Annotated in this window: 112 protein-coding genes, 2 tRNA genes and 2 pseudogenes (1 of these 116 running past the window's edge); 51 read left to right on the forward strand and 65 right to left on the reverse strand. The window is 69.3% G+C overall.

Annotated features, from left to right (window positions below):
* The 5 genes from A8M77_RS05225 to A8M77_RS05245 form a co-directional block, all read left to right on the forward strand.
* Positions 1-985: the 3' portion of a monovalent cation/H+ antiporter subunit D gene (locus A8M77_RS05225; RefSeq protein WP_086920496.1), read on the forward strand. Its footprint begins 725 nt before the window's first position; only the last 985 of its 1710 coding nucleotides appear in the window; its start codon lies beyond the left edge, outside the window; it ends in the stop codon at positions 983-985.
* Positions 985-1476, forward strand: a complete 492-nt coding sequence (locus tag A8M77_RS05230; RefSeq protein ID WP_086920666.1) for a Na+/H+ antiporter subunit E — start codon at positions 985-987, stop codon at positions 1474-1476. The genes A8M77_RS05225 and A8M77_RS05230 overlap by 1 nt, the downstream gene beginning before the upstream one ends.
* Positions 1473-1751, forward strand: a complete 279-nt coding sequence (locus tag A8M77_RS05235) for a K+/H+ antiporter subunit F (RefSeq protein ID WP_086920497.1) — start codon at positions 1473-1475, stop codon at positions 1749-1751. Before A8M77_RS05230 ends, A8M77_RS05235 begins: the two co-directional genes overlap by 4 nt.
* Positions 1748-2098 carry a monovalent cation/H(+) antiporter subunit G gene (gene mnhG / locus A8M77_RS05240; protein WP_086920498.1) on the forward strand — a complete coding sequence of 117 codons (351 nt, stop codon included), beginning with the start codon at positions 1748-1750 and terminating at the stop codon, positions 2096-2098. The genes A8M77_RS05235 and mnhG overlap by 4 nt, the downstream gene beginning before the upstream one ends.
* 106 nt (positions 2099-2204) lie before the next feature.
* Positions 2205-2714, forward strand: coding sequence for a hypothetical protein (locus A8M77_RS05245; protein ID WP_086920499.1), 510 nt, complete (start codon positions 2205-2207; stop codon positions 2712-2714).
* A 42-nt stretch (positions 2715-2756) separates the two neighbouring features.
* Here the strand turns inward: A8M77_RS05245 and A8M77_RS35095 are convergent, their stop codons facing one another.
* Complete coding sequence (locus A8M77_RS35095; RefSeq protein ID WP_143694549.1) at positions 2757-2945, reverse strand: hypothetical protein; 189 nt, start codon at positions 2943-2945, stop codon at positions 2757-2759.
* A 166-nt stretch (positions 2946-3111) separates the two neighbouring features.
* On the opposite strand from A8M77_RS35095, the gene A8M77_RS05250 reads away from it, so the two are divergent.
* From A8M77_RS05250 to A8M77_RS05265, 4 genes are all read left to right on the forward strand, one after another.
* Positions 3112-3432 (forward strand): hypothetical protein, encoded by a 321-nt coding sequence (locus tag A8M77_RS05250; RefSeq protein ID WP_086920500.1) that lies wholly within the window; start codon positions 3112-3114, stop codon positions 3430-3432.
* A gap of 108 nt (positions 3433-3540) precedes the next feature.
* On the forward strand, positions 3541-4338 hold the full coding sequence (locus A8M77_RS05255) for an SDR family NAD(P)-dependent oxidoreductase (protein ID WP_086920501.1): 798 nt from the start codon (positions 3541-3543) through the stop codon (positions 4336-4338).
* Positions 4339-4346: 8 nt separating this feature from the next.
* Positions 4347-5804: a DHA2 family efflux MFS transporter permease subunit gene (locus tag A8M77_RS05260; RefSeq protein WP_086920502.1), complete on the forward strand. Its 1458-nt coding sequence runs from the start codon at positions 4347-4349 to the stop codon at positions 5802-5804.
* Between the two features lie 80 nt (positions 5805-5884).
* Positions 5885-6109, forward strand: a complete 225-nt coding sequence (locus A8M77_RS05265; protein ID WP_086920503.1) for a hypothetical protein — start codon at positions 5885-5887, stop codon at positions 6107-6109.
* Here A8M77_RS05265 and A8M77_RS05270 read toward each other — a convergent pair.
* Positions 6106-7335: an NAD(P)/FAD-dependent oxidoreductase gene (locus tag A8M77_RS05270; protein ID WP_086920504.1), complete on the reverse strand. Its 1230-nt coding sequence runs from the start codon at positions 7333-7335 to the stop codon at positions 6106-6108. The two genes, A8M77_RS05265 and A8M77_RS05270, sit on opposite strands and share 4 nt — an antisense overlap.
* 146 nt (positions 7336-7481) lie before the next feature.
* Between A8M77_RS05270 and A8M77_RS05275 the strand changes: the two genes are divergently transcribed.
* The 3 genes from A8M77_RS05275 to A8M77_RS36030 are packed head-to-tail and all read left to right on the forward strand — an operon-like array spanning position 7482 to position 9949.
* Entirely contained in the window at positions 7482-8153 is a 672-nt protein-coding gene (locus tag A8M77_RS05275) for a glutathione S-transferase family protein (protein WP_086920505.1), read from the forward strand.
* Positions 8154-8156: 3 nt separating this feature from the next.
* Positions 8157-9035, forward strand: coding sequence for a hypothetical protein (locus tag A8M77_RS36025; RefSeq protein WP_158100887.1), 879 nt, complete (start codon positions 8157-8159; stop codon positions 9033-9035).
* Positions 9032-9949 (forward strand): RibD family protein, encoded by a 918-nt coding sequence (locus A8M77_RS36030; RefSeq protein ID WP_158100888.1) that lies wholly within the window; start codon positions 9032-9034, stop codon positions 9947-9949. Before A8M77_RS36025 ends, A8M77_RS36030 begins: the two co-directional genes overlap by 4 nt.
* Positions 9950-10006: 57 nt before the next feature.
* Here A8M77_RS36030 and A8M77_RS05285 read toward each other — a convergent pair whose 3' ends face one another.
* From A8M77_RS05285 to A8M77_RS05315, 7 genes are all read right to left on the reverse strand, one after another.
* Entirely contained in the window at positions 10007-10855 is an 849-nt protein-coding gene (locus A8M77_RS05285; RefSeq protein WP_086920506.1) for a VOC family protein, read from the reverse strand.
* 91 nt (positions 10856-10946) lie between these two features.
* A complete protein-coding gene (locus tag A8M77_RS05290) occupies positions 10947-11843 on the reverse strand; it encodes a glycine betaine ABC transporter substrate-binding protein (protein ID WP_158100889.1) in 897 nt (298 codons plus the stop codon).
* Positions 11844-12371: 528 nt separating this feature from the next.
* Positions 12372-13898 (reverse strand): WD40/YVTN/BNR-like repeat-containing protein, encoded by a 1527-nt coding sequence (locus tag A8M77_RS05295; RefSeq protein WP_143694550.1) that lies wholly within the window; start codon positions 13896-13898, stop codon positions 12372-12374.
* Positions 13899-14144: 246 nt separating this feature from the next.
* Positions 14145-15011, reverse strand: a complete 867-nt coding sequence (locus A8M77_RS05300) for a class I SAM-dependent methyltransferase (protein WP_143694551.1) — start codon at positions 15009-15011, stop codon at positions 14145-14147.
* On the reverse strand, positions 15008-16054 hold the full coding sequence (locus A8M77_RS05305; RefSeq protein WP_202820607.1) for a glycosyltransferase family 4 protein: 1047 nt from the start codon (positions 16052-16054) through the stop codon (positions 15008-15010). The genes A8M77_RS05300 and A8M77_RS05305 overlap by 4 nt, the downstream gene beginning before the upstream one ends.
* A gap of 26 nt (positions 16055-16080) precedes the next feature.
* Positions 16081-16479, reverse strand: a complete 399-nt coding sequence (locus tag A8M77_RS05310; protein ID WP_086920511.1) for a 6-pyruvoyl trahydropterin synthase family protein — start codon at positions 16477-16479, stop codon at positions 16081-16083.
* A 20-nt stretch (positions 16480-16499) separates the two neighbouring features.
* Positions 16500-17498: a zinc-dependent alcohol dehydrogenase gene (locus A8M77_RS05315; RefSeq protein ID WP_086920512.1), complete on the reverse strand. Its 999-nt coding sequence runs from the start codon at positions 17496-17498 to the stop codon at positions 16500-16502.
* Between the two features lie 53 nt (positions 17499-17551).
* Between A8M77_RS05315 and A8M77_RS05320 the strand changes: the two genes are divergently transcribed.
* The 4 genes from A8M77_RS05320 (at position 17552) to A8M77_RS05335 (ending at position 20850) form a co-directional block, all read left to right on the forward strand.
* Entirely contained in the window at positions 17552-18340 is a 789-nt protein-coding gene (locus A8M77_RS05320) for a CDP-alcohol phosphatidyltransferase family protein (RefSeq protein WP_086920513.1), read from the forward strand.
* Positions 18337-18924 (forward strand): YceI family protein, encoded by a 588-nt coding sequence (locus A8M77_RS05325; protein WP_086920514.1) that lies wholly within the window; start codon positions 18337-18339, stop codon positions 18922-18924. Before A8M77_RS05320 ends, A8M77_RS05325 begins: the two co-directional genes overlap by 4 nt.
* Positions 18921-20558, forward strand: coding sequence for a sulfatase-like hydrolase/transferase (locus A8M77_RS05330; protein ID WP_158100890.1), 1638 nt, complete (start codon positions 18921-18923; stop codon positions 20556-20558). The genes A8M77_RS05325 and A8M77_RS05330 overlap by 4 nt, the downstream gene beginning before the upstream one ends.
* 70 nt (positions 20559-20628) lie before the next feature.
* Positions 20629-20850 (forward strand): hypothetical protein, encoded by a 222-nt coding sequence (locus A8M77_RS05335; RefSeq protein WP_086920516.1) that lies wholly within the window; start codon positions 20629-20631, stop codon positions 20848-20850.
* 10 nt (positions 20851-20860) lie between these two features.
* On the opposite strand, the gene A8M77_RS05340 is transcribed toward A8M77_RS05335, so the two are convergent.
* The 7 genes from A8M77_RS05340 to A8M77_RS05370 are packed head-to-tail and all read right to left on the reverse strand — an operon-like array spanning position 20861 to position 28398.
* A complete protein-coding gene (locus A8M77_RS05340; protein ID WP_086920517.1) occupies positions 20861-21871 on the reverse strand; it encodes an XdhC family protein in 1011 nt (336 codons plus the stop codon).
* Positions 21872-21885: 14 nt separating this feature from the next.
* Positions 21886-22485 (reverse strand): CoxG family protein, encoded by a 600-nt coding sequence (locus A8M77_RS05345; RefSeq protein WP_086920518.1) that lies wholly within the window; start codon positions 22483-22485, stop codon positions 21886-21888.
* 17 nt (positions 22486-22502) lie between these two features.
* Positions 22503-23651, reverse strand: a complete 1149-nt coding sequence (locus tag A8M77_RS05350; protein WP_086920668.1) for a vWA domain-containing protein — start codon at positions 23649-23651, stop codon at positions 22503-22505.
* A 47-nt stretch (positions 23652-23698) separates the two neighbouring features.
* Positions 23699-24628: an AAA family ATPase gene (locus A8M77_RS05355; protein ID WP_086920519.1), complete on the reverse strand. Its 930-nt coding sequence runs from the start codon at positions 24626-24628 to the stop codon at positions 23699-23701.
* Positions 24629-24639: 11 nt separating this feature from the next.
* Positions 24640-25431, reverse strand: coding sequence for an FAD binding domain-containing protein (locus A8M77_RS05360; protein WP_086920520.1), 792 nt, complete (start codon positions 25429-25431; stop codon positions 24640-24642).
* A 17-nt stretch (positions 25432-25448) separates the two neighbouring features.
* Positions 25449-27893: a xanthine dehydrogenase family protein molybdopterin-binding subunit gene (locus tag A8M77_RS05365; protein WP_086920521.1), complete on the reverse strand. Its 2445-nt coding sequence runs from the start codon at positions 27891-27893 to the stop codon at positions 25449-25451.
* 10 nt (positions 27894-27903) lie between these two features.
* Positions 27904-28398 carry a (2Fe-2S)-binding protein gene (locus tag A8M77_RS05370; protein WP_086920522.1) on the reverse strand — a complete coding sequence of 165 codons (495 nt, stop codon included), beginning with the start codon at positions 28396-28398 and terminating at the stop codon, positions 27904-27906.
* A gap of 182 nt (positions 28399-28580) precedes the next feature.
* On the opposite strand from A8M77_RS05370, the gene A8M77_RS05375 reads away from it, so the two are divergent.
* Positions 28581-29696 carry a helix-turn-helix domain-containing protein gene (locus A8M77_RS05375; RefSeq protein ID WP_192871551.1) on the forward strand — a complete coding sequence of 372 codons (1116 nt, stop codon included), beginning with the start codon at positions 28581-28583 and terminating at the stop codon, positions 29694-29696.
* Between the two features lie 89 nt (positions 29697-29785).
* Positions 29786-30112 carry a thioredoxin family protein gene (locus A8M77_RS05380; protein WP_086920524.1) on the forward strand — a complete coding sequence of 109 codons (327 nt, stop codon included), beginning with the start codon at positions 29786-29788 and terminating at the stop codon, positions 30110-30112.
* A 12-nt stretch (positions 30113-30124) separates the two neighbouring features.
* Here the strand turns inward: A8M77_RS05380 and aspA are convergent, their stop codons facing one another.
* Complete coding sequence (aspA, locus tag A8M77_RS05385) at positions 30125-31543, reverse strand: aspartate ammonia-lyase (RefSeq protein ID WP_086920525.1); 1419 nt, start codon at positions 31541-31543, stop codon at positions 30125-30127.
* Positions 31544-31714: 171 nt separating this feature from the next.
* Here aspA and A8M77_RS05390 point away from each other — a divergent pair, with 171 nt between their 5' ends.
* A complete protein-coding gene (locus tag A8M77_RS05390; RefSeq protein ID WP_086920526.1) occupies positions 31715-32167 on the forward strand; it encodes a carboxymuconolactone decarboxylase family protein in 453 nt (150 codons plus the stop codon).
* A 57-nt stretch (positions 32168-32224) separates the two neighbouring features.
* Positions 32225-33448: a DUF418 domain-containing protein gene (locus A8M77_RS05395; protein ID WP_086920527.1), complete on the forward strand. Its 1224-nt coding sequence runs from the start codon at positions 32225-32227 to the stop codon at positions 33446-33448.
* Here the strand turns inward: A8M77_RS05395 and A8M77_RS05400 are convergent.
* The 7 genes from A8M77_RS05400 to A8M77_RS05430 all read right to left on the reverse strand — a co-directional run bounded on the left by A8M77_RS05400 (position 33441) and on the right by A8M77_RS05430 (position 38457).
* On the reverse strand, positions 33441-34217 hold the full coding sequence (locus A8M77_RS05400) for an SGNH/GDSL hydrolase family protein (protein ID WP_086920528.1): 777 nt from the start codon (positions 34215-34217) through the stop codon (positions 33441-33443). The genes A8M77_RS05395 and A8M77_RS05400 overlap by 8 nt on opposite strands.
* Positions 34218-34389: 172 nt before the next feature.
* The gene (locus tag A8M77_RS05405) at positions 34390-34767 is read right to left on the reverse strand and encodes a nuclear transport factor 2 family protein (protein WP_086920529.1); all 378 of its coding nucleotides are present in this window, start codon (positions 34765-34767) and stop codon (positions 34390-34392) included.
* A gap of 128 nt (positions 34768-34895) precedes the next feature.
* A complete protein-coding gene (locus tag A8M77_RS05410) occupies positions 34896-36302 on the reverse strand; it encodes a M20/M25/M40 family metallo-hydrolase (protein WP_086920530.1) in 1407 nt (468 codons plus the stop codon).
* A gap of 71 nt (positions 36303-36373) precedes the next feature.
* Positions 36374-37078 carry an aquaporin gene (locus A8M77_RS05415; RefSeq protein WP_272947424.1) on the reverse strand — a complete coding sequence of 235 codons (705 nt, stop codon included), beginning with the start codon at positions 37076-37078 and terminating at the stop codon, positions 36374-36376.
* A 5-nt stretch (positions 37079-37083) separates the two neighbouring features.
* The gene (locus A8M77_RS05420) at positions 37084-37578 is read right to left on the reverse strand and encodes an arsenate reductase ArsC (RefSeq protein ID WP_086920531.1); all 495 of its coding nucleotides are present in this window, start codon (positions 37576-37578) and stop codon (positions 37084-37086) included.
* A gap of 59 nt (positions 37579-37637) precedes the next feature.
* Positions 37638-38108, reverse strand: coding sequence for an ArsI/CadI family heavy metal resistance metalloenzyme (locus tag A8M77_RS05425; RefSeq protein ID WP_086920670.1), 471 nt, complete (start codon positions 38106-38108; stop codon positions 37638-37640).
* A gap of 19 nt (positions 38109-38127) precedes the next feature.
* The gene (locus tag A8M77_RS05430; protein WP_086920532.1) at positions 38128-38457 is read right to left on the reverse strand and encodes an ArsR/SmtB family transcription factor; all 330 of its coding nucleotides are present in this window, start codon (positions 38455-38457) and stop codon (positions 38128-38130) included.
* Positions 38458-38569: 112 nt separating this feature from the next.
* Between A8M77_RS05430 and A8M77_RS05435 the strand changes: the two genes are divergently transcribed.
* A complete protein-coding gene (locus tag A8M77_RS05435) occupies positions 38570-39472 on the forward strand; it encodes a ketopantoate reductase family protein (RefSeq protein WP_086920533.1) in 903 nt (300 codons plus the stop codon).
* Between the two features lie 28 nt (positions 39473-39500).
* On the opposite strand, the gene A8M77_RS05440 is transcribed toward A8M77_RS05435, so the two are convergent.
* Genes A8M77_RS05440 through A8M77_RS05455 form a run of 4 tightly spaced genes read right to left on the reverse strand, consistent with a single transcriptional unit; the run spans position 39501 to position 42696 of the window.
* On the reverse strand, positions 39501-39893 hold the full coding sequence (locus A8M77_RS05440) for a RidA family protein (protein ID WP_086920534.1): 393 nt from the start codon (positions 39891-39893) through the stop codon (positions 39501-39503).
* Positions 39883-41028 carry a DSD1 family PLP-dependent enzyme gene (locus A8M77_RS05445; protein WP_086920535.1) on the reverse strand — a complete coding sequence of 382 codons (1146 nt, stop codon included), beginning with the start codon at positions 41026-41028 and terminating at the stop codon, positions 39883-39885. Before A8M77_RS05445 ends, A8M77_RS05440 begins: the two co-directional genes overlap by 11 nt.
* Positions 41029-41036: 8 nt before the next feature.
* Positions 41037-42020, reverse strand: coding sequence for a tripartite tricarboxylate transporter substrate-binding protein (locus A8M77_RS05450; protein WP_086920536.1), 984 nt, complete (start codon positions 42018-42020; stop codon positions 41037-41039).
* Positions 42021-42033: 13 nt separating this feature from the next.
* The gene (locus A8M77_RS05455) at positions 42034-42696 is read right to left on the reverse strand and encodes an HAD family hydrolase (RefSeq protein WP_086920537.1); all 663 of its coding nucleotides are present in this window, start codon (positions 42694-42696) and stop codon (positions 42034-42036) included.
* A 71-nt stretch (positions 42697-42767) separates the two neighbouring features.
* Here A8M77_RS05455 and A8M77_RS05460 point away from each other — a divergent pair, with 71 nt between their 5' ends.
* Entirely contained in the window at positions 42768-43748 is a 981-nt protein-coding gene (locus A8M77_RS05460) for a LysR family transcriptional regulator (protein ID WP_086920538.1), read from the forward strand.
* Here A8M77_RS05460 and A8M77_RS05465 read toward each other — a convergent pair.
* Entirely contained in the window at positions 43681-44796 is a 1116-nt protein-coding gene (locus tag A8M77_RS05465; RefSeq protein WP_086920539.1) for a patatin-like phospholipase family protein, read from the reverse strand. The genes A8M77_RS05460 and A8M77_RS05465 overlap by 68 nt on opposite strands.
* A 73-nt stretch (positions 44797-44869) precedes the next feature.
* A complete protein-coding gene (locus A8M77_RS05470) occupies positions 44870-46171 on the reverse strand; it encodes a D-amino acid dehydrogenase (protein ID WP_086920540.1) in 1302 nt (433 codons plus the stop codon).
* 130 nt (positions 46172-46301) lie between these two features.
* Between A8M77_RS05470 and A8M77_RS05475 the strand changes: the two genes are divergently transcribed.
* Positions 46302-46769, forward strand: coding sequence for a winged helix-turn-helix transcriptional regulator (locus A8M77_RS05475; RefSeq protein WP_086920541.1), 468 nt, complete (start codon positions 46302-46304; stop codon positions 46767-46769).
* On the opposite strand, the gene A8M77_RS05480 is transcribed toward A8M77_RS05475, so the two are convergent.
* Positions 46748-48178: an aminotransferase-like domain-containing protein gene (locus tag A8M77_RS05480; protein ID WP_086920542.1), complete on the reverse strand. Its 1431-nt coding sequence runs from the start codon at positions 48176-48178 to the stop codon at positions 46748-46750. The two genes, A8M77_RS05475 and A8M77_RS05480, sit on opposite strands and share 22 nt — an antisense overlap.
* A 359-nt stretch (positions 48179-48537) precedes the next feature.
* On the opposite strand from A8M77_RS05480, the gene A8M77_RS05485 reads away from it, so the two are divergent.
* From A8M77_RS05485 to A8M77_RS05520, 8 genes are all read left to right on the forward strand, one after another.
* Positions 48538-49020 carry an MSMEG_0572/Sll0783 family nitrogen starvation response protein gene (locus A8M77_RS05485; RefSeq protein ID WP_077000660.1) on the forward strand — a complete coding sequence of 161 codons (483 nt, stop codon included), beginning with the start codon at positions 48538-48540 and terminating at the stop codon, positions 49018-49020.
* A gap of 23 nt (positions 49021-49043) precedes the next feature.
* Positions 49044-50048: a Nit6803 family nitrilase gene (locus A8M77_RS05490; protein ID WP_086920543.1), complete on the forward strand. Its 1005-nt coding sequence runs from the start codon at positions 49044-49046 to the stop codon at positions 50046-50048.
* A 71-nt stretch (positions 50049-50119) separates the two neighbouring features.
* A complete protein-coding gene (locus A8M77_RS05495; RefSeq protein WP_086920671.1) occupies positions 50120-51211 on the forward strand; it encodes an MSMEG_0568 family radical SAM protein in 1092 nt (363 codons plus the stop codon).
* Positions 51212-51231: 20 nt separating this feature from the next.
* Positions 51232-51813: an MSMEG_0567/Sll0786 family nitrogen starvation N-acetyltransferase gene (locus A8M77_RS05500; RefSeq protein WP_086920672.1), complete on the forward strand. Its 582-nt coding sequence runs from the start codon at positions 51232-51234 to the stop codon at positions 51811-51813.
* Positions 51814-51872: 59 nt separating this feature from the next.
* Positions 51873-52943: a sll0787 family AIR synthase-like protein gene (locus A8M77_RS05505; protein ID WP_086920544.1), complete on the forward strand. Its 1071-nt coding sequence runs from the start codon at positions 51873-51875 to the stop codon at positions 52941-52943.
* Positions 52936-54129, forward strand: a complete 1194-nt coding sequence (locus A8M77_RS05510; RefSeq protein ID WP_086920545.1) for an MSMEG_0565 family glycosyltransferase — start codon at positions 52936-52938, stop codon at positions 54127-54129. Before A8M77_RS05505 ends, A8M77_RS05510 begins: the two co-directional genes overlap by 8 nt.
* Complete coding sequence (locus A8M77_RS05515) at positions 54117-54407, forward strand: MSMEG_0570 family nitrogen starvation response protein (RefSeq protein ID WP_086920546.1); 291 nt, start codon at positions 54117-54119, stop codon at positions 54405-54407. The genes A8M77_RS05510 and A8M77_RS05515 overlap by 13 nt, the downstream gene beginning before the upstream one ends.
* 27 nt (positions 54408-54434) lie before the next feature.
* A complete protein-coding gene (locus A8M77_RS05520) occupies positions 54435-55742 on the forward strand; it encodes an MSMEG_0569 family flavin-dependent oxidoreductase (RefSeq protein ID WP_086920547.1) in 1308 nt (435 codons plus the stop codon).
* Positions 55743-55819: 77 nt separating this feature from the next.
* On the opposite strand, the gene A8M77_RS05525 is transcribed toward A8M77_RS05520, so the two are convergent.
* The 17 genes and pseudogenes from A8M77_RS05525 to A8M77_RS05605 all read right to left on the reverse strand — a co-directional run bounded on the left by A8M77_RS05525 (position 55820) and on the right by A8M77_RS05605 (position 71005).
* Positions 55820-56659: a substrate-binding domain-containing protein gene (locus A8M77_RS05525; RefSeq protein ID WP_086920548.1), complete on the reverse strand. Its 840-nt coding sequence runs from the start codon at positions 56657-56659 to the stop codon at positions 55820-55822.
* Positions 56656-57348, reverse strand: a complete 693-nt coding sequence (locus tag A8M77_RS05530; protein WP_192871552.1) for an ATP-binding cassette domain-containing protein — start codon at positions 57346-57348, stop codon at positions 56656-56658. The genes A8M77_RS05525 and A8M77_RS05530 overlap by 4 nt, the downstream gene beginning before the upstream one ends.
* Complete coding sequence (locus A8M77_RS05535) at positions 57345-58094, reverse strand: ABC transporter permease (protein WP_086920549.1); 750 nt, start codon at positions 58092-58094, stop codon at positions 57345-57347. The genes A8M77_RS05530 and A8M77_RS05535 overlap by 4 nt, the downstream gene beginning before the upstream one ends.
* Before the next feature lie 13 nt (positions 58095-58107).
* Entirely contained in the window at positions 58108-58572 is a 465-nt protein-coding gene (locus tag A8M77_RS05540; protein WP_086920550.1) for a DUF4259 domain-containing protein, read from the reverse strand.
* A 129-nt stretch (positions 58573-58701) separates the two neighbouring features.
* A pseudogene (locus tag A8M77_RS05545) lies at positions 58702-59205 on the reverse strand (DUF72 domain-containing protein); the annotation flags it as partial.
* Between the two features lie 114 nt (positions 59206-59319).
* Complete coding sequence (locus A8M77_RS05550) at positions 59320-60066, reverse strand: ABC transporter ATP-binding protein (RefSeq protein WP_086920552.1); 747 nt, start codon at positions 60064-60066, stop codon at positions 59320-59322.
* A gap of 145 nt (positions 60067-60211) precedes the next feature.
* Entirely contained in the window at positions 60212-62065 is a 1854-nt protein-coding gene (locus A8M77_RS05555) for a branched-chain amino acid ABC transporter ATP-binding protein/permease (RefSeq protein ID WP_086920553.1), read from the reverse strand.
* Positions 62062-63090 carry a branched-chain amino acid ABC transporter permease gene (locus A8M77_RS05560; RefSeq protein ID WP_086920554.1) on the reverse strand — a complete coding sequence of 343 codons (1029 nt, stop codon included), beginning with the start codon at positions 63088-63090 and terminating at the stop codon, positions 62062-62064. Before A8M77_RS05560 ends, A8M77_RS05555 begins: the two co-directional genes overlap by 4 nt.
* A gap of 119 nt (positions 63091-63209) precedes the next feature.
* A complete protein-coding gene (locus A8M77_RS05565) occupies positions 63210-64361 on the reverse strand; it encodes an ABC transporter substrate-binding protein (protein ID WP_086920555.1) in 1152 nt (383 codons plus the stop codon).
* Positions 64362-64401: 40 nt separating this feature from the next.
* Positions 64402-65487 carry a 1,2-phenylacetyl-CoA epoxidase subunit PaaE gene (paaE, locus tag A8M77_RS05570; RefSeq protein WP_086920556.1) on the reverse strand — a complete coding sequence of 362 codons (1086 nt, stop codon included), beginning with the start codon at positions 65485-65487 and terminating at the stop codon, positions 64402-64404.
* 14 nt (positions 65488-65501) lie between these two features.
* Positions 65502-66035: a 1,2-phenylacetyl-CoA epoxidase subunit PaaD gene (gene paaD, locus A8M77_RS05575; protein WP_086920557.1), complete on the reverse strand. Its 534-nt coding sequence runs from the start codon at positions 66033-66035 to the stop codon at positions 65502-65504.
* Positions 66035-66811 (reverse strand): 1,2-phenylacetyl-CoA epoxidase subunit PaaC, encoded by a 777-nt coding sequence (paaC, locus tag A8M77_RS05580; protein WP_086920558.1) that lies wholly within the window; start codon positions 66809-66811, stop codon positions 66035-66037. The genes paaD and paaC overlap by 1 nt, the downstream gene beginning before the upstream one ends.
* Before the next feature lie 115 nt (positions 66812-66926).
* Complete coding sequence (gene paaB, locus A8M77_RS05585) at positions 66927-67220, reverse strand: 1,2-phenylacetyl-CoA epoxidase subunit PaaB (RefSeq protein WP_086920559.1); 294 nt, start codon at positions 67218-67220, stop codon at positions 66927-66929.
* Positions 67217-68230 carry a 1,2-phenylacetyl-CoA epoxidase subunit PaaA gene (paaA, locus tag A8M77_RS05590; RefSeq protein ID WP_086920560.1) on the reverse strand — a complete coding sequence of 338 codons (1014 nt, stop codon included), beginning with the start codon at positions 68228-68230 and terminating at the stop codon, positions 67217-67219. The genes paaB and paaA overlap by 4 nt, the downstream gene beginning before the upstream one ends.
* Positions 68231-68400: 170 nt before the next feature.
* A complete protein-coding gene (gene paaK / locus A8M77_RS05595; RefSeq protein WP_086920561.1) occupies positions 68401-69717 on the reverse strand; it encodes a phenylacetate--CoA ligase PaaK in 1317 nt (438 codons plus the stop codon).
* A 31-nt stretch (positions 69718-69748) separates the two neighbouring features.
* Positions 69749-70186 (reverse strand): hydroxyphenylacetyl-CoA thioesterase PaaI, encoded by a 438-nt coding sequence (gene paaI, locus A8M77_RS05600; RefSeq protein WP_086920562.1) that lies wholly within the window; start codon positions 70184-70186, stop codon positions 69749-69751.
* A gap of 15 nt (positions 70187-70201) precedes the next feature.
* Positions 70202-71005, reverse strand: a complete 804-nt coding sequence (locus A8M77_RS05605; RefSeq protein WP_086920563.1) for an enoyl-CoA hydratase-related protein — start codon at positions 71003-71005, stop codon at positions 70202-70204.
* 297 nt (positions 71006-71302) lie between these two features.
* Here A8M77_RS05605 and A8M77_RS05610 point away from each other — a divergent pair, with 297 nt between their 5' ends.
* On the forward strand, positions 71303-71905 hold the full coding sequence (locus A8M77_RS05610; protein WP_086920564.1) for a phenylacetic acid degradation protein PaaY: 603 nt from the start codon (positions 71303-71305) through the stop codon (positions 71903-71905).
* An 11-nt stretch (positions 71906-71916) separates the two neighbouring features.
* Here the strand turns inward: A8M77_RS05610 and A8M77_RS05615 are convergent, their stop codons facing one another.
* Both A8M77_RS05615 and A8M77_RS05620 read right to left on the reverse strand, forming a co-directional pair.
* Positions 71917-72573 (reverse strand): TetR/AcrR family transcriptional regulator, encoded by a 657-nt coding sequence (locus tag A8M77_RS05615; protein WP_086920565.1) that lies wholly within the window; start codon positions 72571-72573, stop codon positions 71917-71919.
* Between the two features lie 77 nt (positions 72574-72650).
* Complete coding sequence (locus tag A8M77_RS05620) at positions 72651-73943, reverse strand: SUMF1/EgtB/PvdO family nonheme iron enzyme (RefSeq protein WP_086920566.1); 1293 nt, start codon at positions 73941-73943, stop codon at positions 72651-72653.
* Between the two features lie 155 nt (positions 73944-74098).
* On the opposite strand from A8M77_RS05620, the gene A8M77_RS05625 reads away from it, so the two are divergent.
* From A8M77_RS05625 to A8M77_RS05635, 3 genes are read left to right on the forward strand one after another with little or no spacing between them, the layout of a single operon-like run.
* Complete coding sequence (locus tag A8M77_RS05625) at positions 74099-74638, forward strand: TRAP transporter small permease subunit (protein ID WP_086920567.1); 540 nt, start codon at positions 74099-74101, stop codon at positions 74636-74638.
* A 47-nt stretch (positions 74639-74685) separates the two neighbouring features.
* Positions 74686-76227: a TRAP transporter large permease gene (locus A8M77_RS05630; RefSeq protein ID WP_086920568.1), complete on the forward strand. Its 1542-nt coding sequence runs from the start codon at positions 74686-74688 to the stop codon at positions 76225-76227.
* Entirely contained in the window at positions 76224-76685 is a 462-nt protein-coding gene (locus A8M77_RS05635; RefSeq protein WP_086920569.1) for a hypothetical protein, read from the forward strand. Before A8M77_RS05630 ends, A8M77_RS05635 begins: the two co-directional genes overlap by 4 nt.
* A gap of 33 nt (positions 76686-76718) precedes the next feature.
* Here A8M77_RS05635 and A8M77_RS05640 read toward each other — a convergent pair whose 3' ends face one another.
* The 4 genes from A8M77_RS05640 to xseB form a co-directional block, all read right to left on the reverse strand.
* Positions 76719-77798 carry a TRAP transporter substrate-binding protein gene (locus tag A8M77_RS05640; protein WP_086920570.1) on the reverse strand — a complete coding sequence of 360 codons (1080 nt, stop codon included), beginning with the start codon at positions 77796-77798 and terminating at the stop codon, positions 76719-76721.
* 93 nt (positions 77799-77891) lie between these two features.
* Positions 77892-79796, reverse strand: a complete 1905-nt coding sequence (dxs, locus tag A8M77_RS05645) for a 1-deoxy-D-xylulose-5-phosphate synthase (RefSeq protein WP_443270334.1) — start codon at positions 79794-79796, stop codon at positions 77892-77894.
* On the reverse strand, positions 79793-80719 hold the full coding sequence (locus A8M77_RS05650; protein WP_086920571.1) for a polyprenyl synthetase family protein: 927 nt from the start codon (positions 80717-80719) through the stop codon (positions 79793-79795). Before A8M77_RS05650 ends, dxs begins: the two co-directional genes overlap by 4 nt.
* A complete protein-coding gene (gene xseB, locus A8M77_RS05655) occupies positions 80716-80979 on the reverse strand; it encodes an exodeoxyribonuclease VII small subunit (RefSeq protein WP_086920572.1) in 264 nt (87 codons plus the stop codon). The genes A8M77_RS05650 and xseB overlap by 4 nt, the downstream gene beginning before the upstream one ends.
* Before the next feature lie 250 nt (positions 80980-81229).
* On the opposite strand from xseB, the gene A8M77_RS05660 reads away from it, so the two are divergent.
* The 7 genes from A8M77_RS05660 to A8M77_RS05690 all read left to right on the forward strand — a co-directional run bounded on the left by A8M77_RS05660 (position 81230) and on the right by A8M77_RS05690 (position 87438).
* On the forward strand, positions 81230-82363 hold the full coding sequence (locus A8M77_RS05660) for an aromatic ring-hydroxylating oxygenase subunit alpha (RefSeq protein ID WP_086920573.1): 1134 nt from the start codon (positions 81230-81232) through the stop codon (positions 82361-82363).
* Between the two features lie 7 nt (positions 82364-82370).
* Positions 82371-83303, forward strand: a complete 933-nt coding sequence (locus A8M77_RS05665) for a DMT family transporter (protein ID WP_192871554.1) — start codon at positions 82371-82373, stop codon at positions 83301-83303.
* A gap of 13 nt (positions 83304-83316) precedes the next feature.
* Positions 83317-84228 (forward strand): sulfurtransferase, encoded by a 912-nt coding sequence (locus tag A8M77_RS05670; protein ID WP_086920574.1) that lies wholly within the window; start codon positions 83317-83319, stop codon positions 84226-84228.
* Positions 84225-84773 carry a DUF2796 domain-containing protein gene (locus A8M77_RS05675; RefSeq protein WP_086920575.1) on the forward strand — a complete coding sequence of 183 codons (549 nt, stop codon included), beginning with the start codon at positions 84225-84227 and terminating at the stop codon, positions 84771-84773. The genes A8M77_RS05670 and A8M77_RS05675 overlap by 4 nt, the downstream gene beginning before the upstream one ends.
* Before the next feature lie 96 nt (positions 84774-84869).
* The gene (locus tag A8M77_RS05680; protein ID WP_086920576.1) at positions 84870-85577 is read left to right on the forward strand and encodes an ABC transporter ATP-binding protein; all 708 of its coding nucleotides are present in this window, start codon (positions 84870-84872) and stop codon (positions 85575-85577) included.
* Complete coding sequence (locus A8M77_RS05685) at positions 85574-86836, forward strand: ABC transporter permease (RefSeq protein ID WP_086920577.1); 1263 nt, start codon at positions 85574-85576, stop codon at positions 86834-86836. Before A8M77_RS05680 ends, A8M77_RS05685 begins: the two co-directional genes overlap by 4 nt.
* Positions 86833-87438 (forward strand): DUF3299 domain-containing protein, encoded by a 606-nt coding sequence (locus A8M77_RS05690; RefSeq protein WP_086920578.1) that lies wholly within the window; start codon positions 86833-86835, stop codon positions 87436-87438. Before A8M77_RS05685 ends, A8M77_RS05690 begins: the two co-directional genes overlap by 4 nt.
* Before the next feature lie 6 nt (positions 87439-87444).
* Here A8M77_RS05690 and A8M77_RS05695 read toward each other — a convergent pair whose 3' ends face one another.
* The gene (locus A8M77_RS05695) at positions 87445-88713 is read right to left on the reverse strand and encodes a glutamate carboxypeptidase (protein WP_086920579.1); all 1269 of its coding nucleotides are present in this window, start codon (positions 88711-88713) and stop codon (positions 87445-87447) included.
* 169 nt (positions 88714-88882) lie between these two features.
* Here A8M77_RS05695 and A8M77_RS05700 point away from each other — a divergent pair, with 169 nt between their 5' ends.
* Positions 88883-89092 (forward strand): dodecin, encoded by a 210-nt coding sequence (locus A8M77_RS05700; RefSeq protein WP_086920580.1) that lies wholly within the window; start codon positions 88883-88885, stop codon positions 89090-89092.
* Between the two features lie 42 nt (positions 89093-89134).
* On the opposite strand, the gene A8M77_RS05705 is transcribed toward A8M77_RS05700, so the two are convergent.
* The 5 genes and pseudogenes from A8M77_RS05705 to A8M77_RS05720 form a co-directional block, all read right to left on the reverse strand.
* Positions 89135-89362, reverse strand: coding sequence for a hypothetical protein (locus tag A8M77_RS05705; RefSeq protein WP_238136726.1), 228 nt, complete (start codon positions 89360-89362; stop codon positions 89135-89137).
* A gap of 130 nt (positions 89363-89492) precedes the next feature.
* The gene (locus tag A8M77_RS05710; protein WP_086920581.1) at positions 89493-90377 is read right to left on the reverse strand and encodes a ZIP family metal transporter; all 885 of its coding nucleotides are present in this window, start codon (positions 90375-90377) and stop codon (positions 89493-89495) included.
* Positions 90378-90457: 80 nt separating this feature from the next.
* A pseudogene (locus tag A8M77_RS36745) lies at positions 90458-90562 on the reverse strand (dienelactone hydrolase family protein); the annotation flags it as partial.
* Positions 90532-91296 carry an aspartate/glutamate racemase family protein gene (locus A8M77_RS05715; RefSeq protein WP_272947425.1) on the reverse strand — a complete coding sequence of 255 codons (765 nt, stop codon included), beginning with the start codon at positions 91294-91296 and terminating at the stop codon, positions 90532-90534. The gene A8M77_RS05715 and the pseudogene A8M77_RS36745, both read right to left, overlap by 31 nt.
* 19 nt (positions 91297-91315) lie before the next feature.
* Positions 91316-92197: a transporter substrate-binding domain-containing protein gene (locus A8M77_RS05720; RefSeq protein ID WP_086920582.1), complete on the reverse strand. Its 882-nt coding sequence runs from the start codon at positions 92195-92197 to the stop codon at positions 91316-91318.
* A gap of 220 nt (positions 92198-92417) precedes the next feature.
* On the opposite strand from A8M77_RS05720, the gene A8M77_RS05725 reads away from it, so the two are divergent.
* Entirely contained in the window at positions 92418-93629 is a 1212-nt protein-coding gene (locus tag A8M77_RS05725; RefSeq protein ID WP_086920583.1) for a D-amino acid dehydrogenase, read from the forward strand.
* Here the strand turns inward: A8M77_RS05725 and A8M77_RS05730 are convergent.
* The 3 genes from A8M77_RS05730 to polA are packed head-to-tail and all read right to left on the reverse strand — an operon-like array spanning position 93626 to position 98647.
* Positions 93626-94528: a LysR family transcriptional regulator gene (locus tag A8M77_RS05730; RefSeq protein ID WP_086920584.1), complete on the reverse strand. Its 903-nt coding sequence runs from the start codon at positions 94526-94528 to the stop codon at positions 93626-93628. The genes A8M77_RS05725 and A8M77_RS05730 overlap by 4 nt on opposite strands.
* 7 nt (positions 94529-94535) lie before the next feature.
* The gene (locus A8M77_RS05735) at positions 94536-95822 is read right to left on the reverse strand and encodes a M20/M25/M40 family metallo-hydrolase (RefSeq protein WP_086920585.1); all 1287 of its coding nucleotides are present in this window, start codon (positions 95820-95822) and stop codon (positions 94536-94538) included.
* Positions 95823-95854: 32 nt separating this feature from the next.
* On the reverse strand, positions 95855-98647 hold the full coding sequence (gene polA, locus A8M77_RS05740) for a DNA polymerase I (RefSeq protein ID WP_086920586.1): 2793 nt from the start codon (positions 98645-98647) through the stop codon (positions 95855-95857).
* Between the two features lie 97 nt (positions 98648-98744).
* Between polA and A8M77_RS05745 the strand changes: the two genes are divergently transcribed.
* From A8M77_RS05745 to A8M77_RS05755, 3 genes are read left to right on the forward strand one after another with little or no spacing between them, the layout of a single operon-like run.
* Positions 98745-99092, forward strand: a complete 348-nt coding sequence (locus tag A8M77_RS05745; RefSeq protein WP_086920587.1) for a hypothetical protein — start codon at positions 98745-98747, stop codon at positions 99090-99092.
* A gap of 9 nt (positions 99093-99101) precedes the next feature.
* A complete protein-coding gene (locus A8M77_RS05750) occupies positions 99102-100151 on the forward strand; it encodes a homoserine kinase (protein WP_086920588.1) in 1050 nt (349 codons plus the stop codon).
* Between the two features lie 18 nt (positions 100152-100169).
* Positions 100170-100973, forward strand: a complete 804-nt coding sequence (locus tag A8M77_RS05755; RefSeq protein ID WP_086920589.1) for a BPSS1780 family membrane protein — start codon at positions 100170-100172, stop codon at positions 100971-100973.
* A 90-nt stretch (positions 100974-101063) separates the two neighbouring features.
* On the opposite strand, the gene A8M77_RS05760 is transcribed toward A8M77_RS05755, so the two are convergent.
* Positions 101064-103427, reverse strand: coding sequence for a UvrD-helicase domain-containing protein (locus A8M77_RS05760; RefSeq protein ID WP_086920590.1), 2364 nt, complete (start codon positions 103425-103427; stop codon positions 101064-101066).
* A gap of 203 nt (positions 103428-103630) precedes the next feature.
* On the opposite strand from A8M77_RS05760, the gene A8M77_RS05765 reads away from it, so the two are divergent.
* Both A8M77_RS05765 and A8M77_RS05770 read left to right on the forward strand, forming a co-directional pair.
* Positions 103631-104608: a GMP reductase gene (locus tag A8M77_RS05765; RefSeq protein WP_086920591.1), complete on the forward strand. Its 978-nt coding sequence runs from the start codon at positions 103631-103633 to the stop codon at positions 104606-104608.
* Between the two features lie 52 nt (positions 104609-104660).
* Positions 104661-104736, forward strand: a tRNA-Ala gene (locus A8M77_RS05770).
* Between the two features lie 44 nt (positions 104737-104780).
* Here A8M77_RS05770 and A8M77_RS05775 read toward each other — a convergent pair.
* Positions 104781-105488: an SDR family NAD(P)-dependent oxidoreductase gene (locus tag A8M77_RS05775; RefSeq protein ID WP_086920592.1), complete on the reverse strand. Its 708-nt coding sequence runs from the start codon at positions 105486-105488 to the stop codon at positions 104781-104783.
* Between the two features lie 91 nt (positions 105489-105579).
* Between A8M77_RS05775 and bktB the strand changes: the two genes are divergently transcribed.
* Complete coding sequence (gene bktB, locus A8M77_RS05780) at positions 105580-106761, forward strand: beta-ketothiolase BktB (RefSeq protein ID WP_086920593.1); 1182 nt, start codon at positions 105580-105582, stop codon at positions 106759-106761.
* 64 nt (positions 106762-106825) lie between these two features.
* Positions 106826-106901 (forward strand) — tRNA-Lys (locus A8M77_RS05785).
* The last annotated feature ends 299 nt before the right edge of the window (positions 106902-107200 follow it).

The following is a 107200-nucleotide window of genomic DNA, read 5'->3' on the forward strand; positions in this document are numbered from 1 at the left end:
GGCCGGCGCCTGGCCGCTCAACTTCTGGCTGGTGCCGGCCTACAACGCCGCCGTCTCGCCGGTGGGCGCGGTGTTCGCGCTGCTGACCAAGCTGGGCATCTACACGATGCTTCGGCTGTGGAGCCTGCTGTTCGCGCCCGACACCGGCGCCTCCGCCCAGTTCGGGCAGACGGTGCTGGTGGCGATCGGCCTGGCCACGCTCTTCGTCGGGGCGCTCGGCATCGTCGGCACGCAGCGCCTGTCCAACCTCGCGGGCTTCAGCGTGCTGGTGTCGGCCGGGACACTGCTGGCGGCCGTCGGACTCGGGCAGCCGGCCGTGTGGGCCGGCGCGCTCTACTACCTGCTCAGTTCCACGCTGGCCGTGAGCGCCTTCTTCCTGCTGATCGACATGATCGAGCGCTGGCGCAACGCGGGCCTGAGCATCGCGCCGCACGAGGCGGCCGGCAATGCACCCTTCCTCGCCGAGGACCTGCGCAATCTCGACGACGTGAACCTCGACGACGAGGCCCAGGCGCTCTACGGCCGCGCCATCCCGGCCGGCATCGCCTTCCTCGGCCTGGGCTTCCTGGGCTGCACGCTGCTGCTGGCGGGCCTGCCGCCGCTGTCCGGCTTCGTCGGCAAGTTCGCCATGCTCTCGGGCCTGCTCGGCGAGGCGCAGGCCATCACGTCGGCAGGCTGGACCTTCACCGCGCTGCTGATCGCTTCGGGCTTCCTCACGCTGGTCGCACTCAGCCGCACCGGCATCCGTCACTTCTGGACCCAGCCGCACGCCACCATGCCTTCGCTTCCGGCCCTGGAAGTTCTGCCCGTGGCCGTTCTGCTGGCCGCCTGTGTCGCCCTCACGCTGATGGCGGAGCCGGTGATGCAGCATGCCAGCGCGACCGCGCAGGGCCTGCGCTCGCCCACCGCCTACCGCGAGGCGGTGCTCGGCGCACGGCAGCGGCCCGGGCCGACCGATCCCGCCTCCGGAGGGCCGACGCGATGATCAAGCGCTGGCTCCCCTCGCCCCTGCTGTCGCTGGCGCTGTTCGTCGTCTGGCTGCTGCTGAACCAGTCGATGCATCCGGCCACGATGCTGCTGGCCGCCGTGCTCGCGATCGCCGTGCCCCTGCTGACGCAAAGCCTGCGCCCGGCCCGCGTGAAGATGCGCAAGCCGATGCTCGCGCTGCGGCTGGGCGGGCTCGTCGCCCACGACCTGGTGGTGTCGGCCATCACCGTGGCCCGCCTGCTGCTGACACGGCGCAGCCGCGACATGAAGGCGAGCTTCGTACGCGTGCCGCTGGACATGCGCGACCCCAATGCGCTCGCCACGCTGGCAATGATCCTGTGCCTGACGCCCGGCACCGCCTGGGGCGAGATCGCTCTCGACCGCTCCACGCTGCTGATCCACGTCTTCCACGAGGAGGACGAGGCCGCCTTCATCGCCCTGATCAAGACGCGCTACGAACGCCTGCTGATGGAGATCTTCGAATCATGACTCCCATCCTTTTCTGGGCCCTCAAGCTGGCCTTGCTGCTGCTCGCGGTGGCGATGCTCTGCGCCGTGGCCCGCCTGCTCATCGGCCCCACCGCGCAGGACCGCGTGATGGCGATGGATTGCCTGTACGTCAACGGCATGCTGATGATGCTGGTGCTGGGGATCGTCTACGCCAGCAGCGTGTACTTCGAGGCGGCGATGCTGATCGCGCTGTTCGGCTTCGTCGGCTCCACGGCGCTGGCCAAGTTCCTGCTGCGCGGGGAGGTGATCGAATGACGGACTTCATCATCGGCCCGCTGCCGCTGTGGGCCGAGATCCTCACGGGCCTCCTCGCGGTGGTGGGCGCGGCCTTCGCCGCCATCGGCTCCTTCGGGCTGGTGCGCCTGCCGACCTTCTTCCGCCGGATCCATGCGCCCACGCTTGGTGCGACTCTGGGGGCCTGGTGCGTCACGCTGGCCACCGTCGTCTACTTCTCGGTGCAGGCCCGCAGTCTTTTCCTGCACGCGCTGCTGATCGCCTTCTTCGTCGCCCTGACCGCGCCGGTCATGACGATCTTCCTGATGCGCGCCGCGCTGTTCCGCGAGCGCCAGAAGCGCGGCGACGTCCCTCCCGAGCGCGGCTGAGACGCACCGCGCCTCGGCCGAAAGGCATAGCCGCAGCTCATCCGAAGGAGGCTGCGCGGGTTCAACAGGGAGGGCGACCATGGAAGTTTTTCAAAGGAGTGCCCACATGTTCGGTCTGACTTCCCTCGGCGTCGTCCACACCGCCATCAGCCTGGTCGCGGTCATCGCCGGACTGGTCGCCCTCGCGCGCGACAAGGAGATCTCGCCACGCAACGCGATCGGCATGACCTACATCGTCATGACCGTCCTCACCTGCCTGACCGGCTTCGGCATCTTCCAGCACGGCGGCTTCGGCAAGCCCCACGCGCTGGGCGTGATCACGCTGGTGGTGCTGGGCGTGGCCTGGCTGGCACGCACGCCGCGGATCCTCGGTCGCGCCGCAACGTATGTGGAAACGGTGAGCTACTCGCTCACCTTTTTCTTCCACATGATTCCCGGCGCGACAGAAACCTTCACCCGCCTGCCCACGGGCGCACCCCTGTTCTCGGGGCCCGAGGACCCGGCGCTCCAGAAGGTGATCGGGACGCTCTTCGCGGTGTTTCTGGTGGGTGCCTTCCTGCAGGTGCGGCGACTGCGTGCGATTCACCGGCTGCCACCGGCGGCTGGATTGGCTTGAAGTTGCGCCGGGATCTGGACGAATCGGCCTCTCAGACTCTTCTCAGAGCCCGGCGAACCACTTGAACCCGGCGACCAGCGCGGCCCCCAGCAGCACGCCGATCAGCAACCGTCCCCAACGGACGGCCGGCCCTTCCTTGTTCTCGAATGACTGGGGCCGCGAAACAGGGCCGAAAGTGGTGTCGGGCTTATCTCGTGCCCAATCGTGAAAATTGTCGCGATCTGTATTCATGTAATACATTTTAGGTACACGTCAACAAATTTCACAACGCAGCCGTTTATTTTCTGGACGGAGTGTCAGAAGCGTCACACAGCCATACAAGATTTCGCCTGCGGCTTACGAGTGCTTCACAGAACCCGCTCACCATGCAGACATCGCCCAACCACGAGGAGCTCGCATGAACAAGACCGCTTTCGCTCTCGGCACCGCCGCCCTGCTGTCGCTGGGCACGCTGGCCCTCCCGGCCCATGCATACGACGGGCGTGACCGGTACGACAACCGTGTGATCGTCGTGCCCGCACCGCCTCCGCCCCCGCGGGTCTACTACAACGCCCCGCCGCCGCGCTGGAACGGCTACGACGATCGCCGGTACCAGCAGCGCCGCGGGTGGGGCGACCGTGATCACGACGGCATCCCGAATCGCTACGACCGGGATCGCGACGGCGACGGCGTGCCCAACTACTACGACCGCCGGCCGAACAACCCCTACCGCTACTGAGCGGCTCGAGCCGGCATCGGTCGGCTACGAATTTCCGTAGGGCATGTGGACGGCGTCCATTAGCTCTGCTAAGGTTTGTGTACAGCATCCACAAGCCAGGAGATTCCCATGCTGCTTGCCGACAGGAGCGCCCTGATCCATGGCGCCGGCGGCGCCATCGGTGGCGCAGTGGCCCGCGCCATGGCGCGCGAGGGCGCCCAGGTGTTTCTGGCAGGCCGCACCCTGGCGCGCCTTGAGGCCGTCTCGGCGGACATCCGGGCCGCCGGCGGCCGCGCCGAAACCGCCCAGGTCGACGCGCTCGATGCCCGCGCGGTCGACCGCCATGCCGATGCGGTGGCGCAGCAGGCAGGCGGCATCGATATCGCGCTGAACGCCATCGGCGTGACGCACGTGCAGGGCCGGCCCTTCGCCGAGCTCGCGCTGGCGGACTACGAGTTCCCGATCCACGTCTACACCCGCAGCAACTTCATCACCGCCCAGGCGGTCGCACGCCACATGGCAAAGAAGGGCTCGGGCGTGATCCTCACCCTCTCCACACCCGGCGCGCGCCTGGCGGGCCCCGGCTACATGGGCAACGGCGTGTCCAGCGCGGCGGTGGAGGCCATGTCGCGTCACCTGGCCGGCGAACTGGGCGCGCAGGGCATCCGGGTGGTCTGCATCCGGCCCCATGCCATTCCCGAAGCCGCGGCGGCCGGCTCGCACAGCGATGAAACATTCCGCCCGCAGGCGCAGCGCGAGGGCCTCACGGTCGCACGGATGCTGGAAGGCGCAGCCGGCGGAACCTTGCTCCAGCGCCTGCCGACGCTGGACCAGGTGGCGCGCACGGCCGTCTTCCTCGCTTCCGATCACGCCGGCGCCATCACCGGCACCGTGGCCAACCTCAGCTGCGGCTTTCTCGTCGATTGAAGGACGACATGAACCAGAAACACATCGAAGGCCGCAAGCGCTGGCTGGCGCTGATGGTCCTGTGCCTGGGCGTGCTGATGATCGTGCTCGACACCACGATCGTGAACGTGGCCCTGCCCTCGATCCGCACCGACCTGGGCTTCACCGAGACCTCCCTGGTCTGGGTCGTCAATGCATACATGCTCACCTTCGGCGGCTTCCTGCTGCTGGGCGGGCGGCTGGGCGACCTGTTCGGCCACCGCCGGCTGTTCCTGGCCGGCATCACGCTGTTCACCCTGGCCTCGCTGGCCTGCGGACTGGCGAATTCGCAGACGCTGCTGATCGCCGCACGCGCCGTGCAGGGGCTGGGCGGCGCAGTGGTGTCGGCGGTCTCGCTGTCGCTGATCATGAACCTCTTCACCGAGCCGGCCGAGCGCGCCAAGGCGATGGGCGTCTACGGCTTCGTCTGCGCCGGCGGCGGCAGCATCGGCGTGCTGCTCGGCGGGCTGCTCACGCACGCACTGAGCTGGCACTGGATCTTCCTGGTCAACCTGCCGATCGGCGTGGCGGTCTACGCCCTGTGCCTGGCGCTGCTGCCGCGCATGCCGGGACACGCGGCCGGCGAGCGCCTCGACGTGGGCGGCGCGATCACGGTCACGCTCTCGCTGATGCTGGCGGTCTACGCCATCGTCAACGGCAACGAGGCCGGCTGGACTTCCACCCGCACGCTGGGCCTGCTCGGCACCGCGGCCCTGCTGCTGGCGGCCTTCATCGCCATCGAGGCCCGGGTACGCCATCCGCTGATGCCGCTGCGCCTGTTCGGCCTGCGCAACGTCGCCGTGGCCAACGTGATGGGCGTGCTGTGGGCGGCCGCGATGTTCGCCTGGTTCTTCATTTCCGCCCTCTACCTGCAACTGGTGCTGGGCTACACCCCGATGCAGGTGGGCCTGGCCTTCCTGCCCGCCAACCTGATCATGGCGGCCTTCTCGCTCGGCCTGTCGGCCCGGCTGGTGATGCGCTTCGGCAACCGCGGCCCGCTCGCCTTCGGCCTGCTGCTGGCGGCGGCCGGGCTGGCGCTGTTCGCGGGCGCGCCGGTGGAGGGCCACTTCCTGCTGCACGTGATGCCCGGCATGACGCTGCTCGGTCTGGGCGCGGGGATCGCGCTCAACCCGATGCTGCTGGTGGCGATGAGCGACGTGGCGCCGAGCGAATCTGGCCTGGCCTCGGGCATCGTCAACACCGCCTTCATGATGGGTGGCGCGCTGGGCCTGGCGGTGCTGGCAAGCCTCGCCGCCGCGCGCACCGACAGCATGGCAGCGGCCGGCGCCGCGCCCGCGGCCGCGCTCGTAGGCGGCTACCAGTTGGCCTTCATCGTCGGTGCGGCCTTTGCCGGCGCGGCCGCCTTGCTGGGCGCCCTGCTGCTGCGGTCAGGCTCACAGGCATCCGCGGATGCGCAGCCGTCGGCCGGCACCCCGCATGCCGGCTGAACGCGACCCGATGTAACCGCCTCGACGATCGGCCTTCGCCTACAGAAATCGCCCGCGGCGGCGCCCACGATGAAGGAGCCATGAAACATCCTCCGATCAAGCTCACCATCGACGAAGCGGCACCCGGCGCCTTCGTCTGGACCCTCCTGCAGACCGACGACGGCGGGTCGCCGCAGAAGGTCATGAAAGCGGCCGAAGACGGCTACGACAGCTACGAGGCCGCCCTGGCCGCCGGCACCCGCGCGATGGATGCCGAGCTGCGCAAGAGCGCCGCCGCTGAACAGCGCAAGCGCGCCCTCGCCTAGGCGAGGTGCGTCTTCAAGGGCACGGCGGGGTCCGCGGCCACCGCCGGGTCGGGGCTGCGGCCGGCTTCCAGCAGCTTGCGGCTCATCATGTGGTCCACAGGCGCGTTGACCGATTCCACGCAGCGCAGCACGCCGTCCACGTAATGCAGCAGCGAGAAGGCGGCCGCGTTGGCGCCCGGCCGGCGCACCATCTGCTCGCCCGGCGTGCCCGCCGCCGGCACCAGTCCCGCCATCTGCAGCCGCAAGGTGCCCTGGTCCGACCAGAACCACGGCACGGCGTCGTGCGGGCGCGCCGCGCCAGTGAGCGTGGCGACCGCGGTGCGTGCCTGGTCGTTGGCGTTCTGCACCGATTCGAGCCGCAACGCCTGCCCGCCGCGCCGGTCGGGAAAGCGCGTGCAGTCGCCTACCGCGAGCACGGCTTCGTCGCTGGTCTGCATGTAGGCATCGACCACGATGCCGTCGGCGCACTCCAGCCCCGCGGCCTGCGCGAGCGCGGTCTCGGGGACGGCGCCGATGCCGACCATGAGCAGGTCCACCGGCAGCGCCTCGCCGTCCACCTCGATCGCCGCCAGGCGCTGGCCTTCGGTGCGCCATTCGCCGGTCTTCGCGCCGACGCGAATGTCCATGCCCGCTGCGCGATGCGTCGCCAGCACGTGCTCGGAAAGCGCCAGCGACACGGCACGGGCGAGCAGCCTGGGCGCGCATTCCAGCACCGTCACGCGCTTGCCCAGCGCCAGCGCGGTGGCGGCCACTTCCAGGCCGATGAAGCCGCCGCCCAACACCGTCACCTGCTGCGCCGCGGACAGCATCGAACGCAGCTGCGCCGCTTCGTCCGCCGCGCGCAGCAGGGCGACGTTCGACAGGCCCACCAGCGCCGGCAGCCGGCGCGCGCGCGTGCCGGTGGCGAGCACCAGGCGATGCCAGCCCAGCACGGCCCCCGAGCGCAGCGTGACGGTGCGCGCCGCCCGGTCGATGGACAGCGCCGGATCGCCCAGGTGCAGCGTGATGCCGGCCTCGCCATACCAGGCCTCGGCGCGGTGCAACTGCGGCGCCTCTTCGGGGCTCTTGAGGAAGGTCTTGGACAGCGGTGGCCGGTGGTAGGGGATGCAGTTCTCCTCGCAGACCAGGTGCACGCGGGCGCCCTGCCCGGCCTCGGCCAGGCCGGCGCACAGCTGCGCGGCGGCATGGCCGCCGCCGATGATGACGATGTCTTGGCTTGAATTCATGGAATGGTGGTGCCGGAAAGAGCCCGCAGCTTGCGGTCGAGCGGAGATTGTCCCTCAGAGACGCGAGCGGCTTCGTCCCCCCGGACGGGGACGGCATCGGGTGCGACCCTCGGTGACGATGACGCCCGCCCCGCTAGAGTCCGTCCATGGTCGTTCTCTACCACTGCGTCAGCGCCCGCTCCTTCCGCCCGCTCTGGATGCTCGAGGAACTGGGCGCGCCCTACGAGCTGCGCATGCTCCCCTTCCCGCCGCGGGCGCACCAGCGCAGCTACCTCGAGGTCAATCCGCTGGGCACCATCCCCTTTCTCATCGACGGCGACACGCGCATGACCGAGTCGGCCGCGATCTGCCAGTACCTGGCCGAGCGCTTCGATCCGCAGAACCTCAAGGGCCTGGCGGTGCGCCCGCAGGAGCCCAGCTTCGGCGCCTGGCTCAACGGCCTGCACCAGGGCGAGGCCACGCTGACCTTCCCGCAGACCATCGTGCTGCGCTACGCCCACTTCGAGCCCGACGAGCGCAAGCTGCCGCAGGCGGCCGAGGACTACGCGAAGTGGTTCCTCGCGCGGCTGCGCTGGATCGACGCGGCGCTGCAGACACACGCCTTCCTCTGCGCGGACCGCTTCACCGCCGCCGACATCTCGGTCGGCTATGCGTTGATGCTGGCCGACCTGCTGGGTCTTCAGCCGCAGTGGCCGGCAGCGGTCACGGCGTACTGGGCCCGGCTGCAGCAGCGGGACGGCTTCCGGCGCGCCCTCGCCGCGCAGCATGCGGCGGCACTCGCCCAGGGCGTTTCGCCGCGGAACGCGTTGGGGCACTGAGCCATGGACCTGCACCATCCGCTGATCCAGAGCCTTGCGCTACCGCTGGTCGTCGCATTCATGGTGACCGGCATGCTGCGCGGCGCGCTCGGCCCGGTGCAGGGACGGCGCTGGGCGGCTGCCGGCGCAGCGCTGGCCATCGTCGGCACCGCGGCATGGCAGCTGGGCTGGCGGCTGCCGCCCGGCACGCTCACCGAGCGGCTGCCCTGGATCTACGCCGTGGCGGCGCTGCTGGGCTTCGTGCTGGAGGCGCTGCACGCCGGAAGGCGCGCCGAGTGGCTGGCGGCCGGCATCCTGTGGGCGCTGGTGCTGGCCATCCTGCCCACGCGTGCACTGCCGCTGCTGCTTGTCGTGTGGCTGCTGGGCCTGGCTGTGTTCCGGGCGGTGCTGCGCGAGCATGCGGCGCGCGCCGATGCAGCCGCGGTGCTGGTGGTGGCCAGTCTGGGCCTGGCTGCCGCCGCAATGGGTGCCGGCTCCGCATTGCTCTTCGAACTGGGACTGGCACTGGCCGCCGCTGTCGGCGGCTGCGCGCTGTGGCTCTGGCCCATCGTGCGCATCGCCTTCGGCGCGAGCGGCGCCATCGTCGCGGCCCTCGCCTGGCTGAGCCTGATGCAGGCCACGGCCCTGCTGACGGAGGTACGGCCCGTGACGCTGCTGCTGCTCGCAGGCGCCTTCACCTCCGGGCCGCTGGTGCGCTGGGGGCGGCGGCGCCTGCAGCGCCCCGCGGCACCGCCCGGCCCGCGCGCCAGGACCTGGGTGGAACCGCTGATCGTGGCCCTGGTGGCCGCCGCCTGGGTCGCGGCCGCGCTGGCCTTCGCCGCATGGGGTGGTGCAGAAATGTCGACCGGGACGGACGATCCCTATTACAAACCGAAGTGGTGACTGCCTACGACCCCCATCCCTTCACGACGGCCCCGCGCGCATTGCCCGGCGTGGACGCACTCTGGCCGCTCTGCCTCGCCATCGCGCGCCATCGGCGCGGCACCGGGCCCGCGCCTGCACCCGATGCCGCAAGGCGCTTCCATCAGCATCGGTCGCACGGCTTCGTGCTCGATCCGGCAGCATGGCATCCGGAGGCGCTGGAACTCTTCTCGCTGCTCAAGCCGGTGCTCGACTGTCCGCCCGAAAGCCCGACCTGGGTGATCGGCCAACTGGGCCAGAGCCTCGACGGCTGCATTGCCACCCGCGGGGGCGACGCCAACTTCGTGAACGGCCCCGAGATGCTGCTGCACCTGCACCGGCTGCGCGCCCTGTGCGACGCAGTGATCGTGGGCGCGGCCACCGCCGCCATCGACAACCCGCAACTCACCACGCGCCGGGTGGCGGGCGAACATCCGGTGCGGGTGCTGATCGATCCGACCCTTCGGCTCGCCCCCACGCTGCGCGTGTTCACGGACCGGCAGGCGCCCACGCTGCTGGTGTGCGACGCGGCCCGCGAAGCCGAGGCAGCGGCACAGGTCGGCGCCGATCAGGTCCTGGGCGTGCCCGGCCTGCTGAAGGAGAACGGCACCCTCGACCTGCCGGCACTCCTGCATGCGCTGCGGCAGCGCGGCCTGCATGTGCTCTTCGTGGAAGGCGGCGGCATCACCGTCTCGCGCTTCATCGCGCAGGGCTGCATGGACCGGCTGCACCTCAGCATCGCGCCGGTGCTCATCGGCGGCGGACGCCCCGGCCTCTCGCTGCCCGTCGGCATGGTGATGCGCAACTGCCCGCGGCCTCCGGCGTCGGTGTTCCGCATGGGGGCGGATGTGCTGTGGGACCTGGATCTCCGGGCCCTTGCACCCTTCGCCACATAGGCCACGACGAAGAGGTGCCGCGCGAAGTAGATCAAAGCGGCTCGGGAGAAACCACCGTCACGCGACACGGGAGCGTTGACGGGAGGTCCGTGCGTCGTCGAAGACCTTCTTCACCGGCCCGAGCGCCTGCACGAACTCCAGTTGCTCGCCCTCCGGGCCCTTGCAGTAGATGAGCCGCCAGCCGTTGGACTTGCCCTCGGTGATCGGGTTGGAGTTCGCGCTGATCGGCGCCGCACGGCGCTCGGCTTCGGTGCCGACGGTGACCACGCGGTTGGCCTTCACCTGGTTCATTCCGCGACGTCCGCATTCGGCCTCCATGTCGCGGATGAAGACGTTGAAGTCGACGTCGTCGCGCAGGTAGAAGCAGATGTGCATCGAGCGCGGATACGCTGGGCTCATCTGGTCGCGCGGCTCGGCGAAGCTCGCGCCCGTGCCCATCGGCTGCTGCGCGTCGCGGTACTGCAGCAGTTCGATGACGACGTTGTCGAACTGGATGAAGCGCACGTCCAGCCGCTGCGCGCCGCTGCGCAGATCGGGAATTCCGCGTGTGCGCGGATTGACGTGGCGCTCGCGCGCGAGGATCTCCTCGTCGGTGAGCAGCGTGTTTTGGATGCGCTCCCCCTGGAAATCGCCATCGCGCATGACCTCGGTGCCGCCCAGCACCTCGGTGTAGAAGGCGAAGGCCCGATCCATGTTCTGCACGGTCACGCCGAAGTGCTGCACGCCCTGCAGCCGATCCCCCAGCGGGGCCCGGTCGCGATCACGGGCGCCCGAGGGCGGCGCACTGGCAGGCGCCTGGGCGACTGCGCCGGTGGACAGCGCCGCAAGCGTGGCAGCGCCGGCGAGCTTCATCGCTCCCCTGCGTCCGGTGTTCTCCAGCGCGGTCGAGTCGGGCTTCATCGTCATGGTCTGGTCCTTTCAAAGGATGGCTGCAGGCACGAGGAACAAGTCTTTCGCCTGGAGGTCGACGGTTCGAGCGCGCCGGGCGCCAGCGAGCTCAGCTTCGGGTCCAGCCTTCGACGCAGGAGGCGTTGGCTGCCATCCACTGGATGGCAGCCTCGCGGGGCGTCTTTCGCTCGACGTTGACCATCCAATCCATCTCGGTCACGCCGTCGATGCCGAGAGAGATCCTGGAAAGCGCCTGCCGAGTCGCCGGCGGCAGCCTGGCGAAGCGCTCGGTGGGGGCGACCAGCGCGCCGCGGTTGCTGCCGCCCAGCACGCCCTTCGGGTCTTTCAACGGGCGCAGTCGGCCATCGCGATTGAGGTACTGCGGTGCCCAGGTCGGAAACACCATCCACCGCCGTTCGCCGACAGCGGCGTCATACGCGCCGGTCCACTCCGCCGGCGCGCCCGGACGGAACCGGTAGCCCACCCCGTCCAGCCCGTAGGCACCGACCGCGGCCTGTGAAACCGTCGAAATCGTGGCCGCCGTCCCGATGCCCTGGATGAGCTTGTTCATCCGTTGGGCCACCGCCGGCCTGGCCAGGTCGGTGATGGAGGCGACCTCCTGCTCCGGGACGTATTCGGGCACCGCCCAGAAGAAGCGAGCCCCGTCATAGAGGCGTGCCACCTCGGTCGCCCGGCCACCATAGCGGGACCAGTAGGCCGCATGCCCCTCCGGCAGCCATGCCGCCGCCATCACGTCGATGGCTCCCTCGCCCAGCAAGGGGAACATCTGGTCGTGCGGTCCGGTCCTGAGGTCGACGGCGTGGCCCAGCCGTTCGAGCAGCTCATGCACCACGGCGCCCGTGACGGCATAGAAGCTCAGCGAGACCTGCCCCAGCACCACGGGCGGGCTCGGATGCCCTTGGGGCCGCGCCGCATCGCCGACGGCGACACCAGCGGCACCCGCCCCCATCGATGCCAGGAGGCGTCGGCGGGTCCATGCGCTCATAGGAACTCCTTCGCGGATGTCGGGCAGAAAGCGGCGGTGGCCGGCCTGCCGCATCCGCGTCAACTGACGCCGAGGGCGACGAACATCAGGATAGGGCGGCGTGATGCGCGCACCAGAAAATCGCCGTAAAAAGTGGTTAAAGCTGGACGAGCCCTTGTTCGACCCACTTCGCCGCCGTACGCAGCACTTCGGCCAGAAACGCTCAACGCATCGCCAGAAGATCCACGTGCCCCACTTGCACGCGGCCGTGCGGCATCAACGCGAGCCGCGCAGCTCGGAAGCGCCAAGCGATCCACCTGGCCTGCCTGCGGCGGCTGGCGAGGTGTACGCATCGACTGGCCGCAGACCCGAGGGTGCATCCACGTCATCGTCGATACCCGCTGCCGCCGACGCGCCACCGCGATACAACCGTGCCGCCGCACTGGCTCCCGCTGCTGCCGGTACAGCTCGCTCGGGGAAGAAGACAGCGTGTGCGACGGGGCATGATGCGCAGCTGGCGCATGTGACGATGATCACTGGGGGCCGCAGCTATTGAATCGTCAAGCCGCCTTCATGGTTCAGCACGGTGAACATGCCGTTGCCGACGTATTGGAGTCCGATGGTGTCGGATGCGGCGCCGCTGATGGAACCTCCGATACCCCGCGTAGTCGTGGCAGTGGAGATGTAGATTTGGCCACCATTCGGCGCCGCCACCAGCTTGCTGCCGTCGGCCGACGACGCCACGCCATTCCAACGCAGGCTGTCTCCCCGCGCCGTCCAGCTCACCCCGCCATCGCTCGATGTGTGGATCTGTCCCCACTCCTCTACCGCCACCAGCTTGCTGCCATCGGCCGAGGAGGCCGATATGAACCAATTTCGATTGGACTCGCGTGCCGTCCAGCTCACGCCGCTGTCGTCCGAGGTGTAGATCCGCCCCCCCGACTCGAGTGCAACTAGCCTGGTGCCATCGCCCGACGATGTCACCCAGTACCAGTCTCGGACGGACTCGCGTGCCGTCCAGTTCGCGCCACCATCGATCGAGGTGTAAATCTGGCCCCGGAAGACCGCCGCCACGAGCTTGCTTCCATCGGCAGACGAGGCCACCGCATACCAGTCCCGGATGGACTCGCGCGCCGTCCAAGTCACACCGCCGTCGATCGAGCTGTAGATCTGGCCGCCGCTGGCCGCCGCCACCAGCTTGCTGCCATCGGACGAATAGGTCACTGCAAACCAATTTCGATTGGATTCGCGCGCCGTCCAGTTCGCGCCACCATCGATCGAGGTGTAAATCTGGCCACCGTAGACCGCCGCCGCCAGCTTGCTGCCATCCGCCGACGAGGCCACCACCGTCCAGTCGCGATCGGCCTCACACGGTGGAGTGGCCGTGCACACAGTCCAGTTCTCGCCGCTGTCGGTCGAGGTGTAGATGCGCCCCCACTTAGCCGCCGCGACGAGCTTGCTGCCATCGGCTGAGGAAGCGACCGTATACCAGGATTGGGTGGGGCCACGCGCCGTCCATCTGGCACCCGCCATGCCCTCCACGCTTTTCGTGTCGATCGCCTGCCCCGCGTTCTGGGCGATCTTCCAGCCGCCCAGGCCGGCGCCCTGGACGCGCACCACATCACCGACGGCCGGATTGGCCGGCAGGGTCACCACCACCTGCGCCGCGTCGTTGCGGGCGACATAGCCCGTGTTGGACTGACCTTGCACTGCAGCACTGGTCACGTCAACCCAAGGAAACGCGGGGGCCGGCGTGCCGCTGCCATCGCCGATCTCGGGGGGGGCGGGCGTTCCACTGCCATCGCCAATTTCGGTGCCGGTTCCAGTGTCGGTACTGGTTGCAGTCCCGGCATCGGTGCTTGGCCCGGTACCGGCACTCGCGGCTGCAGCTCCGAGCGCCGCGAGGGCGGCCGATCCTCCTGCCCCGCCTCCACCGCCGCCACCGCATGCGCCCAACATCAAGGACAGCATCAGCGCTGGAACCAGGCGGCAGATGGTCCGCGTAGGAAGGGTCTCCAAACTGGCGATCACAGCGCCAAAATTGGCGTACGCCCACCGCAATGCAACTTGGTTCATGGAAGGATCTTGCTGAAGAAAAAGAGCCTGTTGCTTCACGCTCCGCAGCGTTCCAGGATCAGGATCGAATGGCAGCGATTTTCCAAGCACTGACGGGCTTGCTCTGGTTTCTCCAGAAAAAGCGACAATTCTCCCGGCAGTGCTTGGGAGTCACCGTGAACAGTCGGTCAACGGCGGGCTCGCGCGCCCTGAAGGCACTTCAAGAAAGTGCTGCATGGCCCTCGGCACGCGAGGACGCTTGCGTACTCAGGGAAGGGCCAGGAGATCCACGTGCCCCACATGCATCCGACTGCGCGTTGTCGACATCCCCCGCCACGCTCGCCATGCTCGAACCAGCGCCTGCGTATCCGGCCCTTGCTCCAGCGCGGCGCTGCTCATGCCATCGATCATGGCCTGCAGCATGGCCGGCTCCTCGATGAGCCAGTTGCTGCATGCCTGAGCGACACCGTAACCCAGGGCGGCCAGGCGCGCGGACGCCATTGCCGGGGCTTGGCCGCCGAGCGCCACGCCGAAGCCCTTGTCGCGCCGCTGGTGCGCCGTAAAGAGCTGGCGGACGATTTCATCGCCTTCGACGGCAGGATCCCACTGCACACGCCCATCGACGCTGAGCGCAAAGAACATCGCTGCGTTCGTCCGTCGCACACGCTCGAACAGCGCATCGAGCCAAGATGCGGACACCAGGTCAAGCAACGCCGCGGCGGTGACGAGCTGCATGTTTGCAAAGGGCAGGTCGTCCAGCGCGCTCACGAGGTCCGCACGGAGCCACCGAACATCCGCATGCCAATCCGGCCCCTCAAGGTGAAGGCCTTCGGCATCGGCACGCAGCACGAAGCCCTGCGCGCGTGACCACGCCGCGAAAACACCAGGCAGGGCCGCCAGAAGTTGCGGATCGTTGTCGACCAGCAGCCAGCGCTGCGCGTCGCCGAGGCGCGGCGCGAGCGCGCGCAGGTTCGCGCCGGTGCCGCAGGCCAGGTCCAGCACCTCCAGTGGCCGCGCACCGCGACGCATCCGGGTCGCCATCCCGCGCAGGTCCAGCGCGGCGGCCGCCTCGGCGCGCGCGGTGAGATCGTAGGGCTCGCGCAGCGCCAGCCACTCGGCGCTGAAGCCGCTCACGGCCACCGCCCGGCCTGCCGCGCGAAGGCGGCCAGCGCCGTGGCAAAGCGCTGGCTGCTCTGCGCCCAGTCCGGCAATCGCGCCCGCGCGCTGCGCGCCCCCGCTGCCAGCCGCGCCCGCGCGGCGCTGTCGTCCATCAGCCGCTGCAGAGCGGCACGCAGCTCGGGCACGCTGCCGGGCGCGACCAGCAGGCCCGCCTCCTCGGGCACGGTGTCGGGAATGGCACCGGCCCGCGTGCTGATCACCGGCAAGCCATGCGCCAGTGCCTCGGCCAATGCCATGCCATAGCCTTCGTGGAACGAGGGCAGCACGAAGGCATCGGCCTTCGCATGGAGCGCGCGCAGGCTGGCCTCGTCCTGCTCGCCATGCAGCAACACGCGCGCCTGCAGGCCATGGTCGTCGATGGCCTCGCGCAAGGCCGATGCGCAGGCCGCGTCCATCACGAGGCTGCCGGCGCAATGCAGGACCCAGGGCCGGTCCTTCAGGCCGGCCAGCGCCTCGACCAGCAGCGCATGCCCCTTGCGCGGCGTGACGGTCGCGACGCAGAGCAGCGACAGCCCCTCGCTGCTCGATCCCGCGGCGAGGGGCGCCGGCGCGGTGCCGGGTTCGATCACCGCGATGCGGCCGGCCTCGACGTCGAATTCCGCGAGCGCACGCGCGGTGGAAGGGCTGGTGACGATCACGCCACGCGCATGGGCCAGCGCCCGTCGTTCGCTGTCGAAGAGCACGCGCTGCCGGTCCGCATCGAGCCCCGTTTCCAGCGCCAGCGGATGGTGGACCAGTGCGACCCAGAACAGCCGCTTCGCATGCCGCTGCACCAGTTCCGGCAGCACTCCGAAAGCCAGGCCGTCGACGACCGCGAGCGCGCCATCGGGCAAGGCGTCGACCACGCGCGTGGCCTGCGCCAACGCTGTCGCATCGGGCGATGGAAAGCCTTCGCCCAGGCTCTGCACCTCGACCTCCCACCCCAGCGCGCGCAGGCCCGCGACGATGTGCCGGTCGTAGGTGTAGCCGCCGGTGCGAGTCTCCAGGTCACCCGGCACCAGGAAGCCGCAACACCCCGGCTGCGTCAAAGCGCGCCCTCGTAGGCCGCCCAGGCCACATGCGATTCGTTGAGCCGCACGCGCATGCCCGACAGACCGCCCGCATGCGGGCCCATCTCGCCGGCTGCGATGCGTGCCGCGACGCGGTCGAAGACCACGCGCGCCATGAATTCGGTGGTGGTGTTGCGCCCCTCGAAGGCCGGATCGTCATCGAGGTTGCGCAGGTTGAATTCCGCCAGTACCTGCTTCAGCACTTCGGCCGCCAGCGCAATGTCGACCACCACGCCATCGGCATCGAGCTCGGCGCGTCGCATCTCCAGGTCCACCACGTAGGTGGCGCCGTGCAGGCGCTGGGCCGGCCCGAAGGCCTCGCCGCGGAAGCTGTGGGCAATCATGAAATGGTCGCGGACATTGACGGTGTACATGGCTTGGCTCCGATCGGGATTCAGGGGTAATCGATGCGATGGCACAGGGTGTGGGGCGCGCCCGCGGCCAGCCGGGCCAGCACCGCCGGCAACTCGTCGAAGGGCGCGGCATCGGTCAACAGCACATCCAGCACCGGATCGCGCAGCAGCGCGAGCGCCAGCGCCATTCGGCGGCCATGGCTCCAGCGGGACCGCTGCGCCGTGGCCACCTGGCCCACCTGCGAGCTGCGCAGCGTGAGCCGGCGCGCGTGGAAGGCCTCGCCCAGCGGCAGGGTGACGGCACGCCGCCCGTACCAGCTCAACTCCAGCACCGTGGCCTCGAAGGCCGCCAGCCTCAAGGCGGTGGCAAGACCTTCGGCGCTGCCGCTGGCATGCACGACCAGGTCGGCATCCGGCGCCGCGCCATCGGGCGTCGCGAAGGCCAGGCCCAGTTGCTCGACAACCGCGCCGCGCGCGGGATCCGTGTCGATCACCTGCACCGCGCATCCCGGCATGCGCCCCGCCAGCCAGCCCACCAGCAGTCCCACCACGCCCGCGCCCACTACCGCGACGTGATCGCCCAGGCGCGGCGCCGCATCCCACAGCGCATTGACCGCCGTCTCCATGTTGGCCGCCAGCACCGCCCGCGCGGGCGGCAGGCCCTCGGGCACAAGGTGCACCGCCGCGGCCGGCACCACGTAGTGGCTCTGATGCGGATGAAGGCAGAAGACCGTGCGACCGAGCAGGTCCGGCCCGCCCTGCTCGACCACGCCCACGCTCGCGTACCCGTACTTGAGCGGCGCCGGAAACGCACCCTCCTGGAACGGCGCACGCATGCGCTCGTACTCGCTTTCCGGCACCTCGCCGCGAAAGACCAGCGCTTCGGTGCCGCGGCTGATGCCGCTGTGCAGCGCGCGCACCCGCACCTCGTCCGGACCCGGCGCGGCGAGCGTGACCGGCCGCAGGCCGGCGCGACCTGGCGCCTCGATCCAGCAGGCCCGGGGCTCGCCCGGGGGGACGCGGAGATGATTTGCTGGCATGCTGTTCTCGAATCGTCCGCCGACGCGGCCGATGAAGGTTGGCCACGATCTTAATGAAGACGATGCTCACGCGATCTCCTTCCGACGAGGCATCCGCCGCAGGCGCATGGCGGCTTGCGGCGCTGCGGCGCGATGCCTGGCGCGAGGCCCTGCCCTGCTTCCTGCTGCTGGCCGCCCTCGCCGCGCTGCTGGGCGGGCTGGACGCGCTCGGCCCGTGGTTCCATTTCAAGACACTGCTGGCCTTCGCCGCCGCCTTCGCCCTGGTTCTTTCGGGCCTGGATGCGCATGCGCCCAACGGGCGCTTCGGCGCGGCCAACCGCGTGACGCTGGCACGCCTGGCCTTGATCTGCCTGCTCGCCGCGGCGATCGGCGAGACGGCGGACGACCGGTTGGCCTGGAGCTGCGTGGTGGTCGCCACCATCGCCGCGCTGCTCGATGCGCTCGACGGGCCGCTGGCACGGCGCGGCGGCCTGGCCAGCGCCTTCGGGGCGCGCTTCGACATGGAGACCGATGCTCTGCTGGTGCTGGTGCTGTCGCTGCTGGCGCTTCACTTCGACAAGACCGGCGCCTGGATCCTGGCGGCCGGCCTGATGCGCTATCTCTTCGTGCTGGCGGCGCGGCCCTGGCCCTGGCTCGCGCGGGCCCTGCCGACCAGCCTTCGGCGCAAGGCGGTGTGCGTGGTGCAGATCAGCGCCCTCATCGTCTGCCTGGTCCCGGTCATCGCGCTGCCGTGGAGCCAGGCTCTTGCGGCGGCCAGCCTGGCCCTGCTCGCCGCCTCCTTCGCCATCGACACCGCCTGGCTGATGCGCCGGCGCCACCTGCCCCTGGAGATCACCCGATGAATGCTGCACGCGCCCTGTCCGCCGCCCTCCTGTTGATGCTCGCGGCCGCCGCGCCGGCCCGCGCCGAGCCCGCCCGCTACGAACTCGATCCGGAGCACCTCACGGTGGCTTTCCTCGTCGATCACATCGGCTACGCCAAGGTGCTGGGCATGTTCCGCGCCGCGCGCGGCAGCTACAGCTTCGACGAGGCCACCGCCGCACTCAGCACGCTGCGCATCGAGGTCGACACCCAAAGCGTGTTCAGCAACTTCGCCAGTCGCGATCGGCACCTGAAGAGCGCGGACTTCCTCAATTCCAGCGAATTCCCGCGCATGGTGTTCACCGCGGACGGCGCCAAGCGCACGGGCGAGCGCAGCTTCGAGATCGTGGGCCAGCTGGAGCTGCTCGGGCGCTCGCAGCCGCTCACGCTCAATGCGACCTGGAACAAGAGCGGTGCCTCGCCCATCGACAAGACCTACGTGATGGGCGTGTCGGCCCGCGGCAGCTTCAAGCGCAGCGCCTATGGCATGAACTACGCGGTCGCCAACGGATGGGTCGGCGACGAGGTGGCGCTGATCATCGAGTTCGAGGCCAAGCGCAAATGAAACCCATGGGCTGGCCCGGCTGGACAGCGCGCTTCGCGCTGCCCTTCGTCGTGCTCAACACGCTGCTGACGATGGAGAACCACGGCCCCGGTCTCTGGCCGCGCCCCGCGCTGCGGCTGTCCTTCGAGCTGGCGATGGCGCTGCTGGCACTCACCGCCTGGATCGCCTGGCGCGGCCGGACCGGCGAGCGTGCGCTGCGCCTGCTGGCCGCCGCGAGCGGCGTCTGGATCGTCGCGCGCTACCTCGACGTGACCGTGTCGGCCGTGTTCGGACGCCAGATCAACCTGTACTGGGACAGCCGCCATGCGCTGGAGGTGCTGCGCATGGGCGACTTCGCCGCCTGGCAGACCGCGCTCGGCGTGCTGGCCGCCCTCGCGCTGCCACTGCTGCTGTACCGGATCGCGCTGGCCTGCTGGCGCGCCATCGCGCAGGCGCTGGCCTGGCCGCCACCGCGGCCCGCGATCGGGCTCGCCGGCGTGCTGCTCGCGGCCTGCTTCGCAGCGCACGGCATCGGCGGACGCGACACGCGCTGGTTCTTCTCGATGCCCGTGGCGCCGATCCTCGCGCACCAGGCCGAAGTCCTGGCCGGGCAATTGCTGCCGGGCCGCGCGGCGCAGCAGCTCTCGCCCAGCCCGGACTTCGCCCATGTGGGGCTCGCGGGCCTGCACGGCGCCGACGTGCTGCTGCTCTTCGCCGAGTCCTATGGCGCCACCACGCTGGACAACCCGCGGCAGGCCGCGGCCCTCGCACCCGCGCGCGAGCGGCTCGCGCAGGCCCTCGCGGACGGCGGGCTGCGGGCGGTGTCGGCCCGGATGCGATCACCCACCTACGGCGGAGCCTCCTGGCTGGCCCATGCCGCACTGCTGACCGGCGTGGACACGCACGACCCCGGCGCCTACGAACTGCTGCTGGCCACCGACCGGCCCACGCTGGCGCGCCATTTCCAGGCCCATGGTTGGCATACCGTGAATTGGATGCCCGGCCTGCATCGGCCCTGGCCCGAGGGCAGCTTCTACGGCTTCGACCGCTATGTCGACGCCGACCGCACCGGCTACCGCGGCCCGGCCTTCGGCTACTGGCGCGTCCCGGACCAGGCCTCGATGGCGCTGCTGCACGCGCAGGAGCTGGCGCAGCCACCCGGCACGCGCGCGCCGCGCTTCATCGTCTTCCCCACGCTGGCGAGCCACGCGCCCTTCCGGCCGCTGCCGCCCTACGTGGCCGACTGGGCGCGCCTGCTGGACGAGCAGGCCTATACGCCGGCCGAACTCGCGCAGGCCCTGGCGCATCCGGTGTCGTGGCAGGCGCCCGTGAGGCCCTATCTCGAATCCCTGGCCTACACCTTCGAATGGCTGGGCGACTACCTCGCGCATCGCGCGCCGCGCGGGATGCTCACCATCGTGATCGGCGACCACCAGCCGTTGGCCAGCGTCAGCGGTGCGGGTTCCTCCTGGGACGTGCCGGTGCACATCATCAGCGCCGATACCGCGCTGCTCAAGCGCTTCGAGGCCCGCGGCTTCAGGCCCGGCCTGCTCCCTTCCCCGCAGCCTGCGGCCATGGACATGCACGCTCTCACGCCGCTGCTGCTCGCCGTCTTCGACGGCTCCACAGCCGGGCTCCCCGGCACGGCCGAATGACGGGATGCAACAGCCATTCCGAGAACTAGTTCACACGACAAGCCGCAACGCCTCTGCTACCTTTGCGACCATGCGCGCCCTGCTCCTCCTCTCCAGCATCGCTGCCCCCGCCATAGCCTGGTGGCTGGGTTCCTTCACCGGGTTGGTGATCATGGAGGCCACATGCCTTGCCCTGGTCGCCGCCAGCTTCTTCTTCTCGATGGAAATGCAGGAGGCGCGCGAATCCAGGCAGATGCAGCGCGCCTTCGGCCGCGGTCCCGCCTTCCCGGCGACCGGGCTGGGCAACCTCTGACGCCCCGCGCTCAGCCCGCCGCGGCCGACTTGGCCACCGCCACCTCCGTCTCGCGCGGCAGCGTCACGCCGTTCTTCACCGCCAGGATCTCCGCCATCACGCTGACCGCGATCTCGGGCGGCGTCTTGCTGCCGACGTAGATGCCGATCGGGCCGCGCAGCCGCGCCAGCGACTGCTCGGTCTGGTCGAAGTGCTCGATCATCCGGTCGCGCCGGGCCTGGGCGTTGCGGCGCGAGCCGATCGCGCCGACGTAGAAGGCCTCGCTCTGCAGGGCCTCCAGCAGCGCCAGGTCGTCGAGCTTGGGATCGTGCGTGAGCGCCACCACGCAGCTGCGGCGGTCGGGCTTGAAGGCCTGCACCGCGTCGTCGGGCATCTCGGTGCTGATGGCCACACCGGGCGTGGACCAGGCGGTGCGGTACTCGGCCCGCGGGTCGCACAGCGTGACCGCGAAGCCGCTGAACTTCGCCATGGTCGACAGGTATTCGGCCAGCTGGCCGGCGCCGATCAGCAGCATGCGGTACTCGGGGCCGAAGGTGTTGACCAGCGTCTCATCGTCCACCGTGAGCTCGGCCGGCGCGGCCGCCTCGGCCAGTTGCACCGCGCCATCGGCCAGCGCGACCGTGCGCCGCATCAGCCGGCCCTGCTCCAGTGCCTCGACCAGCGCGGCCAGCGAGGCAGCGTCCGGGTCGAACTCGAGCAGCAGCTCCAGCGTGCCGCCGCAGGGCAGGCCGAAGCGGTGCGCCTCGTCGGCGGTGATGCCGTACTTGATCAGCGTGGGTGGGCCCGAGGGCATGCCGTCCGGGGCGCCGTGGGCACGGGTGTGGCGCGCGATCAGGTCGTCTTCGATGCAGCCGCCGGAGACCGAGCCGACCACCGCACCGTCCTCGGCCAGCGCCATGATCGAGCCGACCGGGCGCGGCGAGGAGCCCCAGGTGCGCACCACCGTCGCCAGCAGCGCGCGCTGTCCTTCCAGCCGCCAGTCGCGCAGCGTGCGAAGGACCATGACGTCGAGGTTTTCCATCGTGGTGTGTCGCCTTACTCCGCCGGCTTCTCGCCCGCGCTCTCTTCCGGCTTGTCGTCTTTCTTGCCGAAACCCATCTTGCGCATCAGACCGGCCATCGCGCCGGTCTTCTCCGCAGGCTCCTCGGGGGCACTTTCCACCGCAGCCGGCGGCGGGCCGTAGCGCGCCTGCATCTCGGCCTCGAAGCGCTTGAAGAAGTCGTCCGCCGTCGACTTGGCGGCACCATCGATCAGGCGCTGCCCCAGCTGCGCGATCTTGCCGCCCACCTGGGCCTGCACCGTGTAGTCGAGGTCGCAGGCCGTGCCGTCACCATCGGCGACCGCCTTGAGCGTGACGCTCGAGGCGCCCTTGGCGAAGCCCGCCACACCGCCCTGCCCCTCGAAGGACAGCTTGTAGCTGTCGGGCGGCATGATGTCGGCCAGCGCCACCTTGCCGTTGAACTTGGCCGAGACCGGGCCGATCTTGACGGCCAGCGCGACCGTGTACTGGTTGTCGCCGGCAGGCTCGAACTTGTCGCAGCCGGGAATGCATTTCTTCAGCGTCTCCGGGTCGTTGAGCGCTTCCCAGGCCTGCTGCTGCGTGATGCCGAGGCGGCGGTTGCCGAGCATTTCCATGGTGAGTCCTTCTTTCGTTAGCGGCCGCAGCGCATCAGCGCGGCCAGGCTCGATGCCAGTTCTTCGAGTGCGTTGAGATTGTGGACCGCGAGCATCGCGTCCGCATGGCGGTGCAGCACCGCCGCCCCACGCGCGAGCGGGGCATAGCCTTCGTAGCGCAGCAGCGGATTGAGCCACAGCACGCGCCGCGTGTGGCGCTTGAGCCAGAGCAGCTCCTGCTCGAGCACATCGGGCTCGCCGGTGTCCAGACCGTCGCTGATCACCAGCACCAGCGTGCGGCGGCCGCTCAGGCGGCGCGCATGCCGGCGGCGCAGCTCGGCGAGCGAACCGCCCAGACGCGTGCCGCCGGCGAAATCGGCGATCGCCGCGCCGGCCGCGGCCAGCATGGCATCGGTGTCGGCGATGCGGAAGGCCGGCGTCAGGTCGGTCAGCTGGGTGCCGAAGGCGAACACGTCGCGCCGGCCGGCACGGCGCGTCGCCGCATGCAGGAAGGCCAGCAGCAGCCGCGCGTAGCGTTCCATCGAGCCGGAAACGTCGACCAGCACCAGCAGCGGCAAGGGCTGCCGCCGCCGCGCCAGCCGGGGCAACCGGAACATCTCGCCGCCGGTGCGGCCGGCCTCGTGCCACACGCCCGGCCAGTTCATGCGCGAATGCGTGCCGGCGTTGCCCGCCGGGTGCAGCCGGCGCGCCGCGACGGTGGGCACCGGCAGCGCGATGTCGCGCGCCAGCCGCTCCACCAGCCGGTATTCGGCCGCGCCCAGGGCGTTGAAGTCGGCATGGTGCAGGCGCTGGCGGTCGCTGGCCGTCATGGCCGCGTCGAACTCCACCTCGCGCTCGTTCCGCGGCGCCTGCATGGGCTCGCGCGGCGCGGCCAGGGCCTCGCGCACGCGCGGGCGGCGCTTCACGGGCTCGGCCTTGCCTTCGGTGCTCGGCAGCATCTGCGCCAGCAGCTTGTTGGCCAGCTCCGGGTCGCGGAACCAGGCGTCGAAGAGCTCGCGGAAAACGCCGCGGTCCTGCTCGCGGCTGATCATCACGGCCTCCATCGCCGCCGCGAGATCGTGCCGGCTTTCCACGCCGACCAGCATCGCCGCCTCGGCCGCTAGCGCGATGCGTGCCGAGTCCGTCCGCACCCCGGCCCGCCGCAGCGCGCGACCGAAGCCGGCCATGTTGTCGGCCAGCTTGCCCCGCCTTGCGTCACCCAGCTGCTGAACGCTCACCGCGTTCCCTCCTCCTCGGGCCGGAGCAGCTCGGCGGCGAGTTCGTGCGTGAGCGCAGCCACGTCGTCGCGCTGCTTGAAAAGAATGCCGGCGGTGTCGACCACGATCTCGGGATCGAGTTCGAGCGTGTCCAGCGCGATCAGCGCACGGGCCCATTCCACGCTCTCGGCAATGCCGGGCGCACGCTGGAAGGCGTCGCCGAAAGGCGTGCCGCGCAGGCGCGCCACGAAGGTGGCGACCTGGTCGGACAGGCGCTGGCTCGCGCCCGGCACCTGCGCCCGCACGATCGCCAGCTCGCGCTCGCGCTCGGGGTAGTCCAGCCAGTGGTAAAGGCAGCGGCGCTTGACCGCGTCGTTGAGTTCGCGCGTGCGGTTGCTGGTCAGCAGCGTCACCGGCGGCACCAGCGCGCGCACCGTGCCGAGCTCGGGGATGCTGACCTGGTACTCGCCCAGGTACTCGAGCAGGAAGGCCTCGAAGGGCTCGTCGGCCCGGTCCACCTCGTCGATCAGCAGCACCGCCCCGGGCGCCGGCGCCTGCAGGGCCTGCAGCAGCGGGCGGCGGATCAGGTAGTGCGGCTGGTAGACCTCGGCCTCGACGTCGCGCGCCGCGCCGTGCGCCTCGGCCGCACGCATGTGCAGCAGCTGCGCCGCGTAGTTCCATTCGTAGAGCGCCTCGCGCTGCTCCAGGCCGTCGTAGCACTGCAGCCGCAGCAGTTCGCGCTGCAGGGCGCTGGAAAGCGCCTTGGCCAGCTCGGTCTTGCCCACGCCCGGCTCGCCCTCCAGCAGCAGCGGGCGCTGCAGCCGCAGCGCGAGGAAGACCGCCGTTGCCAGCCGCCGGTCGGCGAAGTAGCCCGCGCCTTGCAGCGCCTGCACGACCGCGTCGATGGTGGGGAACGGGGAGGTCGTGGCAGGCGTGTCGTCAATCATCGAAGAAGCTCTTAGCCCAGCGCCTTTCGCACGGCCCGCTGTGTGAGTACGCTGATCAGGTTGGCGCGGTAGGCGGCGGTGGCATGCAGGTCGCTGTTGAGCGCTTCGGCGTCGATCTTGACGCCGGCCGCGGCCTCGGGCGTGAAGCTCTTCGTCAGCGCGTCTTCCAGCCCCTTGTGGCGGAACACGCCGTTGCCCGCGCCGGTGACGGCCACGCGCACGCCGGCATCGCCCTGCGTGACGAAGATGCCGACCAGCGGGAAGTTCGAGGCTTTCTGCCTGAGCTTTTCGTAAGCCGCGCGCTTCGGGACCGGGAAGCGCACCGCGGTGATCAGCTCGCCGTCCTCCAGCGCCGTGGCGAACAGGCCCTGGAAGAAGTCATCGGCCGCGATCTCGCGCTTGTTGGTGACCACCGTCGCCCCCGAGCCCAGCACCGCGCTCGGGTAGCAGGCCGAGGGGTCGTTGTTGGCCAGCGATCCGCCGATGGTGCCCATGGCACGCACCTGCCGGTCGCCGATGTGGTCGGCCAGCCAGGCCAGCGCCGGGAAGGCGGCCTTGACCTCGGCGCTGGCGCCCACGTCGAGGTGGCGCGTCATGGCACCGATCACGAGGGCATTGCCCTCCTTCCGGATGCCGGACAGCTCCTGGATGCCGCCGAGATCGACCAGCTGCTCCGGCGCCGCCAGGCGCAGCTTCATCGAGGCCAGCAGCGTCTGTCCGCCGGCCAGCAGCTTGCCACCGGCCGCGGCCAGCTTGGCCGCATCGGCGACGGAGGCGGGACGTTCGAGGGTGAATGCGTACATGTCGTGTTCCTCCGTGATCAGGGCGCCGGGCGGCCTTGCGTGCTCGCGGTCAGCGCGGGCGCCTGGGGTTCCTGGGTCGGGCTGGGCCGGCCGCTGCGGATGGCTTCCCAGACGCGGTGAGGCGATGCCGGCATGTCGAAGTCCTTGACGCCCAGCGGCGCCAACGCATCGAGTACCGCGTTGATCAGCGCCGGCGGCGAGCCGATGGCGCCGGCCTCGCCGCAGCCCTTGGTGCCCAGCGGGTTGTGGGTGCAGGGCGTGCAGGTGGTGTCCAGCTTGAAGGTGGGGAAGTCGTCGGCGCGCGGCATGGCGTAGTCCATGAAGCTGCCGGTCAGCAGCTGGCCGCTCTCTCTGTCGTAGACGCAGTTCTCCATCAGCGCCTGGCCCAGGCCCTGCACGATGCCGCCGTGCACCTGGCCCTCGACGATCATCGGGTTGATGATGGTGCCGAAGTCGTCCACCGCGGTGAAGCGGTCGATCTTCACCTCGCCCGTCTCCTTGTCGACCTCCACCTCGCAGATGTAGGTGCCGCCCGGGAAGGTGAAGTTGGTCGGGTCGTAGAAGGCGGTCTCGTCCAGCCCCGGCTCCAGCTTGTCCAGCGGGTAGTTGTGCGGCACGTAGGCCGTCAGCGCCACCTGGCCGAAGGGGATCTTCTTGTCGGTGCCCTTGACGGTGAACTCGCCGTTTGCGAACTCCACGTCGGCATCGCTGGCCTCCATCAGGTGGGCCGCGATCTTCTTGGCCTTGGTCTCGATCTTGTCCAGCGCCTTCATGATGGCCGCGCCGCCGACCGAGATCGAGCGTGAGCCGTAGGTGCCCATGCCGAAGGGCACGCGGCCGGTGTCGCCGTGCACCACGTCCACGTTCTCCACCGGGATGCCCAGGCGCGCCGCCACCACCTGCGCGAAGGTGGTCTCGTGGCCCTGGCCGTGGCTGTGCGAGCCGGTGAACACGGTGACGCTGCCGGTCGGGTGCACGCGGATCTCGCCGCACTCGAAGAGGCCGGCGCGCGCGCCCAGGGCGCCGGCGATGTTCGAGGGTGCGATGCCGCAGGCCTCGATGTAGCTGGAATAGCCGATGCCGCGCAGCTTGCCCTGGGCCTCGGTCGCCTTCCTGCGCTCTGCGAAGCCCGCCACCTCGGCCAGGTCCTTCGCCTTGTCCATGGAGGCATGGAAGTCGCCCGTGTCGTACTGCAGCGCGACCGGCGTCTGGTAGGGGAACTGGGTGATGAAGTTGCGCTTGCGGATCTCGTCCTGGCCCAGGTTCATTTCCCACGCGCAGCGCGAGACCAGCCGTTCCAGCAGGTAGGTCGCCTCGGGCCGGCCGGCCCCGCGGTAGGCATCCACCGGCGCGGTGTTGGTGAACCAGGCATCCACCTCGACGTAGATCTGCGGCGTGGTGTACTGGCCCGCCAGCAAGGTGGCGTAGAGGATGGTCGGCACCGCGGTGGAGAAGGTCGACAGGTACGCACCCAGGTTGGCATCGGTATGCACGCGCAGGGCGAGGAACTTGCCGTCCTTGTCCATCGCCATCTCGGCATGGCTCACGTGGTCGCGGCCATGGGCGTCGGACAGGAAGCACTCGGAACGCTCGCCGGTCCACTTGATGTTGCGGTTGAGCTGCTTGGCCGCCCAGGTCAGCGCGACGTCCTCCGCGTAGAGGAAGATCTTGGAGCCGAAGCCGCCGCCCACGTCCGGCGCGATCACCCGCACCTTGTGTTCGGGCAGGCCCAGCACGAAGGCCGTCATCAGCAGGCGCTCGACGTGCGGGTTCTGGTTGGCCACGTAGAGCGTGTATTCCTCGTTGGCGCGGTTGTAGCTGCCGATGGCCACGCGCGGCTCCATCGCGTTGGGCACCAACCGGTTGTTGACCAGGTCCAGCTGGGTCACGTGCGCGGCCTTGGCGAAGGCCGCGTCCACCGCCGCCTTGTCGCCCAGCACCCACTTGTAGCACTGGTTGTCGGGCGCGGCGTCGTGCAGGGTGACGCCGCTGCTCTTCTTCGCGGCATCAGCCACGCTCACCAGCGCCGGCAGTTCCTCGTACTCGACCACCACCGCCTCGGCGGCGTTCTTGGCCTGCTCCACCGTCTCGGCCACGACGATGGCGACATGGTCGCCCACGTAGCGCACCTTGCCGATGGCAAGGATCGGATGCGGCGGCTCCTTCATCGGGGTGCCGTCGGGGTTGTTGATCAGCCAGCCGCAGGGCAGGCCGCCCATCTTGCCGTCGATGTCCTTGCCGCTGAAGATGCCGACCACGCCGGGCATCTTCAGCGCGGCCGAGGTGTCGATGGATTTGATCGCCGCATGCGCGTGCGGCGATCGCAGGAACACGGCATGGCACTGGTTGGCCAGGTTCACGTCGTCGGTGTATTGGCCCGCGCCGGTGAGGAAGCGGTAGTCTTCCTTGCGCCGGAGGCCCTCGCCGATGTGCGGCAGCTTCGCGAAGTCGGGTGCGCCCATGGCTGTCTCCTCAGGCGGTCGCCGCGGCCTTGGCGGGCGCGGCCGCCATGGCTTCGCCGCCCATCATCACCGCCTTGACGATGTTCTGATAGCCGGTGCAGCGGCACAGGTTGCCATCGAGCAGTTCGCGCACCTCGGTCTCGCTGGCCTTGGGATGGTGCGTGCACAGGTCGATCGCGCTCATCACCATGCCCGGGGTGCAGAAGCCGCATTGCAGGCCGTGGCACTCCTTGAACGCGGCCTGCATCGGGTGCATGGTGCCGTCGGGCTGGGCGATGCCCTCGATGGTGGTGATCTTCGCGCCGGTCATCTGCGCCACCAGCACGTTGCAGGACTTGACCGCGCGCCCGTTCACGTGGACCGTGCAGGCGCCGCACTGCGCCGTGTCGCAGCCCACATGCGTGCCGGTCAGGTGGAGGTGCTCGCGGATCGCTTGCACGAGGAAGGTGTTGGGCGGCGCGTCGACCGTGACCTCGCGGCCGTTGACCGTGAATGAAACCTGCATGGGGCTGTCTCCGTTCAGAAGTTGGCTGGTTTTCGGCAATTGGAATGGTGGACGCCGCTCAGGGGCCCAATCCTAGGCAAAACCCTAGGCGCTTGCAGGTCGCCCTTGAAATTCTCAAAATGAAACAATCCGCCGTCCGGCAACGGCCCCAGCATGCGTCGATGACGACGCCGTTCCCCACGATGAGTCTCCCTTCCAAGCCCCCGCCCGAGCGTTCCCTCGCCATCGCCCAGGCCCGGCGCGAATGGATCGAGGGCGATGCCGCGACGCGCGGCAACCGCGTCGAGCCCTGGCTGCTGCGCTCCTGGCAGCGCTGCCTGGCGGCCGGCCACCGGCCGCAGCAGCGGGTGAGCTTCGACCCGGTCTCGCGCCAGGCCGCGCAGCGCGTCGCGGAACGCAACCGCAGCCTGCTGTCGGCCGCGCGGCCGGTACTGGCGAAGCTCTCGCGCGCCATCGCCGACACGCGCTACTTCGCGATCCTGACCGACGCCGACGGCACCGTGATCGAGACCGGCGCCCTGCCCGGCGGCAGCGACAGCGCGGCCCGCCATGCACGCAACATCGCGCGCATCGGCGTCGACCTGTCCGAGCGCGCCGTCGGCACCACCGCCATCGGCGCCGCGCTGGCCGAGCGCGAATCGGTGTGGCTGCACCGCGGCGAGCATTTCTTCAACGACACCAGCGTCTACAGCTGCGCCGGCGCCCCGTTGTTCGGCCCCGCGGGCGACTGCATCGGCATGCTGGACCTGACCGGCGTGCAGGCGGTGGAGCGGCCCGAACTGCGCCACCTGGCAACGCTGTCCGCGCGCAGCATCGAGAACGCGCTCGTGCTCGCCCTGCCCTGCGCCCTGCTGCTGCGCCTGGACTGGCCGGGCTACGGCGGCGGGCCGGGCAGCGAAGGGCTGCTGTGCATCGATGAAGACGGCCGCGTGACCGGCGCCAACACGGCAGCACGCCAGATGCTGCACCAGCCTGCCGGCCCGCAGCCGGCGCCGCACTGCCAGGAGCTTTTTGCGCTGCCGCCGCAGATGTTGTTCGACGCGGCACGGCGTGGCGATGCGGTGCTGGAGGTGCCCCTGTGGTCCGGCCTGCGCGTGCAGGCGAGGCCGCAGCTGCCCGACGGCGAGGCGGCCCCGCCGCCCGCCCCTGGACGCCCGCGCCTGCGCGACGTCGAGGCCGCGCTGATCCGCCGTGCGGTGGACGATGCGCGCGGCAACGTGGCCGAGGCGGCGCGCACCCTGGGCATCAGCCGCGCGACGGTCTACCGGACGCTCAACCGGGCCCGAAACGGCGCCTGAGCGCCCACCCACACCGTCGGCCACGGCCGACAACGGTCCCGGAAATCCCCGCGCCTGCACGGCCCGGGCGGCGCCGCCAGAATCGAGGCATGAACACAAGCTACGCCAGCGTCGAGCCCTCCCGCACGGAGGTCGACGCCCTCCCGGGTCCCACCGTGGTCGAATTCGGCGCGCCCTGGTGCGGCATCTGCAAGGGCGCGCAACCGCTCATCGAGAAGGCGCTCTCGGCTGCCCCGCCGCTGCGTCACCTGAAGATCGAGGACGGCAGCGGCCGCCCCCTGGGCCGCTCCTTCGGCATCAAGCTCTGGCCCACGCTGGTCTTCCTGCGCGACGGCCGCGAGCTGGGCCGCGTGGTGCGCCCCACCAGCGCGACCGCGATCTCGGACGAGCTCGCCCGCCTCGTGCAGCCCGCCTGAGGCGGCAGGCGATCAGCCCTTGTTCGCGCGCTCGTAGGCGCGCGGCTGCGTCAGCACCTCGTGGCGCAGCGCATCCTCCAGCTCGGCCTCGGTCATCAGCTTGCGCTGGAGCACCACCTCGCGCACGTTGGTCCCGTTGGCATAGGCCTCGGCCGCGACCTCGGTCGCCTGCTTGTAGCCGATGATCGGATTGAGCGCGGTGACCAGCGCGATCGAGCGCTCGATGCTCTCGCGCAGCCGGTCCGGGTTGGCGGTGATGCCCTTCACGCACAGGTCGGCCAGCGTCGTGCAGCCGTTGGTCAGGTGCTTGAAGCTGCGGAACAGCGCGCTCGCGATGATCGGCTCGAAGGCATTGAGCTGCAATTGCCCCGCCTCGGCAGCGAAGGTCACGGTCAGGTCGTTGCCGAAGACCTCGAAGCAGACCTGGTTCATCACTTCCGGGATCACCGGGTTGACCTTGCCCGGCATGATCGAGGAGCCAGCCTGCATTGGCGGCAGGTTGATTTCGCCGAAGCCCGAGCGTGGGCCGCTCGACAGCAGGCGCAGGTCGTTGCAGGTCTTCGAGAGCTTGACCGCGATGCGCTTGAGCACGCCGGACAGCTGCACGAAGGCACCACAGTCCTGCGTGGCTTCGATCAGGTTGGGCGCGGTGGAGAGGTCCAGCCCGGTGATGCGGCGCAGCGCCGTCAGCGCCTTGCCGGCGTACTCCGGATGGGCGGTGATGCCGGTGCCGATGGCAGTGGCGCCGAGGTTGATCTCGCGGATCAGGGCCGAGGCCTCGGTCAGCCGCGCGATGTCCTCCTCGATCATCACTACGTAGGTCGAGAACTCCTGGCCCAGCGTCATCGGCACCGCGTCCTGCAGCTGGGTGCGGCCGATCTTGAGCAGGTGCGCGAACTCGCCGGCCTTTTCCGCGAAGGCGGCGCGCAGGTGCTCCATGGCCTTGAGCAGCCGCTCGATGGCGAAGCAGGTGGCGATGCGGATCGCGGTGGGATACACGTCGTTGGTGCTCTGCGCCATGTTGACGTGCTCGTTGGGATGCAGGTACTGGTACTCGCCGCGCTGGTGGCCGAGGATCTCCAGCGCGCGGTTGCACACCACCTCGTTCGCGTTCATGTTGGTGGAGGTGCCGGCGCCGCCCTGGATCACGTCGACCACGAACTGGTCGTGCAGCGCGCCGTGGCGGATCTCCTCGCAGGCGGCCACGATGGCGTCGCGCAGCTCGGGCGGCAGGAGGCCCAGCTCGGTGTTGGCCTGCGCCGCCGCTTCCTTCACCGAAGCCAGCGCCACCACCAGCTCGGAGAACGCCGAGATCGTGGTGCCCGAGATCTGGAAGTTCTCCTTGGCCCGCAGCGTGTGGACGCCGTAGTAGGCCTCGTCGGGCACCTCGCGGTCACCCAGGAGGTCGTGTTCGATGCGCATCTTTCCCATGGTTGTCTCCTCTGCGTCGTGGCTTGGAGGTCCGAGTGTGCTCCCGGCCCGCCGGCCCCGCCACAGCCCATTGCGCAAGAAGCGATGTCACAAACGCATGGTCCGGGCCGTCTTGATGACATGGAAGGCCGCATGGGGCGGCGTTCCGTGGCCCCCATCGAAGGATCTCCCATGTCTCACGCTCCCCGCATCCCCTTCCACCAACTCGCCCCCAAGGCCTTCCAGGCCCTCTACACGCTCTCCGGCGCCGTACGCAAGGACCTGCTGGGCAAGCGCCTGCACGAGCTCATGGTGCTGCGCGTATCGCAGATCAACGGCTGCGGCTTCTGCATCGACATGCACTGGCGCGACCTGGTCGCGCAGGACGTCGACGTGCGCCACATCAACGCAGTGGCGGGCTGGCGCGAGGCGCCCTTCTTCACCGAGCGCGAGCGTGCCGCCCTGCGCTGGGCGGAGATCGTGACGGCCATCCCGCAGCAGGACCCGAGCGACGAGGAATTCGCCCGGCTGAAGGTTCATTTCTCCGACGAGGAGATCGCAGAACTGGGCTTCGCCATCTCCGTGATCACGGCCTGGAACCTGCTCAACATCAGCTTCCGCAACCCAGTGCCCGAGAAGGCCTGAGCATCACGGCTCGTCCGGTCTTCGCCGGCATGCGCGCACCCATCTAGGATGGGCGCAATGCCCACGCTCCATGACCACCCCGTGAATGCGCCCCCGCCGTCCAGGCTGCTCCACCTGGACGCGCTGCGCGGCTTCGCGCTCATGGGCATCCTGATGGTCAACATCGCCACCTTCGCCTCCGCCTATTACGGCGCGGCGGTGCCCGACCCGCAGTTCAGCCGGCCGGCGGACCAGCTCGTGCGCTGGCTGGTGGCCTGCCTGTTCGAGACCAAGTTCTACCTGCTCTTCTCCTTCCTCTTCGGCTACAGCTTCACGCTGCAGATGAGCACGGCCGAGCACAGCGGCGGCGCCTTCGTGCCGCGCATGCTGCGCCGGCAGCTCGGGCTGTGGCTGCTGGGCGCGGCGCATGCGGTGTGGCTGTACCACGGCGACATCCTCGCGACCTACGCCGTGCTCGGCCTGATCCTGCTCGCCCTGCGCCGCCAGAGCGATCCGAAGGCGGTGCGGCGGGCCTGTGTGCTCACGCTGGTGCCCGCCGTCGTGCTGGTGCTGATGGGGCTCGCGCAGCTGATCTTCGGCGGGCCGGCCGACCTCACGGGTGCCACCCTGCGCGCCGGCGCTGCCCAGCAAGCCTGGCTGGGCCCGCCCGCCAGCGTGGTGGCCCAGCGCCTGCGCGAGCTGGGCAACACCTGGTGGATCGTCGTGCTGGTGCAGGGACCGTGCGCGCTGGCGATGTTCATGGCCGGCTTCGTCGCCGGCCGGCGCCGCATGTTCGCGCGGCTGGATCGATATCAAGGCCTGTGGCGACGCCTGCCCGCCTGGGGCCTCGCGGTGGGCGCGCCGGGCGCGGTGTTCTACGCGACCGCCACGGTGTGGGGCCTGGGCACGGGCTGGGAGGTCGTGGGGCTGGGGCTGGGGCTGCTGACCGCGCCCTTCCTGACCTTCGCCTACGTCGGGCTGGCGATGACGCTGTTCCACGGCGAGGGCGGCCTGAAGGTTGCGCATGCGCTGGCACCGGCGGGCCGCATGGCGCTGTCCAACTACCTGCTGCAGTCGCTGGCCTGCGCGATCCTGTTCACCGGCTACGGGCTGGGGCTGATGGGGCGGGTGTCGCCGGCGGGCTGCGTGCTGATCGTGCTGGGGTTGTTCGGGTGCCAGATGGTGGTGAGTGCGTGGTGGCTCGGGCGGTTTCGGTATGGGCCGGTGGAGTGGGGGTTGCGGGCGCTGACGATGGCGGAGTGGCCTGCGATGCGGAAGGCGGTGGGGGCGCCGGTCAAGTGAGGCCGGCCCCTTCCGGGAGAAACAAGGTGTTCGTGCAGTGCGTGGTGAGCGGATCGAGTGCCAGCCCGAGTTGTGCGATCAGCCGGTCGCTGTAGTTCTTGTTCGGATGCACGAAGTCGACCAGATCCCAGGCGCCGAAGAAGGGCACCGCTCCCCAGTCGGCAAAGGGGACGCCCGTATTCGAGGCAATCGATCGAAGGACGGCGTCGTAGTAATCGCGCAATAGAAGCGAATACTGCCCGAGCTCTCCGCCCCTGGCCTGGCGAGCAAAGCCCGTCAGGACCGGAACGCGGCCCTCGGCCCGCAGTTGCTGGATGATGTGGTAGTAGTCGCTGATCACCGTATTGATGCTTTTCCCTTGCCACGCATCGATGACGCCGTTCTCGATGACCACGAAGTGCGCGCTGCGCGTGAGGTAGGGAAAGGGCGTTGCCAAGTCCGCGAGCGACTGCCCCGCGATCGAATGATCGGCGACCACCAGCAGGTTGGGCCTGAAGAGCTGCAGCACCATCGAGGGGCGCGTCGCAGTCCCGTTGAAACCCATGATCGAGTCGCCGTAGATCTCGACCGTGCACAGTGAGGCATCTTCTGCAGGCTTGCCTTGGGTCACGGCGGCATCCTGCGCCTTCTGGGCTCCGCCACCGGGCGTGGCGACCGACTGGCCACCGGTGGACAACGAGGCGCCCCCGCTGAAGCCATCGCCCCCTCCCCCTCCACAGCCAACGAGAACGCCAGTCAACAATACGGCGGCGACAAGAACAGGAATCATGGTCTTCTCCTGGGGTCGGTCCAGCGCAACGGGGATGACATCGAGGCGTCGACATTGTCCGCCGCGAAGGGCGACAAGTCATGCGCATTCGACGCACGTTGAATTCTTGGCAAGGATTGGCCAGCGCAAGAGCTTGTAATCGACGTCACCAAAAGAGCGTTGCCTACCAGCCTCAAGCCCCAACCGGCACCTTGTCCAAAAAGCCCGTGACCACTCGCAGCTTCCCTCCCTCGAGCGCCACGAAGTCGGTCCCTTCGACCAGATCCTCCGCCCCACTCGGCCCCAGCGTCCACGAGAAGCGCATGTTGTCCCCATGCGCATCCGCCTGCCCTTTGAGCTTGAAGCGAAAGCCCGGATAACGCTGGTGCACCCCGCCGATCAACGCGCTGATCTGTTCATGGCCCGCCCCCTGCATGACAGGGTCGATATAGCGGGCATCGTCGGTCCAATGCGCTTTCAGAAGCGCGAGACGACGCCCGGCATCGGTCTCGTTCCAGGCATCGATGTAGCGCTCGGCGATACGGTTGGCGGCGGGTGCGGCGGTGTTCATGGCGATAGGTCCTCTTGGCTTCATGACCCGCAACAGCGCGGGTTGAAGTGATGGTCGCCGCACCGCCGCCGCCGGTCGATGACGCGGGAGGTCATGGGCACGCGCGAGCCCACGCCCCCGGGGATGGCCTACTGCGCGAACTGCTTGACCATGCGGTACATGAACTCGCGCCCGTCATACAGGCGCGGGATCGCCACGCGCTCGTCCAGCCCGTGCGCGCGCGCATCGCTGGGCTCGCTGAAGATGCCCGACACACCATAGACCGGGATGCCGGCGTTGCGCAGGAAGCGGCTGTCGGTGGCGCCGGTGCTCATGGTGGGCACGACCGGCACGCCGGGCCACATCTGCTGGGTCAGGCCTTCGACGACGGCCATCACGTCCGCGCGCAGCGGCGAAGGCGGGCTCTTGAGCGGCGGGTTGCTGGCCGTCATGGTGATGCGCTCGCCGCCCAGCACCTTGCGCAGGGCCGCTTCCACTTCGGCAGGATCGTCGTGCGGGAGGATGCGGCAGTTCACCGTCGCCTTGGCCGACTGCGGCAGCGCGTTCTCGGCATGGCCAGCGAGCAGTTGGGTCGCTACACAGGTGGTGCGCAGCGTGGCGTTGTACAGCGGCGTGCGCGACAGGCGGTCCACCGCCTCCTCGCTCGGCTGCCCCGAGGCGACCGCGCGCATGTCCTCGGCCATCTGTCCGGTCTCGAACTCGGCGCTGCGCGCGAAGTAGGTGCGCGTCACTTCGGCCAGCTTCACGGGGAAGCGGTAGGCGCCCAGGCGCACCAGCGCGCCGCTGAGCTCGTACACCGGGTTGCTGGCCGTGGGCAGCGAGCTGTGGCCGCCGACATCGCGCACCTCCAGCTTGTAGGTGGTGTACATCTTCTCGGCCACCTGCATGCGGTGCAGGATCGGCTTGCCCTTGCCGAGCTGGCCGCCGCCGCCCTCGTTGATGCCGAACTCGGCGTCGAGGAGCGGGCGCTGGTTGTTGATCAGCCAGAAAACGCCGTTGCTGGGCACGTCGCCCAGTTCCTCGTCGGCGGTCAGGGCCAGGATGATGTCGCGGCTGGGCTTGAAGCCTTCACGCCTGAGCTGCGACAGGATCGACACGAAGGACGCCGCCATGGCCTTGTCGTCCGAGGCGCCGCGCGCGGTGAAGTAGCCGTCGTCCTCCTTGAGCTTGAAGGGGTCGGTCTTCCAGTCCTCGCGCCGCGCCTCGACCACGTCGAGGTGGGCCAGGAGCAGCATCGGCTTCTTGCTGCCGTCGCCCTTGAAGCGCACCACCAGGTTGCCCTTGCGCGGGAAGGGCTCGAAGAGCTGGATCTCCTCCGGCTTGAAGCCCGCGGCCAGCAGGCGCTTCTGCATGGCGAGGGCGGCCTCGGTGTTGTTGCCGGTGAGGTGCGTGGTGTTGATTTCCACCAGCTCCTTGTAGGTCTCGCGGAAGCGCTGCTGCTCCGCGGTCAGCGGGGGCGGCGCGGTCTGGGCGCCGGCCCAGGCACCCAGTCCCGCGAGGGTGGCGATCAGGCAGCGTCGGAGTGCGATCTTCATGGTGTGAATCTCCTTCTTGTTGGCTCTTGATGTCTGCCGGCGCAGCGCCTCGCCGGCTCCCGGGAAGATTCTCACACGCGAGGGCGCTCCGGACGGGCCGCACCACCCGCAGTGTCGGGCGGCTCGCTCGGGGGAAGGCCCAGTGCCCGATGCACCGCCACACCAACGGCTGCACCGACCATCTGGGCCATCACGAAGCCCGGCACGCTGGACGGCGCGATGCCGGCGAAGCTGTCGCTGAACATGCGTCCGAAGGCGGCCGCGGGATTGGCGAAGGAGGTCGAAGCGGTGAACCAGTAGGCCGCGCCGATGTAGCAGGCCACCATCGCCGCCACGCGGCCGGCCGGCGCGCGCAGGATGACGAGCAGCAAGCCCGCCGTCGCGACAGCCTCCGCGATCCACTGCCCCGTTCCGCCGCGAAGCCTGGTCGAGAGCTGGAAGATGGTGGCATCGAACATCGCGTGCGCCAGCCATGCGCCGAGCAGCGCGCCGGACAGCTGCGCCACCACGTAGGGCGCCAGCAATAAGCGAGGCATCGAATGCCGCACGGCCATGGCGATCGATACGGCCGGATTGAAATGCGCGCCGCTCACGGGGCCGAAGACCTCGATGAGGACGTACAGGCCACCGACCGTGGCCAGGGCGTTGGCCAGCAGCGCGATGGCGACGTTGCCGCCTGCCAGCCGCTCGGCCATGATGCCGGAGCCGATGACGATGGCGAGCAGAAGCGCCGTGCCGAGCATCTCGGCCAACAGCTTGCGCGACGTACCGTTCACGGCAGCTAGCTGTTCGAGATTCTTTCGAGGGCGCGCTGCAGCTCGGCGTTGCTCATGGCATCGAGAGGGAGCTGCAGCAACTGGATCATGCGATAGCCCAGCGCTTGCCGCGTGATGTCGAACGCCCTGGCCTTGTCTTCGTCGTTCCCCGGCGCATTGGACGGGTCGGGGTATCCCCAATGAACCTTGACGGGGCTGCCGGGCCAATACGGACAGGCCTCTGCAGCCGCGCTGTCGCATACCGTGATCACGATGCGCATCTCGGGGGCACCCGGACCGACGAACTCGTCCCAGCTCTTGCTTCGATGGCCCTGGGCGTCGATACCGGCGCGGCCCAGCGCTTCCAGGGCCAGCGGATGGATGCGGCCGCTCGGTGCGCTCCCCGCGCTGTACGCACGCACCGGCCTTCCCAGCACCTGGGCCCAATGATTGAGCATGGCCTCGCCCAGGACGCTGCGTGCCGAGTTGTGCGTGCAGAGAATCAGGATGTTTGTGGTCATGGGCTCAGCGTTTCCCGATGTTCTTGACTTCGCGGTGAATGGCCATCGCGTCCGGCCCTTCAGCAGCAGGAAGAGCGAGGATTCCCCGCGGCATCCACAGGCTTGCCGCGGGGAACGCAACAGGCGGGCGCTTGTGCCTCGTCCTTTCTGGTGCTCTCGCCGAACACAGGAATGCTGTCGAGCGAATGAAAGTGCTCCCAGGCGATGCCTTGCGGGTCGGTGACCCAGTGCTTGGCGCTGCGCGCGTAGCAACAGCTCGTTTCGCCCTGGTCGAGAAGCTCCTGGTCGGCGGCTTGGGCGCGGGCTTTCAGTTCGGCCAGTTCCTCGAGGTCGTCGGCCTGGATGCCCAGGTGGTCCACCCCGGACCGCGCGCCGCGGGTGGAAATGGCGAAGTTGACGCGCGGGTCTTCGAGCATCCATTTCGCATAGTCGGCCTCGACGCGCGACGGCTCGGCCGCGAACAGCTTCGAGTAGAAGGCGATGCTCGCCTCGAGGTTCTCCACGTGGGCGTGGACGTGAAATCTCTTCATGATCGACTCCTTGATGGGTTCAGCATTTGCAGGCGGCATCGCCGGCCGTCTCCACGGCACAGGCAGCGCCCTCGCAGCAGTTGTCGGTGAGATAGCCCAGCAGCGCATTCATGTTGTCGTACGCGGCTCGGTAGATGAGGTTGCGGCTGGCACGCTCCTGGGTGACCAGCCCGGAATTGACGAGTTCCTTGAGATGGAAGGACAAGGTGGCTGCAGGCACCGCCAAGGCCTCCTGGATGACGCCGGGCGTGAGACCGCTCTGGCCGGTGACGACCAGCGCCCGGAAGATCTCGAGGCGCAAGGGGTGGGCCAGGGCGGCGAGGGCTTGAACGACTTCCTTCGATTCCATTGTTCGATAATACTCGAAATATAAGCTTTGGACAATTCATCGATTTCCCTGGAGCCGCCCTCAGGCAGCGATGCAGCACTACCATCCAGTCCATATTCCCAAGGAGCGGACGATGAAGATTGCAGTGATGGGCGCAGGCGCGGTGGGCTGCTACTACGGCGGCATGCTGGCGCGCGCAGGGCATTCGGTGGTGCTGATCGGCCGACCGGCGCATGTGGAGGCGATCCGGCGCGACGGCCTGCGGCTGGAAACGCTCAGCTTCGACGAGCACGTGCGGCTCGAGGCCAGCACCGAGACCTCCGCGGTCGAGGGTGCCGGGCTGGTGCTCTTCTGCGTCAAGTCGACCGATACCGAAAGCGCCGGCGAGGCGATGCGCCCTCACCTGCCGGCCGATGCGCTGGTCCTCACGCTGCAGAACGGTGTCGACAACGCCGCGCGCCTGCAGGCCGTGCTGTCGCAGGAGGTCGCGGCGACCGTGGTCTACGTCGCCACCGAAATGGCCGGCCCCGGCCACGTGAAGCACCACGGCCGCGGCGAGCTGGTGATCGCGCCCTCGTCGCGAAGCGAGGAGATCACGGCGCTGCTGGCCGGCGCCGGCGTGCCGACGCAGATCTCCGACAACGTGATCGGTGCACTGTGGGCCAAGCTGATCCTCAACTGCGCCTACAACGCGCTGTCGGCCATCACGCAGATGCCCTACGGCCGGCTCTCGGAGGGCGAAGGCGTGCAGGCCACGATGCGCGACGTGGTGAACGAATGCCTGGCCGTCGCCGCGGCCGGCGGCGTGACGGTGCCGGGCGACACCTGGCAGGCGGTGCAGCGCATCGCGGAGACGATGCCGACGCAGTACTCCTCCACCGCACAGGACCTGGCACGCCGAAAGCGCAGCGAGATCGATCACCTCAACGGCTTCGTGCTGCGGCGGGGCGCGGCGCTGGGCGTCGCGACGCCGGCCAATCGCGTGCTGCACACGCTGGTGAAGCTGATCGAGGGACGCGACGCGCAGTCCGCCTGAAGCGGCTTTCGACGCCGGCGCTGCACGGCTAGACGAGCGCGACAGCCTCCACCTCGACCAGCAACCCGTGGTGCAGCGGCCCGGTCGGCACCACGGCCCGCGCTGGCCTTGCATCGCCGGCCCAGGCCGCGTAGAGCGTGTTGAACACGGGCCAGTGCGCGACGTCGGCCACGTAGACGCGCACCTGCACCAGCCGCTCGATGCCGCTGCCGGCCGCGGCCAGCGCCGCCTTCACATTGGCGAGCACCTGCAGCGCCTGCTGCTCGAAGGTCGCATCCACCAGCCGCTCGCCTTCGGACGTGATGGGCAACTGGCCCGATACGAAGACGAAGCCGTTGGCAACGGCCGCGCGGCTGTAGTGCCCCCCGGGGGCGCCGAGGCCTGCGGGCGGGATGCAGCGCACCGCGTCCTCACCAGCCATGGAAGCGGCTCCAGGCACGGACGCTGCCATCGGGGTCCAGCGCGTGGTACTCGGGGAATTGGGCGCCGGTCGCGCAGGCGTGGTTGGGCAGGATGCGCAGCCGCGTGCCGATCGGAAAGCGCGCCGCGATGTCGGCGTCCGCACCCTCCTCGCGCGCCAGGATGCCATGCTCCTGGTTGGCGCTGTGCAGCACGTAACCCGGCAGCACTGTACCGTCGACGCTGCAGACCTGGCCGTAGCCCCAGTCGCGCTTCTGCTTCTGCGTGCCACGGTCGCGGCTCATCGCCATCCAGCCGGCATCGACGATGGCCCAGCCCCTCTCGGGTTGGTGGCCGATGACGGTGGTGAGCACGCTCAGCGCGAGCTCGTCGATGCCGCACACGCCGATGTTGTGCATCACCAGGTCGAAGAACACGTAGACGCCGGCGCGCACTTCCGTCACGCCGTCGAGCACCTGGGCCGACAGCGCAGTCGGCGTCGAGCCGACGCTGACCACCGGGCACGGCAGGCCCGCCGCGCGCAGCCGCTCGGCCGCCTGCACGCAGCCGGCGCGCTCCTGCTCGGCCAGGGCGGCGAGCGCCTCGGGCGTGTCGAGCTCGTAGCTGGAGCCGGCATGCGTGAGCACGCCGCCCAGGCGCATGCCGCCCTCGTGCAGCAGCCGGCCCACCTCGAGCAGATCCGCCCCGTCCGGGCGGATGCCGGAGCGATGGCCGTCGGTGTCGATCTCGATCCAGACCTCGAAGGCCTCGTCGTGCGCGCGCCCGAACTCGGCGATCTGGCGGGCCGAGGTCACGCTGTCGGTGATGATCTTCAGGTCGCAGCCGCGCCGCCGAAGCGACAGCGCCTGCGGCAGGCGGTGCCCGGCCATGCCGACGGCGTAGACGATGTCGGTCACGCCGTCGGCGAAGAACTGCTCCGCCTCCTTGAGCGTGGAGACGGTGATGCCCTGCGCGCCGGCCGCGATCTGGGCCCGGACGACCGGCGTGCACTTGGTGGTCTTCACATGGGGACGCAGGCGCTTGCCGAGGGCGTTCATGCGGGACTGCATGCGCCCGATGTTGCGCTGCATGCGCGCGACGTCGACGATCGCCGAGGGCGTGTCGAGCACCGCGAGGGGATGGAAGCTGGATGTCATGGTGGATCTCAATCGAGGAATTCGCCCTTGGCCTTGAGCGCGGGCACATCGTCGCGCAAGCCGCGCGAGATCAGGGCGGTGACGGCGGCCGGTGCCGCGGCCCCGGGTGCCGGCAGCTCGACGCCGACCGTCTGCATCTGCTGGCGGAAGCCCGCATCGGCCACCGCGCTTTCCAATGCAGCCTGCAGGCGGGCGACGACGGGTGTGGGCGTGGCACGCGGCGCGAAGACGGCGTTCCACGAACGCACGTCCAGGCGCAGGCCCGCTTCCGCTGCGGTGCCCACCTGGGGCAAGCTGGGCAGGCGCTGAGCCGAAAGCACGGCCAGCGCCTTGACCTTGCCGCCGGCGACCTGCGGCAAGGAGGTGGTGGTCTGGTCGCACATGAAGTCGGTCTGCCCGCCCATGAGGTCGTTCATCGCCGGCGCCACGCCGCGGTACGGCACGTGGGTCACGTTGAGCTTGAGCGCCGACAGCAGCATGACGCAGCCGTAGTGCGACACCGAGCCCACACCGGCGCTCGCGTAGGAGGCCCTGCCCTGGTGGCTGCGCAGCCACGCGCTGAACTCGGCCAGGTTGTTCGCGGGCAGGTCGGCCCGCGCCACCAGCAGCATCGGCGCGCCGCCCGCGAGGCCCACGGGCTGGAAGTCGGCCACCGGGTCGTAGGGCAGCTTCTTGTAGAACGCGGCGTTGGCCACGTGCGTGCCGATGGTGCCGAAGCCCAGCGTGTAGCCATCGGGTGCGGCACGCATCATCTTCACCAGGCCGATGGTGCCGCCGGCGCCGGCCACATTGTCGACCACCACCGGCTGGCCGAGCCGGGTGCCCATGTGCTGGGCCAGGCCGCGCGCCAGCGCATCGCTCGGGCCACCCGCCGGGAAGGGCACGATGAGCGTGACGGGGCGTTGCGGGAAGGTGGCGGGTTGCGCGTGCGCGGTCGTGCAGAGGGCGAGGCTTGCGGCGAGCAGCAGCCGGCGCGCAGGAACGATTGGCATGGTGATTCCCTTGTCAGCGAACCGGTGCGTGGAAGCCCTGCAGCCACGGCAGCGCCTGCGCCAGCGTCGGTGATTGACGTTCCGCCGCCGATGCGCCCTGCGGCAAGGCGAGACCGACGCGGTTGTGCCAGTAGGTGCGCAGCCCGACGGCGGAGGTGCCGAACAGGTCGTAGCCGGAGCCGGCGACGAAGGCCGCCTCGCGCGGCGCGACCGCCAGGCGCTCCAGCGCCATCCGGTAGGGGCGCGGATCAGGCTTGTAAAAGCCGGCCTCTTCCGAGGTCAGGACCACGTCCCAATCGACGTCCAGCAGCGCCGCCGCGCGCCGGCCCAGGCGCTCGGAGCAGTTGGTTACCACGCCCAGCCGGCAATGCGGGCGCAGCGCCTGCAGCAGTTCACGCGCGCCGTCCCAGGGCTGGAGGCGATCCCAGTCCGCTTCGAGCCTTTCCGGCGCCGAAGCGGGCAGGCCCACGGCCGCGGCCGCGCGACGCACCAGTTCCTCGTAGGCGACATAGGCGCCGCAGCCGTAGGTGAGCCGCAGGTATTCGGCGCGCCAGGCGCGGCCCTGCGCCTCGGAGCCGGCGGCCGCATTCCAGAGCGACCAGGAATCCAGCAGCGCCGTGAGCAGGTCGAACAGCACGGCGCGCGGGTAGGTGGTGGGTGGGGCAGGTGCTTGCATGGGGCCTACTGTAGGAAGTCGGGGCCTTCTTGTGGTTTACGCTTGCTGCATCAATCGTTAAGCTCGGCTGAATGCTTCGCATCGAGGACCTGCAACTGGCCGCGGCACTGGCGCAAGCGCCTTCCCTGAGTGCCGCCGCCCGCGCCCTGAACGTCACGCCGCCCGCGCTGTCGATGCGCCTGCGCAAGCTCGAGGCCACGCTCGGACTCGCGCTGGCCGTGCGCACGGCGCGCCGCCTGAGCCTGACGGCCGAGGGCGAGCGCTTCGCGCGCGAGGCCGCCGAGCTGCTCGGGCGGCTCGAGGCCCTGCCCCAGTCCTTCCAACGCGACGACCGCCAGCTCACCGGCACGCTGCGCATCGCGGCGCCCTTCGGCTACGGGCGGCAGCGCATCGCGCCGATGCTGGCACGCTTCTCCCGCCTGCACCCGGGCCTGCGCCTGCAGCTGGACCTGCGCGAGACGCCCTGGCCCGACCGGCACGATTCCGACGTGGTGATCCACATCGGCACCGTGCGCGATTCGTCCTGGGTGGCGCGCACCCTCGCCTTCAACGAGCGCTGGCTGTGCGCCAGCCCGGACTACCTGCGCCGTCACGGCACGCCACGCGAACCGCGCGAGCTCCTGGCCCATGCCTGCATCAGCATCCGCGAGAACGAGGAGGACGTGACGCTCTGGCACTTCCATCGCCCGGGCGGCGATGCGGCGCGCTCGCGCAAGGCGCGCGAGTCGGTGCGCATCGTGCCGGCCTTCACCACCAACGACGGCACGGTCGCGCGCGAGTGGGCCGAGCAGGGCCTGGGCCTGGTGCTGCGCTCCGAATGGGATGCGGCCGAGGCGGTCGCGCGCGGCGCCCTGGTGCGGGTGCTGGCCGAGTGGCGCCTGGACAGCGCGCCGGTGCTGGCGCTGGTGCCCACGCGCCGCGGCCGCACGGCGCGCGTGCAGGCGCTGCTGGCCTTCCTCGAGGATTCGATGGGAAAGCCCGCGCTCAGCGCCCGGGGTCGGGCGCCCGCCGCACCTGCGCCCCCGAGCGCGCGGAAAGCTCGTGCACGATGACGCCCTGCATCGGATCGACCGGATCGTTCCACGGCGCGCGCCGCAGGATGCGGCTCGCGTCCCGGTGCCCGGCCTCCCAGCGCATGCGGATGCCGGCGGCGCTGAAGTCGATGTCCTTGTAGAAATCCTCGCTGTCCAGCGAGGGCGCGAGCAGGCGCACCACGTGCATCGTGGTGCCGCAGCCGTAGGCCAGCAGCTCGCGCACCTCGGGTGCCTCGCGCTTGCCGGCCGGCAACTGGCGCGACAGCTCGCGGATCACGTGGCGCAGGTGGTGCAACTGCTGCTGCCGCGCGATGTGGCTGTCGGCCCGGCTCGCGTACTGGATGTCCTTCTGCCGGCCCAGGGCCTCCCAGATCGAGCGCGGCTCGTCGCCGCTGGGCTGCCAGACGTTGACCGAGAAGATCACCCCGCTCCTGCGCGGCACGTCGTCGAACACGGCCTCGATCGGCGTGTTGGAGTAGACACCGCCATCCCAATAGGCCTCGCCGTCGATACGCACCGCGGGAAAGGCCGGCGGCAGCGCGCCGGAGGCCATCAGGTGGTCCACGCCCAGCGCGCAGATGCGGCTGTCGAAATAGGTCATCTGCCCGCTGCGCACCGCGACGGCGCCGACGGTGAGCCGGGTCTGGGCTTCGCGCAGCAGGTCGATGTCGATCAGCCTGCCCAGTGTCCCGCGCAGCGGCTCGGTGGTGTAGAACGAGGCCTCGTCGAGCCCGACCGCGGCACCCAGTGCGCCCCAGCCGGCGATGCGTGGCCGGAAAAAGGCGGGCAGTCCCTGGAAGATGGTGTTCCAGCTGCCGGCCGGGAACGGCGCCTGCTGCACGCTCTGCCAGAACTCGCGCAGGCGCTCCAGGCGCACGGCCGGCGCGTTGCCGGCGATGAGGCCGCCGTTGATGGCGCCGATGGAGGTGCCGATGACCCAGTCGGGCTCGATGCCCGCGTCCTTCAGGGCCTCGTACACACCGGCCTGATAGGCGCCGAGTGCACCTCCACCCTGGAGCACGAGCACCACCTGCCCGGGAAGTTCTGTTCGCTTTCCTGCTGTCATGCGCCGAGTGTCCGCCCCGACCGTGACACCTGGCAAGAAAAGGCCCGCGCCGCGGCAGCGCGGATGGCCCGGATCAGGCAGGAACGCCGGCAGGCTGCGCGCCCGCCGGACGGCGGCCGGGCTGCCGCTGGTAGCGGTCGACGCCCAGGCCGTCGGTGCGGATGTCGGGGCGCCGACCCATCACCTGGTCCGAAATCAGCTTGCCCGAGCCGCAGGCCATGGTCCAGCCCAGCGTGCCGTGGCCGGTGTTGAGGTACAGGTTGGCATAGGGGGTGGGGCCGACGATGGGCGTGCTGTCGGGCGTCATCGGGCGCAGGCCGGTCCAGAAGCTGGCGCGCGCGAGGTCGCCGCCGGGGAAGAGCTCGCTCACCACGCGCTCCAGCGTCGCGCGCCGCTGCGGGTTCAGGCGCAGGTCGAAGCCCGAGAGCTCGGCCATGCCGCCGACGCGGATGCGGTCGTCGAAGCGGGTGACGGCGACCTTGAAGCTCTCGTCGAGCACGGTGGATTGCGGCGCCAGCGCGGGGTCGACCAACGGCACGGTCAGCGAGTAGCCCTTGACCGGGTAGACCGGAATGCGCAGGCCCAGCGGCGCGAGGAAATCGCGGGAGTAGCTGCCGAAGGCCAGCACGTAGCGGTCGGCCTGGAGCACCTCGCGGCCCGTGCGCACGCCGGTGACGCGGCCGCCCTCGGTGACCAGGCCGTCCACCGCCTGGCCGAATCGGAAATCCACGCCGAGCCCGCGTGCGACCTCGGCGAGGCCACGGGTGAACAGGTGGCAGTCGCCGGTCTCGTCGTTGGGCAGGCGCAGGCCGCCGGCCAGCAGATCGCCGGTGCGGGCCAGGGCCGGCTCGAAGGCGCTCAACTCACGGCGATCGAGCAGTTGGTAGGGCACGCCGCACTCCTCCAGCACCGCCACGTCGCGCGCCACGGCGTCGAGCTGCGCCTCGGTGCGGAAGAGCTGCAGGGTGCCCTGGGTGCGGTGCTCGTAGTTCACGCCGGTCTCGGCACGCAGCGCGCGCAGGCAGTCGCGGCTGTATTCGGCCACGCGCATCATGCGTTCCTTGTTGACCGCGTAACGCTCGGGCGAGCAGTTCCTGAGCATGGCCGCCATCCATTGCAGCTGGAACAGGCTGCCGTCGGGGCGGATCGAGAGCGGCGCGTGCTTCTGGAACATCCACTTGAGCGCCTTCAGCGGAATGCCGGGCGCGGCCCAGGGCGTGGAGTAGCCGGGCGAAACCTGGCCGGCATTGGCGAAGCTGGTCTCTTCCGCGGGGCCCTGCTGGCGATCGAGCAACGTGACCTCGGCGCCCGAGCGCGCCAGGTAGTAGGCCGTGGTGACGCCGATCACGCCGCCGCCCAGAACGATCACTTTCATTGCAAGACCCCTTCGAAGCCGAGAAAGAAGCCTAGGTTATTCATACTCCTGCCATAAACTCCACTGAAATGAAGCCGAATGGCAGTGATCCTTCCTGTCAACGAGGCTACGGATGGCCTCCAGGAGTGAAATGACCGAGCTCGACCGAACCGACCGCAAGATCCTCGACATCCTGCAGCGCGAGGGCCGCATGCCGATGACCGAGCTGGCCCAGCAGATCGGCCTGTCCACCTCGCCCTGCACCGAGCGCGTGCGGCGCATGGAGCGCGAGGGCGTGATCACCGGCTACCACGCCCGCATCGACCCGCAGGCGCTGGGCAAGACGCTGCTGGTGTTCGTGGAGATCACGCTCTCGTCCAAATCGGCCGATGTCTTCGACAAGGTGCGCAAGGAGCTGCTGCACGTGCCCGAGGTGATGGAATGCCACCTGGTCTCGGGCGGCTTCGACTACCTGGTCAAGGCGCGGCTGCGCGCGATGAGCGACTATCGGCGGCTGCTGGGCGACCTGCTCAAGAAGTTGCCGGTGCCGGCAGAGTCGAACAGCTATGTGGTGATGGAGGAGGTCAAGGAAAGCCTTTATCTCCCGCTGGACCGGTGAGCCATTGCCGGATCCCGCGAGTCGATCGCCGGCCCGGTGCCCTCCAGCACCGCTTTGCGCACCGCACGCAGGGCCCGCCCGCAGTCCTCCCGCGTCAACGCGCCGCCCAGGCACAGGCGCAAGGCCTCGGGCGGCATGCGGTCGGTCGAGAAAGCCTGGCTCGCCACGGCCGCGACGCCGAGATGCTGCAGCACCGAGGCGATCTCGGCGCCCGCACGGGCCGCGGCGCCATGCTCCTGAAGCGGCAGCCAGACGTGAAAGCCCTGCGGATGCGTGCGCAACCCGAGGTCGCCGAGCAGCTCCCGGGCCTGCGCACTGCGCCAGCTGCACTCGGCCCGCATCGCGTCGAGCACCTGCGCGCCGACGCCCGATTCCAGCCACCGCGTCACCAGCCCGGCCGTCCAGGGCGAGGCCATCACGGTGGTGGCGCGCAGCGCGCCCGCAAGACGGAGCGTGGCAGCCTCCGACGGTGCCAGCACGAAGGCATTGCGCAAGCCCGCGCCGAGCCACTTCGACGTGCCGCTGACGTAGTACGTCAGCCCCGGCGCGAAATCCGCCAGCGGCGGCGGCACCGCCGGGGCCAGCATGCCATAGGCATCGTCCTCGATGATCGGGATGCTGTGGTGCGACGCGATGTCCGTGAGTTGCTCGCGCCGCCCCAATGACAGGGTCGAGGTGGTGGGGTTGTGGATGTTCGGGCACAGGTACAGCGCGCCGATGGATGCGCTCTTGCACAGCAGCTCGAAGGACTGCGGAACAATGCCCTCCTCGTCGCATTGAAGCGGCTGCAGCTGCGTGCCCAGCTGCGCCGCGATCGCCTTCAGCCCCGGGTACGCCAGCGACTCGACCGCCAGGCTCTGCCCCGGCTTGACCAGCATGCTCATCAGCGCGAGCAGCACGCTGTGGATGCCGGGCGCCACCAGCACGCGTTCGGCGGTGGCGTGGCCGACCCACTGCCGCAGCCATTGCGCCGCCACGCCGCGCTCGCGCTTCGAGCCGCCGGCGTCGCGATAGCGCATGAGATCGGGGATCGGCGTGTCCGACACGTAGGCGGCCGCTTCTTCCTGCAGGCGGGCGCCGGCCGGATGATCGGCCAGTTCGGGCGGCATGTTCATGGTCATCTCGGCGCCCGTGCCCGCGCGCAGCGGCAGGCCGATGAAGGAGCCGCGCACGTAGGACCCCAGGCCAGGCCGCGAGGCGATCAAGCCCCGCTCGCGCGCCTCGGCGAAGCCCCGCACCACCGTCGTGTAGTTCAGCCCGAGCTGCTGCGCCAGCAGGCGCAGCGGCGGCAACCGGTCGCGCGGCGCCAGACGGCCGCGCTGCAGATCCTCGGCCAGCAGGTCCGGAATGAGCTGGTAGGCGGGCAGGCCGCTCTGGCGGAGGCGGGGCACCCAGTGCGCAAAGGCCATGAAGTGATCGGTGGGGTGGGAGGACGGCTTCGAGTAGAGCGCAAACCGTGCCCGGCGGCACGCGCGGCCGAGGCCTTTTTTCGGTGCGCCATGCCATTGATCGGATGCATTGATTGCATCGGGATCAGGCGGCTCTGGTGCGGCCGGGCGCCTGCGAGGCCGCCGCACCGCGCCCGTGCCCGCGTGCCGCAAGGCCGGCGATGCGCTCCTGCCGCGCTTGATCGGATCTTGATCGACCGCATCGGCGCCGCGCGGGTACGAGCCTCGCAAGGGAAAGCGCACCGCCGGCGCGCTCCCCTCGACCGGATTGATCGCATCGGCGGAAGACCCCATCACCCACCCGCAACCGAGAGGATCCCATGCCCCAAGTGACCCACCCCGCAGCCCAGAAGGGCGACTTCCTGGTCGACTACGAAGAGAAGGTCTTCGAGGACGTGAAGGCCGCGCCGGGCGACAAGGCGCTCGTGACCTTCCACACCGTGGCCTTCGAAGGCTCGATCGGCTTCGTCAACCTGCTGCAGGCGACGCGCCTTCAGCGCAAGGGCTTCGACACGTCGATCCTGCTCTACGGCCCCGGCGTGACGCTCGGCGTCAAGCGCGGCTTTCCGAAGCTGGGCGACGCCGCCTTTCCCGGCCACCAGAATTTCAACGAGCAGATCACCAAGTTCATCGCCGAGGGCGGCAAGGTCTATGCCTGCCGCTTCGCGCTGCAGGCGCTCTACGGCCACGGCGAAGGTGCGCTGATCGAGGGCATCCGGCCGATCAACCCGCTGGACGTGCTCGACATCGTGCTGCTGCACCGCAAGGAAGGCGCGTTCATCCTCGACACCTGGACGCTCTGAGGCTGTCCGGCACAGGAGCACCCATGGCCACCACGAAGAAGACCGTGCGCGCGGCCGCCGCGCAGATCGCACCCGACATCGACAGCAGCGAGGGCACGCTCGCGCGCGTGCTCGAGACCATCGAGCAGGCGGCCCGCAAGGGGGTGGAGCTGATCGTCTTCCCGGAGACCTTCGTGCCCTACTACCCCTACTTCTCCTTCGTGCAGCCGCCGGTGCGGCAGGGCGCCGACCACCTGCTGCTGATGCAGCGCGCGCCCACCGTGCCGGGGCCTGTCACCGAGGCGGTGGCGCAGGCGGCCCGGCAGGCCGGCATGGTGGTGGTGCTGGGCGTCAACGAGCGCGACCACGGCAGCCTCTACAACACGCAGCTGCTCTTCGATGCCGACGGCCGCCTGCTGCTGAGGCGCCGCAAGATCACGCCGACCTACCACGAGCGCATGGTCTGGGGCCAGGGCGACGGCAGCGGCCTGAAGGCGGTGGACACCCGCGTCGGACGCGTCGGCGCCCTCGCCTGCTGGGAGCACTACAACCCGCTGGCCCGCTACGCGCTGATGGCCGACCACGAGCAGATCCACTGCGCCCAGTTCCCCGGCTCGCTGGTCGGGCCCATCTTCGCGGAGCAGATGGGCGTGACCATCCGCCATCACGCGCTCGAATCGGGCTGCTTCGTGGTCAATGCGACCGGCTGGCTGCACGAGGAGCAGATCCGCCGCCTGGCGCCCGACGAAAGCCTGCAGGGCGCGCTGCGCGGCGGCTGCCACGCCGCGATCGTCTCGCCGGAAGGCAAGTACCTGGCCGAGCCGCTCACGGAGGGCGAAGGCCTGGTCATCGCCGACCTGGACCTGGCGCTGATCGACAAGCGCAAGCGGATGATGGACTCGGTGGGCCACTATGCGCGGCCCGAGTTGCTGAGCCTTGCCATCCGGCGCGAGGCCGCGGCCACCACCCGGGCGCTCGATGCCGCCGCGGTCGAGCTTGCTCCCCCGCTTTCCGCCATGAACGACGCCGTCGTGCCGGAGGCCGCATGAGGGCCGCTCCCAAGGCGGATACCGCAGCCGCAGGCGAAGGTCGTCCAGTGAACACCGCCACACGCGACTTGATGACCGAGCTCCAGACCCGCGGCCTGCGACTGGAATTTCCCCAGGCAGGCGCCGCCAGCCGCCGCGGCGGCGCGGGCCCCTCGGACCACAAGGCCGTCACCGTCGACGGCGTGACGCTGATGGTGCCCGTGCACACGCACGGCGCCTTCGACTCGCCCTTCATCGCCGGCGCGCCCGGCGCCGACGGTAGCGCCATCCTGCGGCGCGGCACCATCCCGATTGCGCAGATCGCCTTTCCGCGCACGCCCCGCTTCTATGGCCGCCAGACCGCGGACGGCATTCCCTACCAGCAGATCGCCACGCTGCACGGCACCGACGTGCTGGCCACCACCGTGCTGCAGACCTGCATCCGCTACGAGAGCCGGCGCAAGGCCTGCCGCTTCTGCGCCATCGGCCAGTCGCTGGCGGCCGGGCGGACCATCGAGCGCAAGACGCCGGCGCAACTGGCCGAGGTCGCCCGGGCCGCGGTCGAGCTCGACGGCGTGCGCCACATGGTGATGACCACCGGCACGCCGCCGACGCGCGACCGTGGTGCGCTGATCCTCTGCGAGAGCGCCGAGGCGGTGAAGGCCGCGGTCGACCTGCCGATCCAGGTCCAGTGCGAGCCGCCGGACACCGATGCCTGGTTCCGGCGGATGAAGGACGCGGGCGCCGACACCCTCGGCATGCACATCGAAGTCGTCGGCGATGACCTGCGCCGGCAGATCCTGCCGGGCAAGGCCGAGGTGCCGATGAGCCGCTACTGGGAGGCCTTCGAGGCGGCCGTGGACGTGTTCGGCCGCGGCCAGGTCAGTACCTACCTGCTGGCCGGGCTGGGCGACAGCGCGCAGGCCCTGCTCGACGCGAGCCGGCGCCTGTTGTCGATCGGCGTCTATCCCTTCGTCGTGCCTTTCGTGCCGATCAGCGGCACGCCGCTCGAAGACCATCCGCCGCCGGGCGCCGACTTCATGCAGTCGGTGCTGCAGCCGCTGGGGGCCATGGTGCGCGAAGCGGGCCTGCGGGCGGGCGACATCAAGGCCGGCTGCGGCCGCTGCGCGGCCTGTTCCACCCTCTCCGTTTTCGAGGACGCCGAGGAAGCGGCCACGGCCTGAGTTCCGGGAGACACATCATGATGAACGTCCTGCTCGACGCGGCGGCCTGGTCGGTCCCGCCCGCCGCCGCCACGCGCCCCAGCACCAGCGCCTTCCGCATCCAGTGGGCCAGCATCCCGTGGATGCAGCGCGAAGCCCTGGCCCTGCGCCGCCAGGTCTTCTGCGAGGAACAGCGCCTGTTCGACCGCGACGACCGCGATGCGATCGATGCGCAGGCGGGCACGCGGCTGCTGGTCGCCTGTTCGACCCTGGCCGGCCTGCCCGACGAAGTGGTCGGCACCGTGCGCATCCACGAGGCGGAACCCGGCCTGTGGTGGGGCTCGCGCCTGGCGGTCGCCGCACCCTGGCGCCGCCACGCCGCGCTGGGGACCGGACTGATCCGCCTGGCCGTGAGCAGCGCCCATGCACGCGGCTGCCGCGAGTTCCTCGCCCACGTGCAGGTGCAGAACGTGCCGCTCTTCGAGCGCCTGCATTGGCGCCAGGAGGCCACCGTCATGCTGCAGGGCGCGCCGCATGCGCAGATGCGGGCGGACCTGCGGCACTACCCCCCTTGCCGCAACCCCGAAGGCGGCTTCGTGCTGTCCGGGGGCCCATCGTCATGAGCGCCCGCCCGGCCGTTCCGAAGAGGGCGCATACCGCAGCCGAAGGCGAAGGTATTCCCATGAGCAGCGCGCAGGGCATCCTCGCCTCGCTGCTCGACGCGCTGCGGCACGGCCGCGGCTTCGCGCACAAGCGCGACATCGCGCAGGTGATGGCGGGGCTGGGCCACGATGCGGCCGATGCCGCGCGCACGGCCGTCCCCAACGGCGACGACTGCGCGGTGCTGCCCTTGCCGGGTGGCGGCTACCAGCTGCTGGCCATCGAGGGCCTCATGCCCGACTTCGTCCGGCAGCAGCCCTGGTTCGCGGGCTACAGCGCAGTGATGGTCAACCTCAGCGACGTCGCGGCCATGGGCGGGCGACCCGTCGCCGTGGTCGATGCGCTCTGGAGCAGTGCGGCCTCCGACAACGGCGCCCGCGTGATCGAGGGCATGCAGGCCGCCTGCCGGCAATACGGCGTGCCGCTGGTCGGCGGGCACACCAACCTGCGCAGCGCCACGGACCAGCTGGCCGTGGCGGTGCTCGGCCGGGCCGAACGGCTGATCTCCAGCTTCGCCGCCCGCCCGGGCGACAGGATCGTGATGGCGGTCGACCTGCGCGGCGCCTGGGAGGGCGATGCGCCTTTCTGGAACGCGAGCACCCGCGCGCCGGCCCCACGGCTGCAGGCCGACCTCGCCGTGCTGGCGGAACTGGCCGGCGAAGGCCTGTGCGATGCCGGCAAGGACATCAGCATGGCCGGGGTGCTGGGCACCCTGCTGATGCTGCTGGAATGCTCGGGCCGCGGTGCCCGCGTCAGCCTGGACGCCCTGCCCGTGCCGCCGCCCTCCGCGGGCTGGCGCGGCTGGCGCGACCCGGCGCCCGAGGCCCACGCCGCGCGCCTGCGCTGGCTGAGCGCCTTCCCGAGCTATGGCTTCTTGCTCTCGCTGCGGCCCGGGCAGTGCGCGGCCGTGACGCAGCGCTTCGCCCAGCGCGGCATCGCCTGCGCCGACATCGGGGAAGTCACGGCCGCAACCCGTGTCGACGTCGAGTTGGACGGCGCGACCGAGACGCTCTGGGACCTGGGCCGCGCGGGCTTCATCCTGCCGTCGCGACCGACCGGCGCGCCGGTCAACGAGGCGCCCTGCCATGCCTGAGGCCCTGCACGTCGGCCTGCTGATGCACAGCGTGCTGCCGCGCGGCGGCGTGGTGCACACGCTGGAGCTCGGCCTGGCGCTCGCCAGGCAGGGCATTCGCGTGACGGTGATGGCGCCCCTGGAGCCCGGCCAGACGCTTTTCCGCGCACTGCCGGCCGCGCTGCCGATCGGCTTCATGCCGCTTCGCATGGCCACGCCCCGCAGTACGGCGATGGCCGACCAGGTGGGTGAGCGCATCGACGCGCTGGCGCGTGCGCTGCCGCCGGCCATCCGGGCATCGGGCGTCGGCATCGTCCACGCACAGGACAGCCTCAATGGCGCGGCGCTGGCCCGGATCTCGCCGGCCGTGCCCTGGATGCGCACGGTCCATCACCTCGACAGCTTCGGCGATCCGCGGCTGGCCGGCTGGCAGGACCAGGCCTGGCGCTCGGCGCGCGTCGTGTGCTGCGTGAGCGACGGCTGGCTGCAACGGCTGCGCATCGAGCCCGAGGCGCCGCCGGTGCTGCGCGTCTTCAACGGCGTGGACCTGCACCGCTTCACGCCGGCGGCCTCGCCCGGAGACGAAGCCGCGCTCGCGGCGCTCGTCGCCGAAGGGCTGGACGACGCGCCGCTTGTCCTGGCCCTCGGCGGCGTCGAGGCGCGCAAGAACAGCGCGATGCTGCTGCGCGGTTTCGCGCGCCTTCGCCGCGAGGCGCCGGCAGCGGCGCGCGCCCGGCTGCTCGTGGCGGGCGGTGCCAGCCTGCTCCAGCACGGCGCCGAACAGCAGCGCTGGCAGCGGGCCCTGCACGAGGAGGGGTTGGTCGAAGGCCCCGGGCAGGCGGTCTGGCGCACCGGCGCCGTGCCCGACGCGGCCGTGCCGGCCCTGATGCGCCGCGCGCGCCTGGTGGCCATGCCTTCGCTCAACGAAGGCTTCGGCCTGGTGGCGATCGAGGCGCTGGCCTGCGGAACGCCGGTGCTGGTCTCGCGCCGGCCGCCCTTCACCGAACACCTGCGCGGCTGCGAAGGCGTGAGCTGGTGCGATCCCGAAAACCCGAGCAGCGTCGCCGCGGGCCTGGCGCGGGCCTGGTCGCAGCCGCGCCTGCGCCATTCGCCCGCGGTGTGCCAAGCGCACAGCTGGCAGCGCAGCGCGCAGGCGCATGCCGTGATCTACGAACAAGTCCTCGAAAGCCCCACATGCCTGCAATGACCTACATGCTGCGCTGGCCCGATGCCAGCCAGACGATCGCCTACTCCCCCTCGCTGGTGATTCAGGACTATTTCGCGCCTGGATCGTCCTATGCGCTGCCGGTATTCATGGAAAAGCTGCGCGAAGCCACCGGCATCGCCAACGAACGGGTGAAGGCCAAGTTCGGATTCGCCTGCTCGCGTGCGAGCGACCAGCTCGAGGCGATCGAGGCCGAGGCCCGGCGCTTCTCCGACTTGCCGGAGGCACGGGTGGACGTGCTCTCCTTCGGCCCCGCCTGACATCCCTCGATCCATCCCGGAAACCCCATGACCACCTCCAACACACCCCTCGCAACCCGCTACTCCGTCGTCGTGATCGGCGGCGGACAGGCGGGGCTGTCCACCAGCTATTACCTGAAGAGTGCCGGCATCGACCACGTCGTGCTCGAGAAGCGCCGCATCGGCCATTCCTGGCGCAGCGAACGTTGGGACAGCTTCTGCCTCGTCACGCCGAACTGGCAGTGCCGCCTGCCCGACTTTCCCTACCGCGGCAGCGATCCGAAGGGCTTCATGCTGCGCGACGAGATCGTGGCCTACCTGGAAGCCTTCGCGCAGAAGACGCGCCCGCCCGTCATCGAGGGCGTGGGCGTGACGCGCGTCGGCCGGCATGCCGACGGTTCCCTGGAGGTGGCGACCGACATCGGCAGCTGCACCGCCGATCACGTCGTGGTCGCGACCGGCGGCTACGACATACCGATCGTGCCGCCCTGCGCGCACAGCCTGCCGCCGGACATCACGCAGCTGCATTCCGTGGCCTACCGCAATCCCGCGCAGTTGCCCGAGGGCGAAGTGCTGGTGGTGGGGTCGGGCCAGTCCGGCGTGCAGATCATGGAAGACCTCCACCTCGCCGGGCGCAAGGTGCACCTGGCGGTGGGCTCCGCGCCGCGCTCGCCGCGCATGTACCGCGGCCGCGAATCGACCGAGTGGCTGCACGACATGGGCTTCTACCAGCTCACCGTCGACCGCCATCCGCTGGGCGACGAAGCCCGGCACAAGACCAACCACTACATGACCGGCCGCGACGGCGGGCACGAGATCGACCTGCGCCGCTTCGCGCTGGAAGGCGTGAAGCTCTATGGCTCGCTCGACGACATCCGGGGAACGCGGGTCAGCTTCAGGCCGGACCTGCGCAAGAACCTCGACGACGCGGACGAGGTCTACTGCAACATCCGGCGCGACATCGACAACTACATCGCCAAGGCGGGCATCGACGCGCCGGTGGAGGCGCCCTTCGTGCCGAGCTGGGCACCGGCCTCGGACCCGACGGCGCTCGACCTCGCCGCCGCCGGCATCACGAGCATCGTCTGGGCGATCGGCTTTCGCGCGAACTATGCGTGGATCGACCTGCCGGCCTTCGACGGGCGCGGGCATCCCCGCTTCCGGCGCGGCGTGTCGCCGGTGCCGGGCTTGTATTTCGTCGGGCTGCCGTGGCTCAACACGTGGGGCTCGGGCCGCTTCCTGGGCGTGGCGGACGATGCGCGCCATCTGGTGTCGGTGATCGAAGGCTCACGGAAGATGGCGGTTCCGGCCGCACCGATCCGGCAGGACCAGATGGTGGCCGAGATGTCCGGGTAGTGCGACTGCAGGAGACGCCGTGCCGTCGGTGATGCAGCGGGCCCTGCCGCGGTGACGAGGCGCGCCGCGCCGCGGCCCTACTGCGCCCCCGCATTGGGGAAGAACAGCGGCTCACCGCCGATCTTGTAGCTCGCGATCGTCGACTGCCCCGCCGGCGAGATCACCCAGTCGACGAACTTCTGCGCTCCGGCGCTGTTGAGCTGCGGGAATTTCGCGGGACTCACCACCATCACGCCGTACTGGTTGAAGAGCCGCTTGTCGCCCTCCACCAGCACCGCCAGGTCGGCGCGGTTCCTGAAGCTCAGCCAGGTGCCGCGGTCGGCCAGCACATAGGCGCCGCTGGAGGCCGCGATGTTGAGCGCCGGCCCCATGCCGCAGCCGCATTCCTTGTAGCCGCTGCCCTTCCTGTCGTTGGGCACCGGCTGGCCCGCCTCCGCCACGCCGGTCTGCGTCCACAGCCGGCGCTCGGCGGCATCGGTGCCGCTCTTGTCGCCGCGCGAGACGAAAGGCGCGTTGGCCGAGGCGACCTTCTTCAGCGCGGCGACGATGTCCCGGCCCTTTGCCGCCGCGGGATCGTTCTTCGGGCCGACCAGCACGAAGTCGTTGTACATGACCGCATGGCGCTTCGCCGCGAAGCCCTCGGCCACGAACTTCTCCTCCGCCGCCGTGTCGTGCACGAACAGCACGTCGGCATCGCCGCGCCTGGCCATGTCGATGGCCTGCCCGGTGCCCACGGCCACCACCTTGACGTCGATGCCGCTGGCCTGCCTGAAAGCCGGCAGCAGGTGCGAGAACAGGCCGGACTGCTCGGTCGAGGTGGTGGACGCCATGGTGATGGTCTCCGCCTGCGCCGCCAGGCTGCCGGCCGCCACGGCCAGCGCGGCCAGGGCGGCCGCCAGGAACTTCAAAGACTTCATGCGAGTTCTCCTTTGACGAACAGACGGGCCGCTTCAGGAAGCGGCCCGTGAAAGAAATCATGCACCGGCAGGTCCGCCAGCACGCGGCCCTGCTCGAGGTAGATGACGCGGCTCGAGAGCCGCTTGACCTGCCCGAGGTTGTGGCTCGCGAACACCAGGGTGCGGCCGTGCGCAGCCTCGGCGATGAGCGCTTCCACCTCGCGCTTGGCGGTCGGGTCCAGGCTGGCGGTGGGCTCGTCGAGCATCAGCACCGCAGGCTTGAGCGCCCAGGCGCGCGCCAACGCCATCCGCTGCTGCTGCCCGCCCGACAGCGTCCGCGCATTGCGCCCCGCGAGGCCCTCCAGCCCGACCCGCGCCAGCGCCGCCAGCGCCTCCTGCTGCGCGCTGCGCCAGGGCATGCCGCGCAGCCAGAGCGCCAGCGCGACGTTGTTGCGCACGCTCATGCGCAGCATGTGCGGGCGCTGGAACAGCATGGCCTGCGCCTCCCGCGGCACATGGCCGCTGAAGGCGCCGGCGGCGTGCGGCACCAGCCCGTGCAGCACGCGCAGCAGCGTGCTCTTGCCGCTGCCGTTGGCGCCGATCAGCGCGACGCGCTCGCCGGCATGGATCGACAGCGTGGCGCCCACCAGCGCCGGCACGCGGCCATAGCGCACGTCGATCCCCTGCAAGGAGAACAGAGCTCGGCTCACGATGCGACATCCACGCGGCGCAGACCGGCTGCATCGGCCGCGCCGCCGTCCACGCGCTCGCGCCAGCCGCGCAGCGCGCTGATGGCGAGGTTGAGCAGGAGCACCACGCCCAGCAGCACCAGCCCAAGGGCCAGCGCGAGCGGGAGGTCGCCCTTGCTGGTCTCCAGCGCGATGGCGGTGGTCATCACGCGCGTGAAGCCGTCGATGTTGCCGCCCACGATCATCACGGCGCCGACCTCCGACACCGCGCGGCCGAAGGCGGCGATCAGCACCGTGACCAGCGCATAGCGCTCGTCCCACACCAGCAGCAACGCCCGCATCAGGCCGCCGGCACCGAGCGAACGCAGCTGCTCGCCGTGGGCGCGGTCCGCGTCCTCGATGGTCTGCCGCGTCAGCGCGGTGACCACCGGCAGCACCAGGATGGACTGGGCCAGCACCATCGCCTTGAAGGAGAACAACCAGCCCAGGAAGCCCAGCGGCCCCGAGCGCGAGAGCAGAAGATAGATCACCAGACCCACCACCACCGAGGGCAGGGCCAGCAGCGTATTGAGCACGGCGAGGAGCAGGCCGCGGCCCGGAAAGCGCGCCACGGCGAGCCAGGCGCCCAGCCACAGGCCCAGCCCGCAGGCGAGCAGGCAGGCGATGCCGCTGACCGCGAGCGAACGGCCGACGATCGCGAACAGCGCCGGGTCGGCGGAGACGAGGAGGTGCCAGGCGGCAGCGGCACTGTCGGTGAAGGTGTTCATGGACGCAGGCACGTCAACGCGCCAGGCGCTGCGCCAGCCGGCGCAGGGTGTCCGCGCTGCGGTTCCTGCCGTCCTCGCTCCACAGCTGCGCCAGTTCGGAGACCCGGGGATCGGCCACGCGGACCAGCGCCTGCCGGGCCCGCGACGCGAGCGCGCGGATCTCCGCCGGCGCCGTGCTCGCCAGGCAGGGCGCCACCGGCGCGCGCTTCGCCGCTCCCCCGCGCTCGAGCGCATGGGCGATGACCTCGGCGGCGGCCACCGCCACCGCGCCGTCATCGGCCTCGACGTAGCTGGCGACGAGGGCCATGTCGATCGCCTCCGGGACCAGGGCGGCATCCGCCGTCTCGGCGCATTGGGCCAGCCAATCCTGGGCTGCGTCGTTGTCCAGGGCGCCGTCGCCCCAGGCGCCGGCATGGGCTGCGAGGCACGTCGACAGCACCAGGGCGCCGAGGCAAGTGTTCTTCAACTGGGCGTACATCGATCTCACGTCTTCTTCGTCGGGGCCGGCGCCAATTCGGGCGGCAGCACGAATTCTCCTTCAGGGCCGAGCCCGGTCGGCAGCTCCAGCCGCCGTGCGAGCTGCGCGGCATCGTAGGGCGCGTGCACCGTGCCTGAGTGGCCGCTTCGTGGAACGGCGAAGCCAGCTGCGCCCCTCCATCCGCTCGTCGTGCCGGCGCGCAAGGGCCAGCGCGGCGTGGGTGTCGCGCGGCAGCAGCAAGAAGAAGTCCTCGAAGCGTTCCGGCTGGTAGGCCATCGACGGCGGGAACTGCCACAGGATCGGTCCCAGCTTGGCGCGCAGCGCCAGCACGCCCGAGGCGAGGAGGTTGGCGAGCGCCGTCTCCACGTCCTTCAGCCGCAGCTGGTGCGTAATGTAGCGCGAGCCCTTGACCGCAAACACGAAGCCCTCGGGCGTCTCGTCATGCCAGGCCTCGTAGGACTCCGGCCGCTGCAGCGAATAGAAGGAGCCGTTGAGCTCGATCGTGGACAGCATGCGCGAGGCGAAGGCAAGCTCCAGGCGCTGGGGCAGCCCCTTCGGATAGAACCTGCCGCGCCAGGGCGCATAGCGCCAGCCTGAGATGCCGATGCGCGCTTCGCCGGATCTTGCAGCCATGATGTCCTGGCCTCGGGTGGTGGCGGACCCGCGCGGGATGCCGGGCCTCGGCGTGCGATTCTGTGCCGCAGCCCGGCCCAGCCGTGAAGGACAAGGCCGCACGCGCGGCGACCGCTATGCTGCCTTTTCTGCGCGCGTGCCCAGCCCCAGGTAGGTGTCGATGATGCGGCGGTCGTGCAGCAGCTCGGAGGCTGCACCTTGCAGCGCGACCGCGCCCATCTCCAGCACGTAGGCCCGGTCCGCCACCTGCAGCGCGGCGCGCGCGTTCTGCTCCACCAGCAGCACCGACACGCCATGCTGGCGCAGCGAGGACACCACCTGCAGCACCTCGCGCACGATCAGCGGAGCCAGGCCGAGCGAGGGCTCGTCCAGCATCAGCAGGCGCGGCCGCGCCATCAGCGCGCGGCCGATGGCCAGCATCTGGCGCTCGCCGCCCGAGAGCGTGGAGGCCAGCTGCGCGCGGCGCTCGGCCAGGCGCGGGAAGATGGCAAAGACCTCGTCCATGCGCTGGCGCTGGTCGCGCTCGCCGCGCCACCAGCGCGAGAAGCCGCCCAGCAGCAGGTTGTCCTCCACCGGCATCTCGCCGAAGAGCTCGCGCTTCTCGGGCACCAGGCCGACGCCGCGCGCCACCATGGCCTCGACGCTGATGCGCGTCATGGGCTCGCCGCCCAGCAGCAGGCGGCCGCGCGAAGGCAGCAGGCCCATGGCTGCGCACAGCAGCGTGGTCTTGCCGGCGCCGTTGGGTCCGATCACGGTCACGATCTCGCCTGCATCGACCCGCAGGTCGATGTGGTGCACGGCCTCGACGGGACCGTAGGAGACGCAGAAGTCTTTGAGCTGGAGGAGTGGAGACGTATTCATCGAGCGGCTCTGTCTTGCTCCCTCTCCCTCTGGGAGAGGGTGGGGGTGAGGGCATGCGGCGGTCGATGAGGCACCTGCCTGATCAGGCGCCCGGTGCCCTCACCCCAGCCCTCTCCCAGAGGGAAAGGGAGTAAAGCCGGCGCCTTCATGCTGTCTGCTCCTTCGGCCGCTGAACCGCCAGCGCCTGCGGCGCCGGCTCGTCGACGCCGCCCAGGTACGCGTCCAGCACCTTGGGATCGGCCTGTACCTCGGCCGGCGTGCCGCGCGCAATGACGGCGCCGAACTCCAGCACGGTGATGCGATCGGCCAGGTTCATCACGAACTCCATGTCATGTTCCACCACGAGAATGCCCAGGCCCTCGGCGCGCAGCTGGTCGAGCAGCGTCGCGAGGGCGCGCTTCTCCAGGTGGCGCAGCCCGGCCGCCGGCTCGTCGAGCAGCAGCACCGCGGGATGGCCGGCCAGGGCGCGGGCGATCTCCACCACCCGCTGCTGGCCGAGCGCGAGGGCGCCCGCCGGCACGTCGGCGAACTCGGCCAGGCCGCAGCGCTCGATCTGCCGGCCCGCTTCGGCCAGCAGGGCCGCTTCTTCCGCGCGGTCCAGGCGCAGCATGGAGGCGATCCAGCCGCGCTGGCCGCGCCGGTGCGCGCCCAGCGCCACGTTCTCGATCACCCGGCGCTGGCCCAGCAGGCGCACGTGCTGGAAGGTGCGGCCCAGGCCCAGCGCGGCGAAGTCGCGCGACGGCTTGCCGGTCATGGCCTTGTCCATCAGGCGCACCTCGCCCTCGGTGGGATCGTCCACGCCCGAGATCATGTTGAAGAAGGTGCTCTTGCCGGCGCCGTTGGGTCCGATCAGCGCATGGATCTCGCCGGCCTTGACGTCGAGGTTGACCGCGTCGTTGGCCACCAGGCCGCCGAAGCGCTTGGTCACGGCCCTGGCATCGAGCACCGTGCGGCCGCGCGTGGGCAAGGCGGCCTGCGGCAGCGCCAGCACCCGGCGCGGCGGGCGCGCCGCGACCGGCTTCAGGAAGCGGCCGCCGAGACGCGCCAGCGTAGGCCACAGGCCGTCGGCGAAGCGCTGCAGCACCACCAGCATCAGCAGCCCGAACACGATCACCTCGAAGTTGCCGCTGGAGCCCAGCAGGCTGGGCAGGATGTTCTGCAGTTGCTCCTTCAGCAGCGTGATCAGCGCCGCGCCCAGCACCGCGCCCCACAGGTGGCCGGCACCGCCCACCACCGCCATGAAGAGGTACTCGATGCCGATGTTGAGGTTGAAGGGCGTGGGGTTGATGAAGCGCTGCATGTGCGCATAGAGCCAGCCCGAGAGCGCCGCCATCAGCGCCGCCAGCACGAAGACCTTGATGCGGTAGCGGCCGGTGTCCACGCCCATGGACTCGGCCATCACCCGCCCGCTCTTGAGGGCGCGGATGGCGCGGCCTTCGCGCGAATCCAGCAGGTTGTGCAGCGCCCACAGCGCCAGCAGCAGCACACCCCAGATCACCACGCCCAGGGAGCGCGGCGAGGCCAGGGACAGGCCGCCGACCACGATGGCCGGCACGCCGGCCACGCCGGTGTGGCCGCCGAGGAACTCGAGGTTGCCGAACAGGAAATAGAAGCTCAGGCCCCAGGCGATGGTGCACAGCGGCAGGTAGTGGCCCGACAGGCGCAGCGTGATCGCGCCCAGGCCCCAGGCGATGAAGAAGGTGACCACGATGCCGAACAGCAGGCCGAGCCAGGGCAGCAGCGCGGGACTGATGCCGCCCAGCGCGGCCGCCACCATCGGCGAGGTGCAGACCCAGGCGGTGGCATAGGCGCCGGCACCGACGAAGGCGGCCTGGCCGAAGGAGGTCATGCCGCCCACGCCGGTCAGCATGACCAGGCCGGCCGCCACCAGCGCATAGAGGCCGATGTAGCTGAGCACCGTGACCGAGAAGTCCGGCAGGAAGCCCCACACCGCGGCGAGCGCGACGATGAAGGCAAGCGTCAGGTGCCGGCGCGTCATTCCTCATCCTCCACGTGACGGCTGGAAAGCGAACGCCACCACAGCACGGGAATGATCAGCGTGAAGACGAACACTTCCTTGAACGCGCTGGCCCAGAACGAGGAAAACGCCTCCAGCTGGCCGACGATCAGCGCGCCCACCAGCGCCAGCGGATAGCTGGCCAGCCCGCCGACGATGGCGGCGACGAAGCCTTTGAGGCCGATCAGGAAGCCGGTGTCGTAGTAGATGGTGGTGATGGGCGCGATCAGCAGGCCCGACACCGCACCGATCAGCGCCGCGAGCGCGAAGCTCAGGTCACCCGAGAGACCGGTCGGGATGCCCATCAGCCGCGCACCGACGCGGTTGATGGCGGTGGCGCGCAGCGCCTTGCCGACGATCGAGCGCTCGAAGAACAGGAACATCAGCACCACCAGCGCGGCGGTGACCGCCACCACCACCAGCGCCTGGCCGGTGATCGCGACACCGCCCAGGTCCAGGCGCATCTCCGAGAAGGCCGGCGTTCGCGAACCCTCCGCGCCGAAGAAGAGCAGGCCCAGGCCGACCAGCACCCCGTGCAGCGCCACCGAGACGATCAGCAGCGTGAGCACGGTCGCGTCGGCCAGCGGCCGGTAGGCCAGGCGGTAGAGCAGCGGACCCAGCGGCACGATCACCGCAATCGCGGTCAGCGTCTGCGCGAGCAGCGACTCGGGGCGCAGCAGCAGCACCAGCGCGCAGCTCACCAGCGGCAGCACCACGCACCAGGCCAGCGTCGAGGCCCAGTCCACCGCCGCGCCACGCTTCCAGCGCCACAGCTCCACCACCAGCGCGGCCACCGCCAGCACCAGCAGCAGCCACAGCGTGGCCGGCACCTTGCCTGCCTGCAGCGCCACCATCGACAGCGCGCTGAAGGCGACGAATTCCCCTTGCGGGATGAAGATGACGCGGGTCACGGAGAACACCAGCACCAGGGCCAGTGCCATGAGTCCGTAGATCGCCCCGTTGACGATGCCGTCCTGCCCCAGGATCAGGGCGATTTGCGTGTCCATGCAGCTCCTCCGGCGCGGCGCGCGCGAGCCCGGCGCGTCGTCGGCGCCAGGCCCGCGTGCGCCGTCGCGCGCACGCTTTGGTTGCGGGATCTCAGCTCAGATGACCGGGTCGGACCGGATCAGTCTTGAGGTTGGTATTTCCAGGCGCCGTTCTCGATCTTGACCATCACGCGGGCGCGCTGGTCGAGGCCCAGGTGGTCGGTCGCCGACATCGTGAAGATGCCATGGGCGCCAGCGACGTTCTTCACGCCTTCGAGCGCATCGCGCAGCGCGGCGCGGAAGGCCGGCGTGCCGGGCTGGGCCGACTTCAGCGCGACCGGAATCGCGGCGCTCATGATCAGGCCGGCGTCCCAGGCATGGCCGCCGAAGGTGGACACGCTGCCCTTGCCGTTGGCGGCCTCGTAGGCCTCCACGTAGGCCTTCGCGGACTTCTTGACCGGGTGCGAGTCCGGCAGCTGCGAGGCGACCAGCATCGGGCCCGACGGCAGCAGCGTGCCTTCGACGTCCTTGCCGCCGACACGCAGGAAGTCGCCATTGGCCACGCCATGGGTCTGGTAGATCTTGCCCGCGTAGCCGCGCTCCTTGAGCGTCTTCTGCGGCAGCGCGGCCGGCGTGCCGGAACCGGCGATCAGGATCGCGTCGGGCTTGGCCGAGATCAGCTTCAGCGTCTGGCCGGTGACCGAGGTGTCGCTGCGGCCGTAGCGCTCGTTGGCCACGATCTTGAGCTTCTTGAGATCGGCGGCCTTGGTGAATTCCTGGAACCAGCCTTCGCCGTAGGCATCGGAGAAGCCGATGAAGCCGATCGATTTCACGCCGTTGGCCGCCATGTGCTCGGCGATCGCGAGCGACATCATGATGTCGTTCTGCGGCGTCTTGAACACCCACTTGCGCTTGGCGTCCATGGGCTCGACGATGCGCGCCGAGGCGGCCATCGAGATCATCGGCACCTTCTCCTCGGCGACCACGTCGATCATGGCCAGGGAGTTCGGCGTGACGGTCGAACCGATGACGACGTCGACCTTGTTCTCGCTGATCAGCTTGCGCGTGTTCGAGACCGCGGCGGTGGTGTCGGAGGCGTCGTCCAGCACGATGTAGTTGACCTTCTGCCCGCCGATGGTCTTGGGCATGAGCGCGATGGTGTTCTTCTCCGGGATGCCCAGGGAAGCGGCCGGCCCGGTCGCCGACAGGGTGACGCCGACGTTGATGTCGGCCTGCGCGGCGAAGGCCATGGCGCACAGCAGTGCCACGCCGAGGCGGGTGAAAGTTTTCATGTGAAGTCTCCTCAGTTGAACAATGGGGTGAGCCGTGCGTTCAGCGCTCGTCGAAGGACAGCAGCACGCGCTCGGTCAGGGGGTGCGCCTGGCACGTGAGTATGAAGCCGTTCGCGACCTCATTCTTTTCCAGCGCGAAGTTGCGCTCCATCCGAACTTCCCCTTCCAGCAGTTTTGCACGGCAGGTGCCGCACACGCCCGAGGTGCAGGAGTACGGCACCTCCAGGCCGGCGGAGGAGGCCGCGTCCAGGATGCTGGGCTGGCCCTTGGTGAAGGGGATCTCGCGGCTGACGCCGTCGCGCACGATGGTGATGCGCGCCGTCTCGGCATCGCCGGGCTGCGGCTCGTGCACCACGGCGCCGACAGTGCCGGTGGGCGACTGGGCCAGGCCGAAGCGCTCGATGTGGATGCGCTCCTCCGGCACCCCGGCCGCCAGCAGGGCGGCCTCGGCCTCGTCGTTCATCTGGAAGGGGCCGCACACGTAGACGTGGTCGATGCTCCCGGGCGGCACCAGGCCCTGCAGGAACTCGGCGATCTTCTCGCGGTTCATCAGGCCGGCGTTGATCGGCACGTCGGTGTGCTCGTCCGAGAACACGTGCTGCAGCACCAGGCGCGACATGTAGCGGTTCTTCAGGTCCTCGATCTCCTCCTTGAACATCGTGGACTTGAGCTGGCGGTTGCCGTAGATCAGGGTGAAGCGCGAGTGCGGCTCGCGCGCCAGCACCGTCTTCATGATCGACAGGATGGGCGTGATGCCGCTGCCGCCTGCGATGCCCACGTGGTGGCGCCGCGCCTCGCGATCGAGGGGCACGAAGAAGCGGCCCTGCGGCGCCATGACCTGCAGGGTGTCGCCCGGCTGGAGGCTGCTGTTGATCCAGTTGGAGAACACGCCCTGCTGCACCTTGCGCACGCCCACGCGCAGCTCGCCGTCGTCGACGCCGGCGCAGATGGAGTAGGAACGGCGCAGGTCCTGGCCGTCGATCTCCTTGCGCAGCGTGAGGTACTGGCCCTGGGTGAACCCGAAGACGCCGCGCAGGTCTTCCGGCACGTCGAAGGAGACGATCACCGCCTCGGCGGTGTCGGGCTCGATGCTGCGCACGCGCAGCGGGTGGAAGATGACGCTCATGTGACGCTCGTGGCTCAGATGGGTTTGAAGTGCTCGAAGGGCTCGCGGCAATCGAGGCAGCGGTAGAGCGACTTGCAGGCGGTGGCACCGAAGGCCGACAGCCGCTCGGTATGGGCGCTGCCGCAATGCGGGCAGGCCACGGGTTGGGCGGCCTGGCGGCGCACCAGGCGGATCGGGACGGCGCCGCCCGGCAGGGCAGCCGCGCCCGGCGGCGCAATGCCGTGCTCGCGCAGCTTGCGCTTGCCGTCGGCGCTGAGCCAGTCGGTGGTCCATGCGGGGGCGCGGCGCAGGGTCACGCGCGCGGGGCCAAGGCCTGCGGCCTCGATGGCATCGAGCACGCTGCGCTCGATGACCTCGGTGGCGGGACAGCCCGAGTAGGTCGGCGTGAGCACGATCTCGAGGCCATCGGCCTGCGGCACGACCTCGCGCACGATGCCCAGGTCGCAGACCGACAGCGCCGGCACCTCGGGGTCGAGCACGGTGTCGAGCACTTCCCAGGCACGCGCGATGCGCGCCTCGTCGGCCATGGGCAGCGGCATGGCAACCATCACCACACCCCGCCGGGATAGGCCCGCTGCAGGTGCTGCATCTCGGCCAGGATGTAGCCCATGTGCTCGCTGTGCACGCCGCGCTTGCCGCTGCTCATGAAGGCCGATTCGGCCGGCATGGCGAGGGTCGCTTCATCGAGCACGGCGCCCATCTCGGCGAACCAGGCCTCGCGAAGATCGGACCAGGCCGGGCCCAGGCCGCTGGCGCGCGCCGCCTGGTCGACCGCGTCGGCCGCGAAGAGCTCGGGCACGTAGCGCCACAGCTGGGCCAGCGCGGCCTCCATGCGCGAGCGCGATTCCTCGGTGCCATCGCCCAGGCGCACCACCCAGTCGGCCGAATGCTGCTGGTGGTAGCGCGCCTCCTTGAGGGCCTTGCCGGCGATCGCGGCCACCTCGGCGTCGCTCGATCCCTCCAGCCTTTCCCACATCAGCTTGAGGAGGGTCGCGGCCATCGCGTTGCGCAGCACGCTGAAGGCGAAGTCGCCGCGCGGCAGCTCGACCAGCGTGGCGTTGAAGTAGTCGCGCTCGTCGCGCAGGAAGGCCAGTTGGTCCTCGTCGTGCGCACGGCCCTCCAGCTCGCCGGCGCGGGTCAGCAGCGCGCGCGCCTGGCCCAGCAGGTCCAGCGCCATGTTGCTCATGGCGATGTCCTCCTCCAGGATGGGCGCGTGGCCGCACCATTCACCCAGGCGCTGGGCGAGGATCAGGCAGGTGTCGCCCAGGCGCAGCAGGTACTGCACCTCCGGGCGGCGATCAATTTCGATGGAGGCTACGGGCATGCGGGTGTCTCTTTCCAGGAATACCGCGGAACCGGCTTTGCCGGGCCGCTGGTATTGCCCCCTTGAGGGGGGATTCGGCTACGCGAAGCGAGCAAGAAACGGGGGTGGGCCATGTCTACATGTGGTCGACGGACTTCGGAAGCTCGTAGAAGGTGGGGTGGCGGTAGACCTTGTCTTCGGCCGGGTCGAAGTACATGTCCTTGTCGCCCGGGTCGCTGGCGACGATCTGGTCGGAGCGCACCACCCACACGCTCACGCCTTCCTGGCGCCGCGTGTAGACGTCGCGCGCCATCTGCAGGGCCATCTGCGGATCGGGCGCATGCAGGCTGCCGCAGTGCTTGTGGTCCAGGCCGGCCTTGCTGCGGACGAAGACTTCCCACAGCGGCCATTCGTTGCTCGTGTCGCTCATGCTGCTTCCTTCATGTCGTGCTGCTTGCGGGCGTGGGCCAGCGCGGCATCGCGCACCCAGGCGCCCTCTTCCCAGGCCTTGACGCGGGCGCCCAGGCGCTCGCGGTTGCAGGGGCCGTCGCCGGCGATCACGCGCCAGAACTCGGCCCAGTCGATCGGGCCATGGTCATGCGCCTGGCGTTCCTCGTTCCACTTGAGGTCGGGGTCGGGCAGGGTCACGCCCAGGACCTTGGCCTGCTCGACCGCGGCGTCGATGAACTTCTGCCGCAGCTCGTCGTTGGAGAAGCGCTTGATGCCCCAGCGCATGGACTGCGCACTGTTGGGCGACTGGTCGTCGGGCGGGCCGAACATCATGATCGAGGGCCACCACCAGCGGTTGACCGCGTCCTGCACCATGGCCTTCTGCGCCTCGGTGCCGTGCTGCATCATGGTCAGCAGGGCCTCGTAGCCCTGGCGCTGGTGGAAGCTCTCCTCGCGGCAGATGCGGATCATGGCGCGCGCATAGGGCGCGTAGGAGCAGCGGCAGATCGGCACCTGGTTCATGATGGCCGCGCCGTCCACCAGCCAGCCGATGGTGCCCATGTCGGCCCAGGTCAGCGTGGGGTAGTTGAAGATCGAGCTGTACTTGGCCTTGCCGGTGTGCAGCGCCTCCAGCATCTGGTCGCGGCTGGTGCCCAGGGTCTCCGCCGCGGCATAGAGGTAGAGGCCGTGGCCGCCCTCGTCCTGCACCTTGGCCAGCAGGATGGACTTGCGCTTGAGCGTGGGCGCGCGGGTGATCCAGTTGCCCTCGGGCAGCATGCCGACGATCTCGGAATGCGCGTGCTGGCTGATCTGGCGCACCAGGGTCTTGCGGTAGTGCTCGGGCATCCAGTCCTTGGCCTCGATGAAGCCGCCGGCATCGATGCGCCCGTCGAAGCGCTCCTCGAGGCGCATCTCCTCGGCCGAACGGACGGCCTTGCGGCCCTCGTCCTTGCCGTCCTTGCCCATGGTGTCCATGGCTTGGGTGTACATGGCTTTCCTTTCTTTTCAATTTCCGACCGCGCTATCGCGTGAATCGCGACGCATGGAACGGTGCATGCCGGTCGAGGAACACCGCGGAACCGGCTTTGCCGGGCCGCTGGTGTTGCCCCCGGTGAGGGGGTTGGCGGACCACACGAAGTGGGGGAGCCTGGGGGAGAGCATCATTTCTGGCGCTCGTCGACCACGCGCCGGGCCTTGCCGGTGAGCGTGCGTTCGAGCGTTTCGGGTGGCTGCACAAGCACCGTGGTCGAGATGCCGACCAGGGTCTTGACGCGCTGCTGCACCCACTGGGCGATCTGGTCGCACTCGGCGTCTGGAATGCCGCCGGCGCCCTGCTGCAGCTCGCAGCGCACTTCCACGCTGTCGAGAAGGCCTTCGCGGCCGACCTTGATCAGGTACTGGCCGGAGAGCTTCTCGTGGGCCAGCACGATCTCCTCGATCTGCGTCGGGAAGACGTTGACGCCGCGGATGATCAGCATGTCGTCGCTGCGGCCGACGATCTTGCCCATACGGCGGAAGCTGCGCGAGGTCGGCGGCAGGAGGCGCGTGAGGTCGCGCGTGCGGTAGCGGATGATCGGCAGCGCCTCCTTGGTCAGCGAGGTGAAGACGAGTTCGCCCTCCTCGCCGTCGGGCAGCACCTCGCCGGTCTCTGGGTCGATGATCTCGGGGTAGAAATGGTCTTCCCAGACCACCGGGCCGTCCTTGCTCTCGATGCACTCGCTGGCCACGCCGGGGCCCATCACTTCCGACAGGCCGTAGATGTCGACCGCGTCCATGCCGCCCTTGTGCTCGATCTCGCGGCGCATGGCCTCGGTCCAGGGCTCGGCGCCGAAGATGCCGACCTTGATCGAGTTCTCGCGCGCGTCCAGCCCCTGGCGCTGGAACTCCTCGATGATCACCTGCATGTAGCTGGGCGTGACCATGATGATGTCGGGACGGAAGTCCCGGATCAGCTGCACCTGCTTCTCGGTCTGGCCGCCCGACATCGGGATCACGGTGCAGCCGGCGCGCTCGGCGCCGTAGTGCGCGCCCAGGCCACCGGTGAAGAGACCGTAGCCGTAGGCCACGTGCACGATGTCGCCGGGCCGGCCGCCGGCGGCGCGGATCGAGCGCGCGACCAGGTCGGCCCAGTGCGCGATGTCCTGCTTCGTGTAGCCCACCACCGTGGGCTTGCCGGTGGTGCCCGAAGAGGCATGGATGCGCGCCACCTGCTCGCGCGGCACGGCGAACATGCCGAAGGGGTAGTTGTCGCGCAGGTCCTTCTTGACGGTGAAGGGGAACTTCGCGAGGTCGCCCAGCTGCTTCAGGTCGTCCGGGCGCACGCCGCGCGCCTCGAAGGCCTGGCGGTAATGCGGCACCTTGTCGTAGGCGCGCTGCAGGGTGGCCTTCAGGCGTTGCAGCTGCAGGGCGGCGATCTCGTCGCGGCTGGCGGATTCGATGGCTTCGAGGTCGCCGGGCGCGGGGCGTTGGACGGGCATGAAGGGTCTCCTTGATCGGGTTGGCTGCTGATCAGGCCGGTGCGACCGGCTTGCCCTTGAGTGTGTAGGAACGCCCGCGGAACACCGCGACGCGCTCGCCGCGCTGGTTCAGCACCTCCGTGTCGTACACGCCCGTGCGGCCGGCCTTCGACACCTCGACGCAGCGCGCGACCAGCCGGTCGCCGTGGCGCGCCGGCGCGATGAAGTCGATACCGAAGCCCGAGGCGACGGTCACCTCGTTGTAGGAGTTGCAGGCATAGGCGAAGGCGGAGTCGGCCAGCGCCGAGATGAAGCCGCCGTGGCAGATGTCGTGGCCGTTGAGCATGTCCTCGCGCACGGTCATGGCGATGTCGGCGCGGCCGGGCGCGATGGTCTCGATCTCCATGCCGAGGCCGCGCACGGCGCGGTCGTTGGCGAACATGGTGTCGCGCACGCGTTCGGCGGTGCGCTGAGCTTGGGTGTCACTCATGGGGCTGCGGATTTCTCATCGATCGGTGAATCGGGGCAGGCGCTTGGCACGGAAGGCGTCCACGCCCTCGCGGTAGTCGGCGGCGGCGCCCAGCTCGCGCTGCAGCGCGGCCTCGCGGGCGAGCGCGGCGGGCAGGTCCATCTGCTGCGCATCGGCCAGCGCCTGGCGTGTGGCGACCAGGGCGCGCGAGGGCATGGCGGCGAGGCGCTGGGCCAGCTCTTCCACCGTGAGGCTGAGCGCATCGTCCTCGACACATTTCCAGATCAGGCCCATCTGCGCCGCCTCGGCCGCCGGCAGCTTGTCGCCCAGCATCGCCAGGCCCAGCGCGCGTGCCGGACCCACAAGACGCGGCAGCAGCCAGGTGCCGCCGGTGTCGGGCACCAGGCCGATCTTGGCGAAGGCCTGGATGAAGCTCGCGGAGCGGCTCGCCACCACCAGGTCGCAGGCCAGCGCCAGGTTGGCGCCGGCGCCAGCTGCCACGCCGTGCACCTCGGCGATGACAGGCACCGGCATGGAACGCAGGCGCATGACCAGCGGTGCGTAAAGCGATTCGATCACCTGGCCCAGGTCCTTGGGCGCGGCACCCGGCGTGAAGTCGGGCGCCACCATCGGATCCGACAGGTCCTGCCCGGCGCAGAAGGCGCGGCCGGAGCCGCCGAGCACCACGCAGCGCACGTCCGGATCGGCGGCGGCAGCCTCGAGTGCTGCCATCAGCGCCGCGTGCAGCTGGGACGTGAAGCTGTTGAGGGCGTCGGGCCGGTTGAGCCGGAGCGTCCGCACGGCGCCGGACTGGGCGATGAGTACCAGGTCTTCGTTCATCGTGGTGCAGGCATGAAGGGGTTGGGATCGGTTGCGGCCGCGGCGGCTTCGATTCAATAATTGACCGACCGTTCGGTTGATTATAAGATTTCAGGTTCTGCCGCCGCAAGACCTTCGTATTGAGTAGTAACCCTGAAGGCTAGCGTCCTCCCCTCTCTTTTCAACTTGCTGGAGACCCGATGACGACCCCCCTGTTCGATCACCACCGTCCGCTGCTCGACGACGCGCTGCGCGCCTTGGCCAGCCGCGGCCACTGGTCGCCTTTCCCGGCCTGAACGCACCGGAAGGAGATCCGCAATGCCTTGTTATGCCTTCGAGGGTGTGATCCCGGTGGTGGACCCCAGCGCCTATGTCCACCCCACGGCCGTGCTGATCGGCGACGTGATCATCGGGCCTGACTGCTACGTGGGCCCGTGCGCCAGCCTGCGCGGCGACTTCGGCCGCATCGTGCTGGAACGCGGCGCCAACGTGCAGGACACCTGCGTGATCCACGGCTTCCCAGACCAGGACACGGTGATCGAGGAGGACGGCCACATCGGCCATGGCGCCGTGTTGCACAGCTGCGTGGTGCGGCGCGACGCGCTGGTGGGCATGAACGCGGTGGTGATGGACGAGGCCGAGGTCGGCGCCTCCTCCTTCGTCGCCGCCTGCGCCTTCGTGCCGGCCGGCATGAAGGTGCCGGCGCGCAGTCTGGTGGCCGGCATTCCGGCCAAGGTGCGCCGGCAGCTCGACGATGACGAGATCGCCTGGAAGCGCGAAGGCACGCAGATCTACCAGAACCTCACGCGGCGCTGCCTGGCCGGCATGGCCGAGGTGCAGCCGCTGCGGTCGCCGGAGCAGCACCGCCCGCGCCTGCAGTCGCCTGAAGCACGCTCGCTGATCGCCATGCGGCGCGGCTGAGCTTCCCGCGCTCAACGCGCCTTGCGCGCGCCGGCCTGGGCGGGCGGCTCGGCCGCTGCCAGCGCCGCCGGCACCTGCACCGCACGCACGCCGCCGAAGAACAGGTCGGCCACCATCTCGCCGATCGCCGCGTGGTCGAGTTCGCGGCCGGGCTTCATCCAGGTGAACATCCAGTTGATCATGCCGAAGAGCAGCATCGCCATCGGCTTGCCCAGCTTGCTGTCGGCCTCCTCGCCGCGCACCTCGGCGATGGTGCGCGCGAAGGCGGCCACCACGCGCCGCTCGACGCCGATGATGCGCTGCTGGTCCTCCTCGCGCAGGAAGCGCACGTCCTCCGTCAGCACACGCTGCGCGTTCTGCGCCAACGCGTACTCGGCCACGAAGCTGCGGATCAGCGCCGCCAGCCGCGCCTGCGGCGTCGCGTGCTCGCGCAGCACCTCTTCCACCACGGCTTCGAGGCGCCGCACGTGCTCCTCGGCGATGCGCACCGCGAGGTCGTGCTTGTCGCGCACGTAGTGATAAAGCGTGGCCTTGGAGACGCCACAGGCCGCGGCCACCTCGTTCATCGAGGTGCCGGCATAGCCGCGCTGCGCGAACAGCTGCGCCGCATTCGAAAGAATCATTTCTCGCTGGCCGTCGTAGCCAGCCGGGTCACGCACGCGAGCCATCCGGCAGCGTCCTTTCCATCCATCGATATTGTTTGCCCTGCCCGCATGATGGCACGGGCACCGGCGGCACGAAGGCGCTACAGCGCGCAGGTCCTGAAGCCGAAGAATCCGTCGTCACGCTCGGGCAGCGCAAAGCTTCGGCGCTTGGGCGAGCGCATGCGCGCGCGGGTGGCCAGCGAGGCGCCGCGCAGCACGCGCGCGTGGCCGAAGGCGGGCTGCGGATCGAAGGCGGTGCCGGCGCTCCAGGGGTCGGCGCGGAAGTCCGGCCAGGGCTGCAGCGTGCCGGCGGTCCACTCGTGCACATCCGCCCAGCGGAAGCCGCGGCGCGCGGCCTGGTGGGCGGCGACCTCCCACTCGACCTCGGTGGCGAGGCGGCGGCCGGCCCAACGCGCCCAGGCGTCGGCCTCCCACCAGCTCACGTGCACCGCGCTCTGGTTGCCGGCGGCGCGCACGGTGCGGCCGAAGTGCTGCTGCAGCACCGAGCCGCCGCTGCCGCGCCGCGCGGCGCCGATCTGCTCCACGTGGCGCGGGCTGCGCCGGCCCTCGACCTGCGCGGCCAGCCAGGCACGGCCGCCGGGCGACCACAGTTCCTCGCGGTCGTAGCCGCCGTCGTCGACGAACTCCACGTACTGGTTCCAGGTGACGGGCTGGGCATCGATCTCGAATTCGGGCACCTCGAGCACCAGGCGGCCGCTCTCCTGCGCGAAGGCGAAGCCGGCCTCGTCGACGCCGAGCGTCCAGCTGCCGGCCGGCAGCAGCAGGGGCTCGCGCTCCACCGGCGCGGGCTGGACTTCCACGCCCAGTGGCAGGCCCAGGGTCTGTGCCATCACCACCAACTGCTCGCCGCGCAGGTCCTCATGGAACAGCGCGAGCCGGTAGAAGTAGAGGCCGGCATCGGTCTCCACCGCATGCTCCAGCAGCTCCAGAGTGCTCTCCAGCGTGTCGAGCAGGTAGGCCTTGGTCAGGGCGAGATCGGGCAGGTCGGGCGACCAGCGTGCACCCGGGTCGACCTGTGCCGGGTTCCACCAGGCGTCCGCCTGCGGCTCGATGGCGGCCAGGCGCGTCGGCCGCACGGGGCAGTCCGGGCCGAAGGCACGCTGCGTGTTGCGCGCGATCCACCATTCGGAGAACCAGCCGATGTGGCCGGCCAGCCAGAGCGGCGGATCGATGCTCTCCTGCCTCGGCACGGTCAGGGCGGCGGAGCCCAGCGCCTGCTCGTAGAGCGAGAGAAGGTGCAGCGTATGGTTGCGCGCGTCGATCAGCGCCAGCGAGAGCAGCTCACGGCCCGCGCGGCGCATCCCGGGCGAATCGATCGAATGGGGCAGGCCGGCGGTGCCGGAGGGCGTCCCGGACGGCGGGCTCGAGGGCATGGGCCATTATGGCCACGGCCTCCGCCCGCGGACGCGTCCCCGGGAAAACCCGCCGCCGCGGCCAAGCGAGGCCCGGCAACAGGGCGTTACCATTGCTGGCTTTGCGCCGACCCTACCCGACTGGCGCCGAAATCAACCGCCCACAGAGACATACCTTGTCTGCACTCCTCAAGTTCGCGCTGGCCATGGACTGGATCAGCGCCCAGATCGGCAAGATCGCGGCGTGGGCCGTGCTCGCCGCCTCCGTGATCTCCGCCGGCAACGCCTTCGTCCGCTACGGGCTCGACTTCAGCTCCAACGCCTGGCTGGAGATCCAGTGGTATCTCTTCGCCGCCACCGTGATGCTGGGCGCGCCGCTGGTGCTCAAGCTCAACGAGCACGTGCGGGTGGACATCATCTACGGCAAGCTCAAGCGCCACGGCCCCGTCTACGTCGACCTGTTCGGCCTGCTCTTCTTCCTGCTGCCCGTGATGGGCCTGCTGTTCTGGCTGACCTTCCCCTTCTTCCTCAACATGCTGCGCACCGGCGAGATGTCCGGGAACATCGGCGGCCTGATCCGCTGGCCGGCCGCGCTGATGATGCCCCTGGGCTTCGGTGCCATGTTCCTGCAGGGCGTGGCCGAGGTGATCAAGCGCATCGCCTACCTGCGCGGCCTGATCGAGATGGACACGCACTACGAGAAGCCGGTGCAGTGAGCGCCGCCCACGCCGCCCACCACAAGCACCGCTTCCCAGGATAAGAAATGCAGATGGAAAATTTCGCCCCGATCATGTTCGCGGGGCTGGTCGTGATCATGCTGATCGGCTTTCCGGTGGCGTTCTCGCTGTCGGCGCTGGGCCTGTTCTGCGGCTTCTTCGCGATCGAGATGGGCTGGTTCCCGGCCGGCTTCATGGCGAACCTGCCGCTCAACGTGTTCGGCATCCTCTCCAACGAGACGCTGCTGGCCATCCCCTTCTTCACGCTGATGGGCGCGGTGCTCGAGAAGTGCGGCCTGGCCGAGGACATGCTCGATTCCATGGGCCAGCTCTTCGGCCCGGTGCGCGGCGGCCTGGGCTACTCGGTGATCATCGTGGGCTTCATCCTCGGTGCCATCACCGGCACCGTGGCCGGCCAGGTGATCGCGATGGCGATGATCTCGCTGCCGGTGATGATGCGCTACGGCTACAACATGCGCTATTCCACCGGCGTGCTGGCGGCCTCGGGCACCATCACGCAGCTGGTGCCGCCCTCGCTGGTGCTGATCGTCATGGCCGACCAGCTCGGCACCGACGTCGGCCAGATGTACAAGGGCGCCTGGGGTCCCTCGATCCTGCAGGTGCTGATCTTCGCGATCTACACATTCCTGATCTCGCGCATCTGGCCCGACTACGTGCCGGGCGTTCCGGCCTCGGCGCGCACGCTCAAGGGCTGGGCGCTGTGGGCCAAGTGCCTGCGCGGCATCATCCCCTCGGCCATCCTGATCTTCGCGGTACTGGGTTCGATGGGCGGCCTGCCCTTCATGGACCATGCGATCGCCACGCCGACCGAGGCCGGCGCCATGGGCGCGGTGGGCTCGCTCGTCCTCGCGGCCATCCACCGCCGGCTGAACTGGCCGATGCTCAAGGACGCGATGAACGGCACCATGCGGCTGACCGCGATGGTGGTGTTCATCCTGATCGGCTCGCGCGTGTTCTCGCTGGTGTTCCAGGGCGTGGACGGCGCCAAGTGGATCGAGCACCTGCTCTCGGGCCTGCCAGGCGGACAGATCGGCTTCCTGATCGCCGTCAACGTGTTCGTCTTCTTCCTGGCCTTCTTCCTCGACTTCTTCGAGATCGCCTTCATCATCCTGCCCATGCTCGGCCCGGTGGCGGCCAAGCTGGGCATCGACATGGTGTGGTTCGGCGTGCTGCTGTGCGTGAACATGCAGACCTCGTTCATGCACCCGCCCTTCGGCTTCGCGCTGTTCTACCTGCGCGGCATCTCCGACACGCTGTTCAAGAACGGCGCGCTGCCGCGCAAGATCGAGTCGCGCGACATCTACCTGGGCGCGGTTCCCTGGGTCGGGCTGCAGCTGCTGCTGGTGGCCATCGTGATCTTCTTCCCGCAGACGGTCACCGTGTTCCTGGACAAGAAGGTCGAGGTGGACGTCGACAAGGTCAAGCTGGAGATGCCGGCCGACCTGCAGGGCGGGCCCGACAGCAGCGGCATCAACATGGACGATCCTTTCGGCAACAAGAAGTCCGCCGAGCCGGATGCGCTGCCGATGCCGGAGCCGTCGCCGCCGGCCGCCGACACCAAGCAGTGAACAGCGGCAGCGAAGAACCGGCCGGGCCGCTGGACAGCCCGGCCTACCCGCGCTTCGTCCGCATCCTCGCCGTGGTGCTGGTGGTCGACCTTGTCGTCTTCGGCCTCTGGAGCGTGCCGGCGCTGCGCCTCGCGTCCTGGTCCTGGCCCAGCCTGCTGCTGTTCGGCGCGGCGGCGATCAGCATCGTCTGGGTCGGCTACTGGATCGTCTACAGCCGCACCCGCCTCGAAGGCGATGTGCTCACGCAAACGTGGATCTGGAATCGGCGCGCCGACGCGGCCAAAGTCACGCAGCTCAAGCTGGTGCACTGGCGCCCGCTGGAGCGCATCATCGCGCCGCGGCTGCTGGTGCGCCAAGGCCCCTCGGTCACGTGGTTCCACTCGGCGGATGCGCGCCTGCTGACCGGCTTTGCCGAGCGCGTGGCCGAACGCATGCCCATGAAAAAAGCCCCGCAGTGAACTGCGGGGCTTGTCTTCCGGGGCTGGCCCCGATCAGAGCTTCTGCTGCTGCATGAAGCGATCAAAGGTGCCCTCGGTGAAACGGAACCAGGCGTTCTGGTCGGCCAGGAACTTGGCCCAGTCGCCGTAGATCTTCTTCCACTCGGGGTTGGTGTTGTTCAGATCCGCATAGATCTGCTGGGCCGACTTGAAGGCCGCGTTCATCACGTCCTGCGTGAAGGGCTTGAGCTGCGTGCCCGAGCCGACCAGCTGCTTCAGCGCGATGGGGTTGCGCGCGTCGTACTTGGCGGTCATCGTGATGTTGGCATGCGCGGCCGCGGCCTCGACGATGGCCTTGTACTCGGCCGGCAGGCCTTCCCAGGCCTTGGTGTTGATGTAGAAGTCGAGCTGCGGGCCGCCTTCCCACCAGCCGGGGTAGTAGTAGAACTTGGCGACCTTGTTGAAGCCCAGCTTCTGGTCGTCATAGGGGCCGACCCATTCGAGCGCGTCCAGGGTGCCCTTCTCCAGCGCGGGGTACAGATCGGCGCCGGGGATGGACTGCGGGATCACGCCGAAGGGCTCGAGCACCTTGCCCGCGAAGGGGTTGGTGCGGAACTTCAGGCCCTTGAGGTCGGCGACCGACTTGATCTCCTTGCGGAACCAGCCGCCCATCTGCGCGCCGGTGTTGCCGCCGGGCAGGTTGATGATGTTGTACTTGGCGTAGAAGGCGCGCATCAGCTTCAGGCCGTTGCCCTCGTACATCCAGGCGTTCATCTGGCGGGTGTTCATGCCGAAGGGCACCGCGCAGCCGAGGCAGAAGGTCGGGTCCTTGCCGTAGAAGTAGTAGGGGGCCGTGTGGGCCATCTCGACCGAGGCGTTCTGCACGCCATCCACCACGCCGAAAGCGGGCATCAGCTCGCCGCCCGCGTGCACCGAGATCTGGAACTTGCCACCCGTCGCGTCGCTCACCTGCTTGGCGAAGACCTCGGCCGTCCCGTAGATCGTGTCCAGCGACTTGGGGAAGCTGGAGGCGAGGCGCCAGCGCACTGCTGCCTGCGCATGGACTGCGGGCGCGATGCCGGCAGCGAGGACGCCGGCGATGCCTGCGTTTTTGATGAGGGAACGACGATCCATTGAGGTTGACTCCGAGTGCATGGGAAAAACAAGAACGCGGCTCGTGGCCGCGTTGCCGACTCTTGTCGAGGCAGCGGGGATTGTAAAAAGTGCTTACATGGCGCCAGGGCGGGTTTTCCCTGCGGACATGTTCGCGGCTTCGGCCACGCCGAAGCGCTCGCGGATCGAGCGCTCGATGCCGGCCGCGTCGAGCCCGATGCTGGCCAGCAGCCTGGCCGGATCGCCATGTTCGATGAAGCGATCGGGCAGGCCCAGCTGCAGCACGGGGCGCTGCACGTCGGCGGCCTGCAGGGCCTCGAGCACCGCGCTGCCGGCGCCGCCCATCACCGAGCCTTCTTCCAGCGTGACGATGCAATCGTGCGTGGCCGCGGTCTGCAGCAGCAGTTGAACGTCCAGCGGCTTGACCCAGCGCATGTTGAGCACCGTGGCATCGAGCGCCTCGGCCGCGGCCAGCGCCGGATGGAGCAAGGTGCCGAAGGCGAGGATGGCGATGCGCTGTCCCCGGCGCCGCAGCTCGCCCTTGCCGAAGGGCAGCGCCTCGAGGCCGGGCTTCGTCGGCACACCGGCGCCCGCGCCGCGCGGATAGCGCACCGCGACCGGGTGGTCCTGCGCGAAGGCGCTGGACAGCAGTTCGCGGCATTCCGCCTCGTCGGCCGGGCAGGCCAGGCTCATGTTCGGGATGCAGCGGATGAAGGCGATGTCATACGCACCCGCATGCGTCGCCCCGTCGGCGCCGACCAGGCCGGCGCGGTCGAGCGCGAAGACCACCGGCAGCTTCTGGATCGCCACGTCGTGGATCATCTGGTCGTAGGCGCGCTGCAGGAAGGTCGAGTAGATCGCGACCACCGGCTTGAGCCCCTCGCAGGCCAGGCCCGCGGCGAAGGTCACGGCATGCTGCTCGGCGATGCCGACGTCGTGGTAGCGGTCGGGGAAGCGCTGCTCGAACTCCACCAGCCCAGAGCCCTCGCGCATCGCCGGCGTGATGCCGACCAGGCGGCTGTCCTGCGCCGCCATGTCGCACAGCCAGTGGCCGAAGACCTGGGTGAAGGTCTGCTTGGGCGCGGTGGCGGGCTTGACCAGGCCGATGGCCGGATCGAACTTGGAGGGCCCGTGGTAGGCCACCGGGTCGGCCTCGGCCAGCTTGTAGCCCTGCCCCTTCTTCGTGACCACGTGCAGGAACTGCGGACCATGCAGGTGCTTGAGGTTCTCCAGCGTGGGCACCAGGGAGTCGAGATCGTGCCCGTCGATCGGGCCGACGTAGTTGAAGCCGAACTGCTCGAACAGCGTGGCCGGCACCACCATGCCCTTGGCATGCTGCTCCAGGCGCTTGGCCAGCTCGAACAGCGGCGGCGCCTTGCGCAGCACGGTCTTGCCCACGTTCTTGGCCGCGGCGTAGAAGTTGCCGCTCATCAGCTGCGCGAGGTAGCGGTTGAGCGCGCCCACCGGCGGGCTGATCGACATGTCGTTGTCGTTGAGGATGACCAGCAGCTTGCAGTCCTGCACGCCCGCGTTGTTGAGCGCCTCGAAGGCCATGCCGGCGGTCATCGCGCCGTCGCCGATGATGGCCACCGCATGCCGGTCTTCGCCCTTCTGCTTCGCCGCCAGGGCCATGCCGAGCGCGGCCGAGATGCTGGTGGAGGAATGCGCGGTGCCGAAGGTGTCGTACTCGCTCTCGGTGCGCTGCGGAAAGCCGGAGATGCCGCCGATCTGCCGCAGCGAGGGCATGCGCTCGCGCCGGCCGGTGAGGATCTTGTGCGGGTAGGTCTGGTGGCCCACGTCCCACACCAGCCGGTCGTGCGGCGTGTTGAACACGTGGTGCAGCGCGACGGTGAGTTCCACCGTGCCCAGGTTGGAGCTCAGGTGGCCGCCGGTGCGCGAGACGTTGTCGAGCACGCAGCTGCGCACCTCGTCGGCCAGCTGCTTGAGCTGGGCGCGGTCGAACTGGCGCAGGGCGGAGGGATCGTGGATCGTGGGAAGCAGAGGGGCCATGGTTGTCATCGGTCGCGGTCCACGACCATGTGGGCCAGCGCGCGCAGCGCGCCGGTGTCGGCCAGGGCGCTGCGGTCGAGCGCGGCGAGCGCCTGGGCCAGCAGCGTGCGGGCCTCGGCGCGCGCGCCGTCGAGCCCGAGCAGGGAAACGTAAGTGGGCTTGTCGCTCGCCGCATCCTTGCCGGCGGTCTTGCCCAGGGTCTGCGAATCGGCGGTGACGTCGAGGATGTCGTCCACCACCTGGAAGGCCAGGCCGATGGCGGCGCCGTAGTCGCGCAGCGCCTGCAGCGCGGCCGGCTCGACGACCCCGGCGCAGGCCGCGCCCATCTCGACGCTGCCTTGCAGCAGCGCGCCGGTTTTCATGCGGTGCATCTCGCGCAGCTGGGCTTCGTCCAGCGCGAGCCCGACGCTGGCCAGGTCGATCGCCTGGCCGCCGGCCATGCCCTGGCTGCCGGCCGCGCGCGCAAGCAGGCGGCACAGGCGCGCCTGCACCGCAGGCGCGATGGCGCCGTCGTCAGGCGTGAGCAGCTCGAAGGCGAGCGCCTGCAGCGCATCGCCCGCGAGCAGTGCATCGGCCTCGCCGAACTTCACGTGCACCGTGGGCTTGCCACGGCGCAGCACGTCGTTGTCCATGCACGGCAGGTCGTCGTGCACCAGGGAATAGGCATGGATCAGCTCGACGGCGCAGGCGGCGCGCAGCGCGGCCGCGCCCTGCCCCCCCACCGCCTCGCTGGCCGCGAAGACCAGCAGGGGCCGCAGGCGCTTGCCGCCGTCGAGCACGGCGTAGCGCATGGCATCGCCCAGCAGCACCGGCGCATCGACGCCGACCCATTGCGAGAGCGCGGCCTCGACCTGCGACAGGCGCGGATCGCTCCACGCGGCCAGGCGCTGCGCGTCCCAGCGCAGGCGATCCACGACGGCAGCCGCGCTCATTCCGCCGTCCAGGCCTTGAGGCCGTTCGCGTCGAGCACCTTGATCTGATCCTCGACCGCCTGCAGCCTGTCGCGGCAGAAGGCCAGGAGGGCCGCGCCCCGCTGGTAGCTGCCCAGTAGTTGGTCGAGCGGCAGTTGTCCCGATTCGAGTTCGGCCACCAGCTGTTCGAGTTCCTGGAGCCCGGCTTCGTAACTCGCGGGCTGGGGCGCCGCCTGGGGGGCGTCCAGCGAGGCCGGTGTTTGGGGGGAAGGCTTGGGCATGCGGGGACGAAGATGCAAACCGGGCATTTTAGGACCGCGCACCACCAGAGGGCCGGCCACGCGTCTGGCGCAAGTGAAGCCCTCCCCGGACGCCCGGGTAAAGCCACGGGCATTCCTATTTTTCCCGGGGTACAATCGCCCGCTCTCGCGCCGGCGCCCGCCGGCGATCTTCTCCTCCGGGCCGCCCACCCCTCTTCGGCGGCGCCACTTTCCGTTCTTTCTCCCTGTGGGGAGCTTGGTCAGGTCACCCATGTCTGATTTAAGTCTTCAACTGCAGCAGGCCTCGAGCCAACTCCCGGTTTCCGCGTACTTCGACGAGGCGCTCTACGCCCGCGAGCTGCAAACCCTTTTCGCCGGCGGACCGCGCTACGTCGGGCACCGCCTCGCGGTGCCGGAACCGGGCAACTTCCACACCCTGCCGCAGGAGCAGCAGGGCCGTGCGCTGGTCCACACGCCCAAGGGCGTGGAGCTGATCTCCAACGTGTGCCGCCACCGGCAGGCGCTGATCCTGCAGGGCCGCGGCGAGCTCGACGTGCGCACCGGCGGCAACATCGTGTGCCCGCTGCACCGCTGGACCTATGCGGCGGCCGATGCGCGCACCACGGGCAAGCTGATTGGCGCACCCCACTTCGCGCAGGACCCGTGCCTGGACCTGCAGAACTACCCCCTGACCGAATGGAACGGCCTGCTGTTCGAGCAGAGCCCGGAGAGCCGCCGCAACGTCGCGGCGGACCTGGGCCGCCTCGGCCCGCGCACGGACCTCGACTTCGAGGGCTATGCGCTGGACCGCGTCGAGCTGCACGAGTGCAACTACAACTGGAAGACTTTCATCGAGGTCTACCTGGAGGACTACCACGTCGGCCCCTTCCATCCCGGCCTCGGGAGCTTCGTCACCTGCGACGACCTGCGCTGGGAGTTCGGCCACCATCACTCGGTGCAGACGGTGGGCGTGGCCAACCGCCTGGGCCGCGCGGGCAGCCCGGTCTACCAGAAGTGGCAGGAGGCCCTGCTGAAGTACCGCGAGGGCAAGCCGCCCAAGTACGGTGCGATCTGGCTGACCTACTACCCGCACGTGATGATCGAGTGGTACCCGCACGTGCTCACCGTCTCGACCCTGCACCCGATCGGCCCGCAGAAGACGCTCAACATGGTGGAGTTCTTCTACCCCGAGGAGATCGTCGCCTTCGAGCGCGAGTTCGTCGAGGCGCAGCAGGCCGCCTACATGGAGACCTGCGTGGAGGACGACGAGATCGCCGAGCGCATGGACGCCGGCCGCCGCGCGCTGATGCAGCGCGGCGACGATGAGAGCGGCCCCTACCAGAGCCCGATGGAAGACGGCATGCAGCAGTTCCACGAGTGGTACCGCCGCGAGATGAAGTTCTAGCCGGAGGATGCAAGCCCTCTGGATGGTCCTCGCGGCGCTGATCTTCGCCACCATGGGGGTGTGCGTGAAGATCGCGTCGGACTGGTTCACGAGCGCCGAGCTGGTCTTCTATCGGGGGCTGATCGGCATGCTCTTCATGTGGGCGCTGGCGCGGCAACGCGGCCTGTCGCTTGCCACGTCCTACCCCGGCATGCATGCCTGGCGCAGCCTGATCGGCGTGTTCTCGATGGGCGCCTGGTTCTACGCCATCGCCCACCTGCCGCTGGCCACCGCGATGACGCTCAACTACATGAGCAGCGTGTGGATCGCCGCCTTCCTCGTCGGCGGCGCCCTGCTGGCCTGGGTGCCGGTACCCGGCCGCGACGGCCGCGTGGCGCGCCCGCCGCTGCAGGGCCCGCTGGTGCTCACCGTGCTGGCCGGCTTCGGCGGCGTGGTGTTGATGCTCAGGCCCTCCGTCGACGGCAGCCAGGGCTTCGCCGGACTCGTGGGCCTGATGTCGGGCCTGACCGCCGCCTTCGCCTACATGCAGGTGGTCGCGCTCTCGCGCGTGGGCGAGCCCGAATCGCGCACGGTGTTCTATTTCGCGGTGGGCTCCGCGGTGGCCGGCGGGCTCGTCACGCTGTTCGGCAACGCCACGCCCTGGGCCGAGTGGACCTGGCAGCATGGCCTGTGGCTGCTGCCGGTGGGCGTGCTCGCAGCGCTGGGCCAACTGTGCATGACGCGCGCTTATGCCACCGCCAAATCGCAGGCAGGCACGCTGGTGGTCGCCAACCTGCAGTACTCGGGCATCGTCTTCGCGGCGGTCTACAGTGTGGTGCTGTTCGGTGACCGTATCGACGCCGCCGGCTGGGCCGGCATGGTGCTGATCGTCGGCAGCGGCATCGCCGCCACGGTGCTGCGCCAGCGCTCGCTGCCCAAGGCGCCCGCGGAAGAACATTGAAGGAGCCTTCGCCATGTACACGACCCTGATCTCCGCCGACGAACTGATGGCCCTGCAGGCAAGCGGTGCGCCGCTGATGGTCTTCGACTGCAGCTTCGACCTGATGAAGCCCGAGGCGGGCGCGCAGCTGTACCACACGGCCCACATCCCCGGCGCGCACTACGCCAACCTGGACACCGACCTGAGCGCGAAGCACGGCGTGCCCAACGCCCGCGGCGAGGTCGTCGTGGCGCAGGCGGACGAAGGACCGCCGGCCTCGGGCGGCCGCCATCCCCTGCCCAGCCGCGAGAAGTTCGCCGCCTGGCTTTCCAACATCGGCTTCGCCAACGACATGCAGGCGGTGGTCTACGACCGCAACGGCGCCAACTATTGCGGCCGACTCTGGTGGATGCTCAAGTGGATGGGCCACGAGGCGGTGGCCGTGCTCGACGGCGGACTGCAGGCCTGGCAGGCCGCCGGCGGTGACGTGACCGGCCGCGAGGAGCCCGCGCGCTTCCAGTCGAACTTCATGGCCGGCCGGCCGCTGGCGAGCCTGGTCGACACGCGCACCGTCGCCGCGCACCTCGAGAAAACTGACCAGACCCTGATCGACGCACGCGCCGCCGTACGCTACCGCGGCGAGGTGGAACCTCTGGACCCGATCGCCGGTCACATCCCGGGGGCCCTGAACCGGCCCTTCACCGAGAACCTCGGCCCCGACGGGAAATTCAAGCCGGCCGCGCAACTGCGCGCCGAATTCGAATCGCTGCTGGGGGGCCGCGACCCCACCACGGTCGTCCACCACTGCGGCAGCGGCGTCAGCGCCGTGCCGAACGTGCTGGCGATGCAGATCGCCGGGCTCGGGCCGACCGCGCTCTATGCCGGCAGCTGGAGCGAATGGAGCAACACGCCGGGGCTGCCGACCCGGCAAGGTGCTGACGCATGACATTTCTTTCGCGTGCCCTGGGCGCGCTCGCATTCATCGGCTTGGCGGCGACGCTGCCGCCAGCTGCCTCGGCACAGGCGCGCGCGCATGTGCATGGACAGATCAAGCTCGACATCGCGGTCGACGGACCGACCGTGGTGATCGAGATGGAATCGCCCCTGGACAACTTCGTCGGCTTCGAGCACGCGCCGAAGACCGATGCCGAGAAGAAGGCGGCCGACGACGCCGTCGCGCAGTTGCGCGCAGCCGACCAGCTCTTCAAGATCGACCCGGCCGCCAACTGCAAGCTCGGGCCGGTCAACCTTCGCTCCGCGGCGCTCGGGCTGGGCAAGGCTGAAGCAGGCACGGAAGGGCACGCCGACCTGGACGGCAGCTTCGCCTTCAACTGCACCAAGGCGACGGAGGCCAAGTTCATCGAGCTGGGCCTCTTCAGCGCCTTCAAGGGGCTGCGGCAGATCGACGCGCAGATCGTCACGCCGGACGGCCAGTCCAAGCGCAGCCTCAAGCGTCCGAACGCGCGCCTGAGCTGGGGCGGCGGCAAGTGATGTGAGCGCCGCCCGGCCGCCCGAAGGCGCTCGCCCCCTCCTTCAGGAGGGGGTGCGCGAAGTACACGAAGTGACGAGCCTCGGGGAGGCCATCCCTTGAGCGCGGTTCTTCGCGCCGAGAACCTGCGCTTCGCCTGGCCCGGCGCCGCGGCGCCGTGCATCGACATCGGATCGCTCGCGGTCGAAGCCGGCGAGGCCGTGTTCCTGCACGGGCCCAGCGGCTGCGGCAAGAGCACCCTGCTGTCGCTGCTGGCCGGGGTGCTGGTGGCCGATGCGGGCCGCGTCACGCTGCTGGGCGAGGACTGGTCCACGCTGTCGGGTGCGGCGCGCGACCGCCGACGCGTGGCGCACGTGGGCTACATCTTCCAGCAGTTCAACCTGCTGCCTTATCTCAGCGTGCTCGACAACGTATTGCTGCCCTGCCGCTTTTCCGCACGGCGGCTCGCGCAGGCGCAGCGCGACGGCACCACCGCGCGCGACCAGGCGCAAGCGCTGCTGGAGCGCATGGGCCTGCCGGCCGCGCTGTGGAAGCGTCAGGCGCTGCAGTTGTCGGTCGGCCAGCAGCAGCGCGTGGCCGCGGCACGCGCGTTGATCGGCCACCCCGAGGTGGTGATCGCCGACGAGCCCACCTCGGCCCTGGACGAAGACCGGCGTGAAGCCTTCCTCGACGTGCTCGTCGAAGCCTGCAGCACCAACCGCAGCGCCCTGGTGTTCGTGAGCCATGATCAACGCATCGCGGCGCGCTTCGGGCGCCATGTGCTGCTGCCGGAAATCAACCGCGCGGCCGCGGGAGAGCCTGCATGAAGGCCCTCTTCGCCATCGCATGGAAGAGTGCGTGGAACCGGCGCTTCACGCTGGCGCTCACGGTGCTGTCGATTGCGCTGTCGACCTTCCTGCTGCTGGGCGTGGAGCGCATCCGCACCGAGCTGCGCGAGAACTTCTCCTCCTCCGTCTCGGGCACCGACCTGATCGTGGGTGCGCGCACCGGCTCCTCGCAGCTGCTGCTCTACTCGGTGTTCCGCATCGGCGCGGCCACCAACAACATGCAGTGGCAGAGCGTGCAGGCGCTCTCGCAGCATCCCGGCGTGGACTGGGTGGTGCCGCTGTCGCTGGGCGATTCGCACCGCGGCTTCGCGGTGCTCGCGACCACACCGGCGTATTTCCAGCACTTCCGCTACGGCAACCGGCAGGCGCTGCAGCTGCGCGAGGGGAAGCCCTTCGCGGAACTCTTCGACGCGGTGGTGGGCGCCGAGGTCGCAGACCGCCTCGGCTACCGCGTGGGTCAGAAGATCACACTGGCCCACGGCAGCGGCGAGCTCAACGTGGCCGAGCATGCGGACAAGCCCTTCACCGTGGTGGGCGTGCTGGCGCGCACCGGCACGCCGGTGGACCGCACGGTGCACATCGGGCTGGCGGCGATGGAGGCGATCCACCTCGAATGGCGCGGCGGCGCGCCGCTGCCGGGCGTGAAGATTCCCGCCGAGCAGGTGCGCAAGTTCGACCTCACGCCCAAGACGGTGACCGCCGCGCTGGTCGGCCTCAAGAACCGTGCCGCGGTGTTCGCGGTTCAGCGCTGGGTCGGGGCCTACCAGCCCGAGGCGCTGATGGCCATCCTGCCCGGCGTGGCGCTGGACGAGCTGTGGAGCGTCATCGGCGTCGGCGAAAACGCGCTGCTGCTGATGTCGGGCCTGGTCGCGCTGGTCAGCCTGGCGGGGCTGGTGTCGGTGGTGATGGCCGGCCTGAACGAGCGCCGCCGCGAGCTCGCGGTGCTGCGCGCGGTCGGCGCCAGCCTGCGCCACGTGCTGGCGCTGCTGGCGCTCGAAGGCGCGATGGTTACGCTGCTGGGCGTGGCGCTCGGCGTCGTCGCCGCGGCGCTGGGCATCGCCCTGCTCTCGCCATGGCTGCAGGCGCAGTTCGGACTGACGCTCTCGCTGTCCGGACCTACACTGAACGAATGGACCTTGCTGGCCGGCCTGCTGGTGGCCGGCTGGCTGGCCAGCCTGCTGCCGGGCGTGCGCGCTTACCGTCTCTCGCTGGCCGACGGTCTCTCACCAAGGATATGAACATGCAGAAGATGTTGCGCCCCCTTCTCCTGGCGCTGAGTGTCGCGACTGCCGTGGCCTACGCTGCCGACCCCGCGCCACAGGACACCACGGCCACCAACCCGCTGGGCGGCAAGGCCGCGGCCGCCAAGCCTGCACCGGGCCAGCCCCGCCTGATCTCCTGGGAGGAACTGGTGCCCAAGGACTGGGACCCGATGAAGGAGTTCAAGGGCATGGACCTCAGCAAGCTCGAGGACGGCGACCCGCGCGCCAACGACTTGCTGATGAAGATGCAGGAGGTCTCGAACAACGCGCCCACGAACACGGCGATGAACGGCGTCGACATCAAGCTGCCGGGCTTCATCGTGCCGCTGGAGGAGAACAAGGGCGAGGTCACCGAGTTCCTGCTGGTGCCCTACTTCGGCGCCTGCATCCACACGCCGCCGCCGCCGGCCAACCAGATCGTGCACGTGCGCCCGCGCCAGGGCGCGAAGTTCCGCGCCATGGACACGGTGTGGATCACCGGCAAGCTGCAGACGCTGCGCAACGACTCGATGATGGGGGTCAGCGGCTACCACGTGACGGCGGACAGCGTCACCAAGTACACCGGCGGAGCGAAATAGCGCCTGCTATTGCTTTCCGATTTCCATGAGAAGCCGCGTCGCCAGATAGAGCCGCGGCACGATCGAGTCGACCTCGATGTACTCGTCCTTGGCGTGGTAGCCGAAGCCCGCCAGGCCGAAGCTCTCGACCACGGTCGCCTTGCCTGAGCGCGCGGCATAGGCAGCATCGGTGCCGCCACCGGTCATGGGCACCAGGGTCAGCTCGCGGTCGAGCTCCTTGTAGATGGCCTGCGCCTTCTCGGCCAGCGCGCGGCCACGGTCGCCGGCGATGAAGGCCGGACGGCCGAGTTCCACCTTGACGGTCGTCTCGGTGTCGGGAATCAGCTTGGAACTCGCGAGCTTCGCCTGCAGCGCCGAAGCGAGCTTGGCCTCGGCGCCGGGCTGGGTGATGCGGATGTCGCCCAGGGCCTGGGCGCGCTCCGTGATCTGGTTGATCGGGCCGGTGGCGCGCGCCACCGTCCAGTTCAGCGTGGCGCCCGGAATGTCCTTGGCCACGTCCCGGGTCTGCAGCAGTTGATGCGAGAGCTCGTAGAGCGCGTTGCGACCCAGCTCCGGCGCCGCGCCCGCATGCGAGGCGCGGCCCTTCACTTCCAGCGTGGCCTGCGCGATGCCGGCGGCGCCGAGCAGCAGCGCCTCGTTCTTCGCGACCGACTTGGCAGCGGTCGGCTCGAAGGACAGCACCGTGTCGTGCTGGTCGGCCACGGTGGCGATCAGTTCGCCCGAGCCCACCGAGCCGACTTCCTCGTCGGGATTGAACAGCACGGTGAGCGTGTCGTAGTCGCGCCAGCCGGCGTCGGCCAGGATCTGGAGCGAGGCGAGGATCACCGCGATCCCACCCTTGTCGTCGGCAATGCCGGGGCCATAGATGCGGTTGCCGTCCACCTTGTAGGGCTGCGAGCCGAGGATGCCGGGCGCATAGACCGTGTCCATGTGGGCCTGCAGCATGATCCTGCGCTTGCCGGTGCCCTTGCGCGTGCCGATGACGATATCGGCGCCCGCCCCGGCGGTGGCCTTGCGCCGCTCGGTGCTGAAGCCGCTCTTCTGCAGGCGGCCTTCGATCACCGTGGCCATGCGCTGCAGGCCTTCGACGTTGAGGCTGCCCGACTCGATCAGCACCATCTCCTTCAGGTTCTCGATGAGGGCCGGCTGAGCCTTCTCGGCCGCGGCCAGGAGCTTGGCGTCGGGCGCGGCCTGGGCCGCAGCAGCCGCAAGGAACAGGCCGCAGGCCAGCGCGATGGTGGAAACAAGACCGGGAAGAGCTGCGCGTGTCGTCATGGCTTTGTTCTGGCGTTGTTGTGAAGGGAGGCGCAGCTTAGCCGAGCTGCGGACATCGTCGAGCACATCCGGGACAACAAGGATGAAACGCGCGCGCGAATGCCTATGATGGCCGGGACCGGTGCCCACCCGGACATCGGCCCCTGTTTCCCCGCACAAGGAGCACGCCATGTCCAACCATGTCTACAAACTCATCGAGCTCACCGGCTCTTCGCCCACGAGCAGCGACGACGCCATGCAGCGGGCGATCGCCAAGGCCAGCGAATCGGTGCGCAACATCCAGTGGTTCGAGGTCATCGAGACCCGCGGCCATGTGAAGGACGGCAAGATCGCGCACTGGCAGGTGACGCTGAAAGTGGGCTTCACCCTCGAAGGCTGAGGTGCCCGCCCGAGGGGCGGAATGCAGCGGCCGACGCGCCCCTCAGTCCGGCGCCTGCATGACGCGGTCGAACTCCTCGTCGGCCGGCACGTTGTCGGCGTCGAGCTCGCTGGCGTCGCTCAGGTCGATCCCGGTCTCGGAGAGGTCGTCGGCCATCTCTGCCTCCTCCTCGTCCAGGGCTTCTTCTGCGGACAGCTCGTCATCGAGCTCTTCGTCCGATGGGTCGTCGATCGGATCGACGGAACGCAGCGGTGGATCGGCGCGGTTCATGATCGGCTCCTAGGGCTTATTTCTCGCGTTGCGCGACCCCAAGTGTGAGCCTCCTCGCCCGACTTGGGTAGTGCGAGTTTGCAACCGTCCGCAGGGCCCTCCTGTCGGAGAGCGCCCCGTTCTTCGGCTTTCAGTGCCGGTGGCCGAGCTCCTCGTGCGCTCCACCATGCTCGCGATCATGGCCGTGATCGCCATGGGCCAGCCGGCTCATACCCATGACCAACAGGATGCCCGCCGCGAGCCAGGCGATCTGCCAGGCGGTCTGGCGGGCGCTCAGCCGCTTCTGCAACTGCGGGATTAGGTCGGCCAGCGCCACGTAGACGAAGCTGCTGGAAGCCAGCACCAGGAAATAGGGCAGCCAGCCGTGCAGTTGGTCGACCAGCCACCAGCCGGCCAGGCCACCCAGTGCCGTCATGGTGCCGGCCAGTGACACCTTGACCAGCGCGGCGCGCGCATCGGGCGAGCTCTGGCGCAGCACGACGAGATCGCCGATGTGATGCGGCACTTCGTGCGCCAGCACCGCGAGCGCCGCCACCAAGCCCAGGCGCAGGTCGGCGATGAAGGCAGAGGCGATCAGGATGCCGTCGCCGAAACAATGCACGCTGTCGCCCGTGAGCACGGCCCAGCTGCCGCCCTTGCGGGTGTGCACATGGCCGTGGGCATGGGCATGGGCATGGCCATGGTCGTGATGGTGGCCATGGTGCGCCTCGTCGCCCGCGCCGTGGTGATGCTCGTGCCCGTGGTGCCACAGCTCGGCCTTGTCGAGCAGGAAGAAGACCACCAGCCCGAAGAGCAGCACGCCGAACAGCAGGCCGGGCTCGATGCGGCTCTCGAAGGCCTCCGGCAGCAGGTGCATGAAGGCGGTGGAAAGCAGCGCGCCGGCCGCCAGGCTCAGCAGGTGCTGCGGATCGACACCGCCGCCGCTGCGCACACCCACCCGCAGCAGCAAGGCGGCAATCCACACACTTCCGATGCCGGCGACCAGGGTCGCGGCGATGATGATCAACAGATCCATGGCAGCTTCATGACGACAAAACAAAAGCCGCCCATCGGACGGCTTTCGGTGGAAAGCGCTCTCTTTGCGGCCTCAGTCGAGGCATGGCCCGCTTCGGGGTAGACGACAAACTGGGAGGCTTTGGCTGCCGACGACCCGGCAGCCAAAGCAGCTTTCATCTTATCAACCGTGTCAAGGGGATGCCCGTCGCCCCGTCATAGGCCCGGCTGGCCAGGGCCTCGGCCAGCACCCGGGCCGGATCGACGAGCCGAAGTCCGGACACGGCCTGCACGCCCTGCAGGCCAAGCGGGATTTCGGTGCATCCCATGACAATGGCCACTTGTCCATGGCGTTCGGCCAGCTGCAGCGCGACACGGCTGAAGCAGTCCTCCGCCAACCGCATGTTCCCGGCTTTCACGCCCTCGTAGATGCCCCGCATCAGCAGCTCGCGTTCGGGTGCCAGCGGAAGGTGGCAGGCAAGGCCTGCCTCGGCCATGGCCTTTTCGTAAAGACCCACCCGATAGGTGCCTTCGGTCGCCATAAGCGCAGCCTCGCGCACGCCCTGGGCCGCCAGGTGGGCGGACACCTCGCGCGCCACGTGCAGCACCTCGATCTGGGGAAAGCGCTCCTGCAGCATCGCGTGCCAGGCATGGGCCGTGTTGCAGGCGATGGCCACGGCACGGCTGCCGAGGGCGGCCAGGCGGCCGAGAGCCTGCAGCATGGGCTCCAGGGGCTGTTGGGCACCCAGCGCGGCCGATTCGAGTGCGCCGCTGCGATCCGGTACCGGCACCTGCGCGAGCCAGTGCTCGGGAAAGCCCTGGTCGCTGACCGGCTCGCCGCGCGCGCGCATCAGGCGCGCACAGGCCTCGACGAAGAGCCGCACGAAGTCGGCGCCCGCGGCCGGGCCCATGCCGCCCAGGATGCCAACGACGTTCGTCACGTTCGAGCTCCGGAAGAGATCAGGTCGCCGGTTTGTCGCTCGGCGACTTGATGTTGTCACGCAGCTGCTGGCTCATCGGCAGGTTCAGCGGCACGTTCTTCGGCGGGATCGGCTGCATGAACCACTTGTTGTAGAGCTTCTCGAACTCGCCGCTCTTCATCATGCCCGCGAAGGTGTCGTCCACCAGCTTCTTGAAGGCCGCATCGTCCTTGGGCAGCATGCAGGCGTAAGGCTCGACCTGCAGCGATTCACCCACCACGTCGAAGTCGTCCGGCGTCTTGGCATTGGCCTTCAGGCCGTAAAGCAGGATGTCGTCCATCGCGAAGGCCAGCGCGCGGCCGCTTTCCACCAGCAGGAAGGCGTCGGCATGGTCCTTGGCCAGCACGATGTCCATGTCGAGGTTCTTCTCGGCGTTGTACTTGCGCATGACCAGCGCGTTGGTGGTGCCGGTGGTGCTGGTGATCGTCTTCTTCGCCAGATCACCGTAGTCCTTGACGTTCGAGGATTTCTTCACCAGCAGCCGGGTGCCCGTGTAGAAGTGATTGATGGCGAAGCTCACGTCCTTGCCGCGCGCCGAGTTGTTGGTGGTGGAGCCGCACTCCAGGTCGACGGTGCCGTTCTGCAACAGCGGGATGCGGTTCTGCGAGGTCACCGGCATCAGTGCCACTTGCAGGTTGGGCTTGTTGAGCTTCTTCTTGACGGCCTCGACCACCGCGTTCGACAGCTCGACCGAGAAGCCGATCGGCTTGCCGCCATCCAGGTAGCTGAAGGGCACCGAGGACTCGCGGTAGGCGAGCGTGATCTTGCCGGACTCGGCGATCTTGGCCAGAGTGTCGGCGGCCTGCGCGCCCGTCGCGGCGGCACACAGCGCCACGGCAGCCATCCATTTGGAAATCTTCATGCGAGCCCTTTCGGTGGATTTGAAATGTGTTGCGGAGTGTAGGAACGATTCATGCGGCAACCACAATTCCTTTTGTGTCCCAGCCCATGACCGGAAGTTATGGGCGCTGCGAGGCGGGCATGCGCTTTGGCTATGGGCCGCCGCGCTTTTGGCATTTCACGCGCGCGTGCCGGCCCCCTAGAGTCGGCGCATTCCAATCGAGCAGCAGGAAGGAAGCGCGATGCATGTGGGTGTGCTGGGGGCCGGCATCGTGGGCCTGGCCACGGCGTGGCAGCTGAAGCTGCAGGGCTTCGAGGTGAGCGTGATCGACCGCGCGGCGCCGGGCGCCGGGGCCAGCGGCGGCAACGGCGCGCAGCTGAGCTATTCCTATGTTCAGCCGCTGGCCGACCCTTCGATCTGGAAGCAGTTGCCCAAGCTGCTGTTCTCGCCCACCTCGCCGCTCAAGCTGCGCCCGCAGCTCGACCCACTGCAATGGCGCTGGGGACTGGCCTTCCTCGCGGCCTGCAACGCCAGGACCTCGCACGAGACCACCGCGCGCCTGCTGTCGCTGGCCGCCGAGAGCCGCGGCGCCTTCGAGGCGATGCTGGCCGAGCTCGAACCCGACTGCGACTTCAGCGCCACCGGCAAGCTGGTCCTCTATGCCAGCGCCGCCTCCCTGGAGGGTGCACGCCGCCAGCTCGAGCTGCAGCGCGAGATGGGCAGCCAGCAGCGCCTGCTCACGCCCGAGGAGTGCATCGCGATCGAGCCCGCGCTGGCGTCCTACCGGACGCAGATGGCCGGCGCCATTCACACACCCAGCGAATGCGCCGCCGACTGCCTCAAGCTTTGCGTTGCGCTCGAAGGCGCGCTGCGTGCGCGCGGCGTGCGCTTCCTGCTCGACTGCGAGGTGCATGGCTTCGATCGGCGCAATGGCCGCATTGCTGCTGTGCAGACCCGTGTCGGTGACGTGGAGGCCGACGCCTTCGTCATGGCCCTGGGCACCGCATCGCACCGCCTGGGTCGCCAGCTCGGCGCCTACCTGCCGGTCTATCCGCTCAAGGGCTACAGCATCACGGTCGACGTCGACCCGGCCCCGGCGGCGGCGCCCCGGGTCAGCGTGACCGACAGCGCGCGCAAGGTCGTGTTCGCGCGCATCGGATCGCGGCTCAGGGTGGCCGGCATGGCCGAACTGGTGGGGCACGATGCCAGCATTCCGGCTACGCGCATCGAGACGCTGGCGGCAGCGACGCGCGCCGTCTTCCCGCAGGCGGGCCGGCTCGACGAACTGCATCCGTGGACCGGCATGCGTCCCGCCACGCCGACCGGCGTGCCCATCATCGGCCGCGTCGACGGGGCGCCCGCGAACATGCTGTTCAACACCGGCCACGGGGCCCTGGGTTTCACCCTGGCCTTCGGGTCGGCCGAGCGCGTGGCCCAGGCCCTTGCGGCTTAGGCCATCCCTTCGATCGCCTCGCGCATGCAGCGCGTGATGGCGCGCACCGCGACCGAGTCCGGCCGCTCGGTGAAGCGCAGCGCGCGGATCGGCACCGGGATGCGGGGCTCCAGCGCGAGCACATCGACCTTGGCACGATCTGCGGAGGCCGCCGTGCAGCCATCGACCAGGGCCACGCCCAGGCCATGGTGCGCCATCGCCAGCGCAGCGTGGTACGTCTGCACCGTGACCACCGCCTGCTGGAAGCCCACGCCGGCCTGGCGGCAGGCCTGGCTGAGGCTGGTGCCCACCGGGTCGCGGCTGTCCAGCCCCACCACCGGCAGCTTGACCAGGTCGTGCAGCGCCGCCGAGCCGTTGCGCACCAGCGCGCGCGGCAGCAGGCCCTTGGGTGCGATGCAGACCATGCGGCTGTCGGCCAGCGTCTCCTGCGTGAGCGAGGGATGCACCGCCGGGCTGAAGGCGAAGCCCACGTCGGCCTCCTGCCGCAGCAGGGCCGACATGATCTGCGGCGAATGCAGCGACTCCACCGTGACCGCGATGCCCGGGTGCTTCTGGCGAAAGGCCTTGAGCGCCCGCGGCAGCACCTCGTAGCTCAGCGCCAGCACGCTCAGGATGCGCAGCTCGCCGGCGTCGGCGCCCGTGCGCAGGTTGGCCGCCAGCCGCTGCACCTCGTCGAGCTGGGCGAACAGGCGCTCGATGTGCGGATAGAGCGCCTGCGCCTCGGTGGTCGGCGTGAGCCGCCCCTTGGCGCGCTGGAACAGCGGAAAGCCGAGCTGGATCTCCGCATGCTGCAGCGTGCGGCTGACCGCCGGCTGGGTGATGTTGATGAGCCGTGCCGCCGCGCTCACGCTGCCGGTGAGCATGATGGCGTTGAACACCTCGATGTGGCGCAGCCGCATCGCGAGGCTAGAACCCGGCCTTGCCGCGCGAGATGTCCATCACCATGCGCGCCGCCAGGTACAGCCGCGGCTCGATCGAGTCGACCAGCACGTACTCGGCGTCGGCCGAGTGCGTACCGAAGCCCTGCAGGCCGAAGCGCTCCACCACCGGCGCCTTGGTCTTGAGCGCGGCGAAGGCGGCATCGGTGCCGCCGCCGGCCACCTTGTCGTCGGCGCCCAGCTCCCGGCCCAGCTCCTTGTAGACGGCCTGCGCATGGGCCGCCATGGCGCGCGCCGCATCGTTGGCCTCCAGCGGCGGACGGCGGCGCTCGAACTTCATCTCGACCTTGGCCTCGGGAATGAGCTGCTTCTTCACCCGTTCCTGCACCTGCTTCTCGATGCGGTCGTAGTCGCTGACCTTGAGCACGCGCACGTCGGCGGAGGCGCTGGCCTGCGCAGGGATCACGTTGCGGTTGCTGCCGGACTTGGAAACCGTCCAGTTCATCTTGAGGCCCGTGGCCGGATCGGACAGGTCGCGCATCTGCAGGATCTGGTGCGACAGCTCGTAGAGCGCGTTCACGCCCAGTTCGGGCGCGGAGCCGGCATGCGAGGCCTTGCCGGTGACGTTGAGCGAGACCGAGGCGATGCCGGCGGTGGCCAGCGAGAGCTTGTCGTCCTTGACCGAGGCGCCCTCGAAGGACATCACCGCATCGTGCTCGCCGCCCAGCCGCGTGATGAGGTTGCGCGCGCCGGGCGAGCTGATCTCCTCGTCGCCGTTGATCAGCACGGTGAGCGTGCCGTAGTCCTTGAAGTCCAGCGCCTTGAGCAGGGCCACCGTGTGCAGGATCACCGCCACGCCCTGCTTGTCGTCGGCGATGCCCAGGCCGTAGGCCTTGTCGCCCTCGATGCGGAACTGCTGCTTGCTCAGCATGCCGATCTGGTAGACCGTGTCCATGTGGGCGATCAGCATGATCTTCTTGCTGCCGGTGCCCTTGAAGGTGGCGCGCACCGCCTTGCCGATCTTCTCGGGCGTGTCCTCCATGCGGTAGGCCTCGGCGGTGGTGTCGACCAGCTCGACCTGGCCGCCCATGGCCTTGAGGCGCTCGGCGATCAGGTTGGCGATCTTGTCCAGGCCCTCCAGGTCGCGGCTGCCCGATTCGATGGAAACCAGTTGCTTGAGGGTTTCGAGCAGCGCCGGCTTTTCCTTGGCGGCCAGCGCGGAGATGCGCTCGTCGGGCGCGGCCGCGGCCAGGCCCAGCCAGGCGGCGCAGACGGCGCCGAGTGCGAAGGTGCGGAGGGAGTGCGAGAGTTTCATTCCTTGTGTCTTCCTTGGGTCTTTCGTTGTCGTCAATGGGCCTTGTCCCAGTTGGGGCCGATGCCGATCTCCGCCAGCAGCGGCACCTTGAGCTGCGCCACGCTGGCCATGAGCCGCGGGATCTCGCTGCGGACCCATTCGACCTCTTCCTCGGGCACCTCGAACACCAGTTCGTCGTGCACCTGCATGATCATCTTCGTGCGCCGCTTCTCGGCGTCGAGGACGTCCTGCACCTTCACCATGCTGAGCTTGATCAGGTCGGCGGCGGTGCCCTGCATGGGCGCGTTGATGGCGGCGCGCTCCGCACCGCCGCGCCGCGGGCCGTTGGGCGAATTGATCTCGGGCAGGTAGAGGCGGCGGCCGAACACGGTCTCGACGAAGCCCCGCTGCTTGGCCAGCGCCTTGGTTTCGTCCATGTAGCGCTTCACGCCGGGGTAGCGCGCGAAGTAGCGGTCGATGTAGGAGGCCGCGGCCTTGGTCTCGATGCCGAGGTTGCGCGCCAGGCCGAAGCTGCTCATGCCGTAGATCAACCCGAAGTTGATCACCTTGGCATAGCGGCGCTGCTCGCTGGAGACCTGGTCCACCGCCGCGCCGAAGACCTCGGCCGCGGTGGCGCGGTGGACGTCGATGCCCTCGGTGAAGGCGCGCAGCAGCGATTCGTCGCCGCTGATGTGGGCCATGATGCGCAGCTCGATCTGCGAGTAGTCGGAGCTCGCGATCACGCTGCCCGGCGGCGCCACGAAGGCCTCGCGCACGCGCCGGCCCTCGGGGGTGCGGATCGGGATGTTCTGCAGGTTGGGGTCGTTGCTCGACAGCCGACCGGTGACGGCGACCGCCTGCGCATAGTGCGTGTGCACGCGCCCCGAGCGCGGGTTGACCTGCTGGCCGAGCTTGTCGGTGTAGGTGCCCTTGAGCTTGGAGAGGCTGCGGTGCTCGAGGATCTTGGCCGGCAGCGGGAAGTCTTCGGCCAGCTTCTCGAGCACTTCTTCGTCGGTGCTGGGTGCGCCGCTGGGCGTCTTCTTGACCACCGGCAGGCCCAGCTTGGTGAAGAAAACCTCGCCGATCTGCTTGGGCGAGCCGAGGTTGAAGGGCTGGCCGGCAAGTTCGTAGGCCTCCTGCTCCAATGCCAGGATGCGCTTGCCCAGCTCGTTGCTCTGCGCGGCCAGCGTGGGCGCATCGATCAGCACGCCGTTGCGCTCGATGCGATAGAGCGTCTCGCTGGAGGCCATCTCCAGTTCGTAGATGAAGCGCAGCTTCTCGTCGGCCTGCAGCTTCGGCCAGAGCGCGAGGTGCACGTCCAGCGTCTGGTCGGAGTCTTCGCAGGAATACTCGGCGGCCTTGTCGATGCTGACCTGGCTGAACGGGATCTGGTGCGCGCCCTTGCCGCACAGGTCCTCGTAGTCGATGCCGCTGCGGCCCAGGTGGCGCTCGGCCAGGCTGGCCAGGCCGTGCGGCTTGTGCACTTCCAGGACGTAACTCTCGAGCATGGTGTCGTGCGCGTAGCCCCGCACCTCGATGCCGTGGTTGGCGAACACGTGGCGGTCGTACTTGACGTGCTGGCCCAGCTTCTTCTTCGTGCCGTCCTCGAGCCAGGGTTTGAGTTTGGCCAGTACCTCATCGCGCGGCAACTGCACGGGGGCATCGGGGTAGTTGTGGCCGAGTGGCACATAGGCCGCCTCGCCGGGCTTGACGCTGAAGCTGATGCCCACGATTTCGGCCAGGATCTCGTCGAGCGAATTGGTCTCGGTGTCCAGCGCGACCAGCTCGGCCGCTTCGATCTTCGCGAGCCACGCGTCGAACATCTCCCAGCTCAGGACCGTGTCGTAGGCAAGGTTGCTGGCCTTGGCCGCATCGCTGGCGGCCGGCTCCTCGAGCAGGCCGGTCCCGCCCTGGGGGCCGTGCCGTTCCTTGTTCTCCTCGATCAGCTCGGGCGGAACCTCGTGCGCCTCCAGCGCCTTGGCCAGCGTCTTGAAGCCGTACCTCTCGTAGAAGGCCTTGAGCGGCTCCACCTGCTGCGCGCCGATGGCGATGCCGTCCAGTGCGGGCAGGCCCGTCACGTGGCCGTCGAGGTCGCAGTCGGTGCGGATGGTGACCAGCCGCCGGCCCTGGGGCAGCCAGTCCAGCGCCTTGCGCAGGTTCTCGCCGGCCTGGCCCTTGATCTCGCCGGCCCGCTCGATCAGCCCGTCCAGCGAGCCGTACTGGAGCAGCCACTTGGCGGCCGTCTTGGGGCCGACCTTGTCGACGCCAGGCACGTTGTCGACGCTGTCGCCCACCAGCGTCTGGTAGTCGATCATGAGCCCGGGCGGCACGCCGAACTCGGCCGTCACGCCGGCCACGTCGCGCTTCTTGCCGTTCATGGTGTCGATGATGGTGACGTGTTCGTCCACGAGCTGGCTCAGGTCCTTGTCGCCGCTGGAGACGATCACCTCGACGCCCTGGTTCGCCGCCGTGCGCGCCAGAGTGCCGATCACGTCGTCGGCCTCGATCTCGGGCACGCTCAGCACGGGCCAGCCCAGGAGCCTCACCACCTCGTGGATCGGCCCGACCTGGCTGCGCAGGTCGTCCGGCATGGGCGAACGATTGGCCTTGTACTGGGGATACCAGTCGTCGCGAAAGGTCTTTCCGGGGGCATCGAAGACGCAGGCCGCGTAATCGGCGCGGACCTCGCGGCGCAGCAGCTGGAGCATGTTGATCATGCCCCGGATGGCCCCGGTGGGCGGGCTGCTGGGATCCCCCGGCACCGCGCGCAGATCGGGCAGGGCGTGAAAGGCGCGGTAGAGGTAGCTCGATCCATCGACGAGCAGCAGCGTTTTCTTGTCGGTCATCGGTGCATTTTGCCGCGCCGCGCACGGGCGGCCGCATGACGGCGACCATCGCTGCCCGCTGACAGCGCAGGACGGGGCCGCCGCCTACAATCGAACAATGTCCTCCCCCACTCTTCTGCTCGTCCGCGGCATCCTGGTGGCCGCGCTGGCCGCACCGCTGGCTGCCGTTCACGCCCAGAGCGCGCCACCGCCCGATGCGGCCCAGGCCACGCCCGAGTCGCCGCGCCGCAACCAGAAGATCGAGCACATCCACGTGGAGGACGCTGGCGCACGGGTCGACGAAGTGCGCTACGGCGGCCAGACCCAGAGCATCACCGTGCAGCCCAAGGCCAACGTGCCCTCATACGAGGTCCTGCCGAACTACGGCGGGCGCGACCGGCAGGGCCAGGGCGAGACCGGCGGCAACGGCAACGGGCCACGGGTCTGGAACGTGCTCAAATTCTGAGCGCGGGTCGTGGCGGTCTTCACTGAAGTCGGGTTCGACGAAGCCGATGCGCTGGTCCAGCGCCTCGGCCTGGGCTCGCTCACCGAGCTGCGAGGCATCGAGGGCGGCATCGAGAACACCAACTACTTTGCCACCACTGCGTCGGGCCACTACGTGCTGACGCTGTTCGAGCGCCTGGGGCCCCAGCAACTGCCCTACTACCTCTGCCTCATGAAGCACCTGGCGGCGCGCGGCCTGCCAGTGCCTGAGCCGGTGGCTGATCCGGCGATCGCGCCCCCCGCCGGTCATGCGCTGTCGATCCCGGCCGACGCGCCCTGCGAGTTCCTTCATCGCGTGGCGGGCAAACCGGCAGCCCTCGTCCAGCGGCTCGAAGGCAAGAGCGCGCTGGCTCCCACGGCCGCCCACTGCGCGGAGCTCGGCCGCCTGCTGGCGCACATGCACCAGGCGGCGCGTGACTTTCCCCGCCTCCAGCCCAACCTGCGCGGGCTGGCCTGGTGGAACGACACCGCGCCGGTGGTGCTGCCGCACCTCGACGCACCGCAGGCTGCGCTGCTGCGCGGCGAGTTGGCCTACCAGAACCACGTGGCCGCCTCCTCCGCCTATGCGGCGCTGCCGCGCGGCCCGGTCCATGCCGACCTGTTCCGCGACAACGCCATGTTCTCCACCGAAAGTGATGCGCCTCGGCTGACCGGTGTGTTCGATTTCTATTTCGCCGGCACCGACACCTGGCTGTTCGATCTCGCCGTCTGCCTGAACGATTGGGCGATCGACCTGCCCACCGGCCGCCACGATGCGCTGCGCGCCGACGCCCTGCTGGCCGCCTATGTGACCGTCCGGCCGCTCACCGGTACCGAGCGCGCCCTGCTGCCGGCGATGCTGCGCGCCGCGGCCCTGCGCTTCTGGATCTCCCGGCTGTGGGATTTCCATCTGCCACGCGAGGCCAGCATGCTCAAGGCGCATGACCCCACCCATTTCGAACGCGTGCTGCGCGAACGCTCGCACCCGTCTGCCGCGCCGTTCTCGGCATCCGCGGCCCTCGGCCAGCCGCAGGCCGCCTGAGCCGGGGCCCGTCCATCCATGAAACTCAATCTCGTGCCGGCACGCACCGGCGCCGAATGGGTCCGCATCGGGCTCAAGACCTTCTGGCGTCAGCCGCTGGCCTTCATCTCGCTGTTCTTCCTGTTCATGGCCTCGATCTCGATCGCCTCTCAGCTGCCCCTGGTCGGCAGCGTGCTGGCGCCGATCCTGCTGCCCTTCATGACCCTGGGCCTGATGGTCGCCACCTCGGTCGCCTATGCGAACGATCCCCAGAAGCCCGCCGCGCCCGCCATGTTCATCGCTGCCGCCGAGGCGGTGAAGAGCCGGTGGCGGCCGATGATCGTGCTGGGCCTGATCTCGGCCGCCTACTTCGTGATCGCGGTCGGCGTCTCCGCGCTGATGGATGGCGGCCAGCTGGCGCGCGCCTACCTGCTCGATGAAACCCTCTCGGAAGAGGTGATGAAGAGCAGCGACTTCCAGATGGCGCGCCTCTTCGTCATGGCGCTCAATCTGCCGCTTTCGCTGGCCATGTGGCATGCGCCGGCGCTGGTGCACTGGCACCAGGTCGAGCCGGTGAAGGCGTTGTTCTTCAGCCTGGTGGCGCTGTTTCGCAACTTCGGCGCCTACGCGATGTTCTGCCTGTCCTGGTTCGGCGTCTTCCTTGCCGCGGGTATCGGCATCGGGCTCCTGGCCACCGTGCTGGTCGGCGTCGGCGCGATGGGCATGGGCGGTGGTGCCTCGGCCATCGGGGGCGCACTGATGCTCGGCGCCGCCCTGGTGCTGGCGGCGATGTCGCTGAGCTCGACCTGGTTCACCTTCCGCGACAGCTTCCAGGCCGACTGATCAGCCCCCGACGCTCCGTCACTCGTGTGCTCGCTGCCCCCCCGAGGCGGCCGCAGGCGGCCTCGCAGCGGCCCGGCGCCGGCCTGAATCCTAAACAGGGGTCAGCTTGGCCACCGACAAGGCCAGCCACTTGACGCCATGGCGCGGGAAGTTGATCTGCGCGCGCGCATCGTCCCCGCTGCCCTCCAGCGCCATCACCGTGCCTTCACCGAACTTGTTGTGGAACACCTGCATGCCCGAGCGCAGGCCATGCGAGGGCGCGGCCTTCTGCGGCGGCACGGGCGGACTGGCGAAGACCTCCTTGCTGCCATAGCTGCCGCGCGTGCTCGCATAGCCGCCGCCATAGCCGAAGGCCGAAGGCGTGAAACCCTGGTTCTTCGGGGTGAGCCACTTGAGCGCCGACTCGGGCAGCTCCTCGAAGAAGCGGCTCTTGACGTTGTAGCGCGTCTGCCCGTGCAGCATGCGGGTCTGCGAGTGGCTCAGGTACAGGCGCTGGCGCGCGCGCGTGATGGCCACGTACATGAGCCGGCGCTCTTCCTCCAGGCTTTCGTAGTCGGACATGGAGTTCTCGTGGGGAAACAGCCCCTCCTCCATCCCGGTGATGAAGACGCAGTCGAACTCCAGGCCCTTGGCGGCGTGCACGGTCATGAGCTGCACCGCATCCTGGCCGGCCTGGGCCTGGTTGTCGCCCGACTCCAGCGCGGCATGGGTGAGGAAGGCGGCCAGCGGACTCATGGTCTCACCGGTCTCGGCGTCGGGCGCGAGCGGCTCGTCGACGATTGGAAGGTTCGGATCCAGGCCCTGGCTGGCCGGCGACTGCCGCAGCTCGTCCACCGGCATCGCCACCGCGTCGCGCCCGAAGCCCTCCTGCGTGACAAAGCTCTCGGCGGCGTTGACCAACTCCTCCAGGTTCTCGATGCGGTCGGCGCCGTCGCGCTCGTTGCGGTAGTGCTCGATCAGCCCGCTGTGTTGCAGCACCAGTTCGATGATCTCGCGCAGCGACAGACCTTGCGTCTGTTCGCGCAGCACGTCGATCTTGGCCACGAAGGCCGAGAGGTTGGCGCCGGCCTTGCCGCCCACGGCGCTCACGGCATCGTGCAGCGAGCCGCGGGCAGCACCGGCCGCATCCTGCAGTTGCTCGATGCTGCGCGCACCGATGCCGCGAGGCGGGAAGTTGACGATGCGCAGGAAGCTGGTGTCGTCGTCCTTGTTCTCCAGCAAGCGCAGGTAGGCCAGCGCGTGCTTGATCTCGGCGCGCTCGAAGAAGCGCAGGCCGCCGTACACGCGATAGGGCACCGCGGCATTGAAGAGCGCGGTCTCGATCACCCGGCTTTGCGCGTTGCTGCGGTAGAGCACCGCCATCTCCTTGCGCTCGATGCCGTCGCGCACGAGCTGGCGCATCTCCTCCACCATCCACTGCGCTTCGGCGAAGTCGCTGACCGACTCGTAGACGCGCACCGGCTCGCCGGGGCCCTGGTCAGTGCGCAGGTTCTTGCCCAGGCGCTTCTTGTTGTGGCTGATCAGCGTGTTGGCCGAATCGAGGATGTTGCTGTAGCTGCGGTAGTTCTGCTCCAGCTTGATCTGGTGCGCCACCTCGAACTCGCGCACGAAGTCGGCCATGTTGCCCACCCGCGCGCCGCGGAAGGCGTAGATGCTCTGGTCATCGTCGCCCACCGCCAGCACGCTGTTGTCGCCGGGGACGAAGCGGCCGTCGACGGTCTCGCCCGCGAGCATCTTGAGCCAGGCGTACTGCAGGCGGTTGGTGTCCTGGAACTCGTCGATCAGGATGTGGCGGAAGCGCCGCTGGTAGTGCTCGCGCACCGGGTCGTTGTCGCGCAGCAGTTCGTAGCTGCGCAGCATCAGCTCGCCGAAGTCGACCACGCCCTCGCGCTGGCACTGCTCCTCGTAGAGCTGGTAGAGCTCGACCTTCTTGCGGTCGTCCTCGCTGCGCACCTCGATGTCGCGCGGGCGCAGGCCGTCCTCCTTGGCGCCGGAGATGAACCACTGCGTCTGCTTGGCCGGGAAGCGCTCCTCGTCGACGTTGAACTGCTTCATCAGCCGCTTGATGGCCGAGAGCTGGTCCTGCGTGTCGAGGATCTGGAAAGTGGAGGGCAGCCCCGCCAGTTTCCAGTGCGCGCGCAGGAAGCGGTTGCACAGGCCGTGGAAGGTGCCGATCCACATGCCGCGCACGTTGACCGGCAGCATCGCCCCCAGGCGCGCCATCATTTCCTTGGCGGCCTTGTTGGTGAAGGTCACGGCCAGCACGCCGCCCGCCGAGACCTGGCCGGTCTGCAGCAGCCATGCAATGCGAGTGGTCAGCACCCGGGTCTTGCCGGAACCGGCGCCGGCGAGGATCAGGGAATTGCCCGCGGGCAGCGTGACGGCAGCGCGCTGCTCGGGGTTGAGGTTGTGAAGCAGCGGCGATTCGGCGGAGGCCGCGGGGGGGGTGAGCATCCGTCGATTGTAGAAAGCCCTGCGTATGCGGGTTATATAAATCCGGGGACGCGCGCGGGCAGACTGGGCGCGTAAAATCAATCACCGGGCCCAAGTTTCTTGCGCCCGGTTTTTTGTTCGCGCTTCCCTTGCGGAAGTACCCGAAAACCGGCCAGACCAAGCGCTCTTTCGTTCTTCAACGACCTTTTCCGGAGCTTGGTTTCATGCAGATCTTCGACTACGACAACATTCTTTTGCTGCCGCGCAAGTGCGTGGTGGAAAGCCGTTCCGAGTGCGACGCCAGCGTCACCCTCGGCGGGCGCAAGTTCCGCATCCCGACGGTGCCGGCCAACATGAAGACGGTGGTCGACGAGACCATCTGCACCTGGCTGGCAAGGAACGGCTATTTCTACGTGATGCACCGCTTCGACCTGGACAACGTGCAGTTCGTGCGGGACATGCACGCCAAGGGCGTGTTCGCTTCCATCTCCCTGGGCGTCAAGAAGGCGGACTACGAGACGGTGGACCGCCTGGTCGCCGAAGGGCTGGCGCCCGAATACATCACCATCGACATCGCCCACGGCCATGCCGACACGGTGAAGAACATGATCGCCTACCTGAAGAAGCACCTGCCCAAGGCCTTCGTGATCGCGGGCAACGTGGGCACGCCGGAGGCGGTGATCGACCTGGAGAACTGGGGTGCGGACGCGACCAAGGTGGGCATCGGACCGGGCAAGGTGTGCATCACCAAGCTCAAGACCGGCTTCGGCACCGGCGGCTGGCAGCTGTCGGCGCTCAAGTGGTGCGGCCGGGTAGCGACCAAGCCGATCATTGCCGACGGCGGCATCCGCGACCATGGCGACATCGCCAAGAGCATCCGCTTCGGCGCCTCCATGGTGATGATCGGCTCGCTGTTCGCCGGCCATGAGGAGTCGCCCGGCAAGACGGTCGAAGTCGACGGCACGCTCTTCAAGGAGTACTACGGCTCGGCCAGCGACTTCAACAAGGGCGAGTACAAGCACGTCGAGGGCAAGCGCATCCTCGAGCCGATCAAGGGCAAGCTGGCCGACACGCTGATCGAGATGGAGCAGGATATCCAGAGCTCGATCAGCTACGCGGGCGGGCGCAAGCTCATGGACATCCGCAAGGTCAACTACGTGACCCTGGGCGGCGACAACGCCGGCGAGCACCTGCTGATGTAAGGCGGAGATCGCGTCGGGGCCTCTCGAATCTGGTTAGAATTCGCCCTGCGTTGGGGGGGTAGCTCAGCTGGGAGAGCGCCGCGTTCGCAATGCGGAGGTCGGGAGTTCGATCCTCCTCCTCTCCACCAACTCATTCTCGAAGGCCTCGGCACCCGCCGAGGTCTTTTTTGTTTCAGGCATCCAGCGTCAGGTGCTGCCCATGCAGCGCCGCGGCGGCCGGTGAGGCCAGGAAGCCGATGGTCTTGGCCGCGACCGCCGTCGATACCCACGTTTCGGGCTTCGCGTCGGGCATGGCCTGCCGGTTAGCCGGCGTGTCCAGCACGCTTGGCGCGATGCTGTTGACGTTGATTCCGAGCGGCGCAAGTTCGGCGGCCGAAGCCTCCACCAGCCGCTGCAGCGCGCTCTTGGATGCGATATAGGCCGCCATCTGGCCCGCGCCGCGGGCAGCGCTCTTGGCCGTGACGGCGATCACGCTGCCGGCCTTGCGCTCGATCATCGACGGCACCAGCGCCTGCGAGACCGCCACGAAGGACCAGGCGTTCAGGTTCATCATCCGGTCCCAGGCCGCGCGGCTCAGCGCGTGCACCTCCTCGCCCATCTCGAAGCCGCCGGCGATGTGGACCAGTGCGTCCACATGCTTGAAGGCCGCGAGGATGCGCCCTGCGGCATCGGCCATGGACTCCGTCAAGGTCACGTCTGTCTCGAGCAACAGATGTTGCGAGTTGTCGAGCCCGGGGAAGCTGCCGACCAGGTGTTCCATACGGTGGTCGAGCAGGGCCACGCGGGCGCCCTGGTCCAGGAAATGTTGCACGACGGCGCGGCCCAGTGCGCCGGCAGCGCCTGTCACCACGACGTGGCGGGGGGTTTGGTTGTCCATCATTTCGCGGCTCCTTGTTTCGGCAGGCATCGTAACGCCGGGATCCCGCAGGAAACGTGCATCATTGGCACTTCCCTTGCACCGGAGAATCGTCATGAAAGAAGTGGTTGTTGTGAGCGGCGTTCGCACCGCGATCGGTACCTTCGGCGGAGGCCTCAAGGACGTACCACCGACGCGGCTGGCTGCGCTGGTGACGCAGGAGGCCCTGGCACGCGCCAAGGTCGACGGCAAGGACGTCGGCCACGTGGTCTTCGGCCATGTGGTCAACACCGAGCCGCGCGACATGTACATGGCCCGCGTGGCGGCCATCGAGGGCGGCTGCGCGCAGGAGACCCCTGCCCTCACCGTCAACCGCCTGTGCGGCTCCGGCCTGCAGGCGATCGTGAGCGCAGCCCAGAGCATCCAACTCGGCGACGCGAAGCTGACGGTGGGCGGCGGCGCCGAGAGTATGAGCCGCGCACCGCTGTCCTCGCTGACCGCGCGCTGGGGCGTGCGCATGGGCGACGCCAAGCTGGTGGACATGATGATCGGCGCGCTGCACGACCCATTCGAGAACATCCACATGGGCGTCACGGCCGAGAACATTGCGAAGAAATGGAACATCAGCCGCGAAACGCAGGATCAGACCGCACTCACCAGCCACCAGCGCGCGCAGAAGGCGATCGAGAGCGGCTACTTCAAGAGCCAGATCGTTCCTGTGCCGCTGCAGAGCCGCAAGGGTCTCACGCAGTTCGACACCGACGAGCACGTGCGCTTCGACGCGAAGATGGAGGACATGGCCAAGCTCAAGCCTGCTTTCCTCAAGGAGAACGGCACGGTGACGGCCGGCAACGCCTCGGGCATCAACGACGCGGCTGCGGCCGTGGTGTTGATGGAGAAGGAAGAGGCCGTGCGGCGCGGCTTGAAGCCGATGGCGCGCATCGTCGCCTACGCCTTCGCCGGTGTGGATCCGAACTACATGGGCATCGGGCCGGTTCCGGCGTCGCGCAGGGCGCTGGAGAAGGCCGGCCTGAAGGCTTCCGACATGGACGTGGTGGAAGCCAACGAGGCCTTCGCGGCCCAGGCCTGTGCGGTGACGCAGGACCTCGGCCTGGACCCGGTCAAGGTCAATCCCAACGGCTCCGGCATCTCGCTCGGCCACCCGATCGGCGCCACCGGTGCATTGATCACGGTCAAGGCACTCTATGAACTGGAGCGCATCCAGGGCCGCTATGCCCTCGTGACCATGTGCATCGGCGGCGGTCAGGGAATCGCCTGCATTTTCGAGCGCGCCTGAGCCGAGAGCGCTTTCTTTCAGGCTATAATCTTTGGATTGCCTGAATGACAGCAATGTGCATCAGGGGCTCTTAGCTCAGTTGGTAGAGCAGCGGACTCTTAATCCGTAGGTCGAGTGTTCGAGTCACTCAGGGCCCACCAACAATCACTCGAAAAGCCTGCTATCGATCGATAGCAGGCTTTTTCTTTGTGCGTTGTTGTCCTGGGCGCGCCCAAAGCCGCTTCGCATGGCATCGGCACGTCGCCCTGCCCCATGCGAGCGATCATTCTTCGGTTCGTCGAAGATCCGGTTGGCTTTCAGGCTTCGGAAGATCTTGTCGAGGCGAGGGGTTCACTCGCTTTTCATCCGCGCACAGTCGTTGCAGGTGCTCGATCCTTCTCGCCCGCTCAGCGGAGAGCCGAGGCGCCTCCTTGCTCGGTGTTGAGGCTGTCATGCGGAA

The sequence above is a fragment of the Variovorax sp. JS1663 genome, from assembly GCF_002157355.1.
Taxonomy (GTDB): domain Bacteria; phylum Pseudomonadota; class Gammaproteobacteria; order Burkholderiales; family Burkholderiaceae_C; genus Variovorax.

What these genes read in the sequence shown, in the direction of transcription:
- A8M77_RS05235 (WP_086920497.1), top strand. Translation starts at nt 1,473, where the DNA reads ATGACTCCCATCCTTTTCTGGGCCCTCAAGCTGGCCTTGCTGCTGCTC.
- mnhG (WP_086920498.1), top strand. Translation starts at nt 1,748, where the DNA reads ATGACGGACTTCATCATCGGCCCGCTGCCGCTGTGGGCCGAGATCCTC.
- A8M77_RS05245 (WP_086920499.1), top strand. Translation starts at nt 2,205, where the DNA reads ATGTTCGGTCTGACTTCCCTCGGCGTCGTCCACACCGCCATCAGCCTG.
- A8M77_RS35095 (WP_143694549.1), bottom strand. Translation starts at nt 2,945, where the DNA reads ATGAATACAGATCGCGACAATTTTCACGATTGGGCACGAGATAAGCCC.
- A8M77_RS05250 (WP_086920500.1), top strand. Translation starts at nt 3,112, where the DNA reads ATGAACAAGACCGCTTTCGCTCTCGGCACCGCCGCCCTGCTGTCGCTG.
- A8M77_RS05255 (WP_086920501.1), top strand. Translation starts at nt 3,541, where the DNA reads ATGCTGCTTGCCGACAGGAGCGCCCTGATCCATGGCGCCGGCGGCGCC.
- A8M77_RS05260 (WP_086920502.1), top strand. Translation starts at nt 4,347, where the DNA reads ATGAACCAGAAACACATCGAAGGCCGCAAGCGCTGGCTGGCGCTGATG.
- A8M77_RS05265 (WP_086920503.1), top strand. Translation starts at nt 5,885, where the DNA reads ATGAAACATCCTCCGATCAAGCTCACCATCGACGAAGCGGCACCCGGC.
- A8M77_RS05270 (WP_086920504.1), bottom strand. Translation starts at nt 7,335, where the DNA reads ATGAATTCAAGCCAAGACATCGTCATCATCGGCGGCGGCCATGCCGCC.
- A8M77_RS05275 (WP_086920505.1), top strand. Translation starts at nt 7,482, where the DNA reads ATGGTCGTTCTCTACCACTGCGTCAGCGCCCGCTCCTTCCGCCCGCTC.
- A8M77_RS36025 (WP_158100887.1), top strand. Translation starts at nt 8,157, where the DNA reads ATGGACCTGCACCATCCGCTGATCCAGAGCCTTGCGCTACCGCTGGTC.
- A8M77_RS05285 (WP_086920506.1), bottom strand. Translation starts at nt 10,855, where the DNA reads ATGACGATGAAGCCCGACTCGACCGCGCTGGAGAACACCGGACGCAGG.
- A8M77_RS05290 (WP_158100889.1), bottom strand. Translation starts at nt 11,843, where the DNA reads ATGAGCGCATGGACCCGCCGACGCCTCCTGGCATCGATGGGGGCGGGT.
- A8M77_RS05295 (WP_143694550.1), bottom strand. Translation starts at nt 13,898, where the DNA reads ATGAACCAAGTTGCATTGCGGTGGGCGTACGCCAATTTTGGCGCTGTG.
- A8M77_RS05310 (WP_086920511.1), bottom strand. Translation starts at nt 16,479, where the DNA reads ATGTACACCGTCAATGTCCGCGACCATTTCATGATTGCCCACAGCTTC.
- A8M77_RS05315 (WP_086920512.1), bottom strand. Translation starts at nt 17,498, where the DNA reads ATGCCAGCAAATCATCTCCGCGTCCCCCCGGGCGAGCCCCGGGCCTGC.
- A8M77_RS05320 (WP_086920513.1), top strand. Translation starts at nt 17,552, where the DNA reads ATGAAGACGATGCTCACGCGATCTCCTTCCGACGAGGCATCCGCCGCA.
- A8M77_RS05325 (WP_086920514.1), top strand. Translation starts at nt 18,337, where the DNA reads ATGAATGCTGCACGCGCCCTGTCCGCCGCCCTCCTGTTGATGCTCGCG.
- A8M77_RS05330 (WP_158100890.1), top strand. Translation starts at nt 18,921, where the DNA reads ATGAAACCCATGGGCTGGCCCGGCTGGACAGCGCGCTTCGCGCTGCCC.
- A8M77_RS05335 (WP_086920516.1), top strand. Translation starts at nt 20,629, where the DNA reads ATGCGCGCCCTGCTCCTCCTCTCCAGCATCGCTGCCCCCGCCATAGCC.
- A8M77_RS05340 (WP_086920517.1), bottom strand. Translation starts at nt 21,871, where the DNA reads ATGGAAAACCTCGACGTCATGGTCCTTCGCACGCTGCGCGACTGGCGG.
- A8M77_RS05345 (WP_086920518.1), bottom strand. Translation starts at nt 22,485, where the DNA reads ATGGAAATGCTCGGCAACCGCCGCCTCGGCATCACGCAGCAGCAGGCC.
- A8M77_RS05350 (WP_086920668.1), bottom strand. Translation starts at nt 23,651, where the DNA reads ATGGCCGGCTTCGGTCGCGCGCTGCGGCGGGCCGGGGTGCGGACGGAC.
- A8M77_RS05355 (WP_086920519.1), bottom strand. Translation starts at nt 24,628, where the DNA reads ATGATTGACGACACGCCTGCCACGACCTCCCCGTTCCCCACCATCGAC.
- A8M77_RS05360 (WP_086920520.1), bottom strand. Translation starts at nt 25,431, where the DNA reads ATGTACGCATTCACCCTCGAACGTCCCGCCTCCGTCGCCGATGCGGCC.
- A8M77_RS05365 (WP_086920521.1), bottom strand. Translation starts at nt 27,893, where the DNA reads ATGGGCGCACCCGACTTCGCGAAGCTGCCGCACATCGGCGAGGGCCTC.
- A8M77_RS05370 (WP_086920522.1), bottom strand. Translation starts at nt 28,398, where the DNA reads ATGCAGGTTTCATTCACGGTCAACGGCCGCGAGGTCACGGTCGACGCG.
- A8M77_RS05375 (WP_192871551.1), top strand. Translation starts at nt 28,581, where the DNA reads ATGAGTCTCCCTTCCAAGCCCCCGCCCGAGCGTTCCCTCGCCATCGCC.
- A8M77_RS05380 (WP_086920524.1), top strand. Translation starts at nt 29,786, where the DNA reads ATGAACACAAGCTACGCCAGCGTCGAGCCCTCCCGCACGGAGGTCGAC.
- aspA (WP_086920525.1), bottom strand. Translation starts at nt 31,543, where the DNA reads ATGGGAAAGATGCGCATCGAACACGACCTCCTGGGTGACCGCGAGGTG.
- A8M77_RS05390 (WP_086920526.1), top strand. Translation starts at nt 31,715, where the DNA reads ATGTCTCACGCTCCCCGCATCCCCTTCCACCAACTCGCCCCCAAGGCC.
- A8M77_RS05395 (WP_086920527.1), top strand. Translation starts at nt 32,225, where the DNA reads ATGCCCACGCTCCATGACCACCCCGTGAATGCGCCCCCGCCGTCCAGG.
- A8M77_RS05400 (WP_086920528.1), bottom strand. Translation starts at nt 34,217, where the DNA reads ATGATTCCTGTTCTTGTCGCCGCCGTATTGTTGACTGGCGTTCTCGTT.
- A8M77_RS05405 (WP_086920529.1), bottom strand. Translation starts at nt 34,767, where the DNA reads ATGAACACCGCCGCACCCGCCGCCAACCGTATCGCCGAGCGCTACATC.
- A8M77_RS05410 (WP_086920530.1), bottom strand. Translation starts at nt 36,302, where the DNA reads ATGAAGATCGCACTCCGACGCTGCCTGATCGCCACCCTCGCGGGACTG.
- A8M77_RS05420 (WP_086920531.1), bottom strand. Translation starts at nt 37,578, where the DNA reads ATGACCACAAACATCCTGATTCTCTGCACGCACAACTCGGCACGCAGC.
- A8M77_RS05425 (WP_086920670.1), bottom strand. Translation starts at nt 38,108, where the DNA reads ATGAAGAGATTTCACGTCCACGCCCACGTGGAGAACCTCGAGGCGAGC.
- A8M77_RS05430 (WP_086920532.1), bottom strand. Translation starts at nt 38,457, where the DNA reads ATGGAATCGAAGGAAGTCGTTCAAGCCCTCGCCGCCCTGGCCCACCCC.
- A8M77_RS05435 (WP_086920533.1), top strand. Translation starts at nt 38,570, where the DNA reads ATGAAGATTGCAGTGATGGGCGCAGGCGCGGTGGGCTGCTACTACGGC.
- A8M77_RS05440 (WP_086920534.1), bottom strand. Translation starts at nt 39,893, where the DNA reads ATGGCTGGTGAGGACGCGGTGCGCTGCATCCCGCCCGCAGGCCTCGGC.
- A8M77_RS05445 (WP_086920535.1), bottom strand. Translation starts at nt 41,028, where the DNA reads ATGACATCCAGCTTCCATCCCCTCGCGGTGCTCGACACGCCCTCGGCG.
- A8M77_RS05450 (WP_086920536.1), bottom strand. Translation starts at nt 42,020, where the DNA reads ATGCCAATCGTTCCTGCGCGCCGGCTGCTGCTCGCCGCAAGCCTCGCC.
- A8M77_RS05455 (WP_086920537.1), bottom strand. Translation starts at nt 42,696, where the DNA reads ATGCAAGCACCTGCCCCACCCACCACCTACCCGCGCGCCGTGCTGTTC.
- A8M77_RS05460 (WP_086920538.1), top strand. Translation starts at nt 42,768, where the DNA reads ATGCTTCGCATCGAGGACCTGCAACTGGCCGCGGCACTGGCGCAAGCG.
- A8M77_RS05465 (WP_086920539.1), bottom strand. Translation starts at nt 44,796, where the DNA reads ATGACAGCAGGAAAGCGAACAGAACTTCCCGGGCAGGTGGTGCTCGTG.
- A8M77_RS05470 (WP_086920540.1), bottom strand. Translation starts at nt 46,171, where the DNA reads ATGAAAGTGATCGTTCTGGGCGGCGGCGTGATCGGCGTCACCACGGCC.
- A8M77_RS05475 (WP_086920541.1), top strand. Translation starts at nt 46,302, where the DNA reads ATGACCGAGCTCGACCGAACCGACCGCAAGATCCTCGACATCCTGCAG.
- A8M77_RS05480 (WP_086920542.1), bottom strand. Translation starts at nt 48,178, where the DNA reads ATGGCCTTTGCGCACTGGGTGCCCCGCCTCCGCCAGAGCGGCCTGCCC.
- A8M77_RS05485 (WP_077000660.1), top strand. Translation starts at nt 48,538, where the DNA reads ATGCCCCAAGTGACCCACCCCGCAGCCCAGAAGGGCGACTTCCTGGTC.
- A8M77_RS05490 (WP_086920543.1), top strand. Translation starts at nt 49,044, where the DNA reads ATGGCCACCACGAAGAAGACCGTGCGCGCGGCCGCCGCGCAGATCGCA.
- A8M77_RS05495 (WP_086920671.1), top strand. Translation starts at nt 50,120, where the DNA reads ATGACCGAGCTCCAGACCCGCGGCCTGCGACTGGAATTTCCCCAGGCA.
- A8M77_RS05500 (WP_086920672.1), top strand. Translation starts at nt 51,232, where the DNA reads ATGAACGTCCTGCTCGACGCGGCGGCCTGGTCGGTCCCGCCCGCCGCC.
- A8M77_RS05505 (WP_086920544.1), top strand. Translation starts at nt 51,873, where the DNA reads ATGAGCAGCGCGCAGGGCATCCTCGCCTCGCTGCTCGACGCGCTGCGG.
- A8M77_RS05510 (WP_086920545.1), top strand. Translation starts at nt 52,936, where the DNA reads ATGCCTGAGGCCCTGCACGTCGGCCTGCTGATGCACAGCGTGCTGCCG.
- A8M77_RS05515 (WP_086920546.1), top strand. Translation starts at nt 54,117, where the DNA reads ATGCCTGCAATGACCTACATGCTGCGCTGGCCCGATGCCAGCCAGACG.
- A8M77_RS05520 (WP_086920547.1), top strand. Translation starts at nt 54,435, where the DNA reads ATGACCACCTCCAACACACCCCTCGCAACCCGCTACTCCGTCGTCGTG.
- A8M77_RS05525 (WP_086920548.1), bottom strand. Translation starts at nt 56,659, where the DNA reads ATGAAGTCTTTGAAGTTCCTGGCGGCCGCCCTGGCCGCGCTGGCCGTG.
- A8M77_RS05535 (WP_086920549.1), bottom strand. Translation starts at nt 58,094, where the DNA reads ATGAACACCTTCACCGACAGTGCCGCTGCCGCCTGGCACCTCCTCGTC.
- A8M77_RS05540 (WP_086920550.1), bottom strand. Translation starts at nt 58,572, where the DNA reads ATGTACGCCCAGTTGAAGAACACTTGCCTCGGCGCCCTGGTGCTGTCG.
- A8M77_RS05550 (WP_086920552.1), bottom strand. Translation starts at nt 60,066, where the DNA reads ATGAATACGTCTCCACTCCTCCAGCTCAAAGACTTCTGCGTCTCCTAC.
- A8M77_RS05555 (WP_086920553.1), bottom strand. Translation starts at nt 62,065, where the DNA reads ATGACGCGCCGGCACCTGACGCTTGCCTTCATCGTCGCGCTCGCCGCG.
- A8M77_RS05560 (WP_086920554.1), bottom strand. Translation starts at nt 63,090, where the DNA reads ATGGACACGCAAATCGCCCTGATCCTGGGGCAGGACGGCATCGTCAAC.
- A8M77_RS05565 (WP_086920555.1), bottom strand. Translation starts at nt 64,361, where the DNA reads ATGAAAACTTTCACCCGCCTCGGCGTGGCACTGCTGTGCGCCATGGCC.
- paaE (WP_086920556.1), bottom strand. Translation starts at nt 65,487, where the DNA reads ATGAGCGTCATCTTCCACCCGCTGCGCGTGCGCAGCATCGAGCCCGAC.
- paaD (WP_086920557.1), bottom strand. Translation starts at nt 66,035, where the DNA reads ATGGTTGCCATGCCGCTGCCCATGGCCGACGAGGCGCGCATCGCGCGT.
- paaC (WP_086920558.1), bottom strand. Translation starts at nt 66,811, where the DNA reads ATGCCCGTAGCCTCCATCGAAATTGATCGCCGCCCGGAGGTGCAGTAC.
- paaB (WP_086920559.1), bottom strand. Translation starts at nt 67,220, where the DNA reads ATGAGCGACACGAGCAACGAATGGCCGCTGTGGGAAGTCTTCGTCCGC.
- paaA (WP_086920560.1), bottom strand. Translation starts at nt 68,230, where the DNA reads ATGTACACCCAAGCCATGGACACCATGGGCAAGGACGGCAAGGACGAG.
- paaK (WP_086920561.1), bottom strand. Translation starts at nt 69,717, where the DNA reads ATGCCCGTCCAACGCCCCGCGCCCGGCGACCTCGAAGCCATCGAATCC.
- paaI (WP_086920562.1), bottom strand. Translation starts at nt 70,186, where the DNA reads ATGAGTGACACCCAAGCTCAGCGCACCGCCGAACGCGTGCGCGACACC.
- A8M77_RS05605 (WP_086920563.1), bottom strand. Translation starts at nt 71,005, where the DNA reads ATGAACGAAGACCTGGTACTCATCGCCCAGTCCGGCGCCGTGCGGACG.
- A8M77_RS05610 (WP_086920564.1), top strand. Translation starts at nt 71,303, where the DNA reads ATGCCTTGTTATGCCTTCGAGGGTGTGATCCCGGTGGTGGACCCCAGC.
- A8M77_RS05615 (WP_086920565.1), bottom strand. Translation starts at nt 72,573, where the DNA reads ATGGCTCGCGTGCGTGACCCGGCTGGCTACGACGGCCAGCGAGAAATG.
- A8M77_RS05620 (WP_086920566.1), bottom strand. Translation starts at nt 73,943, where the DNA reads ATGCCCTCGAGCCCGCCGTCCGGGACGCCCTCCGGCACCGCCGGCCTG.
- A8M77_RS05630 (WP_086920568.1), top strand. Translation starts at nt 74,686, where the DNA reads ATGCAGATGGAAAATTTCGCCCCGATCATGTTCGCGGGGCTGGTCGTG.
- A8M77_RS05640 (WP_086920570.1), bottom strand. Translation starts at nt 77,798, where the DNA reads ATGGATCGTCGTTCCCTCATCAAAAACGCAGGCATCGCCGGCGTCCTC.
- dxs (WP_443270334.1), bottom strand. Translation starts at nt 79,796, where the DNA reads ATGACAACCATGGCCCCTCTGCTTCCCACGATCCACGATCCCTCCGCC.
- A8M77_RS05650 (WP_086920571.1), bottom strand. Translation starts at nt 80,719, where the DNA reads ATGAGCGCGGCTGCCGTCGTGGATCGCCTGCGCTGGGACGCGCAGCGC.
- xseB (WP_086920572.1), bottom strand. Translation starts at nt 80,979, where the DNA reads ATGCCCAAGCCTTCCCCCCAAACACCGGCCTCGCTGGACGCCCCCCAG.
- A8M77_RS05660 (WP_086920573.1), top strand. Translation starts at nt 81,230, where the DNA reads ATGTCTGATTTAAGTCTTCAACTGCAGCAGGCCTCGAGCCAACTCCCG.
- A8M77_RS05665 (WP_192871554.1), top strand. Translation starts at nt 82,371, where the DNA reads ATGCAAGCCCTCTGGATGGTCCTCGCGGCGCTGATCTTCGCCACCATG.
- A8M77_RS05670 (WP_086920574.1), top strand. Translation starts at nt 83,317, where the DNA reads ATGTACACGACCCTGATCTCCGCCGACGAACTGATGGCCCTGCAGGCA.
- A8M77_RS05675 (WP_086920575.1), top strand. Translation starts at nt 84,225, where the DNA reads ATGACATTTCTTTCGCGTGCCCTGGGCGCGCTCGCATTCATCGGCTTG.
- A8M77_RS05685 (WP_086920577.1), top strand. Translation starts at nt 85,574, where the DNA reads ATGAAGGCCCTCTTCGCCATCGCATGGAAGAGTGCGTGGAACCGGCGC.
- A8M77_RS05690 (WP_086920578.1), top strand. Translation starts at nt 86,833, where the DNA reads ATGAACATGCAGAAGATGTTGCGCCCCCTTCTCCTGGCGCTGAGTGTC.
- A8M77_RS05695 (WP_086920579.1), bottom strand. Translation starts at nt 88,713, where the DNA reads ATGACGACACGCGCAGCTCTTCCCGGTCTTGTTTCCACCATCGCGCTG.
- A8M77_RS05700 (WP_086920580.1), top strand. Translation starts at nt 88,883, where the DNA reads ATGTCCAACCATGTCTACAAACTCATCGAGCTCACCGGCTCTTCGCCC.
- A8M77_RS05705 (WP_238136726.1), bottom strand. Translation starts at nt 89,362, where the DNA reads ATGAACCGCGCCGATCCACCGCTGCGTTCCGTCGATCCGATCGACGAC.
- A8M77_RS05710 (WP_086920581.1), bottom strand. Translation starts at nt 90,377, where the DNA reads ATGGATCTGTTGATCATCATCGCCGCGACCCTGGTCGCCGGCATCGGA.
- A8M77_RS05720 (WP_086920582.1), bottom strand. Translation starts at nt 92,197, where the DNA reads ATGAAGATTTCCAAATGGATGGCTGCCGTGGCGCTGTGTGCCGCCGCG.
- A8M77_RS05725 (WP_086920583.1), top strand. Translation starts at nt 92,418, where the DNA reads ATGCATGTGGGTGTGCTGGGGGCCGGCATCGTGGGCCTGGCCACGGCG.
- A8M77_RS05730 (WP_086920584.1), bottom strand. Translation starts at nt 94,528, where the DNA reads ATGCGGCTGCGCCACATCGAGGTGTTCAACGCCATCATGCTCACCGGC.
- A8M77_RS05735 (WP_086920585.1), bottom strand. Translation starts at nt 95,822, where the DNA reads ATGAAACTCTCGCACTCCCTCCGCACCTTCGCACTCGGCGCCGTCTGC.
- polA (WP_086920586.1), bottom strand. Translation starts at nt 98,647, where the DNA reads ATGACCGACAAGAAAACGCTGCTGCTCGTCGATGGATCGAGCTACCTC.
- A8M77_RS05745 (WP_086920587.1), top strand. Translation starts at nt 98,745, where the DNA reads ATGTCCTCCCCCACTCTTCTGCTCGTCCGCGGCATCCTGGTGGCCGCG.
- A8M77_RS05755 (WP_086920589.1), top strand. Translation starts at nt 100,170, where the DNA reads ATGAAACTCAATCTCGTGCCGGCACGCACCGGCGCCGAATGGGTCCGC.
- A8M77_RS05760 (WP_086920590.1), bottom strand. Translation starts at nt 103,427, where the DNA reads ATGCTCACCCCCCCCGCGGCCTCCGCCGAATCGCCGCTGCTTCACAAC.
- A8M77_RS05765 (WP_086920591.1), top strand. Translation starts at nt 103,631, where the DNA reads ATGCAGATCTTCGACTACGACAACATTCTTTTGCTGCCGCGCAAGTGC.
- A8M77_RS05775 (WP_086920592.1), bottom strand. Translation starts at nt 105,488, where the DNA reads ATGATGGACAACCAAACCCCCCGCCACGTCGTGGTGACAGGCGCTGCC.
- bktB (WP_086920593.1), top strand. Translation starts at nt 105,580, where the DNA reads ATGAAAGAAGTGGTTGTTGTGAGCGGCGTTCGCACCGCGATCGGTACC.